This is a genomic window from Stenotrophomonas lacuserhaii (assembly GCF_014836545.1).
In the GTDB taxonomy this organism is placed as follows: Bacteria; Pseudomonadota; Gammaproteobacteria; order Xanthomonadales; family Xanthomonadaceae; genus Stenotrophomonas; species Stenotrophomonas lacuserhaii.
Window position 1 is genome coordinate 132,204 of record NZ_JACSQS010000004.1, and the last position, 112,843, is coordinate 245,046.

The 112,843-nt window shown below is 66.3% G+C and carries 104 protein-coding genes, 1 tRNA gene and 1 pseudogene (1 of these 106 running past the window's edge); 62 read left to right on the forward strand and 44 right to left on the reverse strand.

The annotated features are described in order from the left end of the window. Positions 1-119: 119 nt before the first annotated feature. The 8 genes from H9654_RS06055 to H9654_RS06085 all read left to right on the forward strand — a co-directional run bounded on the left by H9654_RS06055 (position 120) and on the right by H9654_RS06085 (position 8,401). A complete protein-coding gene (locus H9654_RS06055) occupies positions 120-1,055 on the forward strand; it encodes a nucleoside hydrolase (RefSeq protein ID WP_191769811.1) in 936 nt (311 codons plus the stop codon). A gap of 102 nt (positions 1,056-1,157) precedes the next feature. Beyond that, a complete protein-coding gene (locus H9654_RS06060) occupies positions 1,158-1,400 on the forward strand; it encodes a type B 50S ribosomal protein L31 (protein ID WP_042614414.1) in 243 nt (80 codons plus the stop codon). A gap of 261 nt (positions 1,401-1,661) precedes the next feature. Beyond that, positions 1,662-2,981, forward strand: a complete 1,320-nt coding sequence (locus tag H9654_RS06065; RefSeq protein ID WP_225211905.1) for a citrate synthase — start codon at positions 1,662-1,664, stop codon at positions 2,979-2,981. 292 nt (positions 2,982-3,273) lie between these two features. Continuing rightward, positions 3,274-3,585: a CS1 type fimbrial major subunit gene (locus tag H9654_RS17875; RefSeq protein ID WP_263615074.1), complete on the forward strand. Its 312-nt coding sequence runs from the start codon at positions 3,274-3,276 to the stop codon at positions 3,583-3,585. Next, on the forward strand, positions 3,582-3,785 hold the full coding sequence (locus H9654_RS17880) for a fimbrial protein (protein ID WP_263615075.1): 204 nt from the start codon (positions 3,582-3,584) through the stop codon (positions 3,783-3,785). The genes H9654_RS17875 and H9654_RS17880 overlap by 4 nt, the downstream gene beginning before the upstream one ends. 46 nt (positions 3,786-3,831) lie before the next feature. After that, on the forward strand, positions 3,832-6,555 hold the full coding sequence (locus H9654_RS06075; protein ID WP_191769816.1) for a TcfC E-set like domain-containing protein: 2,724 nt from the start codon (positions 3,832-3,834) through the stop codon (positions 6,553-6,555). Then, entirely contained in the window at positions 6,555-7,673 is a 1,119-nt protein-coding gene (locus H9654_RS06080; protein WP_225211906.1) for a CfaE/CblD family pilus tip adhesin, read from the forward strand. Before H9654_RS06075 ends, H9654_RS06080 begins: the two co-directional genes overlap by 1 nt. Positions 7,674-7,678: 5 nt before the next feature. Next, a complete protein-coding gene (locus H9654_RS06085) occupies positions 7,679-8,401 on the forward strand; it encodes a pilus assembly protein (protein ID WP_191769818.1) in 723 nt (240 codons plus the stop codon). A 29-nt stretch (positions 8,402-8,430) separates the two neighbouring features. Here H9654_RS06085 and H9654_RS06090 read toward each other — a convergent pair whose 3' ends face one another. Next, positions 8,431-9,078, reverse strand: coding sequence for a hypothetical protein (locus H9654_RS06090; protein WP_191769820.1), 648 nt, complete (start codon positions 9,076-9,078; stop codon positions 8,431-8,433). 105 nt (positions 9,079-9,183) lie between these two features. After that, entirely contained in the window at positions 9,184-11,607 is a 2,424-nt protein-coding gene (locus H9654_RS06095) for a penicillin-binding protein 1A (protein WP_191769821.1), read from the reverse strand. Between the two features lie 219 nt (positions 11,608-11,826). On the opposite strand from H9654_RS06095, the gene H9654_RS06100 reads away from it, so the two are divergent. The 13 genes from H9654_RS06100 to tkt all read left to right on the forward strand — a co-directional run bounded on the left by H9654_RS06100 (position 11,827) and on the right by tkt (position 27,920). Continuing rightward, positions 11,827-12,885 (forward strand): pilus assembly protein PilM, encoded by a 1,059-nt coding sequence (locus tag H9654_RS06100; protein ID WP_101100965.1) that lies wholly within the window; start codon positions 11,827-11,829, stop codon positions 12,883-12,885. Beyond that, positions 12,885-13,709 (forward strand): PilN domain-containing protein, encoded by an 825-nt coding sequence (locus H9654_RS06105; protein WP_101100926.1) that lies wholly within the window; start codon positions 12,885-12,887, stop codon positions 13,707-13,709. Before H9654_RS06100 ends, H9654_RS06105 begins: the two co-directional genes overlap by 1 nt. Continuing rightward, a complete protein-coding gene (gene pilO / locus H9654_RS06110; RefSeq protein WP_042614424.1) occupies positions 13,706-14,392 on the forward strand; it encodes a type IV pilus inner membrane component PilO in 687 nt (228 codons plus the stop codon). The genes H9654_RS06105 and pilO overlap by 4 nt, the downstream gene beginning before the upstream one ends. Continuing rightward, the gene (locus tag H9654_RS06115) at positions 14,389-14,922 is read left to right on the forward strand and encodes a pilus assembly protein PilP (RefSeq protein WP_101100924.1); all 534 of its coding nucleotides are present in this window, start codon (positions 14,389-14,391) and stop codon (positions 14,920-14,922) included. Before pilO ends, H9654_RS06115 begins: the two co-directional genes overlap by 4 nt. A 21-nt stretch (positions 14,923-14,943) precedes the next feature. After that, on the forward strand, positions 14,944-16,914 hold the full coding sequence (locus H9654_RS06120; RefSeq protein WP_191769823.1) for a type IV pilus secretin PilQ: 1,971 nt from the start codon (positions 14,944-14,946) through the stop codon (positions 16,912-16,914). 545 nt (positions 16,915-17,459) lie between these two features. Then, positions 17,460-18,479: an AAA family ATPase gene (locus H9654_RS06125; RefSeq protein WP_182657426.1), complete on the forward strand. Its 1,020-nt coding sequence runs from the start codon at positions 17,460-17,462 to the stop codon at positions 18,477-18,479. Positions 18,480-18,484: 5 nt separating this feature from the next. Beyond that, positions 18,485-19,402: a DUF58 domain-containing protein gene (locus tag H9654_RS06130; protein ID WP_191769825.1), complete on the forward strand. Its 918-nt coding sequence runs from the start codon at positions 18,485-18,487 to the stop codon at positions 19,400-19,402. Then, complete coding sequence (locus H9654_RS06135) at positions 19,399-19,848, forward strand: DUF4381 domain-containing protein (RefSeq protein WP_191769827.1); 450 nt, start codon at positions 19,399-19,401, stop codon at positions 19,846-19,848. The genes H9654_RS06130 and H9654_RS06135 overlap by 4 nt, the downstream gene beginning before the upstream one ends. Beyond that, complete coding sequence (locus H9654_RS06140; protein ID WP_191769829.1) at positions 19,845-20,846, forward strand: vWA domain-containing protein; 1,002 nt, start codon at positions 19,845-19,847, stop codon at positions 20,844-20,846. The genes H9654_RS06135 and H9654_RS06140 overlap by 4 nt, the downstream gene beginning before the upstream one ends. Beyond that, entirely contained in the window at positions 20,843-22,636 is a 1,794-nt protein-coding gene (locus tag H9654_RS06145) for a VWA domain-containing protein (RefSeq protein WP_191769831.1), read from the forward strand. The genes H9654_RS06140 and H9654_RS06145 overlap by 4 nt, the downstream gene beginning before the upstream one ends. After that, positions 22,633-24,339: a BatD family protein gene (locus H9654_RS06150; RefSeq protein WP_191769833.1), complete on the forward strand. Its 1,707-nt coding sequence runs from the start codon at positions 22,633-22,635 to the stop codon at positions 24,337-24,339. Before H9654_RS06145 ends, H9654_RS06150 begins: the two co-directional genes overlap by 4 nt. A 64-nt stretch (positions 24,340-24,403) precedes the next feature. Beyond that, positions 24,404-25,741 carry a dicarboxylate/amino acid:cation symporter gene (locus tag H9654_RS06155; RefSeq protein WP_191769835.1) on the forward strand — a complete coding sequence of 446 codons (1,338 nt, stop codon included), beginning with the start codon at positions 24,404-24,406 and terminating at the stop codon, positions 25,739-25,741. Positions 25,742-25,919: 178 nt separating this feature from the next. Continuing rightward, positions 25,920-27,920 carry a transketolase gene (gene tkt, locus H9654_RS06160; protein WP_191769836.1) on the forward strand — a complete coding sequence of 667 codons (2,001 nt, stop codon included), beginning with the start codon at positions 25,920-25,922 and terminating at the stop codon, positions 27,918-27,920. A 255-nt stretch (positions 27,921-28,175) separates the two neighbouring features. On the opposite strand, the gene H9654_RS06165 is transcribed toward tkt, so the two are convergent. Next, a complete protein-coding gene (locus H9654_RS06165; RefSeq protein ID WP_191769838.1) occupies positions 28,176-30,128 on the reverse strand; it encodes an acetyl-CoA hydrolase/transferase C-terminal domain-containing protein in 1,953 nt (650 codons plus the stop codon). Between the two features lie 308 nt (positions 30,129-30,436). Here H9654_RS06165 and H9654_RS06170 point away from each other — a divergent pair, with 308 nt between their 5' ends. Beyond that, positions 30,437-31,009 (forward strand): hypothetical protein, encoded by a 573-nt coding sequence (locus H9654_RS06170; protein ID WP_191769840.1) that lies wholly within the window; start codon positions 30,437-30,439, stop codon positions 31,007-31,009. Between the two features lie 4 nt (positions 31,010-31,013). Here H9654_RS06170 and H9654_RS06175 read toward each other — a convergent pair whose 3' ends face one another. Both H9654_RS06175 and H9654_RS06180 read right to left on the reverse strand, forming a co-directional pair. Continuing rightward, on the reverse strand, positions 31,014-31,814 hold the full coding sequence (locus tag H9654_RS06175) for an MBL fold metallo-hydrolase (RefSeq protein ID WP_191769842.1): 801 nt from the start codon (positions 31,812-31,814) through the stop codon (positions 31,014-31,016). An 11-nt stretch (positions 31,815-31,825) separates the two neighbouring features. Next, positions 31,826-32,641, reverse strand: a complete 816-nt coding sequence (locus H9654_RS06180; RefSeq protein WP_191769844.1) for a S1/P1 nuclease — start codon at positions 32,639-32,641, stop codon at positions 31,826-31,828. A 103-nt stretch (positions 32,642-32,744) separates the two neighbouring features. Here H9654_RS06180 and H9654_RS06185 point away from each other — a divergent pair, with 103 nt between their 5' ends. Further along, on the forward strand, positions 32,745-33,467 hold the full coding sequence (locus H9654_RS06185; protein ID WP_191769846.1) for an aspartate/glutamate racemase family protein: 723 nt from the start codon (positions 32,745-32,747) through the stop codon (positions 33,465-33,467). Between the two features lie 87 nt (positions 33,468-33,554). Here the strand turns inward: H9654_RS06185 and H9654_RS06190 are convergent, their stop codons facing one another. Then, entirely contained in the window at positions 33,555-34,181 is a 627-nt protein-coding gene (locus H9654_RS06190) for an OmpW/AlkL family protein (RefSeq protein WP_191769848.1), read from the reverse strand. Between the two features lie 190 nt (positions 34,182-34,371). Between H9654_RS06190 and gap the strand changes: the two genes are divergently transcribed. From gap to H9654_RS06230, 8 genes are all read left to right on the forward strand, one after another. Continuing rightward, the gene (gene gap / locus H9654_RS06195) at positions 34,372-35,376 is read left to right on the forward strand and encodes a type I glyceraldehyde-3-phosphate dehydrogenase (protein ID WP_191769850.1); all 1,005 of its coding nucleotides are present in this window, start codon (positions 34,372-34,374) and stop codon (positions 35,374-35,376) included. 163 nt (positions 35,377-35,539) lie between these two features. Then, positions 35,540-38,230, forward strand: coding sequence for a DUF2339 domain-containing protein (locus H9654_RS06200; protein WP_191769852.1), 2,691 nt, complete (start codon positions 35,540-35,542; stop codon positions 38,228-38,230). Beyond that, the gene (locus tag H9654_RS06205) at positions 38,227-39,585 is read left to right on the forward strand and encodes a DUF3999 domain-containing protein (RefSeq protein ID WP_191769854.1); all 1,359 of its coding nucleotides are present in this window, start codon (positions 38,227-38,229) and stop codon (positions 39,583-39,585) included. The genes H9654_RS06200 and H9654_RS06205 overlap by 4 nt, the downstream gene beginning before the upstream one ends. Positions 39,586-39,721: 136 nt before the next feature. Continuing rightward, entirely contained in the window at positions 39,722-40,897 is a 1,176-nt protein-coding gene (locus H9654_RS06210) for a phosphoglycerate kinase (RefSeq protein ID WP_191769855.1), read from the forward strand. Further along, on the forward strand, positions 40,897-41,583 hold the full coding sequence (locus H9654_RS06215; protein WP_191769857.1) for an HAD hydrolase-like protein: 687 nt from the start codon (positions 40,897-40,899) through the stop codon (positions 41,581-41,583). Before H9654_RS06210 ends, H9654_RS06215 begins: the two co-directional genes overlap by 1 nt. Positions 41,584-41,904: 321 nt before the next feature. Then, the gene (gene pyk, locus H9654_RS06220; RefSeq protein WP_101100891.1) at positions 41,905-43,371 is read left to right on the forward strand and encodes a pyruvate kinase; all 1,467 of its coding nucleotides are present in this window, start codon (positions 41,905-41,907) and stop codon (positions 43,369-43,371) included. Between the two features lie 138 nt (positions 43,372-43,509). After that, positions 43,510-44,514, forward strand: coding sequence for a class I fructose-bisphosphate aldolase (locus tag H9654_RS06225; RefSeq protein WP_042614593.1), 1,005 nt, complete (start codon positions 43,510-43,512; stop codon positions 44,512-44,514). A 124-nt stretch (positions 44,515-44,638) separates the two neighbouring features. Beyond that, the gene (locus H9654_RS06230; protein ID WP_191769859.1) at positions 44,639-45,766 is read left to right on the forward strand and encodes an ABC transporter substrate-binding protein; all 1,128 of its coding nucleotides are present in this window, start codon (positions 44,639-44,641) and stop codon (positions 45,764-45,766) included. A 40-nt stretch (positions 45,767-45,806) separates the two neighbouring features. Here the strand turns inward: H9654_RS06230 and H9654_RS06235 are convergent, their stop codons facing one another. Continuing rightward, positions 45,807-46,412, reverse strand: coding sequence for an O-acetyl-ADP-ribose deacetylase (locus H9654_RS06235; protein WP_191769861.1), 606 nt, complete (start codon positions 46,410-46,412; stop codon positions 45,807-45,809). Positions 46,413-46,613: 201 nt separating this feature from the next. Further along, positions 46,614-47,573 (reverse strand): cysteine synthase A, encoded by a 960-nt coding sequence (gene cysK / locus H9654_RS06240; protein ID WP_101100885.1) that lies wholly within the window; start codon positions 47,571-47,573, stop codon positions 46,614-46,616. Positions 47,574-47,772: 199 nt separating this feature from the next. On the opposite strand from cysK, the gene H9654_RS06245 reads away from it, so the two are divergent. The 6 genes from H9654_RS06245 to H9654_RS06270 all read left to right on the forward strand — a co-directional run bounded on the left by H9654_RS06245 (position 47,773) and on the right by H9654_RS06270 (position 57,699). Continuing rightward, positions 47,773-48,756: a LysR family transcriptional regulator gene (locus H9654_RS06245; protein ID WP_057687362.1), complete on the forward strand. Its 984-nt coding sequence runs from the start codon at positions 47,773-47,775 to the stop codon at positions 48,754-48,756. 260 nt (positions 48,757-49,016) lie between these two features. Next, entirely contained in the window at positions 49,017-50,147 is a 1,131-nt protein-coding gene (locus H9654_RS06250; RefSeq protein WP_191769863.1) for an efflux RND transporter periplasmic adaptor subunit, read from the forward strand. Further along, the gene (locus H9654_RS06255) at positions 50,144-53,269 is read left to right on the forward strand and encodes an efflux RND transporter permease subunit (protein ID WP_191769865.1); all 3,126 of its coding nucleotides are present in this window, start codon (positions 50,144-50,146) and stop codon (positions 53,267-53,269) included. Before H9654_RS06250 ends, H9654_RS06255 begins: the two co-directional genes overlap by 4 nt. Positions 53,270-53,490: 221 nt before the next feature. Beyond that, positions 53,491-54,996 (forward strand): alanine/glycine:cation symporter family protein, encoded by a 1,506-nt coding sequence (locus H9654_RS06260; RefSeq protein WP_191769867.1) that lies wholly within the window; start codon positions 53,491-53,493, stop codon positions 54,994-54,996. After that, positions 54,997-55,830, forward strand: a complete 834-nt coding sequence (locus H9654_RS06265; RefSeq protein ID WP_191769869.1) for a TrmH family RNA methyltransferase — start codon at positions 54,997-54,999, stop codon at positions 55,828-55,830. A 399-nt stretch (positions 55,831-56,229) separates the two neighbouring features. After that, on the forward strand, positions 56,230-57,699 hold the full coding sequence (locus tag H9654_RS06270) for an alanine/glycine:cation symporter family protein (protein WP_191769871.1): 1,470 nt from the start codon (positions 56,230-56,232) through the stop codon (positions 57,697-57,699). Between the two features lie 53 nt (positions 57,700-57,752). Here the strand turns inward: H9654_RS06270 and H9654_RS06275 are convergent, their stop codons facing one another. From H9654_RS06275 to H9654_RS06290, 4 genes are all read right to left on the reverse strand, one after another. After that, positions 57,753-59,174, reverse strand: coding sequence for a M28 family peptidase (locus H9654_RS06275; protein ID WP_191769872.1), 1,422 nt, complete (start codon positions 59,172-59,174; stop codon positions 57,753-57,755). 189 nt (positions 59,175-59,363) lie between these two features. Beyond that, on the reverse strand, positions 59,364-59,777 hold the full coding sequence (gene mscL, locus H9654_RS06280) for a large-conductance mechanosensitive channel protein MscL (RefSeq protein ID WP_191769874.1): 414 nt from the start codon (positions 59,775-59,777) through the stop codon (positions 59,364-59,366). Positions 59,778-59,831: 54 nt separating this feature from the next. Then, positions 59,832-60,539, reverse strand: coding sequence for a fumarylacetoacetate hydrolase family protein (locus tag H9654_RS06285; protein ID WP_191769876.1), 708 nt, complete (start codon positions 60,537-60,539; stop codon positions 59,832-59,834). A 116-nt stretch (positions 60,540-60,655) separates the two neighbouring features. Further along, positions 60,656-60,931: a hypothetical protein gene (locus tag H9654_RS06290; RefSeq protein ID WP_191769878.1), complete on the reverse strand. Its 276-nt coding sequence runs from the start codon at positions 60,929-60,931 to the stop codon at positions 60,656-60,658. 181 nt (positions 60,932-61,112) lie between these two features. On the opposite strand from H9654_RS06290, the gene H9654_RS06295 reads away from it, so the two are divergent. Further along, positions 61,113-61,448 (forward strand): Rieske (2Fe-2S) protein, encoded by a 336-nt coding sequence (locus H9654_RS06295; RefSeq protein ID WP_101100866.1) that lies wholly within the window; start codon positions 61,113-61,115, stop codon positions 61,446-61,448. A gap of 98 nt (positions 61,449-61,546) precedes the next feature. Here the strand turns inward: H9654_RS06295 and H9654_RS06300 are convergent, their stop codons facing one another. From H9654_RS06300 to thiS, 4 genes are all read right to left on the reverse strand, one after another. Continuing rightward, a complete protein-coding gene (locus H9654_RS06300) occupies positions 61,547-63,394 on the reverse strand; it encodes an SLC13 family permease (RefSeq protein ID WP_101100864.1) in 1,848 nt (615 codons plus the stop codon). Between the two features lie 30 nt (positions 63,395-63,424). Continuing rightward, positions 63,425-64,159: a tRNA (guanosine(46)-N7)-methyltransferase TrmB gene (gene trmB / locus H9654_RS06305; protein ID WP_191769880.1), complete on the reverse strand. Its 735-nt coding sequence runs from the start codon at positions 64,157-64,159 to the stop codon at positions 63,425-63,427. Continuing rightward, a complete protein-coding gene (locus H9654_RS06310; protein WP_101100860.1) occupies positions 64,159-64,953 on the reverse strand; it encodes a thiazole synthase in 795 nt (264 codons plus the stop codon). The genes trmB and H9654_RS06310 overlap by 1 nt, the downstream gene beginning before the upstream one ends. Positions 64,954-65,132: 179 nt before the next feature. Next, on the reverse strand, positions 65,133-65,333 hold the full coding sequence (gene thiS, locus H9654_RS06315) for a sulfur carrier protein ThiS (protein ID WP_101100859.1): 201 nt from the start codon (positions 65,331-65,333) through the stop codon (positions 65,133-65,135). Between the two features lie 186 nt (positions 65,334-65,519). Between thiS and H9654_RS06320 the strand changes: the two genes are divergently transcribed. Further along, positions 65,520-67,334 (forward strand): autotransporter outer membrane beta-barrel domain-containing protein, encoded by a 1,815-nt coding sequence (locus H9654_RS06320; RefSeq protein ID WP_191769882.1) that lies wholly within the window; start codon positions 65,520-65,522, stop codon positions 67,332-67,334. Between the two features lie 198 nt (positions 67,335-67,532). Then, positions 67,533-67,606: transfer RNA gene (locus H9654_RS06325), tRNA-Gly, on the forward strand. A 295-nt stretch (positions 67,607-67,901) separates the two neighbouring features. On the opposite strand, the gene H9654_RS06330 is transcribed toward H9654_RS06325, so the two are convergent. Next, positions 67,902-71,156 carry an ATP-binding protein gene (locus H9654_RS06330; RefSeq protein WP_191769884.1) on the reverse strand — a complete coding sequence of 1,085 codons (3,255 nt, stop codon included), beginning with the start codon at positions 71,154-71,156 and terminating at the stop codon, positions 67,902-67,904. A 292-nt stretch (positions 71,157-71,448) separates the two neighbouring features. Here H9654_RS06330 and rimK point away from each other — a divergent pair, with 292 nt between their 5' ends. The 5 genes from rimK to H9654_RS06355 all read left to right on the forward strand — a co-directional run bounded on the left by rimK (position 71,449) and on the right by H9654_RS06355 (position 75,866). Then, a complete protein-coding gene (gene rimK / locus H9654_RS06335; RefSeq protein WP_191769886.1) occupies positions 71,449-72,327 on the forward strand; it encodes a 30S ribosomal protein S6--L-glutamate ligase in 879 nt (292 codons plus the stop codon). A 249-nt stretch (positions 72,328-72,576) separates the two neighbouring features. Further along, positions 72,577-73,071: a hypothetical protein gene (locus H9654_RS06340; RefSeq protein WP_191769888.1), complete on the forward strand. Its 495-nt coding sequence runs from the start codon at positions 72,577-72,579 to the stop codon at positions 73,069-73,071. Between the two features lie 146 nt (positions 73,072-73,217). Then, positions 73,218-73,706: a hypothetical protein gene (locus tag H9654_RS06345; RefSeq protein WP_191769890.1), complete on the forward strand. Its 489-nt coding sequence runs from the start codon at positions 73,218-73,220 to the stop codon at positions 73,704-73,706. Positions 73,707-73,852: 146 nt separating this feature from the next. After that, positions 73,853-74,530, forward strand: a complete 678-nt coding sequence (locus tag H9654_RS06350) for a response regulator transcription factor (RefSeq protein WP_057687381.1) — start codon at positions 73,853-73,855, stop codon at positions 74,528-74,530. Next, complete coding sequence (locus H9654_RS06355) at positions 74,523-75,866, forward strand: sensor histidine kinase (RefSeq protein WP_191769891.1); 1,344 nt, start codon at positions 74,523-74,525, stop codon at positions 75,864-75,866. Before H9654_RS06350 ends, H9654_RS06355 begins: the two co-directional genes overlap by 8 nt. 117 nt (positions 75,867-75,983) lie before the next feature. Here the strand turns inward: H9654_RS06355 and H9654_RS06360 are convergent, their stop codons facing one another. Further along, complete coding sequence (locus H9654_RS06360) at positions 75,984-76,235, reverse strand: helix-turn-helix domain-containing protein (protein ID WP_225211907.1); 252 nt, start codon at positions 76,233-76,235, stop codon at positions 75,984-75,986. A 46-nt stretch (positions 76,236-76,281) separates the two neighbouring features. After that, entirely contained in the window at positions 76,282-76,692 is a 411-nt protein-coding gene (locus H9654_RS06365; RefSeq protein WP_455233757.1) for a type II toxin-antitoxin system RelE/ParE family toxin, read from the reverse strand. A gap of 434 nt (positions 76,693-77,126) precedes the next feature. Here H9654_RS06365 and H9654_RS06370 point away from each other — a divergent pair, with 434 nt between their 5' ends. Continuing rightward, positions 77,127-77,951 (forward strand): hypothetical protein, encoded by an 825-nt coding sequence (locus H9654_RS06370; protein WP_191769893.1) that lies wholly within the window; start codon positions 77,127-77,129, stop codon positions 77,949-77,951. Positions 77,952-77,978: 27 nt separating this feature from the next. Here the strand turns inward: H9654_RS06370 and coaE are convergent, their stop codons facing one another. The 3 genes from coaE to H9654_RS06385 are packed head-to-tail and all read right to left on the reverse strand — an operon-like array spanning position 77,979 to position 80,719. Continuing rightward, positions 77,979-78,596, reverse strand: a complete 618-nt coding sequence (coaE, locus tag H9654_RS06375; RefSeq protein WP_191769895.1) for a dephospho-CoA kinase — start codon at positions 78,594-78,596, stop codon at positions 77,979-77,981. Continuing rightward, positions 78,593-79,456 (reverse strand): prepilin peptidase, encoded by an 864-nt coding sequence (locus tag H9654_RS06380; RefSeq protein ID WP_057687384.1) that lies wholly within the window; start codon positions 79,454-79,456, stop codon positions 78,593-78,595. Before H9654_RS06380 ends, coaE begins: the two co-directional genes overlap by 4 nt. A gap of 3 nt (positions 79,457-79,459) precedes the next feature. Further along, positions 79,460-80,719 carry a type II secretion system F family protein gene (locus H9654_RS06385; RefSeq protein ID WP_191769897.1) on the reverse strand — a complete coding sequence of 420 codons (1,260 nt, stop codon included), beginning with the start codon at positions 80,717-80,719 and terminating at the stop codon, positions 79,460-79,462. A 355-nt stretch (positions 80,720-81,074) separates the two neighbouring features. On the opposite strand from H9654_RS06385, the gene H9654_RS06390 reads away from it, so the two are divergent. From H9654_RS06390 to H9654_RS06410, 5 genes are all read left to right on the forward strand, one after another. Further along, positions 81,075-81,491, forward strand: a complete 417-nt coding sequence (locus tag H9654_RS06390; protein WP_191769899.1) for a pilin — start codon at positions 81,075-81,077, stop codon at positions 81,489-81,491. Positions 81,492-81,568: 77 nt separating this feature from the next. Then, a complete protein-coding gene (locus tag H9654_RS06395) occupies positions 81,569-81,988 on the forward strand; it encodes a pilin (RefSeq protein ID WP_191769901.1) in 420 nt (139 codons plus the stop codon). A 205-nt stretch (positions 81,989-82,193) separates the two neighbouring features. Next, on the forward strand, positions 82,194-85,316 hold the full coding sequence (locus H9654_RS06400; protein WP_191769903.1) for a fused MFS/spermidine synthase: 3,123 nt from the start codon (positions 82,194-82,196) through the stop codon (positions 85,314-85,316). Between the two features lie 385 nt (positions 85,317-85,701). After that, positions 85,702-86,061, forward strand: a complete 360-nt coding sequence (locus tag H9654_RS06405; RefSeq protein ID WP_191769904.1) for a hypothetical protein — start codon at positions 85,702-85,704, stop codon at positions 86,059-86,061. Continuing rightward, positions 86,058-86,345, forward strand: coding sequence for a helix-turn-helix domain-containing protein (locus H9654_RS06410; RefSeq protein ID WP_191769906.1), 288 nt, complete (start codon positions 86,058-86,060; stop codon positions 86,343-86,345). Before H9654_RS06405 ends, H9654_RS06410 begins: the two co-directional genes overlap by 4 nt. Before the next feature lie 139 nt (positions 86,346-86,484). Here the strand turns inward: H9654_RS06410 and H9654_RS06415 are convergent, their stop codons facing one another. Further along, positions 86,485-86,925 (reverse strand): type II toxin-antitoxin system HicB family antitoxin, encoded by a 441-nt coding sequence (locus tag H9654_RS06415; RefSeq protein ID WP_191769907.1) that lies wholly within the window; start codon positions 86,923-86,925, stop codon positions 86,485-86,487. A 337-nt stretch (positions 86,926-87,262) separates the two neighbouring features. Between H9654_RS06415 and pilB the strand changes: the two genes are divergently transcribed. Together pilB and H9654_RS06425 are read left to right on the forward strand one after the other, a co-directional pair. Next, positions 87,263-88,987: a type IV-A pilus assembly ATPase PilB gene (pilB, locus tag H9654_RS06420; RefSeq protein ID WP_101100949.1), complete on the forward strand. Its 1,725-nt coding sequence runs from the start codon at positions 87,263-87,265 to the stop codon at positions 88,985-88,987. A 201-nt stretch (positions 88,988-89,188) separates the two neighbouring features. Next, complete coding sequence (locus H9654_RS06425; RefSeq protein ID WP_101100835.1) at positions 89,189-89,896, forward strand: YitT family protein; 708 nt, start codon at positions 89,189-89,191, stop codon at positions 89,894-89,896. A 72-nt stretch (positions 89,897-89,968) separates the two neighbouring features. On the opposite strand, the gene H9654_RS06430 is transcribed toward H9654_RS06425, so the two are convergent. Beyond that, complete coding sequence (locus H9654_RS06430) at positions 89,969-90,505, reverse strand: DNA-3-methyladenine glycosylase I (protein WP_191769909.1); 537 nt, start codon at positions 90,503-90,505, stop codon at positions 89,969-89,971. Beyond that, on the reverse strand, positions 90,502-92,295 hold the full coding sequence (locus tag H9654_RS06435; RefSeq protein ID WP_191769911.1) for a DUF4153 domain-containing protein: 1,794 nt from the start codon (positions 92,293-92,295) through the stop codon (positions 90,502-90,504). Before H9654_RS06435 ends, H9654_RS06430 begins: the two co-directional genes overlap by 4 nt. A gap of 76 nt (positions 92,296-92,371) precedes the next feature. Between H9654_RS06435 and H9654_RS06440 the strand changes: the two genes are divergently transcribed. The 6 genes from H9654_RS06440 to H9654_RS06465 all read left to right on the forward strand — a co-directional run bounded on the left by H9654_RS06440 (position 92,372) and on the right by H9654_RS06465 (position 97,061). Continuing rightward, a complete protein-coding gene (locus H9654_RS06440) occupies positions 92,372-92,938 on the forward strand; it encodes a YqgE/AlgH family protein (protein ID WP_191769912.1) in 567 nt (188 codons plus the stop codon). Further along, positions 92,931-93,398 carry a Holliday junction resolvase RuvX gene (gene ruvX, locus H9654_RS06445; protein WP_042614628.1) on the forward strand — a complete coding sequence of 156 codons (468 nt, stop codon included), beginning with the start codon at positions 92,931-92,933 and terminating at the stop codon, positions 93,396-93,398. Before H9654_RS06440 ends, ruvX begins: the two co-directional genes overlap by 8 nt. An 18-nt stretch (positions 93,399-93,416) precedes the next feature. Next, on the forward strand, positions 93,417-94,367 hold the full coding sequence (locus H9654_RS06450; RefSeq protein WP_101100831.1) for an aspartate carbamoyltransferase catalytic subunit: 951 nt from the start codon (positions 93,417-93,419) through the stop codon (positions 94,365-94,367). A gap of 182 nt (positions 94,368-94,549) precedes the next feature. After that, positions 94,550-95,911 (forward strand): magnesium transporter, encoded by a 1,362-nt coding sequence (gene mgtE, locus H9654_RS06455; RefSeq protein ID WP_042614633.1) that lies wholly within the window; start codon positions 94,550-94,552, stop codon positions 95,909-95,911. A 12-nt stretch (positions 95,912-95,923) separates the two neighbouring features. Then, positions 95,924-96,190 (forward strand): hypothetical protein, encoded by a 267-nt coding sequence (locus H9654_RS06460; protein WP_042614632.1) that lies wholly within the window; start codon positions 95,924-95,926, stop codon positions 96,188-96,190. Positions 96,191-96,260: 70 nt separating this feature from the next. Further along, a complete protein-coding gene (locus H9654_RS06465) occupies positions 96,261-97,061 on the forward strand; it encodes a carboxylesterase family protein (protein WP_191769914.1) in 801 nt (266 codons plus the stop codon). A 50-nt stretch (positions 97,062-97,111) separates the two neighbouring features. On the opposite strand, the pseudogene H9654_RS18000 reads toward H9654_RS06465, so the two are convergent. The 14 genes and pseudogenes from H9654_RS18000 to H9654_RS06530 form a co-directional block, all read right to left on the reverse strand. Then, positions 97,112-97,213 (reverse strand): annotated as a pseudogene (locus H9654_RS18000) (REP-associated tyrosine transposase); the annotation flags it as partial. Positions 97,214-97,358: 145 nt separating this feature from the next. Then, positions 97,359-99,116, reverse strand: a complete 1,758-nt coding sequence (gene ptsP / locus H9654_RS06470; protein ID WP_191769917.1) for a phosphoenolpyruvate--protein phosphotransferase — start codon at positions 99,114-99,116, stop codon at positions 97,359-97,361. A gap of 2 nt (positions 99,117-99,118) precedes the next feature. Further along, positions 99,119-99,388, reverse strand: a complete 270-nt coding sequence (locus H9654_RS06475) for an HPr family phosphocarrier protein (RefSeq protein WP_042614635.1) — start codon at positions 99,386-99,388, stop codon at positions 99,119-99,121. Then, entirely contained in the window at positions 99,381-99,773 is a 393-nt protein-coding gene (locus H9654_RS06480) for a PTS sugar transporter subunit IIA (RefSeq protein WP_101100826.1), read from the reverse strand. The genes H9654_RS06475 and H9654_RS06480 overlap by 8 nt, the downstream gene beginning before the upstream one ends. A gap of 158 nt (positions 99,774-99,931) precedes the next feature. Continuing rightward, positions 99,932-100,813 carry an RNase adapter RapZ gene (gene rapZ / locus H9654_RS06485; protein WP_042614637.1) on the reverse strand — a complete coding sequence of 294 codons (882 nt, stop codon included), beginning with the start codon at positions 100,811-100,813 and terminating at the stop codon, positions 99,932-99,934. A 77-nt stretch (positions 100,814-100,890) separates the two neighbouring features. Further along, positions 100,891-101,841: an HPr(Ser) kinase/phosphatase gene (gene hprK / locus H9654_RS06490; RefSeq protein ID WP_101100825.1), complete on the reverse strand. Its 951-nt coding sequence runs from the start codon at positions 101,839-101,841 to the stop codon at positions 100,891-100,893. Continuing rightward, positions 101,838-102,290, reverse strand: coding sequence for a PTS sugar transporter subunit IIA (locus tag H9654_RS06495; protein WP_191769919.1), 453 nt, complete (start codon positions 102,288-102,290; stop codon positions 101,838-101,840). Before H9654_RS06495 ends, hprK begins: the two co-directional genes overlap by 4 nt. Before the next feature lie 21 nt (positions 102,291-102,311). Beyond that, positions 102,312-102,644 carry a ribosome hibernation-promoting factor, HPF/YfiA family gene (gene hpf / locus H9654_RS06500; protein ID WP_191769921.1) on the reverse strand — a complete coding sequence of 111 codons (333 nt, stop codon included), beginning with the start codon at positions 102,642-102,644 and terminating at the stop codon, positions 102,312-102,314. 54 nt (positions 102,645-102,698) lie between these two features. Beyond that, positions 102,699-104,225: an RNA polymerase factor sigma-54 gene (locus H9654_RS06505; protein ID WP_406833457.1), complete on the reverse strand. Its 1,527-nt coding sequence runs from the start codon at positions 104,223-104,225 to the stop codon at positions 102,699-102,701. Next, entirely contained in the window at positions 104,179-104,898 is a 720-nt protein-coding gene (gene lptB / locus H9654_RS06510) for an LPS export ABC transporter ATP-binding protein (protein WP_191769924.1), read from the reverse strand. Before lptB ends, H9654_RS06505 begins: the two co-directional genes overlap by 47 nt. Next, positions 104,898-105,407, reverse strand: coding sequence for a lipopolysaccharide transport periplasmic protein LptA (lptA, locus tag H9654_RS06515; protein WP_042614643.1), 510 nt, complete (start codon positions 105,405-105,407; stop codon positions 104,898-104,900). Before lptA ends, lptB begins: the two co-directional genes overlap by 1 nt. A gap of 68 nt (positions 105,408-105,475) precedes the next feature. Further along, entirely contained in the window at positions 105,476-106,036 is a 561-nt protein-coding gene (gene lptC / locus H9654_RS06520; RefSeq protein ID WP_191769926.1) for an LPS export ABC transporter periplasmic protein LptC, read from the reverse strand. After that, positions 106,033-106,581 carry a KdsC family phosphatase gene (locus H9654_RS06525; RefSeq protein WP_191769928.1) on the reverse strand — a complete coding sequence of 183 codons (549 nt, stop codon included), beginning with the start codon at positions 106,579-106,581 and terminating at the stop codon, positions 106,033-106,035. Before H9654_RS06525 ends, lptC begins: the two co-directional genes overlap by 4 nt. A 61-nt stretch (positions 106,582-106,642) precedes the next feature. Continuing rightward, positions 106,643-107,668: a KpsF/GutQ family sugar-phosphate isomerase gene (locus H9654_RS06530; RefSeq protein WP_191769930.1), complete on the reverse strand. Its 1,026-nt coding sequence runs from the start codon at positions 107,666-107,668 to the stop codon at positions 106,643-106,645. Between the two features lie 53 nt (positions 107,669-107,721). Between H9654_RS06530 and H9654_RS06535 the strand changes: the two genes are divergently transcribed. The 3 genes from H9654_RS06535 to H9654_RS06545 are packed head-to-tail and all read left to right on the forward strand — an operon-like array spanning position 107,722 to position 109,541. Beyond that, complete coding sequence (locus H9654_RS06535; protein ID WP_005408396.1) at positions 107,722-107,952, forward strand: BolA family protein; 231 nt, start codon at positions 107,722-107,724, stop codon at positions 107,950-107,952. A 21-nt stretch (positions 107,953-107,973) separates the two neighbouring features. Continuing rightward, positions 107,974-109,245, forward strand: a complete 1,272-nt coding sequence (murA, locus tag H9654_RS06540) for a UDP-N-acetylglucosamine 1-carboxyvinyltransferase (protein WP_101100820.1) — start codon at positions 107,974-107,976, stop codon at positions 109,243-109,245. Continuing rightward, positions 109,242-109,541, forward strand: a complete 300-nt coding sequence (locus tag H9654_RS06545; RefSeq protein WP_191769932.1) for an EF-hand domain-containing protein — start codon at positions 109,242-109,244, stop codon at positions 109,539-109,541. Before murA ends, H9654_RS06545 begins: the two co-directional genes overlap by 4 nt. A gap of 65 nt (positions 109,542-109,606) precedes the next feature. Here H9654_RS06545 and H9654_RS06550 read toward each other — a convergent pair whose 3' ends face one another. The 5 genes from H9654_RS06550 to purM form a co-directional block, all read right to left on the reverse strand. Beyond that, positions 109,607-110,290 carry a DUF3108 domain-containing protein gene (locus tag H9654_RS06550; protein WP_101100818.1) on the reverse strand — a complete coding sequence of 228 codons (684 nt, stop codon included), beginning with the start codon at positions 110,288-110,290 and terminating at the stop codon, positions 109,607-109,609. 2 nt (positions 110,291-110,292) lie between these two features. Next, complete coding sequence (locus tag H9654_RS06555; protein WP_191769934.1) at positions 110,293-111,090, reverse strand: DUF3108 domain-containing protein; 798 nt, start codon at positions 111,088-111,090, stop codon at positions 110,293-110,295. A 66-nt stretch (positions 111,091-111,156) separates the two neighbouring features. Beyond that, positions 111,157-111,819 (reverse strand): phosphoribosylglycinamide formyltransferase, encoded by a 663-nt coding sequence (gene purN / locus H9654_RS06560; RefSeq protein WP_191769936.1) that lies wholly within the window; start codon positions 111,817-111,819, stop codon positions 111,157-111,159. After that, positions 111,816-112,253, reverse strand: coding sequence for a hypothetical protein (locus tag H9654_RS06565; protein WP_191769938.1), 438 nt, complete (start codon positions 112,251-112,253; stop codon positions 111,816-111,818). Before H9654_RS06565 ends, purN begins: the two co-directional genes overlap by 4 nt. Positions 112,254-112,391: 138 nt before the next feature. Next, positions 112,392-112,843, reverse strand: partial view of a phosphoribosylformylglycinamidine cyclo-ligase gene (gene purM, locus H9654_RS06570; RefSeq protein ID WP_318241118.1) — the 3' portion only. Its footprint extends 610 nt past the window's final position; only the last 452 of its 1,062 coding nucleotides appear in the window; its start codon lies off the right edge, out of view; its stop codon occupies positions 112,392-112,394.

Genomic DNA, 112,843 nt, shown 5'->3' on the forward strand with positions numbered 1-112,843 from the left:
CGTCCCCTGCAGACCCCTCCCGCCCGGCCCCTTCCGAAAAACGGGCGTCGCTCGTGCGCCCGGTTGTATTTGCAGCCACCGCGGTGCGACACTCCGTTGCCGCTCAGAAGACGGCAACGATGACCCACAAGATCCCGCTGTTGATCGACACCGACCCCGGTGTGGACGACGCACTGGCCCTGCTGATGGCCTTCGCCGATACCCGCCATGAGGTGGTCGCGCTGACCATCGCCGCCGGCAACGTCGGCCTGGATTACACCGTCCGCAACGCACTCAAACTGTGTGAAGTGGTCGGCCGTGACGACGTCCCCGTGTTCGCCGGCAGCCCCGATCCGCTGCTGCATCCCTCGCTGGATGCCGCCCACGTGCACGGTCGCGACGGCTATGGCGATGTCGACCTGCCGCCCCCCGCCCGCGGCGCCGAAGCTGAACATGCCGCGCTGGCGATCCTGCGCCTGTCGCACCAGTACCGTGGCGAGCTGATGCTGGTCATGCTTGGCCCGCTGACCAACCTGGCGCTGGCGCTGAAGCTGGATCCAACCCTGCCCACCCGCATCAAGCGCATCGTGGTGATGGGCGGGGCGGTCACCTGCCACGGCAACATCACCCCTGCTGCCGAGTTCAACATCGCCTTCGATCCGGAAGCCGCGCACGTGGTGTTCGCCGCCTTCCCGCACCTGCTGGTATCGGACTGGGAAGCGACCGTGGCCCACGGATTGCCGCTGCAGCAGGCCGAACAGTGGCTGGCCGCCGATTCGGACCGCGCGCGCTTCTATGAACTGATCTCGCGCAAGACCCGTGCGCTGTCCGAAGACAGCAAGGGCGGACGCTGGTTCACCGCCGATGCCCTGGCGATGGCCTGGGCGCTGAATCCGGAAGGGCAGCTGCAGGTGGAGTCGCGGCCGGTGAACATCGAGCTGAACGGCACGTTCAGCCGTGGTGCCACCCTCGTCGACTGGAATCGCCAGACCGGCCAGCCGGACAACTGCGCGCTTCTGATGGCCTACGATCAGTCCCGTTTCGAGGCACTGGTGCGGCAGGCGCTGGGTGCCTGAAGACAGGCACGGCGCGCCCGCCTCAAGGCGGGTTGCCCCGGCGCGAAGTGGGGCTTATAATGCCGCTCTTGTGTTTCCCTTACCTATTTACGGTGTACGCCCATGAAGGACGATATCCATCCCGAGTACCGTGACGTCGTCTTCGAAGACGTCACCTCTGATTTCAAGATCCTGACCCGCTCGACCATGGCGTCGAAGGAAACCACCAAGTGGGAAGACGGTAACGAGTATCCGCTCGTGAAGGTCGAAATCTCCTCCTCGTCGCACCCGTTCTACACGGGCAAGCACAAGGTGATCGACACCTCCGGCCGTATCGACAAGTTCCAGAAGCGCTACGCGCGCTGATCCGTCGATCCACGCTTGGGTGAGCGGCCGCGCATTTGCGCGGCCGTTTGCTTTTCCGGGACGCGGTGCCGTGGCGTATGGTGGTAGAACGCAGCGTCCGGTCGCCGGCATCGGCGCACCCCTGGGCGCCCCCGCCGGCGAGGCCTCGGGCGGGTCCGTATACGACATCTACGACTTCCGTCTAACCCCCGGAAAATGCTGCTGTGCGATAATGGCGGGATCCGCGGCACAGGTCGTGGACGTCATTCACGTGCCTGACCAATGCGCTTGGGCAGGCGCCTTCCCCTTGAAGGAGCGCACACAGTGTCCGATCTTGATCAGGTCACGCTCAACGCCGGCGAAAAGTCGGTCGTTCTGCCGGTCATCAAACCCACTCTCGGCAACGACTGCGTCGACATTTCGAAGCTGACCAAGGAAACGGGGTATTTCACCTACGATTCCGGCTTCACTGCCACCGCAAGCTGCAAGTCGGCCATCACCTACATCGATGGCGACAAGGGCGTTCTGTTGTATCGCGGCTATCCGATCGAGCAGCTCTCGGAAAAGTCGAGCTATGTCGAAGTCGTCTACCTGCTCATCAACGGCGAGCGTCCCGACGCGGCCCAGTTGAAGGCATTCAACGAAGAGCTGGCTGCAGAAGCCACCGTCGATGCATCGATCAACACGTTGATCGGCAGCTTCGCCAAGGATGCCCATCCGATGGCGATCCTGACCGCCGCGATCGCGCAGCTGTCGGGTATCTACCACGCCTCGCTCGACCTGGCTGACGCCGAACAGCGCCGCAAGGCCGCCGTTCGCCTGATCGCCAAGGTGCCGACCCTGTCGGCGCTGATCTATCGCCATGGCAAGGGCCTGCCGGCCAACACGCCGGATACCTCGCTGGACTACGTCAGCCGCTTCCTGAAGCAGACCTTCGAAGCCGCCGACGGCAGCTACGAACTGAACCAGGACGTGGTCAAGGCACTGGATCTGTTGTTCATCCTGCATGCCGACCACGAGCAGAACGCGTCGACTTCCACCGTGCGCCTGGTCGGTTCGACCGGTGCCAACCCCTACGCGTCGGTGGCCGCAGGCGTCACCGCGCTGTGGGGCCCCGCCCATGGCGGTGCCAACGAAGCCGTGCTGAAGATGCTGGAAGAAATCGGTTCGGCCGACAACGTCGAATCGGCCGTGGTCAAGGCCAAGGACAAGACCTCCGGCTTCCGCCTGATGGGCTTCGGCCACCGCGTGTACAAGAACTTCGACCCGCGCGCCAAGGTCATCGGCGAGATGACCGGCAAGGTGCTCAAGCAGCTGGGCGTGCAGGATCCGCTGCTGGACGTGGCCGTGAAGCTGGAGCAGGCCGCGCTGCAGGACGAGTACTTCGTCGCCCGCAAGCTGTACCCGAACGTCGATTTCTACAGCGGCATCATCTACAAGGCGCTGCAGATCCCGACCGAAATGTTCACCGTCATGTTCGCCCTGGGCCGTACTTCCGGCTGGGTCGCGCACTGGCTGGAACAGCAGGTGGATCCGGAAATGAAGATCGGCCGCCCGCGCCAGGTCTACACCGGTAGCGACGTGCGCGACTACCAGGGCTGATTCCGGTCTTTGCCTGTCGCATCGAACGCCCCGCCTCGCGGGGCGTTTTTTTTTGCGCGCCTGTCAGCTCTGCACGGGTCGCTATCGAGAAAGCGTCAGATCCTGGCAAAGCACGAAGCAATGTTTTGTTCCGCAACCAAGCGCACAAAAGCGCTCACGACATCGCGTTTTTGAAGATTTCCTTACGTTCAAATCAGAACGCAATGCCTATTCTCCTGCCGCCACCAGCTTTCGCTGATGGTATAGCGTCGTTTGAATGACGCCATATATCGATATCAAGGAGAGTAGTCATATGAAAACGCATTGCCGGAACGCGCTGGTCGCCATCGCGCTAGCCGCTGCATCCACCTCCGCACATGCCATCCAGGCCGACATCAAGGTCTGGGCAGATGTCGATCCCACGCTGGCCCTGCTGCGTGCCGATGGCAGCGCGTTGCCCGATGGCGTGGCGCTGACCCACAACCCGATCAATGGCCTGATGCCCTGGTCGGACCAGGTGCGGATCATTTCCAACGATCCGCGCAAGGATATCGCCGTGCGCCTGGGTCATGCCGCCGAGCTGCGTCCGGTCATTGCTGCCCCCGGTGCGGTGGGGTGCCGATGACGGTCAGCCTCAATGGCCGAACCGTATCGGTGGCGGGTACCGACTTCACCGCGGCCGAACTGTTCGACGGCGCGTTGCCGGGCGCCTCGATTGCCATGCCGCTCCAGATCGCGCAGACCACGCAGGCGCCCATCACCGCGGCGGGCCTGTACGAGGGACTGGTCAGCATTGTCCTGGCCCAGAAGACCGTCAGCCCGTAACTTCCTGCGCCGGCCCTACGGGGCCGGCCCTTTCGGCCACTCTCACATGATGACTACCGCCCCTGTCGCGACCGGGCTGGCGATCGCGCTCGCACTGCCCGTGGTAATGGGGGGCGTCACCGCCAGTCGCGTCCCGGACGGCTTCGAAGACCTGGTGGAAGGTCAGGTGGAGCAGCTTGACGTCCGGCTGTTCGAGCGCTCTGCAGGCGTGGTGCCGGTGCTCGTCGACCTGAATACCGTGCAACTGCAGGATCCCGGCACCGTACTTCAGGCGCTCGATCTGGACCCTGCGGCACGCTCCAGCCTGCTGCCAGCGCTGTCTGCTCCGCTGCCGCGCAACAGCCATCTGGCATGCCGGCACGGCAATGCCCAGGCGGGCTGCGGCTATATGGATCCCCCCGAAGAGGACACGGCCGTGGCCGCGATCTATGACGAAGGCGAGGGGGCAGTGCGCCTGTTCGTGGCGCGGCAGTGGCTGCCGGCTCCACGCAGCGCCGAGCGCTTACACCAGGCCAGCGCCGCAGCCGAAAAAGCGTTCCTCCACCAGCACGTGATCAATGCAAGCGGTGGCCGCGACCAGCGCGCGCTGGCGATACAGGGCGCGGGCGCATTGGGGATGTCCGCCCACGGGCACCTGGCGGCGAGCTGGAACTTCAGCCAGCACCACGGACACCGCAGTGGCGGTGGATTCGACATGGACAATGCGTATTACCGGCATGACCTGGACCGTCGTCACTACCTGCAGGCCGGGCGCATGGACCGGCGCAACCTCGCCAGTCCACTTGGCGGCACCTTCGGCTTCGGCATGCTCCCGCTGGACCGCTTCGACGGCCTGCGCGTGGGAAGCAGCCAAGCCTACATCAATGTCGAGGCGGCAATGCAGGCCACGCCGCTCACCGTGCTGCTGGCACGCGATGCGCGCGTGGACGCGTTCGATGGCGAGCGCCTCCTGCAGACCTATTACCTGCCTGCCGGAATCAACGAACTGGATACCCGCAGCTATCCCTTCGGCAGTTACAGCGTCACCCTGCGCATCTACGAAGCGGGCGTGCTGGTACGCGGCGAAGAAGCGCCTTTCGACAAGCGTGGCGACGGCGCCGATGACACCCTGCAATGGTTCTTACAGGCGGGGCGGCGTGCAGAACGCGGCGCCCGACACCTGCCCGGCGAAGCCACGGTCATGGCGGGGCTGCGTTTGCCGGTCGGGCACGCCATGGCCGTGACCGCAGGTGCGGTGGACATGGAGAGCGGCCGCTATGCGGAGCTGCGGCTGGACCTGCGGCAGCGGTTCGCCACCCAGGAGCTGCGCGCTGGGCTGAGCGCCATGCGCGGCAGCGAGGGCAGCCGTGGCACCCGGAGCCAGATATCCTACCGGCGACGGGCATCATGGAATGTCCATCATCAACGCTCGCGCGACATCCGCTGCCAGTCGTCTGCGCGATACGACGGAGCGGGGTGCGTGGATGCGCTGAGTGCTTCGATGGCATTGCCGCTACGCGGCGGGAGCCTCTACCTGGGCTACACGCGCCGCCAGGCGTGGCGCGCCGATCCCACGCCGGGCTACGCCGAGGCGGTGTTCATGCCCCCCTCGCTGGCATTGCCCGGGCAGCATGCCGGCAACGTCGATGCACAGCGCAGCCGCAACTGGCAGGGCAGCTTCAGCCGGATCGAGCGTTGGAAAGAGTACAGCGTTGCGCGTCGCTTCGGTCTTTGGCACCAGCGCAGCGACGCAACCGGTGGCCCTCGGCACGACCGCGGTTTTTTCTTCAACCTCAGCCTTACCCGGTTGCAGCGCGGCGATCGGGTCACTTCGCAACGACGCCATGCGATGGACCTGCGGCAGCCGGGCCATCAGCGGCCGCAGATGAGCTACAGCGCCAGCCAGACGATGCGCCGCCAGTACGACGACCAGTCCGCCGAGGTGTCTGCCGATCTGCGCGGCGACAACAGCGAGCGATACAGCGTCGGTGTGGGCGCGCAGTTGCAGAACCACTTCGGCCATGGCAGCGCCACCGTGGCCTTCCATCGGCAGCCCGGGCGTCGGGAAACGGGCTACAGCGCGACGCACAGTGCGGCCTTCGCCTTGGGGCCAAGCGGCTTCTACTGGGGCGAAGGCAACGGCGCCGATGCGGGCCTGGCGGTGAAGGTCGACCCTGCACAGGACAGTGAACTGTCCGGGGTAGCGGCCGAGCTCCAGGTGGCAGGACGGCGCAGGCAGCGCCTGCGGCTTGGCGAGCGCAGGCTGGTGGCCTTGCCGGCCTACCAGATGCACCGTGCCGAACTTCAGGATGCCAGCAGCGGGGACAGCAGCGGGGCGGTGCGCGTAGGCGTAGGCGCTGGCGCTGGCGCTGGCGGTGCCGGGCGTGAGGTGTTCCTGGCGCCGGGCCGGTTGCTGTCGATGGCCGTTCCCATCGAGGTGACCTACACGTTCATCGGCCGCGCGCAGGATCCCGCGGGCCTGCCGGTTTCGGCGGCACGCATCCTCAATGCACCGGTACCTGCCACCGAGGGCAATGGCGGGTTCGTGCTGGATTTCACGCGACGCGAGCAGGTACTGTACCTGTTGCAGGGCAGCCGGCTGCTGCATTGTCCATTGCAGGTGCGCGAGCAGCGCCTGGCCGTGTTGATGGTCGGTACCGTGCAGTGCCAGCCGTTGGACGTGGCGCAGTTGCCGGCCGACATCCGTCAGCAGGAAAGGGTGGCGCAACTGCTGGGGGAGCGGGCCCTGATCCGGCCGGGTCGGGGCGCGCAGCGTGGGAAGGAACGGTGATGATGCGCTGGCTTGCCGTGCTCCTTGCCGTGCTGCTGGTGCCTGCCGCCCGGGCACAGGCGCTACCGCTTACCGATCCCGTTGGCATCGTGCAGGAGCACCCGCTGGCCTATGACCGGTCGGGGGTCCCGGCCTCCATCGAGCTGCTGGCGCCACGCACGCTGCTCGGTTACAGCGCCGACCCTGCGCGTGGCTACGGAAGCATCCATCTCACCTGCCGGTCGGCAACGGATGCAGAACATGGCCGCTGCCCAACCGCCGATACCGGTGCCGAGGGTGGCGGACGCACCGGCATCGCGTTGCGCTTCACCGAACGCAGGAGCGGCATGCGCACGGAGATCACCGTGACCGGTTCGCTGCAACGCGCCTTTGCAGACCGCGCCTGCCAGAACGACCTCTGGCACGGGACCGATCAGCCGCTGAGTAGCCGCTACGGGCCGGAATGCGCTGGCCAACCGCCTACTGGAACCGGTGCGGCCCTGTCCATTGCCGGTAACGAGTTGTCCAGGCTGGTGGCAGGGCGCTGGGAGGCCGAACTGGTGCTGGACTTGCGCACTGAAGCCAACGGGCCGGCACTGGCGACTTACACGTTCCGTCTGGATCTGGACATCAGCGACCGCGATGCGGCGTCGATCTACTTCCCCGCCTTCGACCTGGCAACGCCCCAGGTCGGCCTTAACCTGCACTACGACCCGATCTCGCAGACGGTCGGCGGACATGCCGCGTTGGAGATGTGCCTGTATGACGGAGCAGGTTCGCAGAGCGACTACCTGGGCGTGACTGTCAGTGATAGCGCAGGTCCGTCCTCGTCGGCCAGCGGTTACTCGGTATGGCACGCGGACGGTGGCGACGACCCGACACAGCGCGTGGACTACACCGTGACGCTGGACCACGGCGGAGCACGGCTGCCGATGGCCAATGGAACCGAGCAGATGTTGACCGGCATCGACCGCGTCCGGTTGCGGCTGGTGGCGCTGCCCGGCATGTCCCAGCCTGTGTTCTGCGTGCCGACCCCGCTCAGCCTGGACACTCCCCGCGTTCCCATCTCGAGCAAGCGGCCAGGCCACTACCGCGGCGGGCTGCGGGTCGAGCTGCGTCTGCCGCCCTCCCGTCCCTGAAACCAATGGAACCTTTCGTGAGAACTCGATTTTCCGGCCTTGCCCTGGCGCTGTTTCTGTCCACGCCGGCGGCGCACGCCAACCTGACCATCCATCCCATGCGTGCATCGGTAGAGCCTGGCAAAGCAACGGTTTTCCGCGTGTATTCGCAATCCGCGCAAGCGCAGTTCGTGCAGGCATCCCTGCGCCACATCGTGGATCCGGCCGGCGACGGGGAACACGAAGCGGACGTTGCACCCAGCCAGGCAGCCATTGCGCTGACCCCGTCCAGATTTGCACTGGCGGGCGGGGGCAACCGCTTGATCCGGATCGTCCCGCTGCAGCCGGTCCAGCAGGAGACCGCTTACCGGGTCTATTTCGAAGGTGTCCGCGCACCGGATGAGGAGGCCGCGGATGCCCCCGCAGACGGCGCACAAGCCAGCATCGGCGTCAGCCTGGTCTGGGGGGCGCTGGTCAACGTGCTGCCCGCCGATGGACGGGTGCAGGTGGAGCTGCGCGGCCGCACGCTGCACAACATCGGCACGCTGCGCGTGGGCATCACCAGCGTCGCCGGCTGCAGCGCGGCCGGTGCATGTGCAACCCATGAGGTATCGCGCAGCCTGTACCCGGGCGCATCGCTGCAATTGCCGGCCGGGCTGGAGCCCGGCAGCACGCTGCAACTGCGCTATCGCCTCACCGGCGACGGCTACCGTGAGCACCTGCTGACGCTGCCTCCTGTGATCGGCTGAGCTTGCCGGGTCCGTCGGCCCGGGCTTGCTCAGCCCTGCGTGTCGCCTGGCGCCGGTGCGGTGTCCTGCAGCAGCTCGCGCAGGCGGGCCAGCGAGGCGCGCCGCATTGGCTTTTCGTCTACCGCTGACAGCGGTGCCTGGCGCAGGGCGTGGCAGGGCAGTACCAGCAGCTCGAAGACCACGCCATCGGCGCTGAACACCCACACCGGCGCATCGAGTACCCGTTCGCGGTCCCATCGCAGGCGCCGGCTGCGTACCTCGGCCGGGATGCCATGCTCGTCGAGGAAACGCTGTACGGCGTCCGGGTCGTCGTCGTGCAGGTGCAGCTGGACCGGACTATGCGCATCTGCGGTGCCCTCCAGCACCGGCCCAGCCAACCGTGGAGCGAACGCCTGCAGGAACTCCAGTGCGTGCACCGCCGCTTCCCGCCGCTGCCGCAACGCATTGCTCTGGGCACTGCCGGCGAACAAGCGTTGGTGCTCGCGCAGGGCCTGCTCGATTTCAGCGTTGCGCGGCAGCGAAGCATCGTCATGGATGCCCAGCCGGATGGCGGCCTTGCGCTTGGCCTGGTGGAAATCCTGGATGCCGCCTTCGACCATCAGCCTGGCGGCTTCATGCGCCAGCCGATGGCGGCGTTCACGGGTCTGGGTGGCGGTGTGTTCGCGCGCACGGTGCATGGGTTGCTCCCCTCTGCATGGCCTGGAACCAGCCTACACCGGCGCGGTGAAGGCCAGGTGGCGCGGCATGGAGCGTGCCGCGCCACCGCTCAGTGTCGTGGTCGGTCAGAAGATATCGAATGCCGCCGCATCGGCCTGCGGCGTCTGCAGGTTCAGGTCGTAGTCCTGCAAGCGGTCCATGTCCTCGACCTTGACCCACTCGGTGGCGCCGTTGAGGCTGGCCTGCACCATGCCCGAGGGCGGATCGTTCTGCGCGATCGGCGTGTCCTTCAGCGCGGTGCGCATGTAGTCGATCCAGATCGGCAGCGCGGCCTTGCCGCCATATTCGCGGTAGCCCAGCGAGCGGAAGTCATCGCGACCGACCCACACCGTGGTGGCGTAAGGACCGCCAAAGCCGGAGAACCAGGCATCGCGATGGTCGTTGGTCGAACCGGTCTTGCCGCCCACGTCCTCGCGGCCAAGCACCTTGGCCGCCGTGCCGGTACCGCGCTGGACCACATCGCGCATCATCGACACCAGCTGGTAGGCGGTGCGCGCATCGATCGCGCGCGGCGCGGTGCGCGCATCGGGGTTGACCGGGGCCGGGGCTTCAACCGTCGGCTGTGGCGTCGCGGCGGTGCCGGCCGGGGCCGGAGCGGCGGCAGCGCCGAAGTTGAAGCCATCCACCACCGCATTGGCCGGCTGGCCATGACTGGTGCCTGCGCAGTCACGGCAGGCCAGCGCAGGGTTTTCCTTGAATACTTCCACGCCGTCGCGGTCGGAAACCCGGTCGATCAGCCAGGTGTCCACGCGCGAGCCGCCGTTGGCGAACACGGCATAGCCACGCGCCACCGAAAGCGGAGTCAGCGAGGCGGTGCCCAGCGACATCGACAGGTTGGGCGGCAGCTCGGCTTCGGCGAAACCGAACTCGCTGATGTACTTGCGCGCATAGTCCACGCCCATGCCGTCCAGCAGCCGCACCGACACCAGGTTGCGCGACTGCACCAGTGCCTCGCGCAGGCGCATCGGGCCACGGAAGCCGCCGCCATCGTTCTGCGGCGACCAGGTCTTGCCACGGCGGTCGCGGAACACCACCGGGGCATCGAGCACGATCGACGCCGGGTTGTAGCCCTTGTCGAAGGCCGCTGCATAGATGAACGGCTTGAAGCTCGAGCCCGGCTGGCGACGCGCCTGGGTGGCGCGGTTGAATTTGTTGCCGGAGTAGCTGAAGCCACCCACCAGCGCCTTCAGGGCACCGCTGTTGGCATCCACCGAGACCAGCGCGGACTGACCGCGCGGGATCTGGTCGAGCAGCCACTGGCCTTCCTTCTCGCCCACGCGCACGCGCACGATGTCGCCGCGCTGCACCAGCTTGGCAGGGGTCTTGTTGGTCCAGCGCGCCGCAGCGGCGGGCAGGGTGACTTCGGTACGGTTGGCCAGCACGGCGGTGGCGCTGCCATCGGCGGCGGTGGCGGCGATGATCGCCGGCAGCAGACCGGACTGCGCACTGATCCCGGACAGGTGCCCGGCCAGCGTCGCCACGTCATCGCCGGCACCCAGCGCGACCTGCTTCTCCACGCCGTGCCAGCCATGCCGGTGGTCGTACAGCAGCAGCCCGTCACGCACGGCCAGGTTGGCCGCGGTCTGCAGCTCGGCGTTGATGGTGGTGGTCACGTGGTAGCCCTTGTTGACCACGTCGCCGCCGAAGCGGGCGATCATCTCCTGGCGCACCAGTTCGGCCACATAGGGCGCGTCGACCTGCACCGGTGGCTCGTGCACAGTGGCGTGCATCGGCACGGCCTTGGCCGCATCGGCCTCGGCCTGGCTGATGAAGCGCAGGTCGGCCATGCGCTGCAGGACGTAGTTGTCGCGGCGCTGCTGCGCGCGCTCCGGGTTGGAGATGGGGTTGCCCGAAGACGGAAACTTGGGGATGCCGGCCAGCGATGCCATTTCATCCAGGTCCAGCTGGTCCAGCGACTTGCCGTAGTACAACTGCGCCGCCGCGGCCACGCCGTAGGCGCGATTGCCGAAGAAACTCTTGTTCAGGTACAGCTCGAAGATCTCGTCCTTGCTCAACTCCGCCTCGATCTTGCGGGCCAGCAGGATCTCGGCCAGCTTGCGCGTATAGCTGTATTCCGAACTCAGGAAGAACTGCCGCGCGACCTGCTGGGTGATCGTCGAACCGCCGGGCACGCGGCGGTCGCTGGTGGTGGCCAGCAGCCATACCGCACGCGCGATGCCCTTGTAATCGACCCCGCCATGTTCATAGAAACGGGCGTCTTCGGTGGCCAGGAAGGCCTGCTTGAGGCGCTCGGGGACGTCCTTCATGGTGATCGGCGTGCGCCGCGTCTCGCCGAACACCGCCATCAGCTTGCCGTCGGCGGCGTAGACATACATGGGCTCCTGCATTTCCACGTCGCGCAGGGTCTGCACGTCGGGAAGCTTGGAGGAAATGGCGTAGTAGAGGCCGCCCGCAGCGGCCGCGCCAATCAACGCCAGGATCAGGAAAACGACCAGGATCCAGCGCAGCCAGCGGCGAAGGCGTGTCATCGGTGACAGATTCCGATTGCAGAATTCATGGCCGCAGAGTATAGATTACGCAAGGGGCTGGCTGGGGTCGGCCCTGGGGAGTGCAAGGGGAAGCCGCGTCACCGTGTGTCGTTCTGTGAAGAAACCTTCACGGCGGGACGGTTGCCATTTGCAAAAAAAACGTTATTAATGCGCGGGCGCAGCTATTGCGTCCAAGTGCCCATCGGCAGGGGAGAAACCGTGGGGCTCATCCCAAAAGGCCAGTCGTCGCTCATTGGCGTCGACATCAGTTCGACTGCGGTAAAGCTTTTGCAGCTTTCACGCAGTGGTAACCGTTTCCGCGTGGAACATTACGCCGTGGAACCGCTGCCGCCGAACGCCGTCGTAGAAAAGAACATCGTTGAAGTGGAGGCGGTAGGGGAAGCCATCCGTCGCGCCGTCAACCGGTCGGGAAGCAAGGTCAAGTTCGCCGCAGCGGCCGTGGCGGGCTCGGCGGTGATCACCAAAGTGATCCCCATGCCGGCCGATCTGGACGAGAACGAGATGGAGGCCCAGGTCGAACTGGAAGCCGTCAACTACATCCCGTACCCGATCGAAGAAGTGAACCTGGACTTCGAGGTGCTCGGGACCATCCCGAACAACCCGGAAATGGTCCAGGTGCTGCTGGCTGCCTCGCGTTCTGAAAACGTCGAGCTGCGCCAGTCGGCGCTGGAACTGGGCGGACTGACCGCCAAGGTGATGGACGTGGAGGCCTTCGCGGTCGAGAACGCCTTTGCCCTGGTCGCCAGCGAACTGCCGGTGTCCAGCGACGGCGTGGTCGCGCTGGTCGACATCGGCGCCACCATGACCACGCTGAACGTGTTGCGCGGGGGGCGCAGCCTGTACAGCCGTGAGCAGGTGTTCGGCGGCAAGCAGTTGACCGACGAGATCATGCGCCGTTTCGGCCTGAGCTACGAAGAAGCCGGCCTGGCCAAGCGCCAGGGTGGGCTGCCCGAAAGCTACGAAATGGAAGTGCTGGAGCCGTTCAAGGAAGCCACGGTCCAGCAGATCAGCCGCCTGCTGCAGTTCTTCTATGCAGGCAGTGAATTCAACCGTGTCGACTACATCGTGCTGGCAGGCGGCTGCGCCGCGTTGACCGGCCTGCCGGAGCTGGTGGAAGAGCAGCTTGGCGTGCCGACCGTGGTGGCCAACCCGCTGGCGCAGATGACGCTGGGCCCGAAGGTGCAGGCGCACGCGCTGGCACAGGATGCCCCGGCGCTGATGATCGCCACCGGCCTGGCGATGAGGAGTTTCGACTGATGGCACGGATCAACCTGCTGCCGTGGCGTGCCGAACGTCGCAAGCAACGCCAGCGCGAGTTCTACGCAATGTTGGGCCTGGCCGCCGTCGGTGGCCTGCTGTTGTCGTTGATGGTGTGGTTCTACTACGACCGTCAGGTCAGCGGCCAGGGCGAGCGCAACACCTTCCTGCAGGCCGAGATCGACAAGGTCAAGCTGCAGAACAAGGAAATCGACCGCCTCGACGCGCAGAAGGACCGGCTGCTGGCACGCAAGGCCGTCATCGAGGAACTGCAGTCCAAGCGTTCCCAGATGGTGCACCTGTTCGATGCGCTGGTCCGCACCATTCCCGATGGCGTGGTACTGACCGCACTGAAGCAGGAAGGCGACGTGCTGACCCTGGAAGGGCGCACCCAGTCCAATGCCCGCGTCTCGGCCTACATGCGCAACCTGGAGACCTCCGGCTGGATGACCAACCCGGAACTGTCGATCATCGAAGCGCGTGATCCGGAAAAGGAAAAGGAAGCCAAGACGCTGCCGCTGGCAGACGTCAGCGCGCTGCCGTATGTGTTCGTGGTGAAGGTCAAGCTGCCGGCGCAGAGCGAGGAATCCACGCTCAACCCGGATGGCTCGGTGGCTGACCCGAATGCGCCGGTTGCCGCTGATCCGGCCGTGCTGGCCCCGCTGGCCCCGGCCGACGGTGCCACGCCTGCTGCCGTCCAGGCGCCCGCAGGCAACGCCGCTCCGGCGGCTCCCGCACCGCCCGCTGGCAGCCGGCTGACCCCGGCCGCCCCGCAGCAGACGCCGCCGCCGACACCGGCCAGCGGTCAGGAGGGCTCGCCGTGAGCCAGAAGAAATTCAATATCAACGAGTTGGACTTCAACGACATCGGCAACTGGCCGCAGCAGGCCAAGGTGGTGTTCTGCGTGCTGATCGCGCTGGTCATCATGGCGGTGTCGTGGTTCGTGCTGACCAGCGGCAAGCGTGAAGAGCTCGCCACCCTGGAACGCCGTGAGACCGAGCTGCGCACCGAGTTCGAAAAGGAACAGGGGCGCGCGGTCAACCTGGAGCCGCTCAAGCAGCAGCTGGCACAGATGGAACAGGTGCTGCAGCAGATGCTGCGCCAGCTGCCCAGCAAGACCGAAATGCCGGACCTGATCATCGACGTTTCGCAGACGGCGCTGTCCAGCGGGCTGGTCAACGAACTGTTCGAACCCGAAGCCGAGCAGGTGCGCGAGTTCTACGCTGAAAAGCCGATCAAGCTGCGCATGGTGGGCAGTTACCACCAGTTCGGTGCCTTCGTCAGCGGCGTCGCTTCGCTGCCGCGCGTGGTCATCCTGACCATGCACGACATCAACCTGAAGCCGAAGGATCCCAAGACCGGCATCAATCCGGCTTCGATCCGCGCCGGCGCGCTGGAACTGTCCGGCACCGTCAAGACCTATCGCTACCTAGATGAGGCCGAGATGGAGCAGCAGGAAAAGGCTGCCGCCGACAAGGCTGCTGCAGAGAAGGGAGGCAAGCCATGATCCGCTCTTCCCTGCTGCGCAGCGTTGGCCTGGTCGCGCTGGTGCTGCTGGCCGGTTGCGGCCGCGGCGTGACCAGCACGCCCGGCGATGCGCCCAACCTGCAGAAATGGGTGGAAGACGTGCGCGCACGTCCAGCCCCGGCCCTCGAACCGCTGCCGGTGATGCAGCAGTTCGAAACGTTTGAATATTCGGCGCAGGGCATGCGCGATCCGTTCACCGATGCCTGGTCCAATCCGCAGGGCGGCAGCGGCCTGCGTCCCGATCCGAACCGTCGCAAGGAGCCGCTGGAAGCCTTCCCGCTGGACAGCCTGGACATGGTCGGCACGATCGGGACCGGGGGCAGCACGGTGGCGGTGGTGATGGCACCTGACAAGGTGAGTTACCGCGTGCGGCCGGGCGTGTACATGGGGCAGAGCGATGGCCGGGTGACCGGGGTCTTCGAGGACCGCATCGAACTGATAGAGCTGGTGCCGGATGGCGCGGGCGGGTGGCTGGAACGGCCGGCCGCGCTCTCGCTTGAAGATCAATGATCGTTTACTGGGGATAGCACGATGACCTTTCACAATGCCAAGGGGCTGCGTCCGATCCGGCGCCCAACCTTGAACCGGATCGGCGCGCTGGGAGTCGCGTTGATGCTGGCGTGCGGCCACGCGACCGCGGCTGCGCCCACCGGCGCGCCCGCCGCCGCCGCAGCCACGCCGGTCAGCGCACCGGCGTCACTGTCGGTGTCCAAGATCGACTTCAAGCGGGGCGACGACGGCGCCGGGCGCCTGGTGCTGCAGTTCGACGGCCAGGGGGCGAACCCTGACCTGCGCAACCAGGGCGACAGCGTGGTCATCGACGTCGGCAACGCACGCCTGCCCGAGCAGCTGCAGAAGCCGCTCAACGTGACCGATTTCGCCACGCCGGTGCAGCGCATCGACGCCAAGCCGTACGGCGGTGGTACCCAGCTGGTGCTGAGCACCAATTCGGCCTTCGAGTCGCTGGCGTACCAGAGCGGCAACGAATACGTGGTGGAAATCACCCCGAAGGAAGGTATCGCCGCTACCGGTGCGATCACCACCAGCACCATCGCCCAGGCCGCCAGCGCGGTGGCCCAGCGCGGTTACAGCGGACGTCCGGTGACGTTCAACTTCCAGGACGTGCCGGTGCGCACCGTGCTGCAGTTGATCGCAGAGGAGTCCAACCTCAACGTGGTGGCATCGGATAGCGTTGCCGGCAACGTCACCCTGCGCCTGGTCAACGTACCGTGGGACCAGGCACTGGACATCGTGCTGCGTGCCAAGGGCCTGGACAAGCGCCGCGACGGCAGCGTGATCTGGGTCGGCCCGCAGGCCGAGCTGGCCAAGTTCGAGCAGGAAAAAGAAGACGCGCGCATCGCGATCGAGAACCGCGAGGACCTGATCACCGATTACGTGCAGATCAACTACCACAGCGCCTCGGCGATCTTCAAAGCCCTCACCGAAGCCCGCGGCATCGGCAACGGCAGCGGTGGCCAGGGCGGCGGTGGCAGTGGCAACTCGGCGCAGGAAGAAAGTGGCTTCCTGACCTCGCGCGGCCGCATCGTGGCCGATGAACGCACCAACATGCTGATGATCAGCGACATCCCGAAGAAGGTCGCGCGCATGCGTGAGCTGATCGGGGTGATCGACCGCCCGGTCGACCAGGTGCTGATCGAAAGCCGCATCGTCATCGCGACCGATACCTTTGCCCGCGAACTGGGTGCGAAGTTCGGCGTCAGCGGCAGCCGCGACAATGTGTTCTTCAACAATAGTGTTGAGAACAACGGATCGAACATCAACAACCAGGCCACCGTCGACACCGCGTACCAGCGTGCGGTCAACGAGTGGGCGGCGGGTGGCGGCACCGGCGCGGCGCCGGTGCGTGATCCGTACACCATCACCCGCGGCCTGATGTCCAACCTGCCGGTGGCGGCGACCAGCAACCCGGCCTCGCTGGCGCTGTCGATCCTCAACGCGGGCTACCTGCTGGATGTCGAACTGTCGGCAATGCAGACCGAGTCGCGCGGCGAAGTGATCTCCAACCCGCGCGTGGTCACCACCAACCAGCGCGAGGCCCTGATCAAGCAGGGTAAGGAAATCGGCTACGTGACCATCTCCGCCGGCGGCGCCGGTGGTGGCAACCAGGCCAACGTCCAGTTCAAGGAAGTGGTGCTGGAGCTGAAGGTCACCCCGACGATCACCAACGACAACCGCGTGTTCCTGAACATGGCGGTCAAGAAGGATGAAGTCGACCAGTGGATCGAGCTGGAAGGCTACGGCACGGTGCCGTCGATCAACCGTCGCGAAGTCAACACCGCGGTCCTGGTGGAAGACGGGCAGACGGTGGTGATCGGTGGTGTGTACGAGTTCACCGACCGCAACAGCATCAGCAAGGTGCCGTTCCTGGGTGACGTGCCGTTCCTGGGCAACCTGTTCAAGAAGCGCAGCCGCAACAAGGACAAGGCCGAACTGCTGGTGTTCGTGACCCCGAAGGTCCTGCGCGTCGCCAAGGGCAAGTAATGGTGTGAGGTGCCGGGCCTGCGGCCCGGGGTCCGCGTCATCGCATTCGCGCTGCCGCTCCCACGGTTTGCTCCGCAAACCGTGGGCCCCCTCTCACCAGCACCCACACCCCGCCACTTCGCGGCCGCCCCTGACTCAGGGGCTCCCTCCACCAGACAGGTCTATGGCGCCTTGGTAGCGCCGACCCATGGTCGGCGGAATGTTGCCGCCAACGGCCCGCTGCGCTCGCCGACCACGGGTCGGCGTCAGCGCTTTTTCTCTTTCTTTTGACGCGGGTGGCGGCCACCGGAACCTGTCATGGGTCGGGCGGTGCGGCTGTGCGGGGGCGTTGAGCGCCATGGATGGCGCGAAACGAGGCCCGCATGGATGCGGCCTTTGCCGTCCCCCGCACAGCCGCATCGCCCGACCCACCCCCAGCTGCAACTGCGGAACCACCCGCGAGGGGTCCAATCGCTCGATCCACCATTCATCCAATCTTGATCACATTCATGACCGCCCCCTGCGATGATGGGGAACCGGAATCCACCGGTGCTGGTCCAAGCACGATGAATCAGATCCCCGCCGTTCCCCCCACCCTCACCGCAGGCAGCAATGCATCGCGCCTGCACGCTGACTTCCAGGCCCTGCGCACTGCGCTGTCCAGTGAAATCGTCGGCCAGGCCGAGCTGGTCGAACGCCTGCTGATCGCGTTGCTGGCCGATGGCCACCTGCTGGTGGAAGGCGCCCCCGGGCTGGCCAAGACCACTGCCATCCGTGCGCTGGCCAGCCGGCTGGACGCTGAGTTTTCCCGCGTGCAGTTCACCCCCGACCTGTTGCCGGCTGACCTCACCGGCACCGAAATCTGGCGCCCGCAGGAGGGCCGCTTCGAGTTCGTGCCCGGCCCGATCTTCCATCCCATCCTGCTGGCCGACGAGATCAACCGCGCCCCGGCCAAGGTGCAGTCCGCGCTGCTGGAAGCGATGGGCGAGCGCCAGGTCACCGTCGGCCGCCACACCTATGCGCTGCCGCCGCTGTTCCTGGTGATGGCCACGCAGAACCCGATCGAACAGGAAGGCACGTTCCCGCTGCCGGAAGCGCAGCTTGATCGTTTCCTCATGTATGTCCGCATCGGCTATCCGGACGAAGGCGCCGAGACCGAGATCCTGCGGCTGGCCCGTGAACGCGCGCGCGGTGCGCTGGATGCAGCCCCGGAACCGCCGCGGCGGATGCCGCTGGAAGATGTGCACCAGGCGCGTCGCGAAGTGCTGGATCTGCACATGGCGCCGCCGCTGGAACGCTATCTGGTCGAGCTGGTGCTGGCCTCGCGGCAGCCTGCCCGCTACGACGCTGCACTGGCGCGGCGCATCGCCTGGGGCGCCAGCCCGCGTGGTTCCATCGCCTTGGAGCGCTGCGCGCGGGCGCGTGCCTGGTTGGCCGGGCGTGACTTCGTCACCCCCGACGATGTGCGCGCGATCGCCGCCGACGTGCTGCGCCACCGCGTGCTGCCCAGCTACGAGGCGCTTGCAGAAGGCTGGGATGGCGAACGGCTGGTGCAGGAGCTGTTGGCCAAGGTACCGGCCCCCTGACCACGATGGCCGTTGAGTCCCCCGATCTGCTGCACGGTGATGGGCTGGTGCCCACCCTCGCCGAACTGGTAGCCCTGCGCGGCACGGCGGTCCGTCCGCCGGCGCCGAAGCGTGGGCGCATCGGCCAGGCCGGCCAGGCGCCATCGCCGCTGCGCGGGCGTGGCATGGAGTACGCCGAATCACGCGAGTATGTCGCCGGCGATGACGCGCGGCATATCGACTGGCGGGTGACCGCACGCAGTGGCCGCACCCATACCAAGTTGTTCCAGGCCGAACGCGAGCGGGTCACGCTGATCGTCGCCGATACCGATCCGGCGCTGTACTTCGGCACGCGCACCCGCTTCAAATCGGTCCAGGCCGCACGCGTGGGCGCGGTGGCGGCGTGGTCGGCGCAGCGTCGCGGTGACCGCATCGCGGCGCTGCGCGGCAGCCTGCACGAAGCTCCGATTCCGCCAGCCGGCGGAACCCGTGGCGTGCTGCGCGTGCTCGATGCATTGAGCCGCTGGTATGCGGGGCCACAGGCTGAAGATGCCGGGCTGGAGCACGCGCTGCAGCAGGCCACGCGCGTGCTGCGGCCGGGCGCGCGCCTGCTGGTGCTGGCCGACCCGCTGCGCGCCGCTGCGGTTCCGCTCGCGCGCTGGTCCGCGCTGGCCCTGCATCATCAGGTGGACGTGCTGCTGCTGGTGGATCCGCTGGAAATGCAGCCGCCCACCGACGCACTGGATTTCATCGCAGAGCGCAGCCGTGTGCGCGTGGACCTGCGCAGCGCGCAGGTGCGTGCGCACTGGCAGGACTATTTCGCCGTGCCGCTGCAGCAGTTGCAGGACAGCCTGGCCACGCGCCGGGTGACGACCCATGTGATCTCAACCGATGCCCCAAGCAGTGGTTGGCTGGCCCCTGCAGTGCGCGAGGTCGTGTCATGAGCGCGAACCTGCCCCTGCGTGATGTGCACCTGCCACCGGCGCCCAGTCTGTGGCCGCCTGCGCCCGGCTGGTGGCTGATCGCCGCCGCGGTGCTGGTGCTGGTGGCGATACCCGTACTGCTGCGCGCCCGCCGGCTTCGCCGCGAACGGGCGTGGCAGCGGCAGTTCGATGCAGAGCTGCAGGCGGCGGGCGAAGGCCCATTGCGGCTTGCCGCGCTGGTGGAGCTGCTGCGGCGTGCTGCCCGCGAAAGCCGCGCCGGCAGCGAACTGCTGCAGGGTGAGGCGTGGTTGCAGGTGCTTGATCCCGCCAGTGCGCTTGCGCCGGCGCAACGCGACCTGCTGCTGCAGGGCGCTTACCAGCCCGTGATCGATGCAGCGCAGCTGGCCACGTTCGAACGCTGGGCGCGCACGCGGTATGTCGCGCTGCTGCGAGAGCGTTCCCGATGACCCTTCCCGGCTGGCCGTGGCCGGACCTGCTGCTGGCGTGGCCATGGGCGCTGCTTGCCTTGCCGTTGCCGTGGCTGATGCGCTGGTGGCCACGCCGCGTGGCGTCCGAAGGCGCCGCGCTGCGCGTGCCGTGGTCGGCACGGCAGCTGCAGGAGATCGCCGGTGGCAACGGCGGCGACGGCGCGCGCATCCATCGCCTGTTGCTGTGGCTGGGCTGGTGCTGCCTGTGCGTTGCGCTGGCGCGGCCGCAGCTGCTCGGCGAAGCGGTCAGTCCGCCTACCCAGGCGCGGCAATTGATGCTGGCCATGGACGTGTCCGGCAGCATGGGCGAGCCGGACATGGTGCTGGGCCGGCAGGTGGTGGAGCGGCTGGTCGCGGCCAAGGCGGTGCTGGCCGATTTCCTGGATCGTCGTGCCGGCGATCGTGTCGGCCTGCTGGTATTCGGCGATCGCGCCTATGCCCTGACCCCGATCACCGCCGACCTGGCCAGCGTGCGCGAGCAACTGGGCGATGCGGTGGTTGGACTGGCCGGCCGCGAGACCGCCATTGGCGATGCGATCGCGCTGGCGGTGAAGCGCCTGCGTGACCAGCCCGAGGGCCAGCGCGTCCTGATCCTGCTCACCGATGGCGTCAGCAATGCCGGCGTCCTCTCGCCGCTGCGCGCGGCGGACCTGGCGGCCACCGAGCAGGTGCGGGTCTACCCGGTGGCATTTGGTGGGGACGGCGGCATGAAGCTGTTCGGCATGGATCTCGGCCAGGGCCAGGATCCCGTGGACGAGGCCACCCTGCGGCAGATCGCCGAGCGCACCGGCGGGCGCTTCTTCCGCGCGCGCGACACCGCCGAGCTGGCCGGCATCTATGCCGAACTGGACCGGCTGGAGCCGGTGACCGCCAAGGGGCCGGCGCTGCGGCCGCGTAACGAGGTGTATTTCTGGGCGCTTGGATTGGCGATGCTGCTGGGCGCATCGGCCTGGCTGTGGCCGGGACGTCGCTCATGAACCTGGACCTGCTTTCTGCGCTCCACTGGGCCCGTCCGCAGCTGCTGTGGGCGCTGTGCGTGCTGCCGTTCATCGCGCTGTGGGCATGGCGCCGCGGGCGTGATGCCGGACGCTGGCAGCAGGCCGTGGATCCCCACCTGTTGCCGCACCTGCTGCAGGCCAGCGGCAAGGGCGCACGGCGCTGGCCGTGGACGGTGCTGCTGGGTTGGACGCTGGCCGTACTGGCGCTGGCGGGCCCGGGGTGGAAGCAGCAGGCCCAGCCACTGTTGCAACCGCAGTCACCCTTGGTGGTGGTGCTGGATCTGTCCACCCGCATCACCGCCACCGATCTGCCGCCGTCGCGGCTGCTGCAGGCAAGGGCCAAACTGGCCAGCCTGCTGCAGCAACGCGAAGGCGGCCAACTGGCGCTGGTGGTGTATGCCGACGATGCCTACACCGTGGCGCCGCTCACTGATGACGTGGCCAACATCGGGCTGTACCTGGATGCGCTGTCTCCACAGGTGATGCCGGCCGATGGCCAGCGCACCGACCGCGCGCTGGACTGGGCCACCCAGCTGCTGCAACGCAGTGGCCTGCGTGCCGGCCAGGTGCTGCTGCTGACCGACAGCGCCGACGCGGCCGCCATCGAAGCGGCGCGCCAGGCGCGCAGCCAGGGCGTGCAGGTATCGGTGATCGGGCTGGGTACAGCGACCGGCGCGGCCTACCGGGACAGCCGCGGCCAGATTGCCAACGCCGCGCTGGACGAAGCCAGCCTGCGCCGCCTGGCCGATGCCGGTGGCGGGCGCTACCAGCGGCTGGCCAGCGACACGACCGACCTGCGCGCACTGGATCTGCTGCGCGCCGACCGTTCGGCGGGCGAAAGCGAGCGCGGTGCCGTGCGCCAGTGGCTGGACCAGGGCTATTGGCTGCTGCCACCGCTGATGCTGCTTGCCTTGCTGGCCTTCCGTCGACGCAGCGCGGTGCTGTCTGTGCTGTTGCTTATCGGGGTTGTTGGGCTGCAGCCAGCGCCCGTGCTGGCGCAGGCCACAGCGGCGCCCGCCCCGCAGGCCGGCGCCCGTTCCAACCTCTGGTTGCGCGATGACCAGCGCCGCCAGCAGCAACTGGAGCAGGGCGTGCAGGCTTACCACGCCGGCGATTTCGACACTGCCGCGCGCACGTTTGAAAGCGTCCAGACGGCCGAAGGCTGGTACAACCTAGGCAATGCGCGTGCGCGCCAGGGCGACCTCGATGGCGCGGTGCAGGCTTACGACCATGCCTTGAGCCAGCGCCCGGGGATGCCCGATGCCGTGGCCAACCGGGCGGTGGTCGATGCCGCACGCAAGCGCAAGCCACCGCCTTCGCCGCAGGGCGGAAAGTCCCCGCCGTCGCAGCCGGGGAAGAGCAAGCCACCACCGCAAGGCCAAGGCCAAGCGCAGCCGCCATCGTCCGGCCAGCCATCTTCGGCGGGCAAGGGGTCCCAGAAGCCGGGTGATCCTGCCCAGCCACCGCCGCCAGCGGGCGCGCCATCCGGCAAGCCGGGAGCGGGCGAGGCGCCGCCGCCTGTCGATCCGCAGGCGCAGGCGCGCGCCGATGCAGAACAGCGCGAGCGCATGCAGCAGGCGGTGCAGCAGGGTCAACAGGGCAAGCAGGCAAAGCAGCCCGCGCAGCGCAGTGACGGCCGCACGCCGCAGCAGCGCGAGCAGCAGCAGGCGGTCGAAGCCTGGATGCGGCGCGTGCCGGACCGGCCGGGCGACCTGCTTCGCGCCAAGTTCCAGCTGGAAAACGAACGCAGGAAACAGGAAGGACCATGACACGCACCGTCTCCCCATCGGTTATCGCGCGCCTGCTGCCGTGGTTGCTTGCCGTGGTGCTCTGCGTGCCGCACGTGGCATCGGCACAGACCCGCGCGTGGCTGGATCGCGCCCAGGTTTCCCTTGGCGACACGGTCACCCTGAACATCCAGTCCGATTCGGCCGCCTCGCCGGTGCTGACCCCGCTGGGCGCCGATTTTGAACTCAGCAACCAGACCCGCAGCCGCCAGGTCGAGTGGATCAACGGGCGCATGCAGACGCGCACGCTGCATGGCGTGGCACTGTCGCCCCGGCGTAGCGGCACGCTGGTGGTGCCGCCGCTGCAGGTTGGCCAGGTGTTCACCGAGCCCCTGCAGCTGCAGGTTGCTGCGGCGGCACCGGCGCGCAACGATGGCAGCGCGCTGGCCTTCATCGAAACCGAGGTGGATGACAGCAGCCCTTACGTGCAGCAGAGCGTGGGCGTGGTGGTGCGGCTGTTCTACGCCGCGCAGCTGGCGTCGGGTTCACTGGTGCTGGATACCCCCGAAGGTGCATCGTTGCAGGTGATCGGCCAGGACCGCACCGACGTGCGCGAGGTCAACGGACGACGCTACAACGTAGCCGAGCGGCGCTATCTGTTGATTCCCGAACGCAGCGGGCCGCTGCGGGTGGCGGGGGCCCGCTTCGATGGGCGTACCGCGGGCAGTTTCTTCGATGATTTCTTCGGCGGGCGCGGTGATGGCCGGCTGCGCGCGGCAGCGGCCGACCAGACCCTGCAGGTGCAGGCGCAGCCGGTCGACGCGCCGCAGCCGTGGCTGCCGCTGCACGACCTGCGCCTGCGCTACACGCTGGCCCCGGACCGGGCGCGCGCCGGTGAAGCGGCCACGCTGGAGATCGAAGGGATCGCGGTGGGAGCGACCCGGGCCCAGTTCACCGACCTGCCGGTGCCCGATGTCGGCAGCGATGCGCAGGTGTTCGCCGAACCGGCGCAGTACGACGAAACCTTCAGCGGCGGCTCGCCCCAGCTGAAGATCACCCGGCGCTATTCCATCGTGCCGCGCGCGGCCGGGACGCTGGAAGTGCCCGGCATCCAGATGCGCTGGTGGGACGTGAAAGCCGGGCAGGCGCGCAGCAGTGGCGTCCCAGCGCTGACCTTGACGGTCGCCGCCGGCAGCGGCGGGGCGGCCCAGCCAACGCCGCCGGTGCAGGCGCTGGATACCGATGCCGCGCTGCCCGGCGGCGAGGGGGCTGCTGCGTCGCCCGCCGCAGGCACCAGCACGGGCCAGCCGCTGGGCTGGATGGCGCTGGCGGCAGGCTTGCTGGTGTTGTGGCTGCTGACCCTGTGGTGGGGCTGGCAGCGGGGTCGCGCCCACCGCGTGTCGTCGAACGGGCAGGCGCCGGCGCCGCCGGGCAGCCCGTTGCAGGGAACCCCACGCGTCGCCGACCTGCGTCGCGCCCTTGACGCCGAAAGCTTTGCCGACGTGGCAGCGGTGTTGTGCGCGATGGCGGGTGTGTCGCGTCTGGACCTGGTGCTGGCGAAGTTGGGCGATGAGCGCCAGCGCCTGGCCCTGCAGGCCTTGCAGAAAGCGCGCTGGGCCGGCGATGGTGACCTGCCTGGCGTGCGCCGGGAACTGAAACAAGCGTTCCATGACGGACCGCACTGGTCGGCCCCGGTAGCCTCGACGCAGACTGGACTGCCGCCGCTGTACCCGCCGCCGCCGTGATCGGCAAGACGGAGCCGCGGGGCGCTTTGCTACAGTGACCCTCATTTCCCAGGATACCGAGCCGATGACAGCAGCCAGCCCCGCGAAGAAAAAGATGCCTCTGCACTGGAAGATGGGCATCGGCTTCGCCATCGGCCTGGTGCTGGGTCTGGTGGTGCATGCGCTGGGTGCGCAGACGCCGGCACTGATGGACGCGGCGAAGTGGCTGATGCACTACATCACCACGCCCGCTTCCGGCCTGTTCCTCAACCTGATCTTCATGCTGATCGTGCCGCTGATCTTCTCCGCGCTGGTGATGGGTGTGTCGGAGATGGGCGACATCCGCGCGCTCGGCCGGATCGGCTGGAAGACCCTGGCCTATACCATCGTGCTGTCCAGCATCGCGGTGGCGATCGGGCTGGTGCTGGTGAACGTGCTCAAGCCCGGCGTGGGCGTGGACCCGGCCATGGCCAACCAGATCCTGGCCGAGAACCTGGAGCGTTCAAAGGAAATCGTGGCCGGTGTCGGCAGCCAGCCCAAGGGCATGGACATGCTGCTGTCGATCGTGCCGAGCAACATCGTGGCGGCCGCTTCCAGCAATGGGGCGATCCTCTCGCTGATGTTCTTCGCGCTGATGTTCGGCATCGGCATGGTGCTGACCGACGATGAAAAGGTCGCCCCGCTGCGGCGTGCCATCGAAGGCGTCTTCGAAGTCTCGATGACCCTGATCAACCTGGTCATCCGCCTGGCGCCGTATGCGGTGGCCTGCTTCATGTTCAACCTGGCCGCGCTGTTCGGCTTCGAACTGCTGATCCGGCTGGGCGCCTACGTCGGCGTGGTGGTACTGGCGCTGGGCCTGCACATGGTGGTCAGCTACGGCGTGGCGGTGTGGTTGTCCGGGCGCTCGCCGCTGGCATTCTTCCGCGATACCCAGGAAGCGACGGTGATGGCGTTCTCCACCGCCTCCAGCAACGCGACCCTGCCGACCGCGCTGCGCGTGGCCGATGAGATGGGCCTGCCGCAGAAGGTGTCGCGCTTCGTGCTGACCGTCGGCGCAACCGCCAACCAGAACGGCACCGCGCTGTTCGAAGGCGTGACGGTGATCTTCCTGGCGCAGTTCTTCGGTGTGGACCTGAGCATCGGCCAGCAGATCATGGTCATGGCCGTCTGCATCCTTGGCGGGATCGGCACGGCCGGCGTGCCGTCGGGCTCGCTGCCGGTGGTGGCGATGATCTGCGCGATGGTCGGGGTGAACCCGCTCGGCATCGGCCTGATCCTGGGCGTGAACCACTTCCTGGACATGTGCCGGACCGCGCTGAACGTCACCGGCGACCTGGCCCTGACCACCCTGGTGGCCAAGGGCGAGAAGGACGAGCCGGCCATGGCCGCGACAGCGACCGCCCCGACCGACCGCGCCGTCTGAATCGGTTCATCGGTTTTGCCGGGGCGATTGCTGCCCTGGTGCGCCGCTGCGCTCGCCGGCCCTGGCCGCGCTACCGTTGGCTGACCCGGCGGTTACCGCGTGAGTCCGCCCGGCGTGGCACGGCGTTACAATGATTCGCCCGCACGTCCGCGGCCGCCTCCCTGATTCCGATAGAACCATGACGCAGCCTACCCGCCGCCAGTTGGCCAACGCCATCCGCTTCCTTGCCGCCGATGCGGTCGAGACCGCCAAGTCCGGCCACCCCGGCATGCCCATGGGCATGGCCGACATCGCCGAAGTGCTCTGGAACGACTATCTCCGCCACAACCCGAACAACCCGAAGTGGTTCAACCGTGACCGTTTCGTGCTGTCCAACGGCCATGGCTCGATGCTGCAGTACGCCCTGCTGCACCTGAGTGGCTACGATCTGCCGATCGAACAGCTGAAGGCGTTCCGCCAGCTCGGCAGCAAGACCGCCGGCCATCCGGAACACCACGAAACCCCGGGCGTTGAGACCACCACCGGTCCGCTTGGCCAGGGCTTCGCCAATGCCGTCGGTTTCGCCCTGGCCGAAAAGCTGCTGGCCCAGCGCTTCAACCGCCCGGAGCTGGAAATCGTCGATCACCGCACCTACGTGTTCATGGGTGACGGCTGCCTGATGGAAGGCGTGTCGCATGAAGCCGCTTCGCTGGCCGGTACCTGGGGCCTGCACAAGCTGGTCTGCTTCTGGGACAACAACCACATCTCCATCGACGGCAATACCGATGGCTGGTTCACCGACAACACCCCGGAGCGTTTCGAGGCTTATGGCTGGAACGTCGTTCGTGACGTCGATGGCCATGATCCGGAAAGCATCAAGGCCGGCATCGACGCCGCGCTGGCGCAGTCCGACAAGCCGACCCTGATCTGCTGCCGCACCACCATCGGTTTCGGTTCCCCGGCCAAGGCCGGCAAGGAATCCAGCCATGGCGCGCCGCTGGGCAAGGACGAGCTGGAAGCCACCCGCAAGGCGCTGGGCTGGGAATACGGCCCCTTCGAGATCCCGGAAGCCATCTATGGCGGCTGGCGTGCCGGCGGTACCGGCACTCTGCGCCAGGCCGAATGGGAACAGCAGTTCGACAAGTACGCCGCCCAGTACCCGCAGCAGGCTGAAGAACTGACCCGTCGTTCGCACGGCGAGCTGCCGGAAGATTTCATCGCCAAGGCCGATGCCTACATCGCCCAGGTGGCGGCGGAAGGCCCGACCATCGCCTCGCGCAAGGCATCGCAGCTGGCCATCGAAGCCTACGCACCGCTGCTGCCGGAGCTAGTGGGCGGTTCGGCCGATCTGGCCCACTCCAACCTGACCCTGTGGAAGGCCAGCAAGTCGGTCGCCACCGATGACGCCAACGCCAACTACGTGTACTACGGCGTACGCGAGTTCGGCATGACCGCCATTGCCAACGGCCTGGCCCTGCACGGCGGTTTCCTGCCGTTCGACGCCACCTTCCTGGTGTTCAGCGACTACGCCCGCAACGGCGTGCGCATGAGCGCGCTGATCCCGGCCCATGCCATCCACGTCTATACCCACGACTCGATCGGCCTGGGCGAAGACGGCCCGACCCACCAGCCGGTGGAGCACCTGGCCTCGCTGCGCTACATCCCGAACAACGATGTGTGGCGTCCCTGCGACGCGGTGGAATCGGCGGTCAGCTGGAAGGCCGCGATCACCCGCCAGGACGGTCCAAGCTGCCTGGTGTTCAGCCGCCAGAACCTGCCGCACCAGCCGCGTGATGCGCAGCAGATCGCGCAGATCGAGCAGGGCGGCTACGTGCTGGCCGATGCCGAAGGCGGTACCCCGGACGTGATCCTGATCGCCACCGGTTCGGAAGTGTCGCTGGCCACCGAAGCCAAGGCGCAGCTGGACGCGGCCGGCCTGAAGACCCGCGTGGTCTCCATGCCGTCCACCGATGTGTTCCTGCGCCAGGATGCGGCCTACCGTGAATCGGTGCTGCCGAACGCGGTGCGCAAGCGCGTGGCGATCGAAGCCGGTGTGACCGGTTTCTGGCGCCAGTTCGTCGGCCTGGATGGCGCGGTGGTGGGTATCGATACCTTCGGCGCCTCGGCGCCGGCGGATGCGCTGTACAAGCACTTCGGCATCACCACCGAGCACGTGGTGGAAGCTGCCAAGGCGCTGTAAACCGCACGAACTGAAAACGCCCCGCAAGGGGCGTTTTTTTGTGCCATCGGAACCGTCGAAGACCGCTGCGCGCCCGGGGTAGTGACGGTTGTTGGCCGTCAGCTCCTGCCTTGCCCTTGGTGGGTGAAGACCTGCTTTACCTGGGTGGGTGACGACCGTTGCTCGTCACGCTGTTGCTCCGTTGCCGTTGCCGCTGCGCTCGCCGAGCATGGCTCGGCGCTACCGGCGCTACCGGCGCTACCGGCGCTAACGGTGCTAGGCGGCCGTGCGGGCCAGCGCCAGCCGCAACAGGCGCGCGTTCAAGCGCTCGCCGAAATTCGCCGGCGCTTCAAGCCCCATTCGCTGCAGGTACACCGCATCGCCATCGCCGGCGCGTTGCTTCAACGCCGCCCACACCGTGTGCAGCTTCGCACTGCGTGTCTGCGTGTTGGATTTCAACCAGCCCAGCGCCTTCACCAGCACCTGCTCCACCTCGGTGAAGTCACTGCCCAGCGGATAATCGGGCAAGGTGCCGTCGCTGCGGAACGCAGCCAGTGCGGCGGACAATGCCTGCGGCGTATTGCGCTGCGCGCGCGGATCGACCTGCGCCGCCGTTGCCAACTTGCGCGCGGCCTTCGCCTGCTGCAGCAATGCGTCCTGGAACGGTTGTTCGGTGATGCCGGCCATCGCCTGCACGCAATCGGCGTCGGTCAGTCCGCGCAGGTCGGCGATGCCATATTCGTTGAGGTACACATCGCGCAGGTGGCGGGGAATGGTGGTGTGCCCATACTTCCAGCGCACGTTGCTTTCGCGCGTGCCGGCATCTTCGCGTGCGGCGCGGAACATCAACACGCTGCGTGCTTCGGGCAGCGCATGCGCCATCGCCACGAAGTTGTACTGGCCGCCCACGCCGGACACCACGCGCCCGTCTTCCAGCGCATCGGAGACGGCCGCGCCAAGCGCGGTGGCCATCATGCAGGAATTGAAGAAGCGCGCATGGCGGCGCTGCAGCCGCTCCAGTTCTTCGTTGCCGCCGTACAGTTGGTTGATCTCACTGATACGGCGCATGCCGATGGCACGGCATTCGTCGTCCGGCAGGGTGCGCAGCCATTCGTAGAATTCGGGCGAGCCGAGGTAGAACGCGCCGTGCAGGTACTCGCCTTCGGCGGCCAGCGTGGCGTGGTCGGCGGTGTAGGCGCTGCCGTTGTCCAGCCGCTTCATCAGCACCAGGTCGTCGTGCACCTTGCGCTTGATCACCCCGCACTGCACCAGCTTGCGGAAGCCTTCGTTGAGCATTTCGCTGCAGCCGTACAGACCCTCTTCGAACGGACCCAATCCACCGATCCCGGCCACCAGTGGATGCGCCGCCAGTTGCGGATCCAGTGCATGCAACACGCGCCGGTACAGCGCGTTGTCGGTATGGCGCAGCACCAGCGCGTGGCTGAGCGCATCGGCCAGCGCTCCGATGCCGATCTGCAGGGTGCCGCCGTCCCGCACCAGCGTGCTGGCATACAGGCCGATGGCATGGTCGGCATCGCTGACCGGCTGCCGCGGCAGGCCGAACAGTGCCGGATAGGGGCCGGGCGGGGTGATCACCAGGTCGAAGAAGGTCTCCTCCACCGCCGCACTGCCACCCAGCCAGGGCAGCTGCGGATCCACTTCGGCGATGAGCAGCGGGCGCGGCAGCCCGCGTGCGGCCATCGCATCCAGGGTGTCCTGGGTGATGTCGTTGTTGCACGAAAGCGACAGCCGGCTGCTGCCTTCGCGGCGGGCCACTTTCTGCACGATCGCGTGCGGCGCGCGCTGGGCCACCGCATCGGCGGCGTGGGTGTAGTTCAGGCTGGTGTAGCTGGCCTGCGCCTGCCGCGAACGCAGCAACGCGCCGGACTGCATGTAGAACTCTTCCACCTGCACGTGGTCCGGCAGGGTGTCCGCTGCCATCGCATCGGCATAGGCCAGTCGCACGACGTCCTTGCCGAAATGACGTTCGGCGAACGGCCGCATGAAGCGCGCTTCCAGGCCATCGCCATGCGCCACCGGCGGATTCAGCGACAGCGCGGTGTAGATCTGCAGCGGCCGCGCCGGGTCCTTTTCCACCCGTGCGTACAGCGCGTTGAGCAGCCGGTGCGGCTTGCCCAGCGCCAGTGGCGCCCCGATGCGGATGGGCCCCTCAACGCGCGCCAGCAGCCAATCGACGGCACCATCTAGATCGGTCAGGTGGTCGGTCATGCGTGCGGATTCCTTGTACGTCATGGGGGGCATTACAGCATGTCCGGCTTGAACGTCATAAGAAGGCGTAAGAAGACCTGCCTCACCCCTGAACCTGCTTCAGCGCAGAAGAACGGGGCAGGAGAATGAGAAGGGCTTTGCACGGAGGGTGAGATCAACGCCAGAGGCAACCCTTGCCGGTTTGATGAAACCGAGCTGGGTGGTGTTATTTTTACGCTACGACGCCTCTCAACGAGCGATTACCGATGCTGGATGCTGTGTCAACTTCGCCGCGCGACCTTCCCGCCGGGCCACAACGGGCCGTTGCCATGAAGCGGCTGTCGATGCTGGTGGCCGGCACCTTGTCGCTGGCCGGCTGCGCCACCCATGAGCGCCTGACCGCGCAGGACACGCGCTCGGAAAACGTGGATCACCAGCGGCTGCAGGTGCGCAGGGACGGCGGCGGTACGGGCGCCGTGGAAGCGTATGCCCTGCGGCCAACGGAGGGCTATCGCATGCCCCAGCTGCATACCGCCCCGCCGCCGGTGCTGGGCAGCGCGGATCCTCGCCAGGAACTGCCGCCGACGAAAGTCTGCCTGCAGTTGGTGGTGGATACCGAAGGCAGGGTAGAGCGCAGCCTGCCGCTGGCGGATCGGCCGGAGTGCGAAGCGGGGACGGCCGCAGTCAATCTTCCGCTGCTGCAGGCAGCGCAGCAGGCGGTGGCGATGTGGCGGTTCTCGCCTGCCGCGCTCTGTCATTTTCCTGCGGGAAGCGCACCGCGCGATGCCACCGACTGCGACGGCGCCGAGCGGATCGAAGCGGTGCCGGTCAGCCTGCTCTACGCCTTCACTTTCGAAATAGTGAAGGGCCGGCACTACGTCCGTAGCGAAACCGGCGGCTGAGCGTTCAGCCGCCCCCGAGCAGGTTGGCTTTTACCGCCGGCTGCATCAGGCGCGGTTCGGCCAGGGTCGCATCGCGGGCCTGGCGCATGGCCACGAACTCGGCTTCGGCCACGCCGTCGCGGACGTGGATGTTGTGCGCGCGCTGTTCGCCGATGGTGGTCTGGTTGGCGACGTCGCGGCCACCGGCGCCGTAGTCGTGGCAGACGAAGACGCGCGTCTGTCCTGGTAGTGAAAGCAAGCGCTGGATCGAGCGGTACAACTGCGTCGCATCGCCGCCGGGGAAGTCGCAGCGCGCGGTGCCGCTGTCGGGCATGAACAGCGAATCGCCCGGGAACAGCGCGTCGTCGATCAGGTAGGCGATGCTGTCGCTGGTGTGGCCGGGCACGGCGATCACGCGTGCGTCCAGCGTGCCCAGCGCGAAGCGCTCACCGTCGGCGAACAGATGGTCGAAGGCGTCCGGCATCGCCGACAGGTCCAGCGCAAGGCGCGGCGCGAAGGTGGCCTGCACCGCGCGGATGCCTTCGCCGATGGCCAGCGTGGCCTGCGGGAAGCGTGCCTTCAACATGCATCCAGCCGACACATGGTCCGCATGGGCATGGGTTTCCAGCAGCCAGCGCACGTCCAGCTCATTGTCGCGCACGTGGTCCAGCAAAGGCTGCAGCGCCGCATCGGACAGCGTGCCTGAATCGGCGTCGTAGTCCAGCGCGGCATCGATCAGCGACGCGTGGCGGGTGGCCGGGTCGTGCACCACGTAGCTGAAGGTATGGCTGTCGGGGTGGAAGAACGACTGGACGTGGGCAGGCATGCGTGGGTTCCTCAGCGACGGCCGAGGGCGCTGTTCAAGACCTGCGCCAGGCGCTCGCCGGCGATGCGCAGTTCGCCCTCGGCCACGGGGCGATACTGTTCGGTGTAGGTGTTGTCGAGCTTGCGCGAGGCCGGGTAAACCCCGTGTTCAACCGCCACCCGGCAGCTGGATTCAGCCCATGCCGCCGCATCCCGGCGCAGGTCCACGCGGCGCGCCAGCGACGGTCGCGGCAGCGACTGCAGTACCTTCAGGTAGCCCTCGTCATCCAGCTTGCGCGTGTTGAGCAGGCCGCTGTCCCACAGCGAGTGCAGGTTGGTGCCGCGCCCGTTGAACTGCAGCTGGAAATCGTTGCCGCCCTTGTCGTGGCCGTAGCCGGCATGCATCGGCTGGTGGATGTCACCGACCAGGTGCACCACGAACTTCAGCGCCTGCGTGCGTTCGGCATCGCTGCGGTTGCGGTCGGACAGGATCAGTGTCTGCTGCTTCAGCGCCTCGATCACGCAGTTGCCGTCCGGGCAGTGCTTCGGTGCATCGTAGACGCAGCCGTCTTCGGCCATGTTGATGTAATGCCACTTCGCCGAACGACGTCCCAGGTCACGATCGGTGGCGCGCAGCTGGTCGGCCCACGGGGCGATGCCGGACAGGGTGGGATCGGTCTCGCCGGCCAGCAGGCGATCCACTTCGGCGCGCGCCGCCGGAGTAAGGCGGGTTTCCGCAACGCGGCCCACCAGCCGGTGACCCTGGGCGCCCCAGGCCAGGGCATCGGTGGAAACGAGGGTGAGCGCTGCCAGCAGGGCAGCAGCCGGGATCAGGGAGGAGAATTTCATCCTGCGCATTCTAGCGGGCGCACCGTGCCTCGGCTTGCCTGGATCTGGCCGGGAACGCCCGCACCGGGGTAGGCTGACAGCTCCTTTTCCAGGGGTAGCCCGCATGCAGCAGAGGATCGTGGGGCTGGTCGGTGGCATGAGCTGGGAGAGTTCGGCCCATTACTACCGGCTGATCAACGAGCACGTGCGCGACGCGCTCGGTGGCATGCACTCGGCGCGCCTGTTGCTGTGGTCGTTCGACTTCGCCGCGATCGAAGCGCTGCAGCGGACCGCGGACTGGCAGGAAGCGACGCGCCGGATGATCGATGCCGCGCGCCGGCTCGAGGCGGCCGGCGCCACGTGCATCGTGATCTGCACCAACACGATGCATCGCATGGCCGAGGACGTGCAGGACGCCATCGGTATCCCTCTATTGCATATCGCCGATCCCACCGCCGCCGCCGCACAGGCCTCGGGGCTGAAGCAGGTGGGGTTGCTGGGCACGGCCTTCACCATGGAGCAGGCGTTCTACACAGGGCGGCTGCAGGACCGGCACGGCCTGCAGGTGCTGGTGCCCGGCGAAGAAGACCGCGCCGAAGTCCACCGGATCATCTATGAAGAACTGGTGCAGGGCAGGGTACTGCCGGCGTCGCAGGCGTTCTACCGCGAGGTCATGCAGCGGCTGGTGGACCGTGGCGCGCAGGCCGTCATCCTGGGCTGCACTGAAATCATGATGCTGGTCGGCCCCGACGACGCCAGCGTGCCATTGCTGGACACCACGGCGCTGCATGCGCGCGCCGCCGCGCAGCATCTGCTGGGCGACGGCACGGCGCTACCGGTCCGGTAGGTCCGCGTGGGTAGGTGACGACCGTTGGTCGTCATGCTGTTGGTAGTGACGGCCGCTGGCCGTCATGCGCTTTGGACGGCCCGCGGATCAGAACTTGATCACGTAAGACACGCCATAAGCCAGCGGATCGATCTCCACGGTGCCCAGCTTCTGCCCATCCAGCTTCACCTTGCTGTCGATGTCCATCCAGCGCAGGTCCACGCGCAGCGCGGCTTTTTCGTTGATCGCGAAGTCCAGGCCGGCATGCGCGGCCAGGCCCCAGGAGTCGTCCATCTTCAGCCTGCTGCCTGCCAGCGCGCCGCCGGTTTCTTCGCTGAAGAACGTGGTGTAGTTGATGCCTGCGCCAACGAACGGGGACACCTTGCCCTGGCTGTTGAAGTGGTACTGCAGGGTCACCACCGGCGGCAGGTGCTTGGTGCTGCCGACCCGGCCGAGCCCGTCGATATTGATGTCGTGCTTGAACGGCAACGCGGCCAGCACCTCGATGCCCAGGTTGTCGGCGATGAAGTACTCGCCGGTGATGGTCGGCTTGATGTCGCTGTCCACGTCCACCTTCAGCGTGCCACCGGCCAGCGTCCCGTTGTTGGACTTCGGTGCCACCTGGTGGACGCCGGCGGAGAGCGTCCAGTCGCCCTTGGACTGGGCCATGGCCGGGGCGGCGGCGAGGGACAGGGCGGCGGCCAGGCCGGCCAGCAGGGGAGCGGTGATGCGCATGGTGCGGGTCTCGTTGCGGGGTGATGGGGCCAGTCTCGGCCGGGCCCGCCTGCGACGCCTTGATCCGGATCAAATCGGCCTGGGCAGCCCGGCCGCAGGCGGCTTGGCCGCCGGTGGTCAGGACGGTTTGCTAGACTAGTGGGCCTTATCCATCCCGCCGCGTCGCGCGCGGCCGCAGGAGCTCATCAACATGGCAATCAAGGTTGGTATCAACGGTTTCGGTCGCATCGGTCGCAACGTCCTGCGTTCGGCGGTGCTGAACTTCGGCGACGACATCGAAATCGTGGCCATCAACGATCTGCTGGAGCCGGATTACCTGGCCTACATGCTGAAGTACGATTCGGTGCACGGCCGCTTCAAGGCCGACGTGGCCGTGGAAGGTGGCGACCTGCTGGTCAACGGCAAGAAGATCCGCCTGACCCAGGAACGCGACCCGGCCAACCTGAAGTGGGACGAAGCGGGCGTGGACGTGGTGATCGAATCCACCGGCCTGTTCCTGACCAAGGAAACCGCACAGAAGCACATCGACGCAGGTGCCAAAAAGGTGATCCTGTCGGCGCCGTCGAAGGACGACACGCCGATGTTCGTGTTCGGCGTGAACGACAAGACCTACGCCGGCCAGGCGATCGTCTCCAACGCCTCGTGCACCACCAACTGCCTGGCCCCGCTGGCCAAGGTGATCAATGACAAGTGGGGCATCAAGCGTGGCCTGATGACCACCGTGCACGCGGCCACCGCCACCCAGAAGACCGTTGACGGCCCATCCAACAAGGACTGGCGCGGCGGCCGTGGCATCCTGGAAAACATCATTCCCTCCTCCACCGGTGCGGCCAAGGCCGTCGGCGTGGTGATCCCGGAATTGAACAAGAAGCTGACCGGCATGAGCTTCCGCGTGCCGACCTCGGACGTGTCGGTGGTCGATCTGACCGTCGAGCTGGAAAAGGAAGCCACCTACGCCGAGATCTGCGCCGAAGTGAAGGCACAGAGCGAAGGCGCGCTGAAGGGCATCCTCGGTTACACCGAAGACAAGGTCGTGGCCACCGATTTCCGCGGCGAAACCCACACCTCGGTGTTCGACGCCGAAGCCGGCATCGCCCTGGACAGCACCTTCGTCAAGCTGGTGTCGTGGTACGACAACGAATGGGGCTACTCGAACAAGTGCCTGGAAATGGTGCGCGTCGTCGCGGCGAAGTAATTCCATCCCGCGTGTGATCCTGCGAACCCCGGCCCCGGCCGGGGTTCGTCGTTTTGCGGGGTTGCCCGCTTGGCGGTCGATTCCTGCGGTTGCCTGACTTGCCGTAGCATGGCACGGTCCACCGGCGCCAATCGGGGCGCGGGCAGCACCAGGAAGCGACTGAATGGAAGCGTTGATTGCACTGCTGGTACTGGTGGCGCTGGCCATCCCGCTGTTGTTGGTGATCGCGCTGGTGATGATTTCCGGACTGCGCCGCCGCGTGGGCGCGCTGGAGCAGGCCCTGCTGGCACGCGATGAGCGCGTGGCAGAACCCTCCACTGCGGTCAGCGGAAGCGCGCCGGTGGCCGATGATGCATGGGATCCGGTCCCGCCGCTGCAGCCCTGGCCACTGCATGCCCCGCACGCGGAGGCGATCGAGCGCGAAGAGGCGCCGGAGGTCTTCGCCAACGTGTCTGCCGCGGCGCCGCCACCGCTGCCGCGTGAACACCAGGACACCCCGGAACCGCAGCCTGCGCCGGCCCATCGCGAACCGCCGCCGCCGTCCGGTCCGAACCCGATCGAGCGCGCATTGGCAGGTGCCAAGCGCTGGTTCACCGAAGGCAACGTGCCGGTCAAGATCGGCATGCTGGTACTGCTGGCCGGTGTCGCCGCGCTGCTGAAGTACGTCAGCGACCAGGGCCTGCTGGACGTGCCGATCGAGCTGCGCCTGGCCGGCATCACGCTCGGCGCGCTCGGCCTGCTGGTGTTCGGCTGGAAGCAGCGCGGCCAGCGCCGCCTGTTTGCGCTGGCGCTGCAGGGCGGTGCCATCGGTGTGCTGCTGCTCACCACCTTCGCAGCCTTCAAGATCTACGGACTGGTCGATCCTGCGCCGGCGTTCATCGCCAGCATCCTGCTGGTCGCCGGCCTGTGCGTGCTGGCCGTGGTGCAGGAATCACGCACGTTGGCGGTGCTGGGCATCCTGGCCGGCTTCATGGCGCCGCTGTGGCTCTCCACCGGCAGTGGCAACCACGTTGGGCTTTTCAGCTACTACGCGGTGCTCAACGCCGGCATCTTCGCCATTGCCTGGTTCCGTCCGTGGCGCGCACTGAACCTGCTGGGTTTCGTGTTCACCTTCGGCATCGGAACAGCCTGGGGCGTGCTGCAGTACCGCCCGGAGGACCTGCCGACCACGCAGCCGTTCCTGGCCCTTTTCTTCGCCTTCTACCTGCTGATCCCGCTGCTTTACGCACGGCGCCAGCCGGCGGAAAAACGCGACCTGGTCGATGGCAGCCTGGTATTCGGCACGCCGCTGGTGGCGTTCTCGTTGCAGGCCGCGCTGCTGCACGAGCAGCCGATGCTGCTGGCCGGCATCGCAGTGGGCGTGGCAGCGGTATATGCGGTGCTCGCCCGCGCGCTGATCACGCGTGCGTCCTATAGCGTGCTGGCCCAGTCGCACGCGGTGCTGGCGGTGGGCTTTGCCACGCTGGCGGTGCCGCTGGCGCTGTCGGCACGGGTCACCGGCGCGGTGTTCGCGCTGGAAGGCGCAGGCCTGGTGTGGCTGGGCCTGCGCCAGCAGCGCCGCCTGCCGCAGATCAGTGGCGCGCTGCTGCAGATCGCGGCGGCATTCGCCTTCGTCGCCGGTGCCGACCACTGGGACAGCGATGCGCGCATGTTCCTCAATCCCACTGCGATCGGTGTGCTGCTGCTGGCGCTGGCCGGCTTCGCATCGGCATGGAGCTGCCGCCGGCACGCCCGCAGCAGCATCGCGCTGGTCTACTACCTGTGGGGCCTGATGTGGTGGCTGACCGGGCTGGTCGCCGAGTGCTTCCGTTTCGTGCCCGACCGTCACCAGCCGGATGCGTTGTTGATCATCGCCGCGGTAACCGGTTGGCTGGCCGCCGAGGCCTATCGTCGCCAATCCGCACGCGTGCTGGGGCTGACCACGCTGGCCATGCTCGCCTTCGCTTTCCCGCTGCTGATCGCCCAGGTGGGCACGCACGAGCAGCCGTTGGCCGGCTATGGCGGCCTGGCGTGGGCGCTGATGGCCGTGCTCGGTACGCGTTCGCTGCATGCGCTGCGCCAGGGCGCTGGCCGCGTGGCCGTGGTCGCGCAGTTCCTGTGGTGGCTGCTGTGGCCCTGCGTGCTGTCGCTTGCACTGCAGCAGGTGGCCAGCCGCTTCGGCATGGCCGGCGGTTGGCAGGTGGTGGTGGTGCTGCTGCCGTGGATCGCGCTGGTGGTGGCCACGCTGCATCGCTGGCGCTGGATCAGCCTGCCGCTCGGCACGGCCTTCGATCCTGCCCGCCCGGTGCTGCAGAGCGTGCTGTTCGGTCTGCTGGGCTGTGTCTGGCTGTACCTGCACAGCACGCCGGGCCACTCCGATCCACTGCCGTGGCTGCCGCTGGTCAACCCTGCCGAACTGGTCCAGTGGGCGATCCTGCTGCTGGCCGCGCGCTGGCTGTACATCGGCCAGGCGCCTGCCGCGCTGGAGCGGATCCGCGTCCCGCTGCTGTCGATCGCTGCTTTCATCGCGGTGACCAGCCTGACCCTGCACGCGGTCCATCATTGGGGCGGGGTGCGCTGGAACGAGGCGCTGCTGGGTTCCAGCCTGGCCCAGACCAGCCTTACCGTGGTCTGGAGCGTGCTCGGCGTGGTCGCCTGGGTATGGGGCTCGCGGCGCGGCCAGCGCGTGTTGTGGACGGTCGGTGCGGTGCTGATGGCGGTGGTACTGGCCAAGCTGATCCTGGTCGACCGCCAGCATCTGGGCAACCTGCTCGGCATCGCCTCGTTCATCGCCTACGGGCTGTTGTGTACCGTGGTGGGATACTTCGCGCCGGCGCCGCCGCGCCAGCCGCAGACCGTGGAGAACCAAGCATGAAAACGTGGACGGGGCTGTTGTTGGCCCTGCTGGTGGTCCCCACTGCCGCACACGCGCAGGAACATCGGCAGCAGTACGTAGAGCAGTGGCCGCTGAGTCTTTCCAGCGCGCAGTCCGGTGCCTACCGGATCACCCTGGAGCCGCAGATCTACCGCCGTGCGTGGTCACCGCAACTGGCCGACGTGCAGGTCTACAACGCCGCCGGACAGGCGCTGCCGTCGGCCCTGCTGGCGCCGGACCAGCCACTGGCGCAACCGCCGGTGCAGCGTGAGCTGCCCTGGTTCGTGCTGCCGCCGCTGGATGCAGGCAGCCGCAACGACCTGCAGCTGCTGACCGAGCGCGACAGTGACGGCCGCGTGCGCCGGGTTGAAGCACGGCTTGGCGCATCGGCGGGGGCGGCGCAGTCGGCGGGCTGGTTGATCGATGCCAGCGTGCTGGGACAGCAACCGCTTGCCGCCGTGATGCTGGACTGGGAAGCGCCGGCACAACCGCTGCAGGCCACCGTGCAGGTCGATGCCAGCGATGACCTGCGCAACTGGCAGCAGATCGATGCGCAGGTGCCGCTGGTGGACCTGCAGCGCGCTGGCAAACGCCTGCTGCAGCGCCGGATCGGCGTGGACCGCAGCGTGCGCTACCTGCGCGTGCTGCCCAACCAGGGCCAGCAGCTGCCTGTGCTGCGTGGCGTGCTGGCGGAACTGCCGCCGGCCGCGGCGACGATTCCGTGGGAGTGGGTCGCGCTGCAGCCGGTGAAGCAGGGCAGCGGCAGCTTCGAGTTCACTCTGGATGGCCGCTACCCGGTGAGCCGCCTGGATGTAGCCACCCCCGACAACAGCCTGGTGCAGTGGACGGCCTTCAGTCGCGATGATCCGGCGGCCGACTGGCAGCGCCGCACCGCGCCATGGGTGGCCTACCAGCTGGAGGCCGGCGGCGGCAGTCGCCAGCAGTCCGCGCCGCAAGTGTTGTCCGGGGTGACCCGTGATCGTTATTGGAAACTGGTGGCCGATCCGGCCACGACCCCCGCCGTGCCCACCCTGCGCGTGGGTTACCAGCCCGAAGTGCTGGTGTTCCTGAGCCAGGGTGCGGCGCCTTATGCGCTGGCCGTGGGCAGCGCGACGGCGGTGCGCCAGGAGGCGCCGGTGGGGGTGCTGATCGAGGATCTGCGGCAGCGCAATGGACCGGCGTGGCAGCCGACGCTGGCACGTTTCGAGGGATCCCCGGAGACGCTGGCCGGAGCGGCCGCCCTGCAGGTGCCGCGTGACTGGAAGCGCTGGCTGCTGTGGTCGCTGCTGGTGCTGGGCGTAGTGGTGGTGGGGTGGCTGGCGCTGAGCGTACTGCGGCAGAAGCCGGCCGCCTGATGCTCTGGTGGGTGACGACCAACGGTCGTCACCCACCGGGCCGTCACTACCCGCGGGGTTTGCGATGCGCCTGCGCAGCCGGGACAATAGTGGGCTGCGCCGCGCGGCGCGTTTCTTCCCCAGAACAGGAATGCCCATGTCCATCGTCCGCATGACCGACCTCGACCTCTCCGGCAAGCGCGTGTTGATCCGGCAGGACCTGAACGTGCCGATCGAGAACGGCCAGATCAGCTCCGAACAGCGCATCACCGCCTCGCTGCCTACGCTGAAGCAGGCGTTGGAGCAGGGCGCGGCGGTAATGGTGACTTCGCACCTGGGGCGTCCGAAAGAGGGCGAGTGGAGCGAGGAAAATTCGCTGCAGCCCGTTGCCCGCCGCCTGTCCGAACTGCTGGGCCGTGACGTGCCGCTGCTGCGCGACTGGGTCGGCGGCGTGGACGTGCAGCCGGGCCAGATCGTGCTGCTGGAAAACTGCCGCATGAACGTAGGCGAGGGCAAGGACGATGAAGCGCTGGCCCGCCAGTATGCGGCGCTGTGCGATGTGTTCGTGATGGATGCCTTCGGTACCGCGCACCGCGCCCAGGCATCGACCCACGGCGTGATCCGTTTCGCCCCGGTGGCGGCCGGTGGCCCGCTGCTGATGGCCGAACTGGATGCGCTGGCCAAGGCCCTGAAGGAACCGGCCAAGCCGTTGCTGGCGATCGTGGCCGGCAGCAAGGTCAGCACCAAGCTGGAACTGCTGGCCAGCCTGGTCGGCAAGGTCGACCAGCTGATCGTCGGCGGGGGCATCGCCAACACCTTCATCGCCGCCGCCGGGTACCCGGTCGGCAAGTCGCTGTACGAACCGGACCTGCTGGAAACGGCGAAGAAGATCGTCGCCGATGCCAAGGCGCGCGGTGCGGACATTCCGCTGCCCACCGACGTGGTGGTGGCCAAGCAGTTCCTGCCCGATGCCGAAGCCACGGTGAAGGCGCTGGCCGATGTCGGCGAGGATGACCTGATCCTGGATATCGGCCCGCAGACCGCCCAACAGTACGCCGGGCTGATCAACCAGGCCGGCACCGTGGTCTGGAACGGCCCGGTCGGCGTGTTCGAATTCGAGGCCTTCAGCAAGGGCACCGAAGCGCTGGCGCGTGCCATCGCCGGCTCCAAGGCGTTCTCCATTGCCGGTGGCGGCGACACGCTGGCGGCGGTCGACAAGTTCGATATCGCCGGCGACGTCAGCTACATCTCCACCGGTGGTGGTGCGTTCCTGGAGTTCCTGGAAGGCAAGCCCCTGCCGGCCGTGGAGGCCCTCCAAGCGCGGGGTGCGTAATGGAGCAGGATCAATGGGTGACGGCCGTCGGTCGTGACGCTGTCGAGGTGCCTGACACGCTGTTCTTCGATCTGGACGGCACCCTGATCGATTCGCAGGTCGGCATCACCCGCTGCATCACCCACGCTTTCGAGCGGATGCAGCATCCGGCGCCTCCGGTGGAGGCGCTGCGCGGCTGGATCGGTCCCTCGCTGCGAACCAGCTTCGGTCCGCTGTTCAACGATGCGGCGAAGGTGGAACAGGCCGTGGCGTATTACTGCGAACGCTTCGAGGCCGAAGGCTGGCAGGAGCACGCGGTGTTCGACGATATCGAACAGGTGGTGCGTGCGCTGCACGCGCGCGGCCATCGCCTGGCCGTGGTCACCGCGAAGAATGAAGCTCACGCGCGTCGCATCATCGAGCACCTGCCGTTCGGTGCGTGTTTCGACGAGGTCATCGGGGCCACCGCCGATGGCAGCCGCAGCAGCAAGCCGCAGCTGGTGGCCGAAGCGTTGTCCCGGCTGTCGCTGCAACCAGGCCAGTGCTGGATGATCGGTGACCGCCGCATGGACATCGAAGGCGCGCGCCACCACGGCCTGCGCAACATCGGCGTGCTGTGGGGTTTCGGCGGTGCCGAAGAGCTGAGCGAGGCCGGCGCCGATGTGCTGGCGACCTCGCCGAAGGAGTTGCTGACGCTGATCGGGTGATGCCGGGGTATGCGGGGTAGCGCCGAGCCATGCTCGGCGTGATGTGCCCGGCATGGCGGGTCCTGACGCAGGCCGCGCTGCGCGCTCGCCGAGCATGGCTATGCCGGTCATCCTGACCGGCACCCTTCGGGCCGTCGCGAGCGACGTTGGCAGCGGCTCCTGCCGCCGCCTTCGGCGCTACCAGTGGCGCTGTCGGTCGTCCATGCTGCCCCGTATTGTCTTGCAGACATCGCGCAGAACCAGACCCCGCAAGGGTGTAACCGCATACATGGGTCGTGAAGGATGTGCTAATTTCCCTGCTTTAACGGGAGCCCCTAAACCATGTTCGAGCGTCAGCGTCGCACCAAGATCCTAGCCACCCTCGGCCCGGCCACCGATCCGCCTGGCATCCTCGAGGAGCTGTTCCGCGCTGGCGTCAACGTGGTGCGCCTGAACTTCAGCCATGGTGATCCGTCCGGCCAGGCCAAGCGTGCCGCCGACGTGCGTGCCGCCGCTGCCCGCGTGGGCGTGGAAGTAGGCATCCTGGCCGACCTGCCGGGCCCGAAGATCCGCATCGAGCGCTTCGCCGACGGCAAGATCCAGCTCAAGGCCGGCGACCGTTTCGATCTGGTGGCCGCCACCAACGTGCCGCCGGGTGACACCACCCAGGTCGGCGTGAGCTACCTCGGCCTGCCGCAGGACGTCGGCCCGGGCGATGTGCTGTTGCTGGATGACGGCCTGATGCAGCTGCAGGTGGTGGAAGTGCAGGGCGAGCGCATCATCAACACCGTGCTCAACGACGGCGTGCTGTCCGACCGCAAGGGCCTGAACAAGCAGGGCGGTGGACTGTCGCTGGGTGCGCTGACCGAGCGTGACAAAGAGCTGATCGGCATCGTTGCCAAGATCGGCGTGGACTTCATCGCCGTGTCGTTCTGCCGCAACGCGCAGGACATGAATGACGCCCGCGAGATCGCCGAATCGCACGGCTGCTATGCCGCCCTGGTGTCCAAGATCGAGCGCACCGAAGCCATCGAGAACCTGGAAGAGATCGTCGACGCCAGCGATGTGGTGATGGTGGCGCGCGGCGACCTGGGCGTGGAAATCGGCGATGCCGAGCTGCCGGGCCTGCAGAAGAAGATCATCAAGGCCTCGCTGGCGCAGAACAAGGTGGTGATCACCGCCACGCAGATGCTGCAGTCGATGGTCGAAAGCCCGATCCCGACCCGCGCCGAGGTGCTGGACGTGGCCAACTCGGTCATCGACGGTACCGATGCGGTGATGCTGTCGGCGGAAACGGCCGCTGGCGCCTACCCGGTCAAGGCGGTGGAAGCGATGGCGCGCATCTGCCTGGGCGCCGAGCGCCAGTTCCAGACCGAAACCGACTTCGGCGCCTCGCCGCGCAATCTGGAACGTGCCGACCAGGCCATCGCCATGGCCACCATGTTCCTGTCCCAGCACGTCGGTGTGCGCGCGATCGTGGCGATGACCGAATCCGGCGGCACCGCCCGCTACCTGTCGCGTTTCCGTGCCTCCGCGCCGGTCTTCGCGGTGACCCGCCACGACGGCGCCCGCCGCCAGATGGCGTTGATGCGCGATGTGTTCCCGATCAACTTCGACAGCCGTGGCCTGACCCCGCGTGAAGCCGCGCGTGGCAGCATCCGCCTGCTGGCCGAAGCCGGGCTGCTGGCCGCCGGCGACCGCGTGGTCTTCACCAGTGGCGAACACATGGAAACCCATGGCGCCACCAACACCCTGCGCCTGCTGGAAGTGGGTGCCAACGGCAGCGCCAGCGGACTGGGCGAGCTGTAAGCAAGCCCGGACGGCGCGGCGCAATCGCAGCGCCGTCACGGTTCACCGCATGAAAGCGATTCCAGATCCCGTGGACGGACAGTTCACGGGAGGCGGGGGCTATAATCGGGTTTTTCCCGCACCCGCCACAGGAAGTACATGAGCATCGAACAGCTGGCTGAAACCGCCCAGGCCATGGTCGCCCCGGGCAAGGGCATCATCGCGATCGACGAATCCACCGGCACCATCGCCAAGCGCTTTGCCAGCGTCGGCGTTGAGAACACCGAAGAAAACCGTCGCGCCTACCGCGAACTGCTGCTGACCACGCCGAAGCTCAACGAGCACATCTCCGGCGCGATCCTGTTCGACGAGACCATCCGTCAGTCGACCAAGGACGGCGTGCCGTTCGCCAAGTACATGACCGACAACGGCATGATCCCCGGCATCAAGGTCGACAAGGGTGCCCACCCGCTGGCCGGCTGCCCGGGCGAGCTGGTCACCGAAGGCCTGGACGGCCTGCGCGAGCGCCTGCAGGAGTACTACAAGCTGGGTGCGCGCTTCGCCAAGTGGCGTGCGGTCATCAACATCGGTGAAAGCATCCCGTCGGGTACCTGCATCGAGTCCAACGCGCATGCGCTGGCCCGTTATGCCGCCCTGTGCCAGGAATGCGGCCTGGTGCCGATGGTCGAGCCGGAAGTGATCATGGACGGCGACCATGACATCGAAACCTGCTACGAAGTCACCGAAGCCACCCTGCGCTCGCTGTTCGACGCGCTGTACCAGCAGAACGTGCTGCTGGAAGGCACCATCCTGAAGGCCTCGATGGTCATCTCCGGCAAGGACTGCGAAGAGCAGGCCGATGCCGAGGAAGTGGCCGAATCGACCGTGATGTGCCTGAAGAGCACCGTGCCGGCGATCCTGCCGGGCGTGGTGTTCCTGTCCGGTGGCCAGAGCGACGAGCAGTCCACCGAGCACCTCAACGCGATGAACCAGATGGGCAACCTGCCGTGGCCGCTGACGTTCTCCTACGGACGTGCCATGCAGCAGGCCGCACTGGCGCTGTGGGGCAAGGACACCAAGGGCAACTACGCCGCCGCGCAGAAGACCGTGTACGAGCGCGCCAAGGAAAATGGCCAGGCTGCACTGGGCAAGTGGAACGGCTGATTCGGCTGCCCCGCCGAGGAAAGAACGCCGGTACGTGCCGGCGTTTTTTTTTTCGGCTATCGTGTCGCCTGCCCGGGGCATGGCCACTTCGCGGCCTCTGAATGATGGGCCAAGGAGAAACACCATGCGTACTGCAACGACACTATTGGCCGCCGCCCTGGCGCTGGCTATCAGCGGCTGTGGCCAGAAGGCGGGCGCCGCCGACGGTGGCAAGGCCGCTTCGCTGGACTTCGACAAGGCAGTGGCCGGCGAGATCACCACGTCCAGCCCGCTGAGTTTCAGCGACGGCAGCCGCTACCAGCTTTATTCGATGCAGCTGAAGGACAAGCAGGCGGTGTCGCTGAAGCTGGTCGGTTCGCTGTCCGGCGCGATATCGGTGTTCCGCGACGACGGCACCCTGGTGACCCGTGGCGAGCGCTCCGAAGACAGCGGCCTGGAAGTGACTTTCCGTGCCGACGGAGCCGGCCGTTACCGTATCGCTGTCAATGGCGACGACGCCGATGCCTATGGTCCGTATCGCCTGCAGGCCACCGAGGTGGTGCCGTATGACGGCAAGCCGCTCGCCAATGGGGGGCAGATCGTCGACCTGCTGGCCGGCCAGCGCCAGGAATACACCCTGCAGGTCGACAAACCCGGCCTGTATCAGATCAACCTGACCTCCAATGCGTTCGACACCGTGCTCGACCTGAAGGGCGCCAACGTGGAAGAGGAAGACGATGACGGCGGCAGCTCCACCAACTCACGCCTGAGCCTGATGCTGGACAGCGGCACCTACAAGCTGGGCGTGCGCGCGCTGGATGACGAAGGCAGTGGCCAGTTCCGCCTGGACGTCAAGAACACCGCGCTGGCCGCGGACGTGGTGGCCGCCGATGGCACCACCCTGGCCGTCGGCGCCAACGTGCAGGCGCTGCTGTCGCGCGAGGACGGCGAGCGCCGTTTCGTGCTGAACGTGCCGCAGGCCGGCTCGGTGCGCATCGATGCGCTGTCCGACCAGGTAGACACCACCCTGCGGCTGACCGGCGGCACCATCAACCTGGAAGACGACGACGGCGGCAATGGCACCAATGCACGCCTGCAGGCGAACCTGCCGGCGGGTCGTTACCAGCTGCTGGTCGCCAGCCTGGAAGAAAGCCAGGCCGTGGTGCAGGTGCGGGTGAGCGCGGGGAGCGGCGAATCGCTTTCGGTGCGTGATGCCGCATCGGCGGACAGCGACGTAGCGGTTGCGGCACCGGCCGATGTGGACGCCAACTGATAACGCTTCAACGGTGACGACCCTCGGGTCGTCACCGCCTTCAGAAAGCCGGCATCAACGACTGCGCCGCAATGGCGCGATCACTGCTGCGCGGTGCCTCGCTCTCATCGTCCAGGGTCTGCCCGGCGGCCGAAAGCGCCTGCTGGTAGGCCTTGAACGTGGCGGTGTTATAGGCCACCAGGATGATCCGCCGCGGCTCACGATGGCTGCGCTGCCAGGCCAGCGTCTCCGTGGCCGCGATCTCGGCCGCACGGTACAGCGGATAACCGTAGACGCCACAGCTGATCGCCGGGAAGGCGATCGAGCGCGCGCCGAGTTTCTCGGCCAGCTGCAGTGATTTCCAGTAGCAATTGGCCAGCAGTGCGCTTTCATCGCGCTGGCCGTCATGCCAGACCGGGCCCACCGTGTGCAGCACGAAGCGCGCGGGCAGTTCATGCGCGTCGGTGGCCACCACTTCGCCGGTGGGGCAGCGCACGCCGGGGCGCAGCTGCGGCAACTGCTCGCACGACTGCAGCAATCCAGGACCTGCTGCCCGGTGGATGGCACCGTCCACGCCGCCGCCACCGAGCAGGGATTCGTTGGCCGCATTGACGATCGCATCCACCGCCAGGGTCGTGATGTCACCCTGCCAAACTTCGATCTTCATGCTTCCTTCTCCTGGCTGTCGTTGAAACGGCGCAACGTCCCGCGTTGCGTGTGCCACCGTAACCGGGGCGACATGCAGGCTGCGTCATGACCGTCTCACACGCTGCGAACGGGAAAACAACACCGCCGCCGGGAGGCAGGAGACGGGGTCAGGTTACTTTCCGCAGGAAAGGAACCTGACCCCATTCTGCTGGCCGGGACCTTACGGCAGGCCGGCCAGCCAGTCGTCGTCGGACCCTTCGTTCACATCGGCGAACAGTGGCGTGGAGAAGTAGCGTTCGCCGGTGTCCGGCAGCATTGCCAGGATCACCGAGCCCGGTTCGGCGCGTTCGGCGACATCCAGCGCGCTGGCGAGCGTGGCGCCGGCGGAAATGCCGACAAACAGGCCTTCTTCGGCGGCCAGCCGGCGCGCGGTGCTGATCGCGCGGTCGTCTTCCACGGTCACCAGTTCGTCCACCACGTTGCGGTTGAGCACGTCCGGCACGAAGTCCGGCGTCCAGCCCTGGATCTTGTGCGGCTTCCAGTCATCGCCCTTCAACAGCGCCGCGCCGGCCGGTTCGGTGGCGATGATGCGGGTCTCCGGTCGGGCTACCTTCAGTACCTCGCCCACGCCGGTCAGGGTGCCACCGGTGCCCCAGCCGCTGACGAAGTAGTCCAGGCGCCGGCCGGCGAAGTCACGCAGGATCTCCGGCGCGGTAGTGTTGCGGTGATAGGCCGGGTTGGCCGGGTTGGCGAACTGGCTGGCCAGGAACCAACCGTGTTCCTGGGCCAGTTCGGCTGCGCGGCGCACCATGCCGCTGCCGCGCTCGGCGGCCGGGGTCAGGATCACCTTGGCACCATACGCGCGCATCAGTTTGCGACGCTCGATGGAGAAGGTTTCCACCATGGTGGCGACGAACTTGTAGCCGCGGGCAGCGGCCACCATCGCAAGCGCCACGCCGGTGTTGCCGGAGGTGGCCTCGATGATCGTATCGCCCGGCTTGAGCAGGCCGCGCTGCTCGGCGTCGAGCACGATCGCCAGCGCCAGCCGGTCCTTGACCGACCCGCCCGGATTGAATGCTTCGACCTTGGCGTACAGGGTGACGTGCGCCGGTGCCAGTCGGTGCAGCTTGACGATGGGGGTGTTGCCGATGGTATCGAGGATGGACTCGTACAGGGCCATGAGGGCACTCCGGGAGGGGCCGCGCCAGACGCGGCGGCAAGAGGGAAGGCGACCGCTGCTGGTGACCGCCTTGGCCGGCTGACCGTAGCGCTGCCATATGACAGCAGGAAATGACCAGATACCTTTCATAAACAACGTTTGGTTATATGTTGGTGAGGGCAATTGACCTACAGTGGTTTTCCCTACCGAGCCGCCTGCCATGACGCTGACCCAGCTCCGCTATCTGGTCGCCATCGCCGACGCCGAGCTGAACATCACGCTCGCCGCCTCGCGCGTGCATGCCACCCAACCCGGACTGTCCAAGCAGCTCAAACAGCTGGAGGATGAACTGGGCTTCCTGCTGTTCGTGCGGCGCGGCCGCAGCCTGGAATCGGTCACTCCGGCCGGGGTGGAAGTGATCAGCCGCTCCCGCGCGGTGCTCGCCGAAGCCAACAACATCCGCACTTACGCCGCCAACCAGCGGCGCGAGAGCCAGGGCCAGCTGGTGCTGACCACGACCCACACGCAGGCACGGTTCGTGCTGCCGCCGGCGGTGGCACGGATCAAGCAGGCCTATCCGCAGGTGAGCGTCCACCTGCAGCAGGCCGCTGAAAGCGACGCGCTGGACCTGCTCAGCCAGGGCGATGCGGACATCGCCATCATCAGTACCGCCGGTGGCGAACCGAGTGCCGGGATCGCGGTGCCGCTGTACCGCTGGCGCCGTCTGGTGCTGGTGCCCAAGGGCCACCCGCTGGACCGCGCCGGCCGCGCCCCGGACCTGGCCGCGTTGGCCGCCCATCCGCTGATCAGCTACGAATCGTCCACGCGTGCGGCCTCTTCGCTGCAGCGGGCCTTTGCCGGATCCGGGCTGGAGCCGGACATCGCGCTGACCGCGCTGGATGCCGACCTGATCAAGACCTACGTGCGCAGCGGGGTGGGCGTGGGCCTGCTGGCTGAAATGGCGGTCAGTGCCGCCGACCACGACCTGCGCGCCTGGGTGGCGCCGGCGCCGATCGCCGAATGCATCGCCTGGGCGGTGCTGCCGCGTGACCGCGTCCTGCGCGACTACGCGCTGGAACTGGTGCACGTGCTCGCCCCGCAGATCGACCCGCGCGATCTGCGCCGGGTACTGGATGGCAACCAGGCCGCGAACTGGCCGCTGCCGCCTACGTGGGAATCGTTGACCCAGACCATTACGTCCTGACCGGATCCATCGGGGGAGGCGCTGCGCTCGCCGACCTTGGGTCGACGCTGCCGGTGAGGGCGGGTCGGCGCTGCCACGCTCTGCCGCGACCGTCGAGCCCGACACATCCCGATACACGATGACACCCTGGCGCAAGCCCTTGCACGGAAAGGGTTCCGGTCGCTATCGCCGGCTGCGTGGGCTGCGGTAAACGCTTGGCACATACGGTCTTCGCATGGCGCCCCCTACACTCGCCGGTCATGCAGAGGACGGGACTATTCATGGTGGGACGTATCGCAATGGGCACGGCCGTTGGCCTGGCCCTGGTGTTGCTGGCCGGCTGCAAGGGCGAACCGCAGGCGGCGCGCCGCCAGGGCGCCGATGTGCCGGTCACCGCGCAGGTCGTGGAATCGGCCGCGTGGAGCGATACGTTGCAGGCACTGGGCACGGCCAAGGCACGTGAATCGGTGACCATCACCGCCAAGGTCAGCGAGATCATCGAGCAGGTGCACTTCGAAAGTGGCCAGCAGGTGGCTGCCGGCACCCCGCTGGTCACCCTGCGCGGCCTGGCCCAGCAGGCGGCGCTGACCCAGGCCCAGGCGACCTTCGCCGAAGCCGACCAGCTGTACAAGCGCCAGCGTGAACTGGCCCAGCAGCAACTGGTGGCCAGTTCCACCCTGGATACCCAGAAGGCGATCCGCGATACCGCCGAAGCGCGGGTGGCGGAAATGCAGGCCGAGATCGGTGATCGCAGCGTGCGTGCACCGTTCGCCGGTGTGCTGGGCATCCGCCAGGTGAGCCCGGGCTCGCTGGTGACCCCGACCACGGCGATCGCCACGCTGGACGACATCCAGCGCATGCACGTGGACTTCCAGGTGCCGGAGGCGGAGCTGTCTTCGCTGGCCAACGGCAACAAGGTCGAAGCCACCAGCGTGGCCTGGCCGGGGCGTACGTTCGAAGGCGAAGTAACCACCATCGATGCCCGCGTCGACCCGTCCACCCGAGCGGTCACCGTGCGTGCCGACTTCGCCAACGGCGACCACGCACTGCGTCCGGGCATGCTGCTGGACGTGCGTATCTACCGCCCGGAACGGCAGGCGCTGGTGGTGCCGGAGATCGCCGTGGTGCAGGTGGGCAGGGACTCTTATGTCTACCGGCTGAAGGCAGACAGCACGGTGGAGCGCGCCGACGTGGTGATCGGATCGCGGCGCGCCGGCGTGGTGGAACTCAAGCAGGGCATCAAGGCCGGCGAGCGCATCATCGTGGACGGCACCGGCAAGCTGCGTCCCGGCCTGAAGGTCGATGCGCAGCCGGTACCGCCAGTGGATGCACCGGAGCCGGAAAAACTGCCGCCACCGCCGGCAGCGCCGGCCTCGGACGCGCCCGTCGCACCGGCCGGTAACGGCGGATGAAACTCTCCAACATCTCCATCCAGCGGCCGGTCTTCGCCGTGGTGATGAGCCTGCTGCTGATCGTGCTCGGCATCATGTCGTTCACCCGGCTGACGCTGCGCGAACTGCCGGCCATCGATCCACCGGTGGTGTCGGTATCGGTGGACTATCCAGGCGCATCGGCGGCGGTGATCGAAAGCCGGGTCACCCAGGTGCTGGAAGATTCCCTGTCGGGCATCGAAGGCATCGACATGATCAACGCGCGCAGCACCAACGGCCGCGCGCAGATCAGCCTGGAGTTCACCAGCAACCGCGATATCGAAGCGGCTGCCAACGATGTGCGCGACGCGGTCAGCGGCGTGGCTGACCGCATGCCCGACGAGGCGCGCGCGCCGGAGATCGAGAAGGCCAACAGCGATGACGAAGCCATCATCTGGTTCAACCTGTCCTCGTCCAACATGGACACGCTGGCCCTCAGCGATTACGCCGAACGCTACGTCGTGGACCGCTTTGCCAGCCTGGACGGTGTATCGCAGGTGCGCATCGGCGGCCGCCAGCGCTATGCAATGCGGATCTGGCTGGACCGCGACCAACTGGCCGCGCGTGGGCTGACCACCGGCGATGTGGAAACCGCGCTGCGCAATGAAAACGTGGAACTGCCGGCCGGCCGCATCGAGTCGGCCGACCGCGATTTCACCCTGCGTGTGGAGCGCAACTACGTGAAGCCGGAAGACTTCGCGACCATCCCGCTGGGCAAGGGCAGCGATGGCTACGTGGTGCGCATGGGCGACGTGGCCAAGATCGAGCTGGCTTCGGCCGAACGCCGTGCCTATTACCGCAGCAACGGCGAACCCGGCGTGGGCCTGGGCATCGTCAAGACCTCCACCGCCAACGCACTGGACGTGACGCGGCTGGCCCGCGCGCAGGCCGACCGCATCGCCGAAACCCTGCCGCAGGGCACGCAGATCGCGGTGACATTCGACAACACCACCTTCATCGAAGCGGCGGTGGACCGCGTCTACGCCACGCTGGTGGAAGCGATGCTGCTGGTGCTGGTGGTGATCTGGCTGTTCCTGGGTAGTTTCCGCGCCGCGCTGATCCCGGCGGTCACCGTGCCGGTGTGCCTGGTGGCGGCGTTCATCGCGCTGTACGCCTTCGATTTCTCGATCAACCTGCTGACCCTGCTGGCACTGGTGCTGTGCATCGGGCTGGTGGTGGACGATGCGATCGTGGTGGTGGAAAACGTGCAGCGCCGCATCGACCTGGGCGAACCGCCGCTGGTGGCGTCCAAGCGCGGCACCGCGCAGGTGGCCTTCGCGGTGATCGCCACCACCGCCGTACTGGTGGCAGTGTTCCTGCCGGTCGGTTTCCTGGAAGGCAACACCGGGCGATTGTTCCGCGAACTGGCGGTGGCGCTGGCGGCCGCCGTGGCGTTGTCCGCGTTCGTGGCGCTGACGCTGACCCCGATGATGGCCTCCAAGCTGCTCAAGCCGCACACCGGCCAGGCCCCGCGTGGCCTGTACGGGGTGATCAACCGCAACCTGGAAAAACTCGCCGGCGGCTACGGACGCGTGCTGGACCGCCACGTGGACCGTACCTGGATCTACCTGCTGGTGATGGCGGCCACGCTGTTTGCCAGCTGGTTGCTGATCAAGCACCTGCCGTCCGAACTGGCGCCCGCCGAAGACCGCGGCTCGTTCCAGATCATGATCGATGGCCCCGAAGGTGCAGGCTTCGACTACACGGTTGGCCAGGTACAGGAAGTGGAGGCGATCGTTGCCAAGCATGTGGGCGAAGACCGCCCGATCGTGCGCGCCAATCCACGCGTGCCGGGCGGCTGGGGGTCCAGCGAGGAAATGCACACCGGTCGCATCAGCGTGTTCCTGCAGCCATGGCGCGAACGCTCCACCTCCACCCCGGAAGTGGCCGATGCACTGCAGAAGGACCTTGATGCCGTGCGCGGCGTGCGCGTGCGCACGCAGGTCGGCGGTGGCCTGGTGCGCAGCGGCGGCCAGCCGTTCCAGATCGTGCTGGGCGGGCCGGAATATGCAGAAATCGCCCAGTGGCGCGACCGTATCCTGCTGCGCATGGCCGACAACCCCGGCCTGGTCGGCGTGGATTCGGATTACAAGGAAACCCGCCCGCAGATGCGGGTGAACATCGACCGCCAGCGCGCGGCCGACCTGGGCGTACCGGTGACGGCGATCGGTTCGGCACTGGAAACCATGATGGGATCGCGCCGGGTCACCACCTTCGTCGACAACGGCGAAGAGTACGACGTGCTGGTGCAGGCCGGCCGCGACGGGCGCGCCACGCCGGCCGACCTGGCCGCCATCCGGGTGCGCTCCAGCTCCGGTGAGCTGGTCCCGCTGTCCAACCTGGTCACGCTGAGCGAAGTCGCTGAAGCCGGTTCGCTGAACCGGTTCAACCGCCTGCGCTCGATCACCATCAGTGCCGGCCTTGCGCCCGGCTATCCGCTCGGCGAAGCCATCGCCTGGGCCCAGGGGGTCACCCGTGAGGAGCTGCCGCAGCATGCGCAGATCAGCTGGAAGGGCGAATCGCGCGAGTACCTGAGTTCAGGTGGGGCGGTATTGCTGACCTTCGCGATGGCCCTGCTGGTGGTCTATCTGGTGCTGGCCGCGCAGTTTGAAAGCTTCATCCATCCGCTGACCATCATGCTGACCGTGCCGCTGGGCGTGCTCGGTGCGCTGGTGGGGTTGTGGGTGAGCGGTGGCACGGTGAACCTGTTCAGCCAGATCGGCATCGTGATGCTGGTGGGCCTGGCAGCGAAGAACGGGATCCTGATCGTGGAGTTCGCCAACCAGCTGCGCGATGAGGGACGCACGGTACGCGAGGCGATCATCGAATCGGCGCGCGTGCGCCTGCGCCCGATCCTGATGACTTCCATCGCCACGGTGGTCGGTGCGATCCCGCTGGTGGTCGCCGGCGGGCCGGGTTCGGCCAGCCGTGGCACCATCGGCGTGGTGATCATCTTCGGTGTGACCCTGTCCACCTTCCTGTCGCTGTTCGTGGTGCCGGCGTTCTACGCCCGCCTGGCGCCATTCACGCGTTCGCCTGAAGCGGTGGCGCGCGAGCTGGAGCAGCAGGAGAAGGACACCCCATCGGTGGGCGGCCACGCCTGACCGGGTAGTGACGGCCGCTGGCCGTCATGCCCGACCTTGCCCCGGTGGGTGACAACCCCGGCTCCGGTGGGTGACGACCGTTGGTCGTCACAGCTTCTGATGGACCAGGGCCATGACGACCCACGGTCGTCACCCACCAAGAGTTCCATTCGCCAGCTAGAATCAACCCGGTTCCCTTCAGCCGACGGGACGTCCCTTGTTCCGCCGACTGGAGAGAGCGCGTGGAAGCAGCCGTACATTTCATCAACAGCATCATCTGGAGCAAGGCGCTGATCTTCATGTGCCTTGCCGCCGGCCTGTATTTCAGTGCCCGGACCCGTTTCATGCAGATCCGCGGGTTCTTCGAAATGTGCCGGCTTACCGTGTCCGGCGAGAAGTCCGATGCGGGTGTGTCCTCGTTCCAGGCACTGGCCATGTCGATGGCCGGCCGCATGGGCATCGGCAACATCGCCGGCGTCGCCACCGCCATCGCCTTCGGTGGCCCAGGCGCCATCTTCTGGATGTGGGTGATGGGCTTCCTGGGCGCCTCCACGTCCTACATCGAATGTACGCTGGCGCAGATCTACAAGAGCAAGGACGCCGAAGGGCGCTACCGTGGCGGCCCGGCGTACTACATCGAAAAGGCCATGGGCCTGAAGTGGTATGCGATGGCCTTCGCGCTGGCCACGATCGTCGCCGCCGGCTTCCTGATGCCCGGCGTGCAGGCCAATGCCATCGCCGACAGCATCGTCAACGCCTGCCGCGGTGGCGCCCTGTGCGGCCCGCTGGATGGCCAGGTGTTCGGCATGGAGCAGGTGCAGGCGATGAAACTCGGCATCGGCGTGGTGGTCGCGCTGCTGCTGGGCGTGGTCATCTTCGGCGGCGTCAAGCGCATCGCCAGCTTTGCTGAAATCGTGGTGCCGTTCATGGCCGCCGGCTTCATTCTGATGGCCATCACCATCATGGTGCTCAATGCCGAGCGCGTGCCGGAAATGTTCGGCATCATCTTCGACAGCGCGTTCGGAACCCATGCCGCGTTCGGCGCGATGATGGGCCTGGCGGTGGAGTGGGGCGTCAAGCGCGGCATCTACGCCAATGAAGCAGGCCAGGGCACGGCACCGCACGCCGCAGCCGCCTCGGAGGTTTCCCATCCGGCCAAGCAGGGCTACGTGCAGGCCTTCGCGGTCTACTTCGACACCATGATGGTGTGCACCTCCACCGCCTTCCTGATCCTGGCGGCCGGCACCTACAACGTGTACTCGCCGGAAGCCGGTGCAGCGCCCATCTTCCAGGGGCTTGCCGGCATCGCCGAAGGCGCCGGCTACGCGCAGGCCGCCGTGGAAAGCGTCATCCCCGGGTTTGGCGCGGCGTTCGTTGCGGTGGCGATCTTCTTCTTCGCCTTCACCACGATCATGGCCTATTACTACATGGCCGAAACCAACCTGACCTACCTCAACAACAACGCCAAGCGTCCGCTGACGGTGCTGGTGCTGCGGCTGGGCATCATCGGCATGGTGATCTTCGGTGCCGTGCACAACGCACAGCTGGCCTGGGCGCTGGGCGATATCGGCGTCGGCCTGATGGCCTGGCTGAACATCGTGGCGATCCTCATCGTGCAGAAGCCTGCGATGATTGCCCTGCGTGATTATGAGCGGCAGAAGAAGCTGGGCCTTGACCCGACCTTCGACCCTGTCGCACTGGGCATCAAGAATGCCGATTTCTGGCAGAAGAAACAGGAAGCAGCGTAAGTGAACAACCCCTGGAACAACCGTCGTCCGTCCGCGCGTCCGCCGCGCGCCACCCCGCTGCCGCGCGCTGATGCGCCGGCAACGCCGGCAGCGCGCGGCAATGGCGACGAACTGCGCCTGTTCGGCGTCAATGCCGTGCTGGCCGCCTTCAACCAGCGCCCGCAGGCAGTTCGCAAGATCTACCTGCTGGAAGGCCTGATCCCGCGCATGCAGCCGCTGCTGAAGTGGTGCGTGGCCAACCGGATCGGCTATCGCGTGGTGGAAGACGGGGACCTGAACAAGCTGTCCGGCACCACCCACCACGAAGGCGTGGTGGCCGATGTGCAGCGCGCACCGGTGCTGGAGCTGTCGCAGTGGTTGCAGCAGTTGCCCGAAGGCCCGGTGCTGGCGCTGTGGCTGGACGGCGTGGGCAACCCGCACAACCTGGGCGCGATCCTGCGCTCGGCCGCGCATTTCGGCGTCGGTGGGCTGCTGCTGGCCGAAGGCAGCACGCTGGGCATTTCCGGCGCTGCCGCACGCGTGGCTGAAGGCGGTGCCGAAGCGGTGCCGCTGGTGCAGTTGCCGGCCACCGCCGAGGCGATGGCGCAGCTGCGCCAGGCCGGCTTCAGCCTCGCGGCTACCCTGGTCGAAGGGGGCAGCAACGTGTTCGCTGCCGACCTGCCGCAGCGACTGGTCTACGTGATGGGCGCCGAAGCCGAAGGCATGGACCGGGCCCTGGCCGCGGCGTGCGACCTGCAGGTCTCGATTCCCGGCAGCGGGGCGGTGGAAAGCCTCAATGTGGCGTCGGCAACGGCCGTGTTGCTGGCCCAGTGGTCGCGTTCCCGTATTGCCTGACCCTGCGCTTGTCTTTCATCCCATGGCCGGCGGCCGCAGCAGATAGCACGCTGTAGGCGCGGCATCGCATTGTCTCTGCGGTGTTGTTGGCCGGTGCATCCGCTGGATGCCGCCCGTCGCGTGGGATGGGTCGCTGCGGCAGCCCGGCCGACTTCACGGCCGGGTTCTTTTTCGCCTGCCCGTGTCAGCCCTCGTCGGCCGCGGCGTCAGCAGCACCTGCACGCAGGCCACGTCGCTGCCGCTCTGCGGCGAAGGATAGATCCCGACCGCTTCGACCGCGCCAATGCCCACCACGGGGGCGTCCCTCCTTCGGCGCGAATTTCACAGCTTTCCTGATTGTTGGCGCTTCCTGCGCTGGGCAGTGTGGACACCACCCCCTCTGCCTCATGGAGTTGAGTCGTGAACATTGAGTCGATCGTTGGCGCTGTCGTCGCTATCGTCTGGAGTCCGTACCTGGTCGCGCTGTGCCTGCTGGGTGGCCTGTACTTCAGTATCCGCACGCGCTTCATCCAGCTGCGTGCGTTGCCGGAAATGCTGCGGCTGATGTTCAAGCACCGCGCGTCGGAATCAGGCCTGTCCCCGTTCCAGGCGCTGAACATCTCGCTGTCCAGCCGGGTCGGGGTGGGCAACATTGCCGGTGTCGCGATGGCCATTGCCTTTGGCGGGCCTGGCGCCATTTTCTGGATGTGGGTGGTGGCATTCTTCGGCGCATCCAGCGCGTTCGTCGAATCCACGCTCGCCCAGATCTACAAGCAACGCGACGCACGCGGCCAGTACCGCGGCGGCCCGGCGTACTACATGGAAAAGGGCCTGGGGCAGCGTTGGTACGCGGTGATCTTCGCGCTGTGCACGGTCGCCGCCTCGGCGATGCTGGCCGGCACCCAGTCCAATGCGATCAGCAGTGCATTGCAGGAGGCCTGGGGCCTCCCCGTGCAGGCCAGCGCAGGGGCCGTGGTACTGCTTCTGGCACTGATCATCTTTGGCGGGGTGCGCCGCATCGCCGCGGTCACCCAGTGGATCGTGCCACTGATGGCCACCGCCTACCTGCTGGTGGCGCTGGTGGTGATGCTGCTCAGCTACGAGCGTGTTCCGGAAGTACTTTCGCTGATCATCCGCAGTGCCTTCGGCGTGGATGCCACCTTCGGCGCCATGATCGGCGTGGCGATCCAGTGGGGCGTGCGCCGTGGCGTGCTGTCCACCGAAGCCGGCATGGGCAGTGGCGCCCACCCGGCGGCAGCGGCCGAGGTCTCCCATCCGGTCAAGCAGGGCCTGGTGCAGGCGTTCTCGGTCTACATCGATACCATGGTGGTGTGCAGCGCCACGGCGTTCCTGATCCTGTCCACCGGCATGTACAACGTCTACGATCCGGCGGTGAACGGCGTACCCGACCAGGCCCGGATGCTGCTGGACAACCTGCCGGGCATGGAAGCGGGGCCGCGCTTCGTACAGCACGCGGTGGAGTCGGCGTTGCCGGGATTCGGCAAATCGTTCGTAGCGCTGGCGATCCTGCCCTTTGCCTTCACCACGATCCTGGCGCTGTACTACATGGGCGATACCAACGTCAGCTACCTGTGCCGCGACAAACCATCGGGGTGGGTCGTCAACGCCTTCCGCGCGCTGTTCCTGGCGCTGGCCGCTTACTCGGCCATCAACAGCGCAACGCTTGCCTGGACCCTGGGCGACATCGGCGTGGGCATGATGAGCTGGCTCAACATCATCGCCATCCTGCTGCTGCACAAGCCTGCACTGGCTGCACTGCGCGACTATGAAAACAGCCGCAAGGCGGGCATCGACCCGGTATTCGATCCTGATCGGTTGGGCATCAAGGGGGCCGGCTTGTGGCAGCGCATCACCTCAGGCATGCGCTAGGCATCGTGCGCCCGGGGTTCGGCCCGGGCGCAGTGGTCCGCGGTCCGTCTCGCTTATTCGCCCGGGGGTACGGTCGCCTTGGCCTCGCTGCCGAAGCTGCCATCGGCATCGGCGGCCAGGTAGGCGAACACGGTATAGGCAGCCACGTTCTGCGCCAGCGCCTTCGGGTCGATCTTGTCCAGCGTGTCGTCGGCGGTGTGATGCAGGTTGAAGTAGTCCGTCCCATCCTGCGCCAGCCATGCCCACGCGCCACCCTTGGCAGCGAGCGGGCCGATGTCCGGGCCCGGGCCGCCCTTGTCGGGCACGTACTCGATGCCCAGCGGCTTGAGTACCTCGGCGATCTGGCGGGTCGCCTCGCGCGATCCTTCCGGGTTCGGCGATCCGGTATTGAAGGCGTAGATGCGGCCGGCGCCGAAGTCGCTTTCGGCCGCCAACTGGTGCAGCACGATGTCTTTGGCATGTGCTTCGGCATAGGCTTTGCCGCCGTACAGACCCTGTTCCTCGTTGGCGAAGGCGACCACCCGGATGCTGCGCTTGGGTGCCTGCTTCAACTGCCCGATCAGGTGCCCCGCCGCCATGGTGATGCCCACGCCGGCCGCATCGTCGATGGCGCCGGTGCCCAGATCCCAGGAATCCAGGTGGCCGCCGATCACCACGACTTCCTTGGGCAACGTGCGCCCGGTGATCTCGCCGATCACGTTGTAGGACGTCGCCGTGCCATCCCACCCGCAATCCAGCGCCAGGCTCACGGTGGTGCCGCCGCGCGCGACCAGGCGCGCCAGCTGGTCGGCATCGGGCACGGACAGGGCGGCCGACGGCACCGGAGTCAGCCCGTCGTCATAGCGGGTGATGCCGGTATGCGGGACGCGGTGGGAATCGGTGCCGGCCGAACGCATCAGGAACCCAACGGCGCCCTTGCGGATGGCCTCGGAGGGTCCCTTGCTGCGGATCGCGCCGCCGCGGCCATAGTCGCGGCCATCGCGGAACGGCAGCATCTGGTAATCGACGAAGGCGATCTTGCCCTGCAACGAACCGGCCGGTGCGGCCTGCAGCGCGGCCAGGTCGGCAAAGCGCACCACTTCGGCCTGCACCTTTCCGCCGGGGCTGCCGCCCAGTGCGGTGATCGCCAGCGGCTGCGCATGCGCGCCGACCACGGCGGCGTGTTCGCTACGGCGTTCCCACTTGGGGAAGGTCACCGGTTCCTTCCAGACCTTGTCGAAACCCAGTGCCTTGAAGCGTGCTTCGGCCCAGGCCACGGCACGGGCATCGGCCTCACTGCCCGCGATGCGGGGACCGACTTCCGTCGTGAGCGATTCCACCACCTTCCAGCCGGTGTCGTCGGCCAATGCCTGTTCGCGCAGCTGGGCTGCGGCGTCCAGCGACGCCGGGGGCAGGGTAGTGGTGCGTGGCGCAGCGAACGCCGGTGAGGCCAGCAGGGCAAGGGAAGAGGCGATGGCAAGAACGCGGCGGCGCATGGAGAGGACTCCGGCAGAGGGCATAAGCGTCTGAGCTTAGCAGCGTGGTTGCCGGGTGCATGGGCCCTAGGTCATGTCCATCGGAAATGAGCAGAACCGGACAGAAGGCGCAAAGGGGGACCTGCAGAGGGGGTCAGGTTCCTCTGTCGCGCAAAGGAACCTGACCCCGGTGTCGCACCGGGTAGCCGCTCAGGCCTGCGGGCCGGACAGCTTGTCGCGGATTTCGCGCAGCAGCAGCACTTCTTCGCTCGGGCCTTTCGGCGCGGCTTCTTTCTTCTTCGACAGGCGATTGATGCCCTTGATCACCAGGAAGATCGCGAAGGCCACGATCACGAACTGGATGATGGTATTGATGAAATCACCGTAGCCGATCACCACGGCCGGGATCTCCGCGCCATCGGCGGCGATGCGTGCCGGTGCCAGTGTCCAGACCAGGTCGGAAAAATCCACCTGGCCGATCATCCACCCCAGCGGCGGCATGATGATTTTCTCCACCAGCGCGGTGACGATCTTGCCGAAGGCCGCGCCGATGACTACACCGACGGCCAGGTCGATGACGTTGCCACGCGTGGCGAATTCCTTGAACTCAGTGATGAATCCCATTGAGATCTCCTGAAAAAAGTGGGGTGTTCGCGTTGAAGGCTAACCCAGCCGACGTCAGCCCGCGATGACGCCGTGGCGCTCGCCGACGTTCTCCAGGCGTGCACTGAAACGGTCGCCCGGCTGCAAAGCGGCCACGCCGGCCGGGGTGCCCATGAACACCAGATCGCCGGCGCGCAGCTGCCACAGCTGGGACAGCTCGTGCAGGATCTCCGGCACGGTCCAGATCATCTGGTCCAGCAGCGATTGCTGGCGCACCTCGCCATTGATTTCCAACGACAGGTTGAGTGCGGCCAGGTCACCCACTTCACCGGCGTGCACGATCTCGCTGATCGGTGCGGAGGCATCGAAGCCTTTCGCCGTATCCCACGGATGGCCCTTCTGCTTGGCTGCGGCCTGCAGGTCGCGGCGGGTCAGGTCCAGGCCGACGGCATAGCCGTACACCAGCGACAGTGCCTGTTCGACCCGCAGCACGCCTTCGGGCGCATCCACGCCGATGGCCACCACCAGTTCCACCTCGTGGTGCAGGTCAGTGGTGGAAGGCGGGTAGGGGATCACATCGTCGTGGCCGACCACGATGGCATCGGCCGGTTTGCTGAAGAACATCGGCTTGCCGCGTGCCGCTGCGTCCGGCACTGCCGCGCCCATTTCCTTGGCGTGGTCGGCGAAATTGCGGCCCACGCAGTAGATGCGGTGCACCGGAAAGGTGCCGCCGCCCACTACCGGGATGCGGGGGATGGGCTGGGCAGGAATTACATCGGTCATGCGCACGTCCTAACGATCAGGTCGTCGCAGTGTAGCGCTGCGCCATGCTCGGCGAGCGCAGCGGTAATCAGCCGTGACGACCAACGGTCGTCACCCACCACCGACCACCCAGCGGATCAGTGCGTCGGCAACGCCGGCTTGCGCACTACGCGGTACTCGCCTTCCACCACGTTGGCGTCAGCCGCCCGTGCGGGCGTCTTGCGCTGTGCCAGCAGCTTCCAGGCCAGGCCGGCCATGATCATCGCCGCACCCACGAACACACCAACGAACACCATCACGCCCAGGATGGCGACGCCAAGCAGACCCACCGCTACGCGCACCAACGGATGACGCGGCTTGCGCGGCGCAAACAGGGTGCGGAACTGGCCGAACTGGAAGGTGCGGTTGATCATCGGTAACTCACCAGGCTGAAAACAGCGAGCAACCAGTATCGGGGCGGGACTCTTCCACTGAGTGAAAAAAACGTTAATCCGCAGGGCTGTTCATTGCAGATCAAGGACTTGCGTTCATGTGCTATCCAGCCAAAAACACAGGCGTGCGACAATCGGCGTTCTTCCTAAAGCAGAGTCAGCAATGACCGACCAGCCGTTGATCGCCCTCGAAACCGTTGCCGACGGCGGCTTCGCCGAGACCGAGGTGCTGATTGAAGGTGACGCCGAATCGCTGGTGATCCATCGTGACGGTGACAGCGTGCGCGGCTTCCTCAACATCTGCCCGCACGCCGGCCGACGGCTGGATTGGGCGCCGGGGCAGTTCCTGAAAAGCCGTGAAGGCCATCTGGTCTGCGCCGCGCATGGCGCCTCGTTCGCACTGGACAGTGGTGAATGCGTGGCCGGACCGTGCAAGGGTGATCGGCTGCGTGCGGTGCCGCTGCAGGTGCGTGATGGACAAGTGTTCCTGGCCGATTGAGCGCGGCGAATGACGGCCAGCGGCCGTCGCTACCGGATCGCGACAGCGTGACGACCAATGGTGGTCACCCACCAAGGCAGGCCGTCAGCACCGCCGCCTCAGAACATGATGTTGATCATCGCAACCACCACCATCGTATAGACCAGCGACAACGGTGCGCCGACCCGCCACAGCTCGCGCGGGGTGTAATTGGCCGGGCCGGTGATCATCGAAATCACCGGATTGGAGGCGGTCATCAGGTTGTTGGACGCTGACAGTGCCACGATCAAGGCGAATGCGGTGGGATTGCCGCCGGCGGCCAACGCCAGGTTGACCGCGATCGGCACCATCACGATGGTCGCCCCCACGTGGCTGATCACCAGCGAAAACGCCGTGGTCAGCAATGCCAGCGCCACTTCCAGCACCCATAGCGGAATGCCTTCGGGCAGTCGATCGATGGTGTGCCCGGCCACCCAGGCGGCCGCGCCACTGGAATCCATCGCCCAGCCAAGCGGAATCAGCCCGGCCATCATGAAGACGGTCTTCCAGTTGATCGACGCGTAGGCCTCGTCCATGCGCAGCACGCCGGTCAGCAGCATGCCGGCCACGCCGGTCATCAGGGTCAGTGCCACCGGCAGCTTGGAGGTCAGCGCGATCAGGATGGTCAGCGCGAAGATGCTCATCGCGATCTTGAACTTGTGCGGGCGCTGTTCGCCCTTCGGGTAGTCGGTGACGATGACGAACTCGCGCCCGCGCGCGGCCTGCGCCAGGTCGGTCCAGATGCTGTGGAAGACCAGCATGTCACCGGCGCGCAGCTGCACATCGCGCACGTCCTCGCGGATCACCTGCTTGTCGCGGTTGATCGCCAGCAGGCTCAGGCCGCGCTCCTTGCGCAGGCGCAGTTCGGCCGCACTCTTGCCGATCACGTCCGACGTCGGCGGCACCACCGCTTCGGAAATACCGGCACGGCTGGGATTGAACAGGTCGCCCAAGTGCTTGAGCCGCGAAGACATGCGCAGGAACTGGTTCTGCGCGAAATCGCTGACCAGCTGGCGCGACCCCATCACCCCGATCACGCTGCCCACCCAGATGCGCATCTCCGCCGGCGGCGCCAGGCGGGTGTCGTTGCCGGTCTTGAGCGCCAGCAGCAGCGGCGCATCGTGCAGGGTTTCGGCCTCGCCCAGGGTCATGCCGACCATCGGGCTTTCGGCGGTGACCACCAGTTCGAAGACATCGCCCTCGATGCCGTAGGTCTTGGCGAAATAGCTCTCCGTACGCGCCGGGGTCACCCCGTCATTGGCCAGCGTTTCCTCTTCCACCAGCTTGCGGTCGCCATAGAAGTGGAAGTACAGCAATGCGGCAACCAGCAGGGCCACGCCGATCGGCAGCGGGGCGAACATCCGCAGCGGTTCGATGGTGGCCAGGCCCGAAGGCAGGTTGTTGTTGGCCGAAGCCAGCAGATCGTTGAGCAGGATCAGCGGCGAGTTGCCGACCATGGTCAGCGCACCGCCCATCACGATGGCCGCGGCGATCGGCAGCAGCAGGCGCTGCAGGGTCAGTCCGGTGCGCGCGGCCAGCCGCGAGGCCACCGGCAGGTACAGCGCCATCACCGAAGGGTTCTGCATGAACGAGGAGTTCAAGCCGGCGATCGCGGTGGTCATGATCAGCAGCCGTTGTTCCACCCCGTGGCCGCGTCGCAGCAGCCAGGCGGCCAGCCGGTTCAGCGCGCCGGTGCGGTCCAGGCCCGCGCCCAGGATGGTGGTGGCGATGATGCTCATCACCGCGTTACCCGAGAAACCACCGAAGATTTCTTCCGGCGCGATCAGGCCGGTGACGCCCAGCACCACCAGCACCACCAGCGCGACCACGTCGGCGCGGATGCGCTCGAACAGGAACATCGCCATCGTGAAACCGACCAGCCCGAGGACGAGCTTCATATCAGTGGTCAGCGTCAGCGCGGTTTCCATGGGGGGCGCGATCCGGTCGGTGTCAGGGGGTCAGGTGCGGTCGTACAACAGGTCCCAGACGCCATGGCCGAGTTTCTGGCCGCGGGTCTCGAAATGGGTCTGCGGCCGCCATTCCGGACGCGGTACCTGGCCGCGTGGCCCGGCACGGTTGACCAGCCCGGCGGTGGCGTCGAGCACGTCCCACATCTGCTCGGCGTAGTCTTCCCAATCGGTGGCGCAGTGCAGGCGACCACCGGGGCGCAGCTTGCGCACCAGCAGTTCGGCGAACGCCGGCTGCAGCAGGCGGCGCTTGTTGTGGCGCTTCTTGTGCCACGGGTCCGGGAAATAGATGCGCACTTCGTCCAGCGCACCGTCGGCGATTTCCTTTTCCAGCACTTCCACCGCGTCGTGGTGGTACAGCCGCACGTTGTCGACATCGTCATCGGCCAGCGCGTTCAGCAGCCTGCCCACACCGGGGGCGTGGACTTCGATGCCGATGTAATCGCGGCTGGGATCCTGCTGGGCAGCGAAGCGCAGTGCCACGCCATTGCCGAAGCCGATCTCCATCACCTTGTGCGCATCGCGGCCGAAGGTTGCGGCAAGATCACGCACTTCACCGTTGAAATCCAGGCCGAAACGCGGCCAGCGCTCATCGAATGCACGCTGCTGCGCCGCGGTGAAGCGGCCCTGGCGGAGCACGAAGCTGCGGATCTCGCGGCGTCCTTCGTGGACGGTGAACGGCTTGGCGGGGGCCTTGGAGCCGGTACTGGAAAACGGGTCGGTCATCAGCCGATCAATCCATCAATGGGGGAAGAGGCGCTGGCATAGCGCTTGCGCGGGATGCGGCCGGCCAGGAAGGCTTCACGGCCGGCTTCGACTGCCTTGCGCATCGCGCTGGCCATCAGCACCGGGTGGCGCGCGCCGGCAATGGCGGTATTCATCAGCACGCCATCGCAGCCCAGCTCCATCGCGATGGCCGCATCGGAGGCCGTACCCACGCCGGCGTCCACGATGATCGGCACCTTGGCGTCTTCGATGATCTGCAGCAGGTTGTACTTGTTCTGGATGCCCAGCCCGGATCCGATCGGCGCGGCCAGCGGCATCACCGCCGCGCAGCCGATCTCTTCCAGGCGCTTGGCCAGGATCGGGTCGTCGGAGGTGTAGACCATCACCTCGAAGCCGTCTTTCACCAGCATCTCGGCAGCCTTCAGCGTGGCGACCACGTCCGGATACAGCGACTTCTGGTCGCCGAGCACTTCCAGCTTGGTCAGGTTGTGGCCATCGAGCAGCTCACGCGCCAGCCGGCAGGTGCGCACCGCGTCTTCGGCGGTATAGCAGCCGGCGGTGTTGGGCAGGATGGTGAAGCGGTCCGGCGGCAGCACGTCCAGCAGGTTCGGTTCGCCCGGGTTCTGGCCGATGTTGGTGCGGCGGATGGCGACGGTGACGATCTGCGCGCCCGCAGCTTCGGTGGCCGCGCGGGTTTCTTCCAGATCCTTGAACTTGCCGGTGCCGGTGAGCAGGCGCGAGGCGTAGGTCTTGCCGGCGATGACCAGCGAATCAGAGGGGGCGTGATGGTTCATGACGCGATTATCGCATGGGGTAACCGGCGCCGGGGCTCGCCGCACGCGGGCGTTGACGCGCCCGGTAGTGACGGCCGCTGGCCGTCTGCTTCTGTTTTGGGGGTAGCGAGCGTTGGTCGTCACGCTTCAGCCTGCCGCTGCGCTCGCCGAGCATGGCTTGGCGCTACCGAAGGCAAGCGTCAACCACCGCCCAGCGCGTGCACGATCTCCACCACATCGCCGTCGGCCAGCACATGGGTGGCATGCAGGCTGCGGGTGATGATCTCGCTGTTCACTTCCACCGCGACGCGACGTTCAAGCAGCTGCTCGTGCTGCAGCAGGTCGTGGACGGTGGCGCCGGGGGGCAGGGTGCGGGATTGGCCATTGAGCTGGATGTTCATGTCGCTATTGTCGCTGATACGGCCATGGCAGGCAGGTTCAATCTGTCATCCAGCGCTCAAGTGTTGTGTTCAAGGGACTCCAGGCGACAATGCATGCCGCGGCGCAGCGTGACTTTGCCTGCGCTGATGAAACCATTGCACCGTGCGCTGGCGTATTGCCGGCGCTTGATCCCACAGGAGTTCCCCATGTTGTCCAGCAAACGTCCCGTCCGCACCCTGATCGCTGCGGCGCTCGCGCTTGCCGCGTTGCCGGCGATGGCCGCCGATCCGGCCTTCAACCGCACGGTGTTCTTTGGCGACAGCCTGACCGACAGCGGCTACTTCCGTCCGCTGCTGCCGCCTTCGGTGCAGCCGGTGACCGGCAAGTTCACCACCAACCCGGCCTGGGTATGGGCCGAGCACGTAGCCGACTACTACGGCACCAATGCCACCCCGAACGGCAACGGCCAGAGCGGTGACAACTATGCCGCCGGTGGTGCCACCGTAGCCACCGACCTGGTCGGCGCGCTCGGCCCGACGCCGTCGCTGAAGACCCAGGCGGCCCGTTACCTGGCGGCCAATGGCGGCAAGGCTGATGGCAACGCTTTGTACACCGTGTGGGGCGGTCCCAACGATCTGTTCGGCATCACCAACCCGGCCCAGGCGCCGGCGGTGATCGGGGCGGCGGTGACCAACCAGATCGGCATCGTCGGCAGCCTGCAGGCCGCTGGCGCCAAGTACGTGCTGGTGCCGAACCTGCCGGACATCGGCCTGACCCCGATGGCCCGCGCCGGTGGCCCGGCAGCCATGGCGCAGTACACCGCCGTGGGAACGGCCTACAACAATGCGTTGTATGGCGGCCTGACCCAGGCCGGCATCGAGTTCATCCCGCTGGACACCTTCACCATCCTGCGCGAGATCGTCGCCAGTCCGACCGCCTACGGCTTCCGCAACGTCACCGACATGGCCTGCACCTCGGCCTCGTCGGTGACCTGCAACCCGACCAGCCTGGTCGCCCCCGATGCCGCCAACGCCTATGTATTCGCCGATGGCGTACATCCCTCCGCAGCCACCCACCAGATGCTCGGCCAGTACGCCGTTTCGGTGCTGGAAGCCCCGCGCCTGCAGCAGGTGCTGACGCATTCGGCACAGACGGTGGGTCGCTCGCGCGCTGACCAGGTCAGCCTGCACCTGGGCGGCGCCCCGGCCGATGGCCTGTCGTGGTGGGGTGGCGTGCGTGGCGACATGCAGCGGTACGACCACGCCGACCTGTACGACGGCCTGGCCCCGGCCGGCCTGTTCGGCATCGACTGGGCGCGTGATGGCATGGTCGTCGGCGGCTTCGCCGGCTATGGCCGCATGGATGCCGATTTCGGCAACAGCCAGGGCGACTTCACCCAGTCCGACACCACCGTGGGCCTGTTCGCCGGCTGGTATGGCGAACGCGCCTGGGTGAACGGCCAGGTCAGCTACAGCTGGCTGGACTACGACGTCACCCGCAAGGTGCACCTTGGCCCGGCCACCCGCGAACACAAAGGCTCGCCGGAAGGCAGCAACCTGACCGCGGCACTGAACGCCGGCTACGAGTTCGGCCAGGAAGGCAGCTTCCGCCACGGTCCGGTGGCCGCAGTGATCTGGCAGAAGGTCAAGCTGGACGGCTACCTGGAAAGCAATCCGAGCAGCACCGCACTTGGCTACAGCGACCAGGACGCTGATTCCACCGTCGGCCGCCTCGGCTGGCAGGCACGCCTGGACGGCGGCAGCATCAAGCCGTACGTGCAGGTCACCTACGACCATGAGTTCGAAGACCGCCAGGAAGGCAGCGCCTTCCTGCAGAGCCTGCCGGGCGTGGGCAGCTACCGCGTGCCGGGCCTGAAGTTCGACAAGGACTATGCCACCGCCATCCTGGGTGCGCGCATGGAACTGTTCGGCCTGCAGAGCAACATCGGCCTGAGTGCGACCACGATGCAGAAGAAGGCGATGGACACCTCGATCTTCGCCAGCTTCAGCGGCGCGTTCTGACCCTCACCCGGAATGACAGCCGCTGGCCGTCATTCCGGGCCACCATGGACATGGGTAGAGCCGACTTCAGTCGGCTTCTTCCACCGACCGGATTTCTGACGCGCCGGTGCAGCCGACTGAAGTCGGCTCTACCAGTCAGGTGACCGCATGCGCGCATTGCGCTCATGCCACCCCGCCGCCTAAACTGTGCTCCGCGATGCGGGTGTAGCTCAATGGTAGAGCTGTAGCTTCCCAAGCTACTGACGAGGGTTCGATTCCCTTCACCCGCTCCACTGTTCCAAATCAGTCCGCAAGTGATTGAGAGCCATGCCCAGCATTCGCTGCGCTGGTGTGCACGCGACGTTCACACCTCAGTCGTATTGCTTGGAGGTTGCATGCTGTCGCGCCGATTTCAAGGAGCGACACGTCCTCCTGATGCCGTTGCTTTTAACGCGCCAACTGCCTGCAGCACTGCGGCTCAGCGGGCAGCGACCTGCCTTGGCCAGGTTGGCCGCAATGTTCGATGTCGTACTGGTCCAGCGAACGCCGGGCGCTGTCTACAAGGCTCAGTTCCTTGCAGACGCCCGGCTACGGCTCGCCCTGCAGCGGGTGTGTTACGTCGGTTCGACTCCGCAGGGCACGCGCGACGGCATCCCCCAGTTCGTTGAGCGACGCGGATTTGGGCAACAGCTCTTCAATGCCAGCAGACGCGCCCAGCGCGGTCTCGTCAGGGAAGATACTCGCGGTCAGCGCGATGATGGGCAGATCGCGTGCTGATCCTTCCGACGCTCGGATTTCCCGGGCCAGCGTGTAGCCGTCCATCACGGGCATCTGGCAATCCGTCACCAGGAGATCGAACCGCCCGTCGCGCACCGCTGCGAGCGCCTGTGCGCCGTCCTCCACGGCGACGCATTCCACGCCCAGTTGCCCCATCCGCCACTGGATGATCTCCCTGCTGGTGGCATCGTCTTCTGCTACCAGAACGCGCCATCTGCGTCCCGGTGGCGGGGCAGGCAACAAGGGTATTGGCCCAGTGCCTGACGGTGCGACCTCTCCAGCAGTGGCCGGTTCTGGTGGCAACACGGCGAGGCGCAAGGAAAGAACGGCGCAGGTTCCCAGGCCTGGCGTGCTCTTCAGTTCCAGCTCGCCTCCCATCAGATCGGCCAAGCGACGACTGATGCTGAGGCCCAGACCCGTGCCGCCATACTTTCGCGCGGTTGAAAGGTCTGCCTGGGTGAAAGGCTCGAAGATGCGCTCCAGCTGGTCGGCAGGGATGCCGATGCCAGAGTCGGTGACAGAAAAGGCCAAGCGTTGCTCACCCACCGCGTCGGCCACGACGTCGACGCGTATGGACACTTCACCGTGCGCGGTGAACTTGATGGCGTTGCTGGTGAGATTCATCAGTATCTGTTGCAGTCGAAGTTCATCGGCCAGCACGCGGCTGGCGACGGCAGGGGCGAGCGTTGCCGACAGGACAAGCCCCTTGGCGGCGGCTTGTGGGGCAAGCATCGCGTGCACCGTGTCCACTGAATTGGCAAGATCAACGGCGGTCCATTCCAGTGTCAGCGCGCCTGCCTCGATCTTCGACATGTCCAGGGTGTCATTGAGCAATTGGCGCAATACGGCCGAGGATCGATTGATCTTGGCGAGGATCGCACTCTGTTCCTGGTCGAGGCCGGTGTGGCCAAGAACTTCGAGCATGCCGGCGACGCTACTCATCGGCGTGCGGATTTCGTGGCTCATCGTAGCCAGGAACTCGTCCTTCGCTTTGCCGGCTTTTTCTGCGACTGCAATAGCGTCTTCCAGCGCAATCGACGCTTCGTGCGACTCGGTCACGTCCACCCAGTAGCCGCTCCACTCCGTGCCGGTTTCCGTCCTTTCCATAAGCTCGCCCTTGGAGTAAATCCAGCGCCACCCTTCCGGCGACAGCGCCCGGAACTGGAATGACAACCCTGTGCCTGTGGCAGCCGCAAGTTCTGTCGCCTCGACCAGCATCTGTTGATCATCGGGATGGACCCGAGCGAACATCGCGCGCTCGTCCTCAAGCACGTCTGACAGCTCAACGCCGAAAAGTGAAAAGACGTCGCCTGCTACATAGGGGAAAGTGAAGGTGCCATCCGGCGCGCGGTGGACCTGGTAAACGATGGCAGGTAACTTGCGTGTGACCCGGGACAGGCGATTCTCTGCAATGCGACGCTGGGACACCTCGCGTCGAAGCCGCATGTGGCCAACGGTATGGACAATGCTGCCAGTCAGAAGAATCAACAAGGCGGGCAACGTCCACAGCATGATCCGCCGCCAATTGATCGCCGGTTGGGCGCCAACGCCCAGCCAATCGTTTCGTATGCGCTCCCGTTCTCCTGCCGCCACATTGCCGACAACCTGATCAAACGCGGAGGCCAGGGCGGCGCTGTTCCCAAAGGCCGCAAGCGTCAAACGGTCCTCAGTTCCCGCCGGTGCAGCAATCTGCAGCCGCCCCGCGTACGCATCGCGGAGATACGGATCCACCACAGCAAGATTGCCGACATAGGCGTCTGCACCGTCTCCGTCCAGGAGCTTGAGGGCTGTCGCCGCATCGGCTGCAGTGACGAGTTGAACATCAGGCGCTTGCGCCTTGATGAGCGGTCCCAGCCTGTCTGGCTCGGACAGCACGACCCGGCGGTGGTTGAGATCGCGCAGGTCAATGACTCTGGGTGCGCCAACGTGGGTGAGGATGACATTTGGAATGGTGATGAACGGCTCGCTGAAACGCCAGCCCGCGCTTGCCGCCGCGTTGGTCATGGGGACGGCCAGTGCCGCATCTATCGTCCTGTCCCGCATTGCCCGCTGCAGCGCCTCGCCGTCCTCGAATTCCACGATCTGCAGATTCCTGGCACCGGCTTCCACGAATCGCTTCAGGTAATCTCCGGCAACCCCTGACGGTTTGCCCTGTTTGTCGCGAAAAGCGATGGGTTCCCAATTCAGGGGAACGCCCAACCTTATTGGCTGAGCGAGGGCCTCGGTCTCTTCAGGAGAGAATCTCAAGCCTGGGGTGACTGCCCATTCCAAGGGCGTGAGCCACTTCACGCGCAGGGCAGCGCGCGTCGCTTCTGGCAGCGAATTGAGTGCCACGTCCAATGCTTCGGCCAACGGCTGAGCGGCATTTGGGACGCCAAAGTACAGATTCATGGGGGGAATGTCGGGGGGCTGCAGCAGGGTCAGTCCGCTCAGCGATTTTTGCTTGGTCAAGTGCTGTATGACGTAAGCGTTGCCGATATACAGGTCGGCGTCCTCACGGGCCACACTCTTCAAGGCGGCCAGCGTCCTGCTGGCAGGCACGATCTGAGCGCGGGGATAGCGATCCCGGACGCCGACGGCTGTGACCTGATCATCTTCAACTGCTATCCGTAGACCCACCAGGTCGAGGCTGGTGATGGACCGGCGATCACTGGAGCGCGCCGTCATGCCCAGGGGAGCCGCGGCAAATTTCTGCGTGAACACCATGCAGCGGGTACGCGCGGACGTGAGCTGTACGTCCATGACCACATCGATGTCTCCTGCGCAGGCAGCCTCAAGCACTGCCTCCCAGCTAGGATAGGTCCTGGGTTCCAGCCTCACGCCAAGTGCGGTCGCTGCGGCCTGCAATGTCTCCGGAGAGAAGCCGGAAAGCCGAGCGTTTTCGACTTTCTCAAAGGGCAACCAATCGTTGTCATAAACACCGACCCGGATGACCGGATGCGCATGCAGCCAGGCACGCTGTTTCGGCGTCAATGTCAGCTCAGGTGCCTGAGCGTGGGCCAGCGCGCTGCTGGCAGCGCAACATAGTGCCAGCAGCCATCCGACCATCATGCCAAGGCGCATCATCCCCTCTCAGTTCGTGCAGGAAACTCAGCCTAGTGAAGGCAATGAGAAAGCGGCGTGTCGATGGGGCATTAGCACTGACGCGTCCTCACCGTTGTGTGCAGTGAAGGTGCGCTCCGGAAGAGCAGTAGAGGGGGGCGCGCAAGGCGCGACAGGGAGGCCCATTCCGGCCTTGGCAGCGCTGAGAGCGGACCGAGGGCAAGGGCCAAACCAGCGTCCTCTCATTCGTGCCCGACCGCCGGGCATCGTCATCGCGCACACGCTATGCTTCGCGCTTCCGCACGGCCCGGCCCCGATGAAACTCGCCATCCTTTCGCGCAACAGCAAGCTGTACTCCACCCGCCGCCTGGTGGAGGCCGCGCGCAGCCGGGGCCACACGGTGCGCGTGCTCGATCCGTTGCGCTGCTACATGCGCATCGCCGCCGATGGTTTCAGCATGCATTACAAGGGGCGGCCGATGACCGGGGTGGATGCGGTGATTCCGCGCATCGGCGCCTCGGTGACCCGCTACGGCACCGCCGTGCTGCGCCAGTTCGAACTGATGGGCGCGCGTACCCCCAATCCCTCCGATGCCATCCTGCGTTCGCGCGACAAACTGCGCGCGCACCAGCTGCTGGCAGCCAAGGGCATCGACATGCCGATCACCGTGTTCGGCGACAACCCGGATGACACCGTCGACCTGCTGTCCATGCTGGGCCCGCCACCGCACGTGGTGAAGCTCAACGAAGGCACGCAGGGCAGGGGGGTCATCCTGACCGAAAAGGCCAGTGCCTCGCGCGGCATCGTTGATGCCCTGCGCGGCCTGTATGCCAACTTTCTGATGCAGGAGTTCATCGGCGAAGCCCAAGGCGCCGACCTGCGCTGCCTGGTGGTCGGCGACCACGTGGTGGCGGCCATGCAGCGGCAAGCGCCGGAGGGCGACTTCCGCTCCAACCTGCATGCCGGTGGCACCGCCCAGGCGGCCAAGGCCAGCCGAGCCGAGGCGCAGGTCGCGGTGAGATCGGCCAAGGCGCTCGGGCTGAGCGTGGCGGGGGTGGACCTGATCCGCTCCGCGCGCGGTCCGCTGGTGCTGGAAGTGAACTCCACGCCGGGGCTGGAAGGGGTTGAAGGGGCGTGCAAGGTCGATATCGCCGGACGCATCATCCAGCACGTCGAAAAAATCGTAAGTCGTTGAATACGTGCGTAAAATCGCTTCTCTTTTCTCGTGAGACGCCGGTTTAACGACCCTTTAATCGGCACTGACGTAATGTGCATCAAACCGCAGCTCTGCCTCATCAGCAGGATCGGTATCGGGATATGAAACTTCAGACCCGGACGGAGACGTCCGGGTCTTTTTTATGCGACCGCCCATGTCGCAAGCGACTCGCTTGATCGACCCGCCCATCGCTCGTACAGTTGGGTTTCGTTCATGGAGGAAGCACAGATGAAGTCAGTTCTGATTGCAGTATTCGCCGTTGCGTTCGGTGTGGCCGGTGTCGCCCACGCGAAGATTGATTCCAAGCCCGCTCGCGATTCCGCGCTGGTGCAGCTGGATGTCGAAGAATCGGTCTCCCAGCAGCTGGCCCGCGTGGAAGGGGCGCTGCACAGCGAGCAGTACAGTGAGATCGGCGTTGAGGACAAGAGCAAGGTCAACGCGGCCATCGCGCGCATCCGCGACAACCTGGGCGAACACCAGACCGTCGAACAGGCCAATCCGGCGGAGCGCACCGCGATCTTCAACGATCAGGAGCTGATCAACACCATCCTGACCCGTGCCCATGCGGACAGCCGGATGGTCTGCCAGCGCGAGCGGCTGACCGGCAGCAACCGCCATACCAATGTGTGCATGACCGTCGCCCAGCGTCGTGAGGCGCGCGAAAACAGCGCCGACGCCCTGCGCAACTACAACCGCGTCAACCCGAAGGCGGGCACGCTCTGAGCTGCGGCGGTACCTTGCTTTGAACGGGCGCAGGAGGGCCTGATGCGCCCGTTCTTCCAGGTTTACGCCGCGGCGGTATTTTCCTTCCTTGATTCTTTCCTCACATGACTCTTACAGTCAGGGAATCTTTCAAGTAGGAGTCCAGAATGAAAACGCTTCACACCGTGGCCTTTGCCATCGCCCTCGGCTTGACCAGCCTGTCAGCCCAGGCCTACGTGCAGTCCGAATCGGCGGCCGGCAATACCCAGGCGCCGGTCCAGCTCAACGTGAAGGTGTCCCCCCAGGAGCAGTTGGCCGGTGTGGAGCGCGCGCTGTACAGCGAGCACTACAGCGAAGTGAGCATGGAAGACAAGAGCAAGGTCAGCGCGGCGATCAACCGCATCCGCACCCGGCTCGGCAACCACGACAGCGTCGAGCAGACCACCCCGCAGGCCCAGACCGACATCCTGAATGACCAAGCAGTGGTCAATACCATCCTCAGCCGCGCCCATGCGGACAGCCGCATGGTCTGCCGCCGCGAGCGCGCCACCGGCAGCAACTTTCCGGAGCGGGTGTGCCTGACCGTGGCCCAGCGTCGCAAGATGCAGGAAGATTCCAAGGAGGGCCTGCGTCGCTTCCAGCACACCAATCGGTGACCTTGACGCTACCTGCGCGCGGTTTCGTGTGAAATGTTAATGCCCGGGTCTGTATGGTTGGCGTCAGCCGGCGACAGCCCCCGGGTCGCAACCTGCGGGTTGCGGCCATGCCGACCCCGGCACCCCATCATGAAACAGAGGTCCCAGTGCGAATTCTCGTCATCGAAGACAACAGTGATATTGCCGCCAACCTCGGCGACTACCTCGAGGACCGCGGCCACACGGTGGACTTCGCCGCCGACGGCGTGACCGGCCTTCACCTGGCCGTGGTGCACGAGTTCGACGCCATCGTGCTGGACCTCAACCTGCCCGGCATGGATGGCATCGAAGTCTGTCGTAAGCTGCGCAACGAAGCGCGCAAGCAGACCCCGGTGCTGATGCTGACCGCGCGTGATTCGCTGGACAACAAGCTGGCCGGTTTCGATTCCGGTGCCGACGATTATCTGATCAAGCCGTTCGCGCTGCAGGAAGTGGAAGTGCGCCTGAATGCGCTTTCGCGCCGCGGCAAGGGCGTGCAGACCCGCGTGCTGGAAACCGGCGACCTGGAATACAACCTGGATACGCTGGAAGTGCGCCGCCAGGGCAAGCTGCTGCAGCTCAACCCGACCGCGCTGAAGATCCTGCAGGCACTGATGGAAGCCTCACCGGCCGTGGTGACCCGCCAGGAGCTGGAAACCCGCGTATGGGGCGAGGAACTGCCGGATTCGGATTCGCTGCGCGTGCATATTCATGGCCTGCGTGCGGTGGTGGACAAGCCGTTCGAAGTGCCGATGATCCAGACCCGCCATGGCATCGGTTACCGGATCGCCGCGCCGGATGCCTGAAAACGCAGCACCCAGGCGGGCACGCCGGCGCGGACCTTACCGTCGCCGGCTGCGCAGCCGCATCATCGTCTCTTTCGTGCTGTTGGGCTTCTGCCTGACCACGCTGTTTGCGTTCGCCACCAACTGGGCGCGCATGCGGGTGGAAAACCAGCTCGTCGAAGACGTGATGAATCGGAATATCGACGAATATGCGCGGCGTTTCGCGTCCGATTCCAGTCGTAATCCCGATCTTCCCGTGCAGCAGATGTTCGCCCGGCTGGTCAAGCCGGACCGCTTCGAAGCGCTGCGCCAGGAAGAACCCGACTGGTACGAATTCACCGACGGCATCCACAGCGTCAGTGGCACCGATGATAGCGGCCAGCCGTATTCGTACAAGCTTGCGGTGCGCAAGACACCCCAGGCGTGGTTCTTCCTTGCCTATGACATGACCGAAAGCCTGCGCGGGGAGACGCAGCTCAACCGCGCGCTGTTCCTGTCCGTGCTGGTGTTCAGCCTGCTGTCGCTGGTGCTGGGCTGGTGGTCGGCATCGAAGGTGATGAAGCCGGTATCGGATCTGGCCAAGCGGCTGCGCGCCTACCGTGGCGGCACCAGTGATCCCGAACCGCTGGCCCCGCGCTTCCCGGACGACGAAGTCGGCCAGCTGGCGCAGGCGCTGGATGATTATTCGTCGCGGCTGACCGAAGTGGTGCAGCGCGACCGCGAGTTCAACGCCGACGTCAGCCACGAACTGCGCACCCCGCTGGCCGTGATCCGTGGTGCCACCGAACTGCTGCTGACCCGGCCCGGGCTGGACGAAAAAGTACTGCAGCGCCTGCAGCGCATCCAGCGTGCCGAGCAGCAGTGCAGCGATCTGATTGGCGCCTTGCTGCTGCTGTCGCGCAACGAGCGCGGGCAGGGCACCAGCAACGTGGCGCGAGTGGCCGAGCAGCTGCTGGAGTCGCACCGCGCGCAGCTGGGTGGCAAGCCGATCACGCTGACCCTGGAAGGCGCCCGCGACGTGATCGTGGACGCGCCGGAGTCTGCGTTGTCGGTGGCGTTGGGCAACCTGATCGGCAATGCGGTGAAGTATTCGCAGGACGGCGAAGTGCGGGTCAACGTCGGCAACAATGCCGTATCGGTGGCCGACAGCGGCCCCGGCCTGAGCGAAGAAGACGCCGCCAAGCTGTTCCAGCGCGGCTACCGCGGCACCCATGCCGGCCACTCGCAGGGCGGCGGTATCGGCCTGTCGATCGTCAGCCGCCTGTGCGACCTGTACGGCTGGCAGGTGAGCGTGCGCCCCGGCGGCGACCGCGGCGTAGTGGCCACCCTGACCTTCGCCCCGAAGCTGCTCGGCTAGCCCGGAAATCGGTAGTGACGGCCGCTGGCCGTCAGGTTTTGCCTTTGCCCTTGCCCTTGGTACGTGACGACCGTCGGTCGTCACGTACCTACCGCCACGCTTGCACTCGTCGCGGCTTCATAGGATGGCCTGCAGGCCCCGGTCGGCAATGATGTTGAGCAACTTCAGGGCAGGGCCTGCGGGATGGGTCTCGCCCTGTTCCCACTTTCGGATCGTGGACACGGACGTGTGCAGGTGAAGCGCAAAGACTGGCTGGCTGAACCTCAGTTCCTCCCGCAGCCGCTTGATGTCGGCCGCACTGAAGTTCCTGACCGGTGGCGGACACATCGCGTCGAACTCACGCATCGTGAGCTTGCTGATCGCGCCCATGTCCTGCAAAGCCTGCATGTCGCCGCGCAGCGATTCAATCAGTCTGCTAGTCACACCGCACCTCCAACAATATGCCGCACCTGAGTGCTTTGGCTAGATCCAAGGGCTCAAGGTTCAGCAGTGCCTTACCCGCGAACTGCATCGCCTTTCGCTCTTCAGGGGTGATATTTGCCCTCTCATTCTTCGCGTAACCATGCAGGAAAACATATCGCTGACCGATGCGCGCTGAGATCAGGGTTCGATAGCCGCCACTCTTCCCGCAACCGGCACGGCCGATCCTCTTCTTGAAAAGCTGACCGCCCAGATCAACGTCGAACAGTCCGCACCTCAGTTCCTCAACGGCCTTGCACAAAGCCGCGTCGGGGAGCTTTTCGCTATGTTGCCACCGCGAAAAATCACGTCGTTTGAGAACAACCATTGCCGCTTCGCCAAGTGTACCCGAAACGGGTACAGTCATTGCGCCATCGCCAGGAGTGGAGTGGCTGCTGTTCGGACGAATGTGCGGCGGTGGAGGATCCTGCCTCCATCGGGCAACTGCTTACGTTTCGGTCGTGTAACCGGTGAGCCAGCGTGCTCGCACTGCGGTTACGCCTGCCGTAAGGCGCCGGCGCTTAGCTCGCTTCGCCCTTGCCTTTGGTGGGTGACGACCGTTGGTCGTCACGCCCTTGGCCGCTGGCCGTCAGGGCCCTGCCGCTGCGCTCGCCGAGCAGGGCTTGGCGCTACCGTCGATCTTTCACCAGCTCGCACAGCGTGCGCGCGTGCCGTACGCTTCAGGCCAAGAGCACTGAAACAGGAGGCGGGATGCGATGGAAAGCAGCAGCCGTGGCACTGGCCTGTGTAATAGCATCAGGTGCTGTTGCATGGCGCGTACACGAAGAACCTTCTTCCACAATGCCTTCGCTGAACGCCGCCGAATCACCGCCGACCAAAGGCGTGTCCGAACCGGCGCATGAAACGCAGGCAGTGAACGGCCCGGATACCTTGGCCGAGTCCCGGGCGACCGCGTTCTGGCGTAGCCACCAATCAGCAGACCTTTCGGCCCTGCAATGGCAGGCTGACCAAGGCAATGCGATTGCCCAGCGTGAGCTCGGCCAAGCGTACCTGCGATGCTTGCCAGCGCTCGCGAGCCCGGCGGACGACTACCTGCGAAGCGCGCGCAGCATGGCAGCGAATCTCTCGACTGCAGAAGAACGCGCACTGCTCGTCGGGGCTGCACAATTTCGTCTCCAACAATGCCAGTCACTGGATGGTGGGCAGCGCGTTCCTGCAGAGGCGGCCGCGCTCTGGATCGATGCCGCCGCAACCCGAGGGGACGTACCTGCGCAGGCGATGGCGGCGTTCCGTTCATCGGGCGAAGGCAGGCCCGAGCGCATTGCTGCCGCGTGGGAGCGCGCATTGCGGGAGGCCGATGGGCGCGCCCTGCATGCCCTGTTGGGCAGCGAAGACAGTGCCGGCTTCACCCGCCACCTCGGCACTGTGGTCAAGCCAAATGACGCCTTGGCGGTCATGTCGGTTGTCGCGTGCAGAATGGGAGCGGCCTGCCAACCTGGCGGGGAGGTCATGCTGGAACTCTGCCTCAACGCTTTCCACTGCAGCGACCGTAGTTTCGAGGAGTTGATTTTCCAGCCCGGTGAGCTTGGTGATCGAGAACTCGCGATAAGGGCGCAGATCGATTCCGTCGTGCGCGTCATCGTACGTATGCAGGCGCTGGATTGAAGCCCAGCCGAAAGTGGGCGCGGCCGACTACTGGCCGGTCAGCGCCAGCTTCAAATAAGCCCCATGCAACCGCTCCACCTGCGCCTGCAGCGCATCCGGGTGCCCATCATTGGCCACTACGTCATCGGCCAACGCCAACCGCTGTGCCCGACTAGCCTGCGCATCGATCATCCGCTGTGCCAGCACCGCATCATTGCCATCGCGCTGCATCAGCCGGGCAAGCTGCAGGGCCTCCGGCGCGTCCACCACCAGGATCCTGTCCAGCCAGCCATAGGCCGCACGCCCACCGGCCTCGGTCAGCAGCGGAATCGCCGCGATGGCATAGGGGCCTTCCGCCTGCTCGCATTGCGTGCGCAGCAGCTCGCGGATGGCGGGGTGGGTGATCGCTTCCAGTGCCTTGCGTTCGGCCACATCGGCAAACACATGGGCACGCAGCCGCGCGCGGTCCAGCGCGCCATCGCCCAGCAGCATGCCGGGCCCGAACCGTTCGGAAATCATGGCCAGCGCCGGGCTGCCCGGCGCCACCACCGCACGCGCGGCCAGGTCGGCATCGGCGACGGTCACCCCCAGCGCCTCGAAGCGCCGGCTCACCTCGCTCTTGCCGGAGGCTATGCCCCCGGTCAGGCCGACGACGAACCGGCTCATCGCAGGCCGGCGTATCTCAGGTAGCCGTCAATCAGCGGCTCGCCCCACATGAAGACCAGCCAGCCGGCGATGGCCAGGTAGGGCCCGAAGGGAATCGGCGTGGCGCGGTCACGGCCCCGGCTGTAGAGCCAGATCGAGCCGACCACGGCACCCACCACCGAAGAGAGCAGGATGATCGGCAGTACGCCTTTCAGCCCGCACCACGCGCCCAGTGCGGCCAGCAGCTTGAAATCGCCGTGGCCCATGCCTTCCTTGCCGGTCAGCTGTTTGAAGATCCACCACACCGACCACAGCGACAGGTAGCCCACCAGTGCGCCCAGCAGGGCAGGCTTGGCGGGCATGTACAGATTGTCGACCGCGCCGATCAACCCCAGCCACATCAAAGGCAGGGTCAATTGGTCCGGCAGCAGCTGGGTGCGCATGTCGATGCCCGACAACGCCACCAGGAAACAGGACAGCACGATAGCGCCAAAGCCTTGCCAGCCGAAGCCGAACTGCCACACGCTGGCGAGCACCAGCACGGCGGTCAGCAGCTCCACCAGCGGGTACTGGATGGAGATCGGGGCCTTGCAATGGCGACACTTTCCGCCTTGGATCACCCAGCTGAACAGCGGGATGTTCTCGTACCACGACAGCTTGTGCTTGCAGTGCGGGCAGTGCGAAGGCTCCACCACGATGCCCGGCGGCGGCGGCTCGTAGATGTCCTCCTGCTCCAGCACCTCGTGCGCGTCGCGCTTCCACTGCCATTCCAGCCGCTTGGGCAGGCGCAGGATGACGACGTTGAGGAAGCTGCCGAGCAGCAACCCCAGGCCGGCCGCGGCGGGGTAGCCGAGGACCGGATGCTGGTCTAGAAATGCCATTTGTTATCCAACCACCGCGCCGAGTTTGAAGATAGGCAGGTACATACCGATCACCATACCGCCAACGACCACGCCAATGAAGACCATGATCATCGGTTCCAGCAGGCTGCTCAGCGCGTCGACGGCGTTGTTCACTTCCTGCTCGAAGTATTCGGCCACCTTGAACAGCATGGTATCCAGCGCGCCGGCCTCTTCGCCGATGGCCGTCATCTGCACCACCATGTGCGGGAAGATGTTGACCTGCTTCATCGCCATGTTGACCGGGTAACCGACCGACACGTCATCACGCATGCGCAGCACGGCCTCTTCGTAGACCTTGTTGCCGGTGGCGCCAGCGACGATGCCGAGTGCTTCCACCAGCGGCACACCCGCCTTGAAGGTCACAGCGGTAGTGCGGGCGAAGCGGGCGATCGAGCTGTTGTGCATGATCTGGCCGATCACTGGCACTTTGAGGATCACCCGATCCATCGTGTGCTGCATTCTCGGCGATCGCTTGTAGGCCATGATCGCGCCTACTGCCGAGCCTCCGACGATAATAAGGATCAACCACCACCAGGCGACCAGGAATCTTGATGCGTTCACGATCAGCTGCGTGAACGCAGGCAGGTCTGCGCCGAAGCCTCGGAAAACTTCTTCAAACTGGGGAACCACAAACACCAGCATGATGCCGCTAACCAGAATCGCAACAACGATGACCATGAGCGGGTAGAACAAGGCCTTCTTGATCTTGCTCTTCAGTGCTTCGATGTTCTCTTTATAGTTCGCCACGGTATCGAGCACGGTCTCCAACACACCTGCGCCCTCACCGGCACGAACTAGATTCCGGTAAAGCTCATCGAACTGAACGGGGTGCTTGCTGATCGCTTCGTACAGCGACGAGCCTCCCTCGATATCCGTGCGGATGGTGTCGACCATCTTCTTCATCCGCGGGTTCTTGTGACCCCCGCCGATGATTTCAAGCGACGAAACGATAGGCACACCCGACTTCATCATGGTCGCCATCTGGCGGCTGAAGAAGGCGATGTCTTTCGCAGATACAGGCTGACCAGCCTGCCCGAACAGTGGTTTACCTTTCGACTTTACGACTTTTGGCGTGATGCCCTGACGCCGAAGCTCCGCCTTAAGAAGATTGGCATTCTTGGCCAGCTGCTCGCCTTTCATCTTGACGCCGCGCTTGTCGGTCCCCTCCCAGACAAAAGGCGCCAACTCCATGGTGCTGCGCGCCACGGGCTGTTTCTTGATCGCACTGCGACTTGCTGACATTTTTTGGCTCCCCGGCCTGCCATCCCCAGCAGGCATCTAGCCGCAGATGCTAGCGGATTCCTGACCTCCTGGGCAGCCCGGCGGCGAGGTGACGCGGGCGGCAAGTCGGCAAGGGCCAAAGGTGACGCGCCGCGTCACATTGCCGGTCCCATCGCAGAACCCGGAATAAGGGCTTCCCAATAGGGGAAATGCTGGCATCATTGCCGCTGGGGAGATGAGGTGGCCGTGCCGGGGAAGTTGGCACGCAACCTGCTTAGTTTCCCTCTGCAAGGTGCTGCGGCCCGCTCAACCGGTGGGACCACCGGCTCCGGCAGCAGTTCCTTTCCACACCACCTAATTCCTTGGGGATGTAAAAATGAAGAACCAGAAGGGCTTTACCCTGATCGAACTGATGATCGTCGTCGCGATCATCGCAATCCTGGCCGCGATCGCCATCCCGCAGTACAACGACTACACTGCGCGCGCCCAGCTGTCGGAAGCTTTCACCTTGGCTAGCGGGCTGAAGACCCCGATCGCTGAAGCCTATGCTCAGGACAATGCCGGCACCTCGTGCGCCAAGCCCACGGGCGCTGTCTCCACGGGCAAGTATGTCGCTTCGCTCACCGCCACGGGCGGTGATGCCGGCTGTGTAGTTGCCGCCACGATGAAGACCACTGGTGTGAACGAGAAGGTCAATGGCAAGAAGGTCGAACTGACCTTCGTGCCGGCTACCGGTGCTTGGACCTGCAGCACCGATGCTCCGGCAGAAGTCAAGCCGAAGGCTTGCGCGTAAGAGTTTAGTTCTAAAGGTAGCAAAAGAGCCCCGGTTGTACCGGGGCTTTTTTTTAACGGCGCAAGGGGGCGCTTGGTATGAAGAACTACCGCGGATTCACTTTAATAGAATTGATGATCGTTGTGGCGATTATCGCGGTACTGGCGGCGATCGCCATTCCTCAATACAACGACTACACGGCACGAAGCCAGCTGTCCGAGGCAATTGTCTTATTGGGTGGCTTCAAAACGCCTGTCGGGGAACAGTTTTCAAACGACAATTCAGCTACTTCCTGTTCTATCCCTAGCGACGCGGTGACATCGGGAAAATACGTCGCCAGCATAAATGCAGAGGAGGCCAATCCCTGCGTGATTACTGCCTCGATGAGGGGCGACGGGGTTAACAAGAAAGTGCAGTCCTCGACGGTGAAGATAACCTACGCCGCCGCAAGCGGGATTTGGAGCTGTACGACGAGTGCACCAGAAGAGGTCGCCCCTAAGGGTTGCCCGCACGAATAGCACGGCTCATTCGGCGGAGATATTGGCCCTGTCCGACGATCAAAGAGAGCGAGAGCGTTAGGCCGGTGCGCGTGCAGCCGGATGCCTAAGTCGGAAGCCGGGGTGTCCGTCCGCCCTGCTCCCTGCTTCGAAGCGCCTTTGCGTAGGGATTCGGGTTGAAAGTACTGGCCCAATAATGCGAAAACGTGTGTGCCTCCACACCTGAGTGCTCGCTTTTTTGGACAGCCAGCGCAACACAGCCCTCTACCTCCTCCCCATCTTCATCCTCTCCGGCTTCGCAGGCCTGATCTACCAGTCCCTCTGGAGCCAGTACCTCGGCCTGTTCCTCGGTCATTCGTCCCACGCCCAGTCCCTGGTCCTGATGCTCTTCATGGGCGGCATGGCCATCGGCGCATGGTGGGCAAGCCGCCGCAGCACTGACTGGCGCTACCCGTTGCTCGCCTACGCGGCCATCGAACTGCTGATCGGCCTGCTCGGCCTCGCCTTCGATGGCATCTTCCAGGGCGTCACCGGCTGGGCTTACGCCCACCTGCTGCCCGGCCTTGACGGGCAGGGCGCCACGGCAGTGCGCTGGACAATCGCCACCGTGCTGGTGTTGCCGCAGTGCATTCTGCTCGGGGCCACTTTCCCGCTGATGAGCGCTGGTTACCTGCGCGTGCAGCCACAGGCGCAGGGGGAAGTGCTGGCCGGCTTGTATTTCGCCAACAGCATTGGTGCGGCGGCGGGGGCGCTGGCGTCCACGTATCTGTTGTTGCCGGCGCTGGGGTTGCCGGGCGCGGTGATGGTGGCGGGGGCGTTTAATGTCCTGGTGGCGGTGCTGATTTATCCGCTGGCGCGGGGTGGGGAGTCGGGTGTTGGGTGTCGAGCAAGCTCGACACTACCTGGTGGGGCGAGGGATTTTGAGGGAGGGTGTCGAGCTAGCTCGACACCACCTGTGGGGCGAGATCGGACGGTGGTGGCGGTGCTTTGTATTGCGCTGCTGACCGGGGCGAGTTCGTTCGTTTATGAAATTACCTGGGTGCGCATGCTGTCGCTTGCGCTGGGCACTACGCTGCATTCCTTTGAGTTGATGCTCGCGGCGTTCATTGCCGGCATTGCGTTTGGCGGGCTGTGGCTGCGTCATCGTGCGGATCGCATGGTCTCGCCGCTGCGGGCGGCCGGATGGGTGCAGGTGCTGATGGGCTTGGCTGCCCTGGCTTCGATGTTCGTCTATGCGCAGGCGTTCGAATGGGTCGGCTGGCTGATGCGGGTGATCGTGCGCAGTGCGGAAGGCTACGGGTTGTACAGCGTGGCCAGTGCGGTTATTGCGGTGCTGGTGATGTTCCCGGCTGCGTTTTTCGCGGGCATGACGCTGCCGTTGTTGACGCTGGCGCTGTTGCGGCAGGGGCGCGGTGAGAAGGTCATCGGGCAGGTGTATGCGTTCAATACGGTGGGCGCGATTGTGGGTGTGCTGGCGGCGGTGCATGTGCTGATGCCGATGTTGGGGCTGAAGTACGCGTTGCTGGTGGCGGCGGTGGTGGATGTGGGGCTGGGGGTTTGGTTGTTGTGGCCGGGTGGGGTTGTGGGGGTTGGGGCAGTAGCAGGATCAAAAGCGTGGCGACCAACGGTCGCCACCCACCAAGAGCAAGAACAGGTCGCCACCCATAGAGGCGCTGCACTTGCTGTGGGGCTGGGGATTGTTGGCGTGATCGCGGCGGTGGCGCTGGTGCGGTTTGATCCGCTGGTGCTCAGTTCTTCGGTGTACCGGCATGGCGGTGCGCGCTTGCATGACAGCGCGAAGATGTTGTTCTTCAAGGACGGGCAGACGGCCACGGTGTCGGTGTTCGAGACCGATCGCGGGGCGGGACCGGTGCGCTCCATTGCCACCAATGGCAAGGTGGATGCGGGCATGACGGTCAGCGTGGATCAGGAGCCCAGCGGCGATGAATCCACCATGGTGCTGCTCGGCGCGCTGCCGCTTGCGCTGGGTCATGGCTTCGAGCGGGTGGGGGTGATCGGCTTCGGTTCCGGGTTGACCACGCATACGTTGCTTGGCGATCCGCGCGTCGGCCAGGTGGATACCGTGGAGATCGAGCCGGCCATGGTGGAGGGCGCCAGGCTGTTCGGTGATCGTGTGTCGCGCGCCTATGATGATCCGCGTTCGCACATCGTCATCGATGATGCCAAGGCGCATTTTGCCGGCAGTGGGCGCCGCTACGACCTGATCATTTCCGAGCCCTCCAATCCATGGGTGGGCGGTACGGCGTCGTTGTTCAGCGATGAGTTCTACGCGTTCGTGCCGGGCCAGCTCAACGACGGCGGCCTGTTCGTACAGTGGCTGCAGTTGTATGAAATCACGCCGGAACTGGTGTCCTCCGTGCTGGACGGACTGGTCGATCATTTCAGCGATGTGCGTGCCTATCTGGCGAATGATTCAGACCTGATCATCGTGGCCACGCCGAAGGGAAAGCTGCCCGAACTCAATGCGGGTGTGTTCGAACATCCGGCGCTGCGTGCCGAACTGGCGCGCGTGGGTGTGCACGGTTTGGATGACCTGCGCGATACCTACGCGATGGGGGATGCCGCGCTGCGTGCTTACCCCGCGTTGTATCCTTCGCCGCGTCATTCTGATTACCACCCAATCCTGACCCTGCGCGCGCCGGTGGCGCGTTTCCAGCAGGGGTATGTGGGGGACGTGGAGTCGATCATGACCGCGCCCTGGCCGCTGACCCGTGCGTGGGGCGGGCCGGAGCCGCGCGTACCCCCGGCGGAAGGCGCCCAGCTGAACCTGCAGGTGCTGCAACGTCGCAGCACGGCCTATCTGTTGTCGCAGCGGCTGCAGCACGGGGCGGACTTGCCGGGCGGTGGCGACCATGCGTTGGCCGATGCGCTGCGTGCCCTGGGTGAGCGCTGTGAACTGGAGATCACGCCGCTGGAAACGGCCGGGCTGGTGTTCTTCCTGGCTGGTGAAACGGTGCCGTTCCTGGCGCCTGCTGAGCGCGAGGCCCTGTGGGTGCGGCCGACGTGGCGGCCATGTCCGTTGCGCGATCCTACGGTCATCGATGCGCTGGCGCTGGTGTCTGCGGCGGCCACCGATGATCACGCGCAGGTTCTGGAAAGCGGCCAGCGCCTGCTGGAGGGCCCGCACAGTGTTGCCCTGCTGGCCGACGCGCGATCGGGTTATTACCTGTTCGGGGCGATGCAGTACGCGGCGTGGGCCAGTGGCGATACGGCGCTGGCGCGGGCATTGTCGGATCGCTATTGGACCTCGCTGGGGACTGATGCGCGGGCCAGCGGGCGGTTGAGATTGCTGACCTATATGGCGGCGTTGGGGAAGCAGGAAAGGTAGCGCCGAGCCGTGCTCGGCGAGCGCAGCGGGAAGGACAAAGGCAAAGGCGTGACGACCAACGGTCGTCACCCACCCGGGCAGATGTTGACGGCCAGCGGCCGCCACTACCGTAGAGCAGGTAGGTGTCGAGCAAGCTCGACACTACGGGAGCGTGCGTGTCGCGGTGGGCGTGGCTTTGCTTCGGTGCGGGCACGCTGAACGAGTTCGCGATGGGTCCGGCCGCCGTGCTGAGCGCTTGGCCTGGCAGGCGTCACCGGTATCCCAACCCGCATCGCCCGCCACCTGACGCTTCGGCGCCGGTGGCCTCCAGCCTTGCGAGGTACGCAGATGGAATCGCATTACCCCCCTTGCCGCCAAGCGGCTGTACCCCCTGCTGGGCGACAAGATGCTCGACTTCCCACCGCACTTCATCGAACGCCTGGAGCAGCGGCTGGAAGCGTTCGAAACCTCACGCACCAACAAGCATGTCGTGGTGCCGCTGCGCTTGGTGTCAGACATCGAAGACGATGCTGCGCCGACGGTTGACGACGGCGGTGAGGAACCCCAGCGCGCTGCCCTGATCGCCGTTCCCATCCGCACACTGCAGGCGTTGGCAGGGATCTTCGAAGTCCTGCACGCGGTGCATCTGGGTAAACAGGACGTGCAGTCGGAAGGCAATGTCAGCAGCCTGATGGTGGAGGGTCTGATCCTGTCCGGGCGCGACCTGGTGCGGTCATCGGCCGATACCATGTGGAGCCCGCCATGACGCCCTATGAGCGTGCCAACGTCCGCGTGGCCAACCACCGCGCCGCCGAGACGGCCGAGTATCTGGATGCCCGCCTGCACATGGCCAATTATGAGGAATCCACGTTCGCGCGCTCGCTGCTGCTGGCTGCCGAACTGCATGGCATCCAGCATGCGGCACGCGAGTGCGGGCTGAGCGACGAAACCATGCGCCGGCAGTTGAACGGTACCCGTCCCCTGTACTTCGACAGCGTGCTGGGCGTGATGCGGGCGCTGGGTGTGCAGTTGCGGGTGGAGATGGTTTGAGGGGGGACTATATTTACCCGGCACCCGGGCCGTTGATGTCGGTGCAGAGATGGATCCGTCTGGAGGTGCCCAAGGGCACCCTCAAAACCTGATTTTCAACGTGATCCGCAGCGGCCCAGTGGCGCGCGTGTCCCACGGCTCACGAAGTCAGCGATGCGGGAGACTGCTTGGAGCCTCCTTGGTTGCGGCCAGCCACGCCGCCCAACTCATGTTCCGCGGCCAAAGCCAGATACGCCGATCGGGACATACGCCGCAACGCCGCTGCTTCATCGATCCTACCCACCAGATACTCTGGCAGGCTGATATTCAAGCGTACTGCTCTCGTGCTGAGCTTGGACAGGTCGACATCAATCAGCATCCAGAAGCCACCGGTGTATTCGTCGCTCTGGCTGTAGCGATCCAATGGCGATGCGGGCCCAGGGCCGGCTGATTCGCCTTCATACATGGCTTCTACTGCCTCTTGCACCATGCGTGGAATATCGGCGGCTTCGTCGGCCGCAGAGAAGACGCCAGGAAGATCAGGAATGGTGATGCCGTAGGCGGCGCCTGGTTCGTGGTGGACGTATACGGGATAGAACATCAGGTCCTCCATCCGGGCATGGGCGTATTAGCCCAGATGCGCCCTTGCTACACAAGTCTACACAACAATTTTGAAGAATTCCTCAAGCACGCACGCGAGCCGGCTGCATGGACCATGAGCTCCGAGCAGCACGCTACCCGGCGGCGTTGTCTGATCGGCGTCGGTTCGTGAAAGCGCCAACGAGGAGGGGTGTCGAGCAAGCTCGACAGCTACGGTGGGCGCGGTGAAATCGGCGGTCTCAGGGTAAGATGGAGCCTGCTGCAGGGGGAGCCAGCAGCGGACCAATATGCAGCTGTACGGGGCGGGATGCGCCGGGCGGCACACAATGAGGAACCGCATGAACGCAGTCGCCACCGCAAATCTCGTCGGCATCACCGGTATTGCCCGTCGGCTGGTCCAGGACGGGGCGCTGGATGAAGCCGGCGCACGCGATGCGATGGCCAAGGCGACCGCTGCGCGGCTGCCGCTGCCGCAGTGGTTCGCGCAGAACAAGGTCGTCACCGCCGCCCAGCTGGCCGCCGCCAATTCGCTTGAATTCGGCATGCCGCTGTTCGATGTCGGCGTGTTCGATGCCAACCAGAGCGCGATCAAGCTGGTGAGCGAAGAGCTGCTGCGCAAGCACCACGTGCTGCCGCTGTTCAGGCGCGGCGGCAAGCTGTACGTGGGCACCAGCGACCCGACCCATTCGCTGGATGAAATCAAGTTCCACACCAACCTGGTGGTGGAACCGATCCTGGTGGATGAAGACCAGATCCGCCGCACGCTGGAGCAATGGCAGACCAGCCACGATTCGATGTCCTCGCAGATGGGCGACGACGACGAGGGCATGGCCAACCTGGAAATCGGTACCGACGACGACAACAGCGCCGGTGATTCGGGGATCGACGCCAAGGGCGATGACACCCCGGTGGTGAAGTTCGTCAACAAGGTGCTGGTGGATGCGATCCGCAAGGGCGCCTCGGATATCCATTTCGAGCCCTACGAAGACGACTACCGCGTGCGCCTGCGCATCGACGGCCTGTTGAAGATGGTGGCGCGTGCACCGGTGAAATTGAACCAGCGCATCGCCGCGCGCCTGAAGGTCATGGCGCAGCTGGATATCGCTGAAAAGCGCGTGCCGCAGGATGGGCGCATCAAGCTCAACCTGAGCAAGACCAAGCAGATCGACTTCCGCGTCAGCACCCTGCCGACTCTGTTCGGTGAAAAGGTGGTGCTGCGTATCCTGGACGGCAGCGCGGCCAAGCTGGGCATCGACAAGCTGGGCTACGAAGCGGACCAGGAGAAACTGTTCAAGGACGCCATCCACAAGCCGTACGGCATGGTGCTGGTGACCGGCCCGACCGGTTCGGGCAAGACGGTTTCGCTGTATACCGCGCTGGGCATCCTCAACGATGAAACGCGCAATATCTCCACCGCCGAAGACCCGGTGGAAATCCGCCTGCCCGGCGTCAACCAGGTGCAGCAGAACAACAAGCGCGGCATGACCTTCGCTGCGGCACTGCGCTCGTTCCTGCGCCAGGATCCGGACATCATCATGGTCGGCGAAATCCGCGACCTGGAAACCGCCGAGATCGCGATCAAGGCCGCGCAGACCGGCCACATGGTGCTGTCCACGCTGCATACCAACGATGCACCGCAGACCATCGCGCGCCTGATGAACATGGGTATCGCGCCGTACAACATCACCAGTTCGGTGACGTTGGTGATCGCCCAGCGCTTGGCGCGCCGGCTGTGCAACAACTGCAAGCGCCGCACCGAGCTGCCGGCGCACGCACTGCTGGCCGAAGGCTTCACCCAGGCCCAGCTGGATGCGGGTATCGAGCTGTATGAAGCCGTTGGCTGCGATGAATGCACCGAAGGCTACAAGGGCCGTACCGGTATCTACCAGGTGATGCCGATGACCGATGAGATTTCCACGATCATCCTGGCCGGCGGCAATGCGCTGCAGATCGCCGAAGCCGCCCAGGCGATCGGGGTGAACGACCTGCGCCAGTCGGCGCTGGTGAAGGCCAGCAAGGGCGTGACCAGCCTGGCCGAGATCAACCGCGTCACCAAGGATTGATCGGCCTTGGTGGGTGGATGAGCCGGGCTCTGGTGGGTGAAGACCGTTGGTCGTCACACTTTTGCTTGGACTCACAAGCGTGACGACCAACGGTCGTCACCCACCGAACGTCCGCCGGCCGTCACTACCGTGAATGATTTCACCTGCAACTGTCATCGAGATCGTGTCTAATACGACTCCCCACCGCGACACCCCACGCTCATGTCCCTCCAATCCCATGGCCCCGCGCCGTGCGACGACGCTGACGGCCACCTCGTCACCGCTGGCCCGCTGACGCCGCCGCCGGATATCGCCGGCACCCCGCAGGACGACCGCGCGTTGCGCCATTCCCATGCAGAAGACGTGCAGGGCATGGTGCTGGCCACGCTGGTGGCCTCGCTCGGCCTGGCCATCTTCGCCAAGGGCGGGCTGATGATCGGCGGCATGGCCGGGCTGGCCTTCCTGATCCACTACACCGCCGGTTGGAACTTCGGCCTGGTGTTCGTGCTGGTCAACCTGCCGTTCTATTGGGTGGGCGTGCGCCGGATGGGCTGGGAGTTCACCCTGAAGACCTTCGCGGCGGTCACCGCCTGCGGCATCCTGACCGACCTGCTACCGCGCTGGGCGGATTTTGCGCATATCGCGCCGCTGTATTCGGCGCTGGTGGGCGGCGCGCTGGCCGGCCTGGGCATCCTGTTCTTCATCCGCCACCGCGCCAGCCTGGGCGGCATCGGCATCCTGGCGGTCTACCTGCAGCGCACGCGTGGCTGGAGCGCCGGCAAGGTGCAGATGAGCTTCGATGCGATGCTGATGCTGGTGGCGTTCAGCGTGCTGTCGCCGATCCAGGTGATGTATTCGGCCATCGGCGCGGTGGTGCTCAGCCTGGTGCTGATGTTCAACCACCGCCCGGGCCGGTACATGGGCGTCTGAGGCGAGGGGCCCGCGAAGGGGTCAGAGTCCTTTTCCGCAGGAAAAGGACTCTGACCCCGTTGGCCGTCAACGTCATTGCCGGGACCAGGCCGGTTTCAGTTCCAGGATCCGCTGCTGTACCGGGCAGTCGTCGGCGTGGGCGCCTTTCAGGTAGCCCAGGCTCATCAGGAATTCGCCGGTGATCTCCCCGCCGGTAAACCGGAAGGTCTTCTTGAACAGTTTCACCCAGCCGGCCTTGTCCAGCGGGTGGTGCGCGTCCAGCCATTCCACGAAGCCGCCGTGGCTGGCGCGCAGGCCCTGGATGACCTGCGCATTGTGGATGGCGGCCAGCACTTTCAGCCGGTTGCGGATGATGCCAGCGTCGCCCAGCAGGCGGTCGATATCCGGCTGTGCGTAGGCGGCCACGGTGTCCACGTCGAAGCCGTCGTAAGCGCGGCGGAAGCCTTCGCGCTTCTTCAGGATGGTTTCCCAGCTCAGCCCGGCCTGGTTGATTTCCAGCAACAGGCGTTCGAACAGCTCGGCTTCTGCGCGCTGCGGGAAGCCGTATTCGTGGTCGTGGTAATGCCCGTGCACCGGGTGGCCCGGGGCGATGCTGCAGTATCCGCTCATGGTGCTTCTCGAGGTTCTTTGGCCAGGTTGCCGATACTGATTGGGGCGCTGCCTTCCACTACCAGTTCCGGCCAGCGCGGCGCCTTCAGCGTCAACCGCCCACTGCGTAGGGCCGCCTCGATGGCGGCGGCCTGCGTGTCGGTTTTCTCGCGCAGGAACGCATAGGAGCCCACCGTCCACCAGCCGGCCGCACCAGGTGCGTGCAGCTGGCAGTAAGCACCGGAGCGTGCGATGAGACCACACAGCAGCACATCGGCCTGACCATCGCCATCGAAATCACGGGTGGTGACCAGGCAGCGTGCGTCGGCCTCCAGGCAGCCGCCTGCTTCCACCTTGCGCGCCACCATCGCGTCCCACCAGCTGTCCGGGGGCGTGGCGGAGCCTTCGGCCAGCACCAGCCGCTTGCGCAGCGCGGCCAGGTCGCGGATGCCATCGTCGATCACCTGCTCCCCGCCGCCCCAGTACGCGGTGCGCGCCAAGGCCTGGGTGGCCACGCTGGCCGCGCGTGCATCGGCAGTGAAACGCGGATCCTGCTGCAGGTCGCGCAGGGTCGCCACGCCGCGCCGTCCCAGGTCGAAGCGCAGCATCATCGCGTCCGCCGTGGTGATGCCATCGGGGTTGGCCAACAGCCGCGCCTGCTGGCTGGCGAGGGTGATCCGTACCGGATCCAACAGCGGCGAACTGGCCAGCAGCGCCGCGCCCAGCACCCCCCAGCACATGATCCGGTTGGCCGGCTCCAACCGCTGCAGCCAACGCCCGTGGCCGAACGGGGCCAGTGCATAGCCGAGCGCATAGCCGGTCACCAGCACCGCGATCAGCAACGCCCAGAAACGCTCCAGGGTCCAGCTGTACTGCCCGATGCGCAGCCACACCGCGTACAGCGCCAGCGCCGACAGCACCGGCAGCGCCAGCAGGCTGGCTTCCACCAGCCGGCGCAGCCAGCGCGGGTAGGGCGGCTGGTCGTTGTCATGCTGGTACACCGCGTTGGTGAAGATGATCAGCAGCAGCGCCAGCACCAGCAGCAGCGAGGCGGCCGAACGGGTTTCCCACAGCGGCTGCAATCCAGTGAACGGCAGGCTCAGGGTGAAGATGACGGTGATGAAGGACAGCAGCGGCAGCAGCCCCCGGCAAACCGCGAACAGCACCTGGCGGGTGATCTGGATGGCACGTTGCTGGGTGCGCCCGATCAGGATGCCGAAGCCGGCCAGGGTGCCGGTGGCCAGCGCAATGAAGGCATCCTGGCGGAACAATTCGGTGAAGAAGGTGATCTTCAGCAGGCCGAACAGCGACGCCCACAACCACAGCAGCAACCAGGTCAGGCCGGTGAACAGCAGCGCCAGCGCCAGGGTCAGGCCGTTCTGCCAGGCGCGTTCGAACAGCGCATCGTAGCTGGCGCGCCAGTGGCCGTGCTGCAGGCGGTGCTGCCACCACGGCAGGCTGATGAAGGTGGCGATCGCCATCGCCAGCGAGAACGGCATGCGCAGCGGTTCCGAGCGCAGGCCCGCTTCTCCTTCCAGGTTCCAGCCGATCCAGCTGGCCAGCCCCAGTACCACCATCGACGCCAGCAGCGCGTGCAGCCACATCCGGCGGTCGCGCAGGTCCACCACGGTCAGTGCGATGGCGCTGGGCACGCTGAGCACCCACGCATACCAGCGATAGCGTGATCCGACGTCCTGCAGCGGCCAGCTGCCGTCGAGCTGCTGTGCCAGATACAACAGCAGACCCTGCAGCAGGGCGATCAACACGATGGCACTTCGGGTGGATGGGGGCAGCGTCGTGCTGGGGGACATCGCAGGCTCCTTGCTCGGTGGCCGCCATCCTACCGTCTCACGCGCCTGCACACGGCCCAGCGGTTAGAATGAAGCCATGTCCGAGATTTCGACTTCCCTTGCCCATCACCTGCTGGTCGCGCTGCCCTCCCTGGCCGACGAGCCCTTCGCCCGCAGCGTCGCGCTGATCTGCCAGCACGACCAGAACGGTTCCATGGGCGTGCTGGTCAACCAGCCCTCGGACTACACCATCGGTGAAGTCCTGGCGCAGATGGACATCACCACGGATGACGACGAACTGCGCCAGCGGCCCGTGCTGAACGGCGGCCCGGTGCACCCCGAACGTGGCTTCGTCATCCATGACGATGCGCGTGCGTGGGAGTCCAGCCTGCTGGTCGGCGAAGGCGTGTACCTGACCACCTCGCGCGACATCCTGGAAGCGATGGCGCGCGGTGAGGGTCCGGCCAATGCCCTGGTCACCCTGGGCTGCGCCGGCTGGGGCGAAGGCCAGCTGGAAGGCGAACTGGCCGACAACAGCTGGCTGACCGTGCCGGCCGACGCCGACCTGCTGTTCCGCACCCCCTACGAGCACCGCTGGCAGGGAGCTGCCGCGCGCATCGGCGTGGACCTGTTCCGGCTGACCGATTACAGCGGCCATGTCTGAGCCGGCGGCCATCCGCCGCGACGGCACCGTGCTCGGCTTCGACGTCGGCTCGCGCCGGATCGGCGTGGCCATCGGCAGTGCCTTCGCCGCGCATGGGCGCGCGGTGGCGGTGATCGACGTGCACGGCAGCGGCCCGGACTGGGGCGCGGTGGAACGCCTGATCAAGGAGTGGAGTCCGGACGGCCTGGTGGTGGGCGACCCGCTCACCCTGGACGGCCAGGACCAGCCCAACCGCAAGCGCGCGCAGGGCTTTGCCCGCCAGCTGCGGGAACGTTTCAAACTGCCGGTGGCGATGATCGACGAGCGCTCCAGTTCGGTCGAAGCCGCGCGCCGGTTTGCCGTCGAACGCGCCGAAGGGCGCAAGCGCCGCCGTGATGCCGCTGCCCTGGATGCGGTGGCCGCTGCGGTGATCATCGACCGCTGGCTGTCTTCACCGGACGACGCCACCCCCATTCCCTGACCTGCCGACCGCCTGCCCATGACTGCCTCGCAACTCGATTCATCCGGACGCCTGCGCCACCTGCTCACCCTGCAGGGCCTGCCACGCGAAACCCTGCTGCAGTTGCTGGACCGCGCCGGCCAGATCCGCGATGCGGCAGTCGGACGGGTCGGCAACAAGCGCGCGGTGCTGGCCGGTTCGGCGGTGTGCACGCTGTTTTTCGAGCCGTCCACGCGCACCCGCAGCTCGTTCCAGCTGGCCGCGCAGCGGCTGGGCGCGGACGTGCTGAACTTCGATGCGTCCACCTCGTCCACCCGCAAGGGTGAAACCGCGACCGACACGCTGCGCAACCTGGAAGCGATGGGCGTACGCGGCTTCGTGGTGCGCCATCCGGACGACGGCGCGGTGGCGGCGCTGGCCGCGGCGGCAGGCGAGGGCACCGCGCTGATCAACGCCGGCGACGGCCGCAGTTCGCACCCCACCCAGGGCCTGCTGGACATGCTGACCCTGCGCATGGCCAAGGGCAGTGATTTTTCGAAGATGAAGGTGGTGATCGTCGGCGACGTAAAGCATTCGCGCGTGGCCCGTACTGACCTGCACGCGCTGCGCACGCTGGGCGTGGGCGAGATCCGCGTGTGCGGCCCACAGTCGCTGCTGCCCGACGATGACACGCTGAAGGGCTGCGTGGTCGGCCAGGACTTCGACGAAATGCTGGAAGGCGTCGATGCGCTGATGATGCTTCGCCTGCAGCGCGAGCGCATGGAAGAAGGCCTGGTGCCATCGCTGGAGCAGTACCACCAGCAATACGGCCTGCACGCCGCCCGCCTGGCCCGCGCCGGCAAGGATGCCGCCGTGCTGCATCCGGGCCCGATCAACCGCGGCGTGGAAGTCACCGACGAAGTAGCCGACGGCCCGCAATCGTGGGTGCTGCGCCAGGTCGCCAACGGCGTCGCCGTACGCATGGCCGTGCTGGAAACGTTGCTCGGCTGAAGGTAGTGACGGCCGCACCGCCCTTGGTGGGTGACGACCGTTGGTCGTCACGCTCTCCCCGCTCGGTCCAACCCGCGATCAGCTTCTGCTTTTCACACACGCAGGCGATAATGACGCGCTGACCACCCCTCATGCCGCATCCTCTCCAGGATCGCAGCCTTCTCTTTCCTGCGGGAGTTCCGATGGCCGAGGCCGTACGCCACGACAAGACCGCGCGCCAGCTGCGCCTGCTTTCCGATGCGCTGGACAGTGGTCGGCTGGGCCCCGTGCGTCGCTTGGTCAACACGCTGGCCCCGGCCGAAATCGGCAACCTGCTTGAATCACTGCCGCCCGGCAAGCGCGAGGTGGTGTGGGGCCTGGTGGACCCGGAAGACGACGGCGAGGTGCTGGTCCACGTCGGCGATGAAGTGCGCGAAAGCCTGCTGGCGGACATGGACCCGGACGAGATCATCGCCGCGGTCGAAGACCTGGACATCGATGACCTTGCCGACCTGGTCGAAGACCTGCCGGACACCGTCATCGACGAAGTCCTCAAGTCGATGGACCGCGAGAACCGCGAGCGGCTGGAACAGGTGCTGTCCTATCCAGAGGACAGCGCCGGCCGCCTGATGAACCCGGACGTGGTGACCGTGCGCGCCGACGTCAATGTCGACGTGGTGCTGCGCTACCTTCGCCTGCGCGGCGAACTGCCCGACCACACCGATCATCTGTTCGTGGTCAGCCGCCGGCATCAGTACCTGGGGCGGCTTTCGCTTGCGGCACTGGTGACCCACGAAGACACCACGCCGATCAACCGATTGATCGACGACGAGCAGCCGGCCATCGACGTCGGCGAGAGTGCCGATGAAGTGGCGCGGCAGTTCTCCGATCATGACTGGGTCTCCGCGCCAGTGGTGGATGACAACAACATCCTGCTCGGCCGCATCACCATCGATGACGTGGTGGATATCATCCGTTCGCAGGCCGAGCACCAGGCACTGGGCGCGGCCGGCCTGGACGAAGAAGAAGATCTGTTCTCGCCGATCAAGCGCGCCGTGCGCGGCCGCGTGGTCTGGCTGGGCATCAACCTGTGCACGGCGTTCCTCGCCGCCAGCGTGATCGGCCAGTTCGAACTGACCCTGCAGAAAGTGGTCGCGCTGGCGGTGCTGATGCCGATCGTCGCCGGCGTTGGCGGCAATGCCGCGGTACAGGTGCTGACCCTGATGGTGCGCGGTATCGCGCTCGGCCAGGTAGGCCCGAGCAATGCCAGGATCCTGCTCTGGAAAGAACTGCGGGTGGCCATGATCAACGGCACCCTGATCGGTCTGCTGGTCGGCCTGATCGCCTTTGTCTGGTTCCACAGCTGGCTGCTGTCGATCGTCATCACCCTGGCCTTGATGATCAACTTCTGTGCCGCCGCACTGGCCGGCGTACTGCTGCCGCTGATGCTCAAGCGCATGAACGTGGACCCGGCCGTCGCCGGTACCGTGGTGGTGACCGCGGTGACCGATGTCATGGGCTTCTTCAGCTTCCTGGGCCTGGCCACCCTCATCCTGCTGCACTGACCGGTACCGACCATGGCCACCACCGTAGACAACTATTTCCAGGCCGGCTGGCGCGACCAGCAGCACACCTGCGCAGCCTGCGAGTGGAAAGGCAGCTCGCGCGCGATGGTGATGGAACTGGCCGAGGACGTGACCGAATACGACTGCCCGGTCTGTGAGAACCCGCTGCTGATCGTGGTCCATCCGGATATCGACCAGGTGCAGGCCGCTGCGGCATCGGGCAATGAAGAAGCCCAGCAGCAGCTGGAGATCATCGCCAGTTTCCCGCGCCCGGACTGATGCACTGCACGATGCCGTCGGTTGCGCAGGCCGCTAGGATGGAAGCGTTTTCATCCTGTCAGGATCCGCCATGCATCGTCTGCTGCTGCGCCTTGTTGTTGCCGCCACCCTGCTGATGTTGCTGGTCGGTTGTGCCACCACGCCGGACCCCACGGCTGGGCGCTTTGAATCGCGCAGCGTTACCGTGGACGGCCACGTGTCCCGTTACCAAGTGTTCGTGCCCGCCGATGCCGTGCGCGCGGCCGGGCCGTTGCCGGTGGTGCTGTTCCTGCATGGGTCCGGTGAGCGCGGCCGCGATGGCATGAAGCAGACCAAGGCGGGCATCGGACCGTACCTGCGCGAGCACGCCAGCACCTTCCCGGCGCTGGTGGTGCTGCCGCAGGTGCCGAACCGGCAGGAATGGGACGGCCTGAACAACCGCGTCGCGCTGGCGGCACTGGATGCCACGCTGGCCGAGTTTTCGGCGGATCCGTCGCGGCAGTACCTGACCGGCATGTCGATGGGCGGCTATGGCAGCTGGAACATCGCGCTTTCCGCGCCGGACCGGTTCGCCGCCATCGTGCCGGTATGCGGCGCGGTGATCGCTCCGCGCGAAGAACGCCAGACGCTGTTCGTCGCCGCTGTCGCCAACGAAGCCGACCCCTACGCCGCGCTGGCCCAGCGCCTGAAGAACGTGCCGGTATGGATGTTCCATGGTGCAAAAGATGATGTCGTGCTGCCCGACGACGACCGCAAGCTGCATGCAGCATTCAAGGCCGTCGGTGCGACCGATGCACGCTACACCGAGTATCCCGACGGCAACCACAACGCCTGGGACGCCACCTATGCCGATACCGCGATGTGGACGTGGCTGCTGGCGCAGAAGCGCTGACCCTCCGCTACTTTTGGTGGGTGACGACCGTTGGTCGTCACGCTTTCGAACTAAAGCCATCGACCCCAGGCAAACGGATACTCTCCGAGCGATTCCGCCAATCCCGCGCGAACAGGGTTGGCCACGACATACATCGCATGGCGCTGCAGTGACGTGGACTGGAATCAGGGCAATCCCGTGCTGCTGGCGGGAGTCCAGGCGAGAGCGTGACGACCAACGGTCGTCACCCACCGAAGCAGGGAGGCCACAGGGAGAGCGTGACGACCAACGGTCGTCACCCGCCACAGCAGGGCGAGGTCAGTTGCCGTTGATCCAGCGTTCGATGCTGCGGCGGTCTCGGGCGGCGAGCAGCTTCGGGGCGCGGGCGCGCAGTTCGCCGAGGTCGCTTTCGCGGATCGCGCGGCGCACTTCCAGCAGGGTGCCAGGATGCAGGCTGAACTCGGTCAGGCCGAGTGCAAGCAGCATCGGCGCCAGGCGCGCGTCACCGGCGATTTCGCCGCACACCGCCACCGGGATCTGATGGCGCTGGCCGGTTTCGATCACCAGTCTGAGCAGCCGCAGCACGGCCGGATGCAGGGGCGAATACAGTTCGCCGAGCGCCTCATTGTTGCGGTCGGCCGCCAGCAGGTACTGCACCAGGTCGTTGGTGCCGATGGACAGGAAGTCGACCAGGTCGATGAAGCTTTCCAGTGCGAACGCGGCGGCCGGCACTTCGATCATCGCGCCCAGCGGCACACGTTCGCTGACGGCGTGGCCTTCGGCGCGCAGCTGCGTGGTCAGCCGGGTCATGCGCCGGCGCACGGCCAACAGTTCTTCGCGCGTGCTGACCATGGGGATCAGGATGCGCACCTTGCCGTAGGCACTGGCCCGCAGGATCGCGCGCAGCTGCGTATCGGCCACCAGCGGGCGCGCCAGCGACAGCCGCACGCCACGCAGTCCCAGCGCCGGGTTGTCTTCGTTGCTCAGGGTCAGGCCGGTGCGGTCGGCCTTGTCCGCGCCCAGGTCCAGCGTGCGGATGGTCACCAGCCTGCCGGCCATGCCCAGCGCGGCATCGCGGTAGGCCTGGAACTGTTCTTCTTCGTCCGGCAGCTCGTTGCGCTGCAGGAACAGGAATTCGGTGCGGTAAAGGCCCAGTCCCTGCGCACCGAACGCATGCGCCTGGGTCACGTCTTCCAGCGATTCGGCGTTGGCCAGCAGGGCGATGTCGACCTGGTCGCGGGTGCGGCTGGGTTTGCTGCGCAGGCGGCCCAGCTCACGCTGTTCGCGCGCATGTTCCTTCAGCCGCACGCGGTAGTCGCGCAGGTTTTCGGCCTGGGGATTGACGGTGATGCTGCCATCGCTGGCATCGACGATCAGTACGTCGCCATCGCTGACTTTCTGCAGCAGCCCGGGCACGTTGACGATCAGCGGCAGGTGCAGGCTGCGGGCGAGGATCGCGCTGTGCGACAGCGCGCTGCCGGCCGTGGTGACGATGGCCACCACGCCCTGCGACTGCAGCTGGGCCATCTCCGAAGGGGCGATGTTGTCGCAGACCAGGATTTCGCCGGCCAGGCCTTTCACCGCCGGCGGCAGCACCGGCTGCAGGAAGGCGTGGATGCGGCCGATCACATGGTCCAGGTCGTCCATGCGGCTCTTCAGGTAGGCATCGTCCATGCCGTCGAAGACCTTGGCCAGGCGGTCGCGCTGCAGGCGCAGCGCATAGCCGGCGCTGTAGGGGCCACTGCGGATCAGCTCGTCCAGCCCGAACAGCAGTTCCGGATCATCCAGCAGCAGTGCATGCAGGTCGAGGAACTCGCCGGCTTCCTGGTTCAGCGCACCTTGCAGGCGCTGGCGCAGGTCGTGCATTTCCTTGCGCGCGGCATCCAGCGCGACGTGCAGGCGCTTGAGTTCCTTGTCCACGTGCTGCGGCGCCACGCGCTGTTCGGCTACTTCCAGCGCATGCGCCAGGCGCACCCGTGCGCGCCCCAGCGCGGTACCGCGTGACGCGCCGTGCCCGGACAGCAGCTGCACCGGCCGCAGGCCGGTGGGTGCCAGTCCAGCACGGGCGCGCGGCATGCTCAGCTGTCCTCGTCGAAGCGGCGCTCGAACAGCGAGACCACGGCATCCATCGCCGCCTGTTCGTCTTCGCCGTTGATGCGGATGGTGACCGGGGTGCCCTGGCCGGCGGCCAGCAGCATCACGCCCATGATGCTCTTGGCGTTGATCTCACGGCCCTTGGCGGCCATGGTCACGTTGCAGCGGAAGGGTGCAAGTTCCTGCACCAGCTTCGCCGTAGCGCGGGCATGCAGGCCCAGGCGGTTGGTAACGGTGAGTTCTTTCTCAAGCATCGTCGACTATCGCTCCATTGCGCGCGCCCGCCGCCGCAGTGGCGGGCAGTTGATCCAGTCCCTGTTCCGGATAATTCATCACACGCAACAACATCGGCAGGCTCAGTGCGGCAACCCGACGCGCCGGCGTTCCCAGCCTGGCCAGTTGGGCGGCCAGGTTGCTGGGGCTGGCACCGTACAGGTCGGTCAGGATCAGCACCCCGTCACCCCCGTCCACCCGCCGCAGGGCGGCCGAAGCGAGCGGGAGCAAGGTGTCCAGATCCGCATCGAACGGTACGTCGAACGCTTCAGTCTTCAGCGGCAGATGCCGCAGCAGCCGGGTCGCCACCTCAAGCAGGGCCGATCCGACGCCAGGATGTGTTACGAGGAGAATGCCACAGGTCATGCTCGAACGTTAACAGGTCGGCATGACGCTGCGATAGCGGGCGCAGAGCCCTTCAGTGTTCCGTATTCATCTGCAGAACAAAAAAGGGGACGGAGGGGATTAAGTCGCATCCGGCATCCAGGTGTCGGATGCGACTTAATCCCCTCCGTCCCCTTTTTTCAGTCGAGTTCGCGATGGTAGGTGGCCACGTCCTTCCAGCCCTGTTCGCGGGCATGCCGGGCCAGCCGCTCGGCCAGGAAGACCGACCGGTGCTTGCCGCCGGTGCAACCGAAGGCCACGGTGACGTAGCTGCGGGTGTCGTTGCCCAGCTTCGGCAGCCAGGTGTCCAGGAAATCGGTCAGCTGGCCGACGTAGCGCTGCACCTCCGGCTGCGCTTCAAGGTAGTCGCGCACGCCGCCTTCGCGGCCGCTCAGCGGGCGCAGTTCCGGGTCCCAGTGCGGGTTGGGCAGCACCCGGGCGTCGAACACGAAGTCGGCCTCGGCCGGTACGCCGCGCTTGTAGGCGAACGATTCGAACAGCAGCGACAGCGGCGTGGTGTGGCCCAGCGTGTACTCGGTGACGATGCGGCGGCGCAGCTGGTGCACGTTCAACGTACTGGTATCGATGATCGCATCGGCCGCGCGGCGCAGCGGTGCGGTGAGTTCGCGCTCCCGGGCGATCGCTTCGGGAAGGGACAGGCCGAGCTGGCTCAGCGGATGGCGTCGGCGGGTATCGGCATAGCGCTTGAGCACCGTTTCGTCGCTGGCTTCGAAGAACAGCAGCTGCGCGCGCACGCCGGCTTCGTCGGCCAGTTGCCGCCATTGTTCAAGCTGGCCCAGGTCGCTCTGGCCGCGCACGTCGATGCCCACCGCCAGCCGCCGCGGGGCACTGCCGGGTGCGCCCAGCACGCCGCGTACGAACGCCGGCAGCAGGTCGATCGGCAGGTTGTCCGAGCAGTAGTAGTCCTGGTCCTCGAAGGTCTTCAAGGCCACGGACTTTCCAGAGCCGGACAGGCCGCTGATGATGATCAGGGTCGGGGCGGACGGGGCAGGGCGGTTCATGGCGGACTCTTTGTTGGGGGCTGGTGGTTGGGGGAGCAGTGACGACCAACGGTCGTCACCCACCATCACTGCCGGGCTTACGGGGTGCGGCGTTCGAGCAGGTTGCTGTGGCGGGCGATGAACATGGCGGCCGGATCGATTCCCTTGGTGCGCAGGATATGCAGCCGGGTCGCCGCTTCGGTCAGCACCGAGAGGTTGCGGCCGGGCATCACCGGCAGGGTGATCAGCGGCACGTCCAGGTCCAGTACGTGGCGGGTGCCGGAGTCGCCGGTCAGGCGTTCGTATCCATAAGCGCTGGGTTCGGTCATCGGCTTGGTCAGGTGGACGATCAGCCGAAGGTACTTGTTCTTCTTTACCGCTGTGTCACCAAACATCTCGCGCACGTTCAGCACGCCCAGGCCGCGCACTTCCAGCAGGTCCTGCAGCAGCTCCGGGCAGGTGCCATCGAGCACGTCCGGGGCGATCTGGGTGAACTCCGGCGCATCGTCGGCGACCAGGCGATGGCCGCGACTGAGCAGTTCCAGCGCCAGCTCGCTCTTGCCCGAACCGGCTTCGCCGGTGATCAGCACGCCGATGGAGTAGATCTCCATGAACACGCCATGCAGGATCACCCGCGGCGCCAGCGTACGCGCCAGGTGGTAGGACAGGTGGTTGAGCAGTTCGTGGCCGCGCTTGGGCGAAAGCCACAGCGGCGTGTTGGATTCATCGGCCGCCGCGCGCAGGTCTTCCGGGCAGGGCTGGTTGCGGGTGATGACCAGCGCCAGCGGGTGCGACTGCATGATCTTTTCGATGGTTTCCCATCGGTGGCGGGAATCCAGCGAATCCAGCCAGGTCAGTTCCTCGGTGCCGAGGATCTGTACTTTGTTGGGGTAGATGGCGTTGAGGTAGCCGGCCAGCGAGGGACGCCGGGATACGGTATTGCCGGCTTCAAGCTCGCGTCTTTCGCCTTTCTGCCCGGCCACCCAGCGCAGGGCGAGGCGGTCGCGTTGCTGGTCGAACAGCTCGCGTGCGGTGATGCTGGTATTCATGCGGCACTCGCCGGTGGCGGAAGATCGATGATGGCGCGCAGCGCGGCGGCATCGGGTGCATCGCGCAGCGCCTGGCGGATGCCCGGCTCGGAGAACATCTCGGCAAGTTCGGACAGCAGCATCAGGTGCTGGTGGGTGTAATGGGACGGAACGGCGATGGCGAACACCAGATCGACCGGCTCATCACCACCGAAGTCCACCGGTTGCAGCAGTTTCAGCAGGGCGCCACGCGGACGCTCGAGCGCCGGTGCGCGGCCGTGCGGGATGGCGATGCCATGACCGATGGCGGTGCTGCCGAGCGCTTCGCGCTCGCACAGGTTACGGTGGATCTGTTCGGTGTTGGCTTGGCGGCAGGCCAGCAGCTGGGCCGCTGCCAGCAGCACACTCTCGCGGTCGGCAGCCGCGCAGACCTGGGTCTGCACGGCGGCCATCAGATCGGTCAGGGGCATATCAGGGGGAACGTGAAGTCATCAGACTTCATTGTCGCTCAATGGCAGGGGCACATGCTGCTGTTTCTTCTGCTGCTTCTTTTCCTTTTCCGAGGTCAGCAGGCGGTCCACCTTGTCGGCCAGGATATCGATCGCCGCGTACATGGTCTGGCCACTGGCCTCGGCATGCAGGGTCTGGCCGAGGATGTTCACGGTGGCATCGACGTGGTGCTCGTTCTTCTGCAGCTTCAACGTGACCCGAGTTTCGCAGTGTTCGCCGACGAAGTGCTTACCGGGCCGGGCGAGCTTGTCCGCCACGTACTTTTCCAGGGCCGGGGTGACTTCGACGTCTTTGCCAAACGTTTCAATGCGCATCGGGTGTCTCCTTTTGGATTTGCCAATGAACCTCTCCGCCGGGCGCGGTGTGCGTCAGGCGATCCGGACTCTTTCGTGCGAGGCGGAAATGTTCATGGCTTCACGATACTTCGCCACGGTCCGGCGCGCTACCGGTATGCCGGATGTCTTGAGCAGGTCAGCCAGCTTGGCGTCAGAAAGCGGCTTGCGCGGATTTTCGTCGTCGATCAGCCGGCGGATCATCGACTGGATGGCGGTGCTGGAGGCTTCGCCGCCGCCTTCGGTGTCGATGCCCGAGGCGAAGAAGGCGCGCAGCGGGATGGTGCCGCGCGGGGTGCGCACGTGCTTGCGGGCGATGGCGCGCGACACCGTGGACTCGTGCAGGCCCAGCTCGCCGGCGATCTCACGCAGGGTCAACGGACGCAGCGCCTGGGCGCCGAACTCCAGGAACCCAGCCTGCTGCTGCAGCAGGCTGTTCACCACCCGCAGCAGCGTTTCGCCGCGTGCCTCCAGGCCCTTGAGCAGCCAGCGCGCTTCCTGCAGTTGGGTCTTCAGGTAGCCGGCGTCGGCTTCGCCGCAGCGGCGGATCATGCTTTCGTAGCCGCGGTGGATGATCACCTTCGGCCCGGCGTGGCCGGCCAGCGCGGCCCGCCAGACGCCGGCCTGGCGCCAGATCACCACGTCCGGTACCACGTAGGTGTCCTGGCTGACCGGGGCGATCTGGGTGCCGGGGCGAGGGTCCAGCGAGCGCAGCAGGGCCACTGCCGCCTCCACGTCGGCGACCGGCTGCTTGAGTTCCTGGGCGATGCCGGCCACGCCACTGCGTGGCAGCCGCTCCAGCGGGCCATCGGTGATCTGCCGGGCCAGCGCCAGCGCGGGGGTGTCGGCCGGCAGCACGTCCAGCTGCAGGCGCAGGCATTCACCCAAATCGCGTGCGCCCACGCCTACCGGGTCGAAGCGCTGGATCTGGTGCAGCACGGTCAGGATTTCATCGTCGCCGGCGTGGATGGCCGGCAGCAGTGTTTCGGCAATGCCGGAGAAGGTCTCGCGCAGGTAGCCGTCATCTTCGATCGCATCGATCAACGCGGCGCCGATGCTGCGGTCACGCGGTGACAGATGCGACAGATGCAGCTGCCACAGCAGGTGGTCGGCCAGGGTCTCGGTCTCGGCGACACGCTCGGCAGCGCTGCCCAGGTCATCGTCATCGAAGGAGCCGCCACTGCCGGCACCGCCACTCCAGTCCAGTTCGGCCGGTGCCCAGTCATCGTCGCCGGGGCCGGTGCGCTCATCGCTGTCGCGCACCTGCTGGTCGGGCGAGGGCTGTTCGGTGGGCTGGTCGCTGCCGGGTACCGGTTCGGCGTTCTCCGCCCAGTCCAGCAGGGGATTGGTTTCCACCGCCTCGGCTATTTCCACGTCCAGTTCGGTGGTGGACATCTGCAGCAGCCGGATCGCCTGGCGCAGCTGTGGCGTCATGACCAGGTGCTGCCCCAGCGATGTCTGCAACCGCGTCTTCATGCCACCGCCCAACGTAAAAGGAAGGGTCCGGCGGCCGCCTTCACAGCTTGAAGGAATCTCCCAGGTAGACACGACGGACGTCTGCATTTTCCAGCAGGTCCGCAGGCGCGCCCTGGGCCAGCACCGTACCTTCAGCGAGGATATACGCCCGGTCGCAGATTCCCAAGGTTTCGCGCACGTTGTGGTCGGTGATCAACACGCCGATGCCGCGCTGCTTGAGGTGGGTGACGATGCGCTGGATCTCGCCGACCGAGATCGGGTCGACACCGGCGAACGGTTCGTCGAGCAGGATCAGGCGCGGCTGGGCGGCCAGGGCACGGGCGATCTCACAGCGGCGACGCTCGCCACCGGACAGGCTGGCTCCCTGCTGTTCGGCGACATGGCCCAGCTGCAGTTCGTCCAGCAGGCCGGCCAGTTCGCGCTCGCGGCCGGCGCGGTCCAGGTCATCACGCAGCTCCAGCACCAGCCGGATGTTGTCGGCCACGGTGAGCTTGCGGAACACCGAGGGTTCCTGCGGAAGATAGCCCACGCCCTGCTTGGCGCGGGTGTACATCGGGTCGCTGGTGATGTCCTTGCCGTCCAGCACGATGCTGCCGGCATCGGCGGCCACCAGGCCGACGATCATGTAGAAACAGGTGGTCTTGCCGGCACCGTTCGGGCCCAGCAGGCCGACCACTTCACCGGCCTCCAGGGTCAGGCCGAAGTCCTTGACCACTTCGCGCTGCTTGTAACTTTTGCGCAGGCCCTTGGCGATGAGCATTACTTGCTGCTCCCGGCGGCCGGCGCCTTGTTCTTGGGCTGGATGACGGTACGCACGCGGCTGCCATCGCCACCACTGTTCATTTCACCGCTGCGGGTGTTGTAGACCATGCGCTGGCCTGCGTTGGTACCGCGCGCGCTGGTGACCTTGTAGTTGCCGGTCAGGGTGATGATCTCGCTGGTGATGTCGTAGTCGATGCGGTCGGCGGTGGCATCCATCCAGGTGCCATCGTCCATCTGCTGGCGCATGGTGGCCTGCTTGCCGGTGAAGATCGCCCGTACTGCTTCGCCGCCCTTGATCTGGATCTCGGCATTGGCCGCACGCAGGTCCAGCGAACCCTGGGTGATCACCACGCCGCCGGACATAAGCGTCTTGCCGTCGCCGGTGAGGGTGCCGGTCTGCGCGCCGGCATCGATGTTCATCGGTTCGTTGCGGTCGGTGGATTTCGCGCTGGCCAGCAGCGGCAACATCAGGCTGAGCGCACAAAGGGCTGCAAGGTGGATTTTCATCGTGTCCGTTTCTGCCGGAGGGTGGCCTGGTCACGCCAGGCGGAAAAGGGAAGCAGCATGCCGCAGGGTCATCGCCGGGGCAGGTAGCGGCCCTTGGACTGGCTGAGGAAATGATACGTGTTGTTGTTGGAATCCAGCTCGAACCCGACGCCGCTCTGTTCCATGCCCGGGCGGGTCATGGTCACCAGCGCATCGGTACGGGCGCGGTTTTCCTTGGGAAAAACATTCAGATGGGTGGTGCGGAACGTGGTCGGCGGGGTGTTGCCCACGGTCGGGCTGTCACCGGCGACGTTGCCGCGCAGGCGCATTTCATCGCCCTTGGCACTGACCCAGCCGGTTTCCGAACGCATCGTCCAGTGGTTGCCGTCCTGGCCGGGCATTTCAAACACCGGGGTGGCGATGGTGAGGGTCTGGTCGGCCCGCAGGCGCTCCAGCCGCGGCGCGCGCAGGGTGGTCGATTCCTTGCCTTCATCGTCCAGCATGACAATCTGGAAGTCGTGCAGCACGTAGTCCACGCTGCCATCGTCGACGATGGCCTGCGGCCCCTTGTCGCGGTTGCGCAGCAGCGACCAGCCGCTCAGGATGGCCACGACCAGCAGGGTCGCGCCGATGGCGGTGCGCCAGTTCATGCGCCGAACCCTGCAAGCACGGCGTCCACGCGGCCGTGCGCGGCCAGCAGCACGTCGCACAGCTCGCGTGCGGCGCCGCGGCCACCTTCGGCGCGGGTCTGCCAGTGCACGCGTTCGGCGATCCACGGATGCGCGTTGGCCGGGGCTACGGCCAGTCCCACATGGCACAGCGGGCCCAGGTCGGGCAGGTCATCGCCCATGAACGCCACCTGGTCCAGGGTGATGCCGTGCTGAACGCACAAGGCCTGCACGCTGGCCAGCTTGTCGCCCACCGCGATCTGGGTGTCGATGCCCAGGTCCGCGCCACGCTTCAACGCCGACTGGCTGTTGCGCGCGGTGATGAGCACGGGGTGGATGCCGTGCTTCTGGAGCAGTTTCAATCCCAGGCCGTCCTGCACGAAATATGCCTTGCTCTCGTTGCCTTCACGGTCGTAGTAAAGCTGACCATCGGTGAGCGTGCCGTCCACGTCGAAACACGCCAGACGGATGCGCGCGGCTGCGGCATGCAGGTGGGCAGGGAAGGCAGGCAGGGGGGACCAGGGCATTGGGTTGCAGGTATCCGGGTTGTCGTGCGGTAAGGGATGAATGGGGGCGGGCTGGGTTCGGTTAAACCACCCGGGCCCGCAACAGGTCATGAATGTTCAGCGCGCCGACCGCGCGCCCGGCGTCGTCGACCACCACCAGGCCATTGATTTTATGGGTTTCCATCAGCCGTGCCGCTTCCACGGCGAGCTGGTCGGCGCCGATGGTACGCGGACTGCGGGTCATCACCTCGGCGATCTTCGCGCTGCGTACGTCCAGTTCGCTGTCCAGCGCCCGGCGCAGGTCGCCATCGGTGAACAGGCCGATCAGCACCCCTTCGGCGTCGACCACGGCGGTCATGCCGAGGCGCTTGCGGCTCATCTCCACCAGGGCCTCGCTGAGGCTGGCGCCGGCATCCACGCGCGGCAGGTCATCGCCGCTGTGCATGACGTCGGTGATGTGCAGCAGCAGGCGGCGGCCGAGGCTGCCGGCCGGGTGCGACCGGGCGAAGTCGTCGGCGGTGAAGCCGCGCGCATCCAGCAGCGCCACCGCCAGCGCATCGCCCATCGCCAGCGAGGCGGTGGTGCTGGAGGTCGGCGCCAGCGCCAGCGGGCAGGCTTCGGCGGGCACGCTGACATCCAGGTGGACATCGGCGGCACGGGCCAGGCTGGACTGCGGCTTGCCGGTCATGGAAATCAGCAGGTTGCCCTGGCGCTTGAGCACCGGCAGCAGCATCAGCAGCTCGTCGGACTCACCGGAGTAGGACAGCGCCAGCACCACGTCGGCTTCGGTGATCATGCCCAGGTCACCGTGGCCGGCCTCGCCCGGGTGCACGTAGAACGCCGGGGTGCCGGTGGAGGCCAGGGTCGCGGCGATCTTGCGCGCGATGTGCCCGGACTTGCCCATCCCGGTGGCCACCACCCGCCCGCGGCTGGACAGGATGTGCTGGCAGGCCTGCTGGAACGCTTCGCCCAGCCCGGCAGCGACCGCGTCCAGGGCTTCGCGTTCAATCTGGAACACGCGCTTGCCGCTGGCCACCAGCGCGGCCGGGTCGGCGGAAAGGCGGGCCGGCAGGCCGGCAGCAGGGAAGGGCAGGGTGGGATCAGCCATGCGAGCGCCACGCAGCAGAGTAGAATGTGCGGACATTTTATTAGGAAAGCCCGTTGGACGCCGACACCATCCGCAATCTGATCGAAACCGGCCTGCCGGGCGCCCGCGCCGACGTGCAGGGCGACGATGGCGTGCACTTCGAAGCGACCGTGGTCTGCGAGGCCTTCGCCGGCAAGATGCCGCTGGCCCGCCACCGCATGGTGTATGCCACCCTCGGCGATCTGATGGGCGGCGCGATCCATGCGCTGGCGCTGAAGACCGTGACCCCGGCCGAAGCCGGCTGAACCTGGAAAAGACCCTGATACATGGCCAAGATCGTTGTGACCGGCGGCAATGCGCTGCACGGTGAAGTAAGCATCTCCGGCGCCAAGAACGCCGTCCTGCCCATCCTGTGCGCGACCCTGCTGGCCGATGCGCCGGTGGAAATCACCAACGTGCCGCACCTGCACGACGTGGTCACCACGGTGAAGCTGCTGGGCGAACTGGGCGCCAAGGTGACCATCGACCAGGGCACGCTGTCGCGCGGCAGCGCGATCGTGGTCGATCCACGCCCGGTCAACCAGCACGTGGCGCCCTACGAACTGGTGCGCACCATGCGGGCCTCCATCCTGGTGCTGGGCCCGCTGCTGGCCCGCTTCGGCGAAGCCGAAGTGTCGCTGCCCGGCGGCTGCGCGATCGGTTCGCGCCCGGTGGACCAGCACATCAAAGGCCTGCAGGCGCTCGGTGCCGAGATCGTCGTGGAGAATGGCTTCATCAAGGCCAGCGCCAAGCGCCTGAAGGGCGGTCACTTCACCTTCGACATGGTCAGCGTGACCGGCACCGAGAACGTGCTTATGGCCGCCGTGCTGGCCGAGGGCACCACCGTGCTGGACAACTGCGCGATGGAACCGGAAGTCACCGACCTGGCGCATTGCCTGATCGCGCTGGGCGCGAAGATCGAAGGCCTGGGCACCGCCCGGCTGGTGATCGAAGGCGTGCCGCGGCTCGGCGGTGGCCGTCATGAAGTGCTGCCGGACCGCATCGAAACCGGCACCTTCCTGGTAGCCGCGGCGATGACCGGTGGCAGCGTCACGGTGAACCGTGCGCGCCCGGACACCATGGAAGCGGTGCTGTCCAAGCTGATCGAAGCCGGTGCGACCATCAGCACCACCGCAGACACCATCACCCTGGACATGCACGGCAAGCGGCCGAAGGCGGTCAACCTGACCACCGCGCCGTACCCGGCGTTCCCGACCGACATGCAGGCGCAGTTCATGGCGCTCAACTGCGTGGCCGATGGCGTGGGCGTGATCAACGAAACGATCTTCGAGAACCGTTTCATGCACGTCAACGAACTGCTGCGCGTGGGCGCGGACATCCAGGTGGAAGGCCACACGGCCATCGTGCGCGGTGCCGAGCGCCTGAGCGGCGCGCCGGTGATGGCGACCGACCTGCGTGCGTCGGCCTCGCTGATCCTGGCTGGGCTGATGGCCGATGGCGATACCACCATCGACCGCATCTACCACCTGGACCGCGGCTACGAGAACATCGAAGAGAAGCTGTCCGCGCTCGGTGCCACGATCAGGCGCGTGCAATGATCCTGCGCGGCAAGTTCACCCGCCGCCGCAAGGCGCTGCTGGCGCTGGTGCTGATGATGCTGGCCTACCTGGGCTATGCCTGGTTCGCCGACATCGCCATCACCAAGGGCGTGGAGCAGAAGGACATGGACTGGAACGGCGATGGCACGGTCACCCGTGACGAGATCATCCAGGCCTTCCACGCGGTGGGCGCGACCGATACCAAGGATGGCAACCGCGAGTGCCGCACCTTCGTGTGGCGCAACACCGGCGAGCAGATCCGCGTGGACTGCCGCACCGTGTTCCAGTCCGAATAAGGGTAGTGACGGCCGCTGGCCGTCAGCACAGGCAATGACGGCCAGCGGCCGTCATTACCGATACGTCAGTTCAAGCCCTTGATGGTCAGGTCCAGCGCGTCCTTGCCGCTTTCGCGCTGCAACAGGCGCGCCGGCACCGGGAACTCCGGCACGATCCAGGCGATCAGTTCCTTGTTGCCATCCACGCGCGACACCTTGGTCGCTTCGTAGCTCTTGCCGGCCACGGTGACCGCTTCCTTGCCGACCACGCGGTAGCTCATCGGCTTGATGCGGCCTTCGTCCACCATGCGGTAGTTCAGCGGCCTGCCGGCGGCCAGGTCGCGCGCGATCGCCAGGTTGATCAGCAGCGCATCCATGTCGCCGGCCTTCAGCGCCACCGGTCCTGCACGGTCCGGCTTGATGTCACCCGTCCAGGTGGCCTGGTTGCTGGTCCAGTTGTAGTTGGCCTGCACGTTGCGCTTCTTGACCAGCAGCACGGAGCTGTCCTGGCTGCTCAGCGGACGCAGGCGACCGTTGGCTTCCTCGAACACGGTGCTCTGGCTCAGGTCGGCCAGCTGGTTTTTCACCTTCAGGCTGTAACGCCATTTGCCGGCGCCTTCGCTGGCCAGGGTCATCGTGCCGTTGGCCTGCATGCCCATGTAGCTGGCGAGGTAATCGGCCTTGAACGGCTGCAGTGCCATCGCTGGCAGGCTGGCTACCGACAGGGCGGCAGCGGCGATCCAGGTCAGCGGGCGTTGGAACGTGGTCATGCTCAGACTCCTTGGTATTCGATGAGGCGCAGGTCGATGTAGTCCTGGCCATCTTTGCGTTGCAGGATACGCACCGGCGTCGGTACGCCGTTGGCGATCCACAGGATGGTTTCGTCGTTGCCGCCATTGGTGCGCGCCACGCGCAGCGCGTCGTAGGACAGCTCGCCCACCTGCACGCTTTCGGTGGCGCTGGCAGACTGGTAATCGTGCTGGCGCACGCGGCCCACATCGACGTAGCGGTAATGCATCGCGCTGCCGGGGCGGGCGTCGCGCATGATCGCCAGGTTCAACAGCAGCGCGCTCTGGTCACCAGCCTGCAGCGGAATCGGCTGGGTGCGTTCTTTTTTCAGATCGCCCGTCCAGCGCGCCGTGCCGGCCTGCCAGTCATAGGTGCCGGTGACTTTCTTGCCGAGGAACAGGCCTTTGCGCACGGTGCTCTGGCTCAACGGCACATACTGGCCGCCCTGGTTCTCGAACACGGTGCTCTGTTCCAGGTTCAGGCCCAGCACGCTGGCGAAGCCGCGGCGGCCGACCACCTGCATGTCCACCCGCCACTGCGTGCCACCGGCATGGGTGACGCGCATGGTGGCATCGCCCGCTTCCTTGCCCTTGTAGAAGGCCTGGTAGGTGGCGGTGAACGGTTCCAGTGCGGGCGGTTCCCAGGCCAGGGCGGGCAGCGCGGGCACGGCCGGCGCGGCGGGTGCGGGCTGCGGGGCCTGCTGCGCAGCCGAAGGCAGCGCCGCCAGGCAGAGCAGGGCGGACAGCAACAGCGCGGGACGGAGCAGCGTCGTGTTCTTCATACCAGCCAGCAACGTGAGAGAAGGGAAGCATGCCAGCGCCTGGGTCAGCAGCGCGTGTTCAGCAACTCAGGCAGGTTGCAGCATGCGCGCCGAATCTAGGACCAGCGGGCTGAAAAGGGGGTGACCGTCGAGCTGGAGCTGAGCGTTCTGTTCAGTTACGCGGCCGCTGGCCAGCAGCTGCAGGCTTGCGATCAGCAGCGGGTGCTCCACGGCCAGTACCCGCGCGGCCAGCGTTTCCGGCGAATCACCGGGGAGTACGTCAACGCGCGCCTGCGCCAGCACGGTGCCGGCATCCAGCTCGGGCACCACGAAGTGGACGCTGGCCCCGTGCTGCGTATCTCCGGCTTCCAGCGCCCGCGCATGCGTGTGCAGGCCCTTGTACAGGGGCAGCAGGGAAGGGTGGATGTTGATCAGCTTGCCATCGAAGCGGGCCACGAACGCCTCGCCCAGGATGCGCATGTAGCCGGCGCAGACGATCCAGTCGGGCGCGCTGGCGGCGATCGCGTCGCCCAGCGCGGCCTCGTAGGCGGCACGGTCGGCAAAGTCGCGCGGCGCTGCTGCCCAGCGCTGCGCAGCCGGTAAGCGCTGCAGGGCCTGCGCATCGCGGCGGTCGGAAAACACCCCCACCACCTCGGCCTGCAAGGCTCCCTGCGCGATGGCATCCAGGATCGCCTGCAGGTTGCTGCCGCGCCCGGAGGCAAGCACCGCGATGCGTGTGCTTGGGGTCATGCCGCGACCTTGGGCGCGCCGTCCGGGAAGCTGGCGACGACTTCCGGGCGCAGCAGCGCCCACAGCGCGTAGACGGTCAGCGCGATGCCCAGGGCACCGGTCAGGCAGGCCAGCCCCGCCACGACCAGGCACAGCCGGTGCTGGCGACGCGCGCCCAGGCAGCGGGCGGCCTGCAGGCTCAATCCGCCCAGCACGACGTACACCGCCGAAGCGATGCCCATCACGATGAACAGCAGCCACGGGGCGGCCTCAGGACCACTGCCGGGCGGCTCGCTGACATAGCCGGCGAGGGTGACCAGCAGCAGGAAAGCGGCGAGGAGGAGTTCGAAACCCCCCAGCACATAGAACAGGATCTTCAGCGTGTGCAGGTGCGAATCGACCTGCATCGACGTCCAACCACGCGGGGCGTGCAGGGGGGGAGGCGTGGCGGACATGGCGGTCTCTTTGATGGCCTTGCAGGCGCCGGGTAACACCCGGCTTCGGTAGCGCCGAGCCATGCTCGGCGGAATGTCTGGACGCTCCCGCTGCACTCGCCGAGCATGGCTCGGCGCTACCGGCGCGGAATCCGGGGATCAGCCGATGTGGACGCGCTCGGCGCCCTCCACGGCCGGCACGACCTTGCCGATGGTCCAGTGCTGCAGGCCCTGTGCGGCGGCGGCCGCGGCCACGGCGGCGACCTGGTCGGCGGCGACGATCAGCACGAAGCCGATGCCGCAGTTGAAGGTGCGCCACATTTCGGCATCGGCCACCGCGCCTTCGCGCTGCAGCCACTGGAACACCGGCGGCAGGGTCCAGCTGCGGGCGTCGATGTCCAGGCCCAGGCCGTCGGGCACCACGCGGATGATGTTTTCCGTCAGGCCACCGCCGGTGACGTGGGCCATGCCGTGGATCGCCTCGCCGTGGGTCTTGAGCAGGGCCAGGATCGGCTTCACGTACAGGCGGGTCGGCGCCATCAGCGCATCGACCAGCTTCACGCCGTCGTCCAGCAGCAGATCGGCCGGCTGCCCAGCGCGGTCGTAGATGC

Excerpts from the sequence above, each read along its gene's own strand:
- H9654_RS06415 (WP_191769907.1), bottom strand. The coding sequence starts at position 86,925 with ATGTTCTATCCCGTATACGTCCACCACGAACCAGGCGCCGCCTACGGC.
- cysK (WP_101100885.1), bottom strand. The coding sequence starts at position 47,573 with ATGGCCCTGTACGAGTCCATCCTCGATACCATCGGCAACACCCCCATC.
- trmB (WP_191769880.1), bottom strand. The coding sequence starts at position 64,159 with ATGACCGACCCGTTTTCCAGTACCGGCTCCAAGGCCCCCGCCAAGCCG.
- lptB (WP_191769924.1), bottom strand. The coding sequence starts at position 104,898 with ATGCTCATCGCCAAGGGCCTGCGCAAAAGTTACAAGCAGCGCGAAGTG.
- H9654_RS06095 (WP_191769821.1), bottom strand. The coding sequence starts at position 11,607 with ATGACACGCCTTCGCCGCTGGCTGCGCTGGATCCTGGTCGTTTTCCTG.
- H9654_RS06450 (WP_101100831.1), top strand. The coding sequence starts at position 93,417 with ATGACTGCCTCGCAACTCGATTCATCCGGACGCCTGCGCCACCTGCTC.
- H9654_RS06170 (WP_191769840.1), top strand. The coding sequence starts at position 30,437 with ATGAAGCGGCTGTCGATGCTGGTGGCCGGCACCTTGTCGCTGGCCGGC.
- pilB (WP_101100949.1), top strand. The coding sequence starts at position 87,263 with ATGAACGCAGTCGCCACCGCAAATCTCGTCGGCATCACCGGTATTGCC.
- H9654_RS06360 (WP_225211907.1), bottom strand. The coding sequence starts at position 76,235 with ATGGGCGCGATCAGCAAGCTCACGATGCGTGAGTTCGACGCGATGTGT.
- H9654_RS06320 (WP_191769882.1), top strand. The coding sequence starts at position 65,520 with ATGTTGTCCAGCAAACGTCCCGTCCGCACCCTGATCGCTGCGGCGCTC.
- H9654_RS06235 (WP_191769861.1), bottom strand. The coding sequence starts at position 46,412 with ATGAAGATCGAAGTTTGGCAGGGTGACATCACGACCCTGGCGGTGGAT.
- H9654_RS06180 (WP_191769844.1), bottom strand. The coding sequence starts at position 32,641 with ATGAAATTCTCCTCCCTGATCCCGGCTGCTGCCCTGCTGGCAGCGCTC.
- H9654_RS06395 (WP_191769901.1), top strand. The coding sequence starts at position 81,569 with ATGAAGAACTACCGCGGATTCACTTTAATAGAATTGATGATCGTTGTG.
- pyk (WP_101100891.1), top strand. The coding sequence starts at position 41,905 with ATGTTCGAGCGTCAGCGTCGCACCAAGATCCTAGCCACCCTCGGCCCG.
- H9654_RS06380 (WP_057687384.1), bottom strand. The coding sequence starts at position 79,456 with ATGGCATTTCTAGACCAGCATCCGGTCCTCGGCTACCCCGCCGCGGCC.
- H9654_RS06150 (WP_191769833.1), top strand. The coding sequence starts at position 22,633 with ATGACACGCACCGTCTCCCCATCGGTTATCGCGCGCCTGCTGCCGTGG.
- coaE (WP_191769895.1), bottom strand. The coding sequence starts at position 78,596 with ATGAGCCGGTTCGTCGTCGGCCTGACCGGGGGCATAGCCTCCGGCAAG.
- H9654_RS06460 (WP_042614632.1), top strand. The coding sequence starts at position 95,924 with ATGGCCACCACCGTAGACAACTATTTCCAGGCCGGCTGGCGCGACCAG.
- H9654_RS06055 (WP_191769811.1), top strand. The coding sequence starts at position 120 with ATGACCCACAAGATCCCGCTGTTGATCGACACCGACCCCGGTGTGGAC.
- H9654_RS06225 (WP_042614593.1), top strand. The coding sequence starts at position 43,510 with ATGAGCATCGAACAGCTGGCTGAAACCGCCCAGGCCATGGTCGCCCCG.
- H9654_RS06115 (WP_101100924.1), top strand. The coding sequence starts at position 14,389 with ATGATCCGCTCTTCCCTGCTGCGCAGCGTTGGCCTGGTCGCGCTGGTG.
- H9654_RS06550 (WP_101100818.1), bottom strand. The coding sequence starts at position 110,290 with ATGACCACGTTCCAACGCCCGCTGACCTGGATCGCCGCTGCCGCCCTG.
- lptC (WP_191769926.1), bottom strand. The coding sequence starts at position 106,036 with ATGAACTGGCGCACCGCCATCGGCGCGACCCTGCTGGTCGTGGCCATC.
- H9654_RS06145 (WP_191769831.1), top strand. The coding sequence starts at position 20,843 with ATGAACCTGGACCTGCTTTCTGCGCTCCACTGGGCCCGTCCGCAGCTG.
- H9654_RS17880 (WP_263615075.1), top strand. The coding sequence starts at position 3,582 with ATGACGGTCAGCCTCAATGGCCGAACCGTATCGGTGGCGGGTACCGAC.
- H9654_RS06425 (WP_101100835.1), top strand. The coding sequence starts at position 89,189 with ATGTCCCTCCAATCCCATGGCCCCGCGCCGTGCGACGACGCTGACGGC.
- H9654_RS06290 (WP_191769878.1), bottom strand. The coding sequence starts at position 60,931 with ATGATCAACCGCACCTTCCAGTTCGGCCAGTTCCGCACCCTGTTTGCG.
- gap (WP_191769850.1), top strand. The coding sequence starts at position 34,372 with ATGGCAATCAAGGTTGGTATCAACGGTTTCGGTCGCATCGGTCGCAAC.
- H9654_RS06555 (WP_191769934.1), bottom strand. The coding sequence starts at position 111,090 with ATGAAGAACACGACGCTGCTCCGTCCCGCGCTGTTGCTGTCCGCCCTG.
- H9654_RS06465 (WP_191769914.1), top strand. The coding sequence starts at position 96,261 with ATGCATCGTCTGCTGCTGCGCCTTGTTGTTGCCGCCACCCTGCTGATG.
- H9654_RS06565 (WP_191769938.1), bottom strand. The coding sequence starts at position 112,253 with ATGTCCGCCACGCCTCCCCCCCTGCACGCCCCGCGTGGTTGGACGTCG.
- H9654_RS06480 (WP_101100826.1), bottom strand. The coding sequence starts at position 99,773 with ATGACCTGTGGCATTCTCCTCGTAACACATCCTGGCGTCGGATCGGCC.
- H9654_RS06410 (WP_191769906.1), top strand. The coding sequence starts at position 86,058 with ATGACGCCCTATGAGCGTGCCAACGTCCGCGTGGCCAACCACCGCGCC.
- H9654_RS06080 (WP_225211906.1), top strand. The coding sequence starts at position 6,555 with ATGATGCGCTGGCTTGCCGTGCTCCTTGCCGTGCTGCTGGTGCCTGCC.
- H9654_RS06295 (WP_101100866.1), top strand. The coding sequence starts at position 61,113 with ATGACCGACCAGCCGTTGATCGCCCTCGAAACCGTTGCCGACGGCGGC.
- H9654_RS06255 (WP_191769865.1), top strand. The coding sequence starts at position 50,144 with ATGAAACTCTCCAACATCTCCATCCAGCGGCCGGTCTTCGCCGTGGTG.
- H9654_RS06405 (WP_191769904.1), top strand. The coding sequence starts at position 85,702 with ATGCTCGACTTCCCACCGCACTTCATCGAACGCCTGGAGCAGCGGCTG.
- purN (WP_191769936.1), bottom strand. The coding sequence starts at position 111,819 with ATGACCCCAAGCACACGCATCGCGGTGCTTGCCTCCGGGCGCGGCAGC.
- H9654_RS06185 (WP_191769846.1), top strand. The coding sequence starts at position 32,745 with ATGCAGCAGAGGATCGTGGGGCTGGTCGGTGGCATGAGCTGGGAGAGT.
- H9654_RS06140 (WP_191769829.1), top strand. The coding sequence starts at position 19,845 with ATGACCCTTCCCGGCTGGCCGTGGCCGGACCTGCTGCTGGCGTGGCCA.
- H9654_RS06205 (WP_191769854.1), top strand. The coding sequence starts at position 38,227 with ATGAAAACGTGGACGGGGCTGTTGTTGGCCCTGCTGGTGGTCCCCACT.
- lptA (WP_042614643.1), bottom strand. The coding sequence starts at position 105,407 with ATGAAAATCCACCTTGCAGCCCTTTGTGCGCTCAGCCTGATGTTGCCG.
- H9654_RS06105 (WP_101100926.1), top strand. The coding sequence starts at position 12,885 with ATGGCACGGATCAACCTGCTGCCGTGGCGTGCCGAACGTCGCAAGCAA.
- H9654_RS06300 (WP_101100864.1), bottom strand. The coding sequence starts at position 63,394 with ATGGAAACCGCGCTGACGCTGACCACTGATATGAAGCTCGTCCTCGGG.
- hpf (WP_191769921.1), bottom strand. The coding sequence starts at position 102,644 with ATGCGCATTGAAACGTTTGGCAAAGACGTCGAAGTCACCCCGGCCCTG.
- H9654_RS06135 (WP_191769827.1), top strand. The coding sequence starts at position 19,399 with ATGAGCGCGAACCTGCCCCTGCGTGATGTGCACCTGCCACCGGCGCCC.
- H9654_RS06085 (WP_191769818.1), top strand. The coding sequence starts at position 7,679 with ATGGAACCTTTCGTGAGAACTCGATTTTCCGGCCTTGCCCTGGCGCTG.
- H9654_RS06310 (WP_101100860.1), bottom strand. The coding sequence starts at position 64,953 with ATGAACCATCACGCCCCCTCTGATTCGCTGGTCATCGCCGGCAAGACC.
- H9654_RS06120 (WP_191769823.1), top strand. The coding sequence starts at position 14,944 with ATGACCTTTCACAATGCCAAGGGGCTGCGTCCGATCCGGCGCCCAACC.
- rimK (WP_191769886.1), top strand. The coding sequence starts at position 71,449 with ATGAAACTCGCCATCCTTTCGCGCAACAGCAAGCTGTACTCCACCCGC.
- H9654_RS06440 (WP_191769912.1), top strand. The coding sequence starts at position 92,372 with ATGTCCGAGATTTCGACTTCCCTTGCCCATCACCTGCTGGTCGCGCTG.
- H9654_RS06065 (WP_225211905.1), top strand. The coding sequence starts at position 1,662 with ATGCGCTTGGGCAGGCGCCTTCCCCTTGAAGGAGCGCACACAGTGTCC.
- H9654_RS06130 (WP_191769825.1), top strand. The coding sequence starts at position 18,485 with ATGGCCGTTGAGTCCCCCGATCTGCTGCACGGTGATGGGCTGGTGCCC.
- H9654_RS06215 (WP_191769857.1), top strand. The coding sequence starts at position 40,897 with ATGGAGCAGGATCAATGGGTGACGGCCGTCGGTCGTGACGCTGTCGAG.
- H9654_RS06190 (WP_191769848.1), bottom strand. The coding sequence starts at position 34,181 with ATGCGCATCACCGCTCCCCTGCTGGCCGGCCTGGCCGCCGCCCTGTCC.
- H9654_RS06175 (WP_191769842.1), bottom strand. The coding sequence starts at position 31,814 with ATGCCTGCCCACGTCCAGTCGTTCTTCCACCCCGACAGCCATACCTTC.
- ruvX (WP_042614628.1), top strand. The coding sequence starts at position 92,931 with ATGTCTGAGCCGGCGGCCATCCGCCGCGACGGCACCGTGCTCGGCTTC.
- H9654_RS06430 (WP_191769909.1), bottom strand. The coding sequence starts at position 90,505 with ATGAGCGGATACTGCAGCATCGCCCCGGGCCACCCGGTGCACGGGCAT.
- H9654_RS17875 (WP_263615074.1), top strand. The coding sequence starts at position 3,274 with ATGAAAACGCATTGCCGGAACGCGCTGGTCGCCATCGCGCTAGCCGCT.
- H9654_RS06275 (WP_191769872.1), bottom strand. The coding sequence starts at position 59,174 with ATGCGCCGCCGCGTTCTTGCCATCGCCTCTTCCCTTGCCCTGCTGGCC.
- H9654_RS06285 (WP_191769876.1), bottom strand. The coding sequence starts at position 60,539 with ATGACCGATGTAATTCCTGCCCAGCCCATCCCCCGCATCCCGGTAGTG.
- H9654_RS06155 (WP_191769835.1), top strand. The coding sequence starts at position 24,404 with ATGACAGCAGCCAGCCCCGCGAAGAAAAAGATGCCTCTGCACTGGAAG.
- rapZ (WP_042614637.1), bottom strand. The coding sequence starts at position 100,813 with ATGAACCGCCCTGCCCCGTCCGCCCCGACCCTGATCATCATCAGCGGC.
- H9654_RS06330 (WP_191769884.1), bottom strand. The coding sequence starts at position 71,156 with ATGATGCGCCTTGGCATGATGGTCGGATGGCTGCTGGCACTATGTTGC.
- H9654_RS06200 (WP_191769852.1), top strand. The coding sequence starts at position 35,540 with ATGGAAGCGTTGATTGCACTGCTGGTACTGGTGGCGCTGGCCATCCCG.
- thiS (WP_101100859.1), bottom strand. The coding sequence starts at position 65,333 with ATGAACATCCAGCTCAATGGCCAATCCCGCACCCTGCCCCCCGGCGCC.
- H9654_RS06345 (WP_191769890.1), top strand. The coding sequence starts at position 73,218 with ATGAAAACGCTTCACACCGTGGCCTTTGCCATCGCCCTCGGCTTGACC.
- H9654_RS06355 (WP_191769891.1), top strand. The coding sequence starts at position 74,523 with ATGCCTGAAAACGCAGCACCCAGGCGGGCACGCCGGCGCGGACCTTAC.
- H9654_RS06530 (WP_191769930.1), bottom strand. The coding sequence starts at position 107,668 with ATGGCTGATCCCACCCTGCCCTTCCCTGCTGCCGGCCTGCCGGCCCGC.
- H9654_RS06090 (WP_191769820.1), bottom strand. The coding sequence starts at position 9,078 with ATGCACCGTGCGCGCGAACACACCGCCACCCAGACCCGTGAACGCCGC.
- H9654_RS06495 (WP_191769919.1), bottom strand. The coding sequence starts at position 102,290 with ATGCCCCTGACCGATCTGATGGCCGCCGTGCAGACCCAGGTCTGCGCG.
- H9654_RS06545 (WP_191769932.1), top strand. The coding sequence starts at position 109,242 with ATGATCCTGCGCGGCAAGTTCACCCGCCGCCGCAAGGCGCTGCTGGCG.
- tkt (WP_191769836.1), top strand. The coding sequence starts at position 25,920 with ATGACGCAGCCTACCCGCCGCCAGTTGGCCAACGCCATCCGCTTCCTT.
- H9654_RS06475 (WP_042614635.1), bottom strand. The coding sequence starts at position 99,388 with ATGCTTGAGAAAGAACTCACCGTTACCAACCGCCTGGGCCTGCATGCC.
- H9654_RS06245 (WP_057687362.1), top strand. The coding sequence starts at position 47,773 with ATGACGCTGACCCAGCTCCGCTATCTGGTCGCCATCGCCGACGCCGAG.
- mgtE (WP_042614633.1), top strand. The coding sequence starts at position 94,550 with ATGGCCGAGGCCGTACGCCACGACAAGACCGCGCGCCAGCTGCGCCTG.
- H9654_RS06165 (WP_191769838.1), bottom strand. The coding sequence starts at position 30,128 with ATGACCGACCACCTGACCGATCTAGATGGTGCCGTCGATTGGCTGCTG.
- H9654_RS06075 (WP_191769816.1), top strand. The coding sequence starts at position 3,832 with ATGATGACTACCGCCCCTGTCGCGACCGGGCTGGCGATCGCGCTCGCA.
- H9654_RS06060 (WP_042614414.1), top strand. The coding sequence starts at position 1,158 with ATGAAGGACGATATCCATCCCGAGTACCGTGACGTCGTCTTCGAAGAC.
- ptsP (WP_191769917.1), bottom strand. The coding sequence starts at position 99,116 with ATGCCGCGCGCCCGTGCTGGACTGGCACCCACCGGCCTGCGGCCGGTG.
- H9654_RS06505 (WP_406833457.1), bottom strand. The coding sequence starts at position 104,225 with ATGCAGACGTCCGTCGTGTCTACCTGGGAGATTCCTTCAAGCTGTGAA.
- H9654_RS06250 (WP_191769863.1), top strand. The coding sequence starts at position 49,017 with ATGGTGGGACGTATCGCAATGGGCACGGCCGTTGGCCTGGCCCTGGTG.
- H9654_RS06385 (WP_191769897.1), bottom strand. The coding sequence starts at position 80,719 with ATGTCAGCAAGTCGCAGTGCGATCAAGAAACAGCCCGTGGCGCGCAGC.
- hprK (WP_101100825.1), bottom strand. The coding sequence starts at position 101,841 with ATGAATACCAGCATCACCGCACGCGAGCTGTTCGACCAGCAACGCGAC.
- H9654_RS06390 (WP_191769899.1), top strand. The coding sequence starts at position 81,075 with ATGAAGAACCAGAAGGGCTTTACCCTGATCGAACTGATGATCGTCGTC.
- mscL (WP_191769874.1), bottom strand. The coding sequence starts at position 59,777 with ATGGGATTCATCACTGAGTTCAAGGAATTCGCCACGCGTGGCAACGTC.
- H9654_RS06230 (WP_191769859.1), top strand. The coding sequence starts at position 44,639 with ATGCGTACTGCAACGACACTATTGGCCGCCGCCCTGGCGCTGGCTATC.
- H9654_RS06525 (WP_191769928.1), bottom strand. The coding sequence starts at position 106,581 with ATGCCCTGGTCCCCCCTGCCTGCCTTCCCTGCCCACCTGCATGCCGCA.
- murA (WP_101100820.1), top strand. The coding sequence starts at position 107,974 with ATGGCCAAGATCGTTGTGACCGGCGGCAATGCGCTGCACGGTGAAGTA.
- H9654_RS06370 (WP_191769893.1), top strand. The coding sequence starts at position 77,127 with ATGCCTTCGCTGAACGCCGCCGAATCACCGCCGACCAAAGGCGTGTCC.
- H9654_RS06125 (WP_182657426.1), top strand. The coding sequence starts at position 17,460 with ATGAATCAGATCCCCGCCGTTCCCCCCACCCTCACCGCAGGCAGCAAT.
- H9654_RS06210 (WP_191769855.1), top strand. The coding sequence starts at position 39,722 with ATGTCCATCGTCCGCATGACCGACCTCGACCTCTCCGGCAAGCGCGTG.
- H9654_RS06365 (WP_455233757.1), bottom strand. The coding sequence starts at position 76,692 with ATGACTGTACCCGTTTCGGGTACACTTGGCGAAGCGGCAATGGTTGTT.
- H9654_RS06340 (WP_191769888.1), top strand. The coding sequence starts at position 72,577 with ATGAAGTCAGTTCTGATTGCAGTATTCGCCGTTGCGTTCGGTGTGGCC.
- H9654_RS06435 (WP_191769911.1), bottom strand. The coding sequence starts at position 92,295 with ATGTCCCCCAGCACGACGCTGCCCCCATCCACCCGAAGTGCCATCGTG.